Genomic DNA, 115,343 nt, shown 5'->3' on the forward strand with positions numbered 1-115,343 from the left:
GGCCAAACAGTTCTGATTCAATCAAGTCTTTGGGAATCGCCGCCATATTGAGCGCAATGAAAGGTTTGTTAGCACGTGGACTGTGACGGTGCAGTGCATGAGCAACGAGTTCTTTACCCGTGCCCGATTCACCGTTAATCAAGACTGAAATAGAGGAGCGAGAAAGACGACCAATGGCGCGAAACACCTCTTGCATCGCTGGTGCTTCACCGATAATTTCAGGCGTTTCTGCTGGAATGTCTTCTGGAGAGAGCTGCTCGCGTTTGTTTTCGTGGCTGTGTGCAATGGCTCGTTCAACCAGAGTTAAAGTTTCATCAATATCAAAAGGTTTTGGTAAATATTCAAAAGCACCTTTTTGGTACGCATTCACTGCCGCATCTAAATCTGAATGCGCGGTCATGATAATCACGGGAAGGTCTGGGTAATCGCGCTGTACTTGCTTTAGTAGCTCCAACCCATCAATACCTGGCATGCGAATGTCTGATACTAGAACATCCGGCACTTCGCGTTCGAGCGCCATTAACACGCTTTCTCCATCGGCATAGGTTTCACATTTGATGTTGGCAGAGGAGAGCGTTTTCTCCATTACCCAGCGAATTGAACTGTCGTCATCAACGACCCAAACATATCCTTTACTCATGTAGTAATCCTTGCAGCAAACCGAAAAACTGACGCGACTTGAAGTCCATTAGCGCAATCAGATCGGCAGATAAATAGTAAATGTTGTGTGACCAGGCCAGCTTTCTACGTCTATTTTTCCATTGTGCTGGTCGATCAAATTTTGCGAAATAGATAGCCCTAATCCAGTTCCTCCCTCGCGGCCACTGACCATGGGATAGAACAGCGTGTCTTGTAGTTCCGGTGGAATACCTGGACCGTTGTCTGTGATTTCGACACGAGCAGCGAGTTTACAGCGTTTGCCGTGAATATTGGCTTGGTGCACCGTTCTGGTGCGAATGGTTATTTTCCCGTGTTCTTGATGGCTAAGAATTTGTGCGGCGTTGCTGACGATATTAAGCATTGCCTGTTCGATTTGGTCTGTATCCATCAAAATCTCTGGCAAGCTTGGGTCATAATCTCGTTCAATGATGATTGAGCGTTGTGACTCTAATTCAACCAGCTGGCGAACCTTTTCAAGAATTTGGTGCAGATTCTCTTGTGTCTTCTTACCTGGCTTCTGCGGTCCTAGTAATCGATCCACGAGCGCCCTTAAACGGTCTGCTTGCTCAATGATGATGTGTGTATATTCGGTGAGAGAGGGCTCTGGCAGCATTTTTTCTAGCAATTGCGCCGCACCGCGTAAGCCGCCAAGCGGATTTTTGATCTCATGTGCAAGCCCTCGGACTAACAGCTTCGCTGCTTGTTGCTGGGCGTGTTGGTTCAGTTCTTGAGAGAGTCGGCGCTGCTGATCAATTTTGCGCATCTCGACCAGAAGCATTAACTGCTTTTGCCAAGTGATAGGGCTAACCGTCACCTCTAGCATTAAAGGGCGGCCATCAACAACGAAAGTGACGTCACTGTCGGTGATGCTTTGGCCACTTTGCAACGGTTGAGTGAGCAGCGCGAGATCCAGCGACGCATGCTGAATCAATTGAGAAAGTGATTGTTCAATAATTCGTTTGGCGCTTTGAGAAAACAGCAATTCGGCAGCCGGATTGGCATAACGGATGGCCAATCCATCATCAAGAATCAGCGTTGCTGTCACCATATTGTTGAGAATGGCACTAGGAAGACTGGTATCCACATTACGTCCTTGTTTTGCTTTAAGATTGTGCGATGCACAATAATGGTGCAATTGAACGTTAAGTATGGCGAATAAATCTTAGAAGAAAAAGTGAAAAGCATCGCTGTGATGTGATTTTTTTCACCAGATATTCTATTTTGCCCCTTTTACGGTCGGCTTAACACTTGCTCTATGTAAATGCACCGTTATAGGGCTAGTAGATGCAATAAGCTTGCCGCTTCTTTTCGCGTGCACAGCAAGTGCGTGAGTGCCTCGGTCAATATTGTTTAACTGCCACACTATATGGTTTTGTGGTGCACCATAAGGTTTTCCATCGAGTAACAATTGCAATTGCTCACCGATACCAAGCTTGCGATTGGTTTCTAATTGAATATTGATGATGCCTCGATTGCTGCGGATGGTCTCGTTGTGCTTGGGAGTCAGCATCGAGAGTTGTAATGGGAGAGGCTTCTCGGTTGTTTTATCTGGCTTGTTTTGTGATGCAGTAGATGGCGTAGTCTGAGGTGCGAGCGATTCAGTACTTTCTACCTCAGGAGCTGGTGCGCTGGCTTCAAGGTTTGGCAGTGCGATCGCTTTTGCTCCTTTGTTTGGTGTATCACTAAAGTGAACCACGCCATTTTCATCTACCCACGTATACGCGACCTGCGCGAAGGCGATAGAGGCGATTAACAATCCGCTGAGTGCACACAGTGATGGAATAAGCTGAACTTTCATTGCTCACCTTCTCTTGTTCGATGATTTCACGTTTCAATGGCTTAGCTCTTTGACCTGTAAGGAAAAATTCTAAGCGTATTTTTATTATCCCCTCATGTTAAACGTCGAAGCTTGAGTGGCGAATACAAAAAAGGCCCGCCTGCGAGGCGAGCCTAATATTTTATTGCTGTGTTTACATTTTACACAGTGTCGACCTTACACAGAGTAGTAAAGCTCGAACTCAACAGGGTGAGTTGTCATGTTCACACGCTCTACGTCCTGAGACTTAAGGTCGATGTATGAATCGATGAAGTCGTCAGAGAATACGCCGCCCGCTGTTAAGAACTCACGATCAGCATCTAGCTCTGCTAGCGCGTCTTTTAGTGAGTATGCAACAGTTGGGATTTCTGCTGCTTCTTCAGCTGGAAGATCGTAAAGGTCTTTATCCATCGCTTCGCCTGGGTGGATCTTATTCTTGATACCGTCAAGACCAGCCATAAGCATTGCTGCGAAACATAGGTATGGGTTCGCCGCTGGGTCACCGAAACGAACTTCGATACGACGTGCTTTCGGGCTTGGTACCACTGGGATACGGATTGAAGCAGAGCGGTTACGCGCTGAGTAAGCTAGCATTACTGGTGCTTCGAAGCCTGGTACAAGACGTTTGTACGAGTTTGTTGATGGGTTAGCGAATGCGTTGATTGCACGAGCGTGTTTGATGATACCACCGATGTAGTAAAGCGCCATTTCAGATAGACCGCCGTACTTGTCACCAGCAAATAGGTTTACGCCATCTTTTGCTAGAGACTGGTGAACGTGCATACCGCTGCCGTTGTCGCCAACAAGTGGTTTAGGCATAAACGTCGCTGTTTTACCAAACGCGTGAGCAACGTTGTGTACAACATACTTGTAGATTTGGATTTCGTCAGCTTTGGTTGTTAGCGTGTTGAAACGAGTTGCGATTTCGTTTTGACCCGCCGTTGCCACTTCGTGGTGGTGCGCTTCAACAACAAGACCCATTTCTTCCATTACTAGACACATAGCAGAACGGATGTCTTGAGATGAATCTACTGGAGCTACTGGGAAGTAACCACCTTTAACGCCTGGACGGTGACCTTTGTTACCTTCTTCGTAGTCAGAACCTGTGTTCCATGCCGCTTCTACGTCGTCGATTTTGAAGAAAGAGCCTGACATGTCTGTCGAGAACTTCACGTCATCAAATAGGAAGAATTCTGGCTCAGGACCGATAAGTACAGTATCTGCAACACCAGTAGAACGCATGAAGTCTTCAGCGCGTTTTGCGATAGAGCGTGGGTCACGGTCGTAGCCTTGCATTGTTGCAGGCTCTAAGATGTCACAACGGATATTTAGTGTTGCGTCTTCCGTGAATGGGTCAAGCACAGCAGAAGATGCGTCAGGCATCATTACCATGTCTGATTCGTTGATACCTTTCCAGCCAGCAACTGATGAACCATCGAACATTTTACCTTCTTCGAAGAAGTCTGCGTCGATTTGGTGAGCAGGGATCGAAATGTGCTGCTCTTTACCTTTTGTATCAGTGAAGCGTAGGTCAACAAACTTAACTTCGTTTTCTTGGATCAGCGATAGAACGTTTTCTACTGACATCTTGGATAACCTCCAGTGTTAATAAGCGGTAAAAGCTCGATTTATGAATTATTCATGAAACCTGGCATTGATTAATCAATTTGACTTTTCATTAATCGATGCTGTTTTAACTAAAGCCAAAACCGTGCCAAAAAAAATATTCCATTAATTTCAAGCAATTGTGTTTTTGAATGCTAGTTTGGTGCAGTTGCTTGCACCAAAATGATCTTTGCTTGCACTATTATGGTGCCAAAAATCATTGTTGCACCATAATGTGACAGGTACATTGCGTATTCAGCCCAGTTTTTGAGCAAGAGTCAATTTGAATTATGCATCGATTAGAATAAAGTTGTGTTTAATCAATTCGTTCTGAGGAAGAAAATGGGCATTAAGCGTAAAAATCGCAGAAATGCTCGGGAGTAGATCACATATTTCTAGGCTTTTTGCTAAAATCTGGTACATTATGGCCGTTTTTTTAATCAGCAAATGTCGCCAGAGAGCACCCGTTCTCAGCGTGGGGGCATTTCATCTATCTAAGTGAATCAATATCCATGGCTACTCCACAGATTGATAAATTAAGAAATATCGCGATCATCGCGCACGTTGACCACGGTAAAACCACGTTGGTTGACAAGCTGCTACAACAATCAGGCACGCTTGAGTCTCGCGGTGAAGCTGAAGAGCGAGTCATGGACTCGAACGACATCGAGAAAGAGCGCGGTATTACCATTCTTGCTAAAAACACAGCAATCGACTGGAACGATTACCGTATCAACATCGTAGATACTCCGGGACACGCGGACTTCGGTGGTGAAGTTGAGCGTATCATGTCGATGGTAGACTCTGTACTACTTATCGTTGACGCAGTCGATGGTCCAATGCCTCAAACGCGTTTCGTAACACAAAAAGCGTTTGCTCACGGTCTAAAACCAATCGTTGTAATCAACAAGATTGACCGCCCTGGTGCACGTCCTGATTGGGTTATGGACCAAGTATTCGATCTATTCGACAACCTAGGTGCAACTGATGACCAGCTAGACTTTAAAGTAGTTTACGCATCAGCACTTAACGGCTGGGCTTCTCTAGAAGAAGGCGAAACTGGCGAGAACATGGAACCACTATTCCAAACTATCGTTGATGTTGTTGACGCGCCAAATGTTGACCTTGATGGTCCACTACAGATGCAAGTTTCTCAGCTAGACTACAGCTCTTACGTTGGTGTTATCGGCGTGGCTCGCGTAACTCGTGGTAGCGTTAAACCAAACCAGCAGGTAACCATTATTGGTGCTGACGGTAAAACTCGCAACGGTAAAGTGGGTACAGTAATGGGCTACCTTGGCCTAGAGCGTCACGAAGTGGAACAAGCTAACGCGGGTGATATCATCGCAATCACTGGTCTTGGCGAGCTGAAAATTTCTGACACTATCTGTGCACAAAACGCAGTAGAAGCATTACCACCATTGTCTGTTGATGAACCAACAGTAACAATGACGTTCCAAGTAAACACGTCTCCATTCGCGGGTAAAGAAGGTAAGTTCGTAACGTCACGTAACATCCTTGAGCGTCTTGAGAAGGAATTGGTACACAACGTTGCGCTACGCGTTGAGCAAACAGACGATCCAGATAAATTCCGCGTATCAGGTCGTGGTGAACTTCACCTTTCTATCCTGATCGAAAACATGCGTCGTGAAGGCTTTGAGCTAGCAGTATCTCGTCCAGAAGTAATCATCAAAGAAGAAGATGGTCAGTTGATGGAACCGTTCGAGACTGTAACGATCGACGTAATGGAAGAGCACCAAGGCGGCATCATGGAGAACATCGGCCTACGTAAAGGTGAGCTGAAAGACATGTCTCCAGACGGTAAAGGTCGTGTGCGTATGGACTTCGTTATGCCATCACGTGGTCTGATCGGTTTCCAAACGGAATTCATGACACTGACTTCAGGTTCAGGTCTTCTTTACCATACGTTTGATCACTACGGCCCTCACAAAGGCGGTAACATCGGTCAACGTGTAAACGGTGTACTAATCGCGAACGCGATGGGTAAAGCGCTAACTAACGCACTGTTCAACCTTCAAGAGCGTGGTCGTCTATTTATCGGTCACGGTGTTGAAGTTTACGAAGGTATGGTTATCGGTATTCACAGCCGTGACAACGACCTAACGGTAAACGCACTGAAAGGTAAGCAGCTAACCAACGTTCGTGCATCTGGTACCGATGACGCACAGGTTCTTACTCCGCCTATCAAGATGACTCTTGAGCAAGCACTAGAATTCATCGATGACGACGAGCTAGTAGAAGTAACGCCTGAAAGCATCCGTATCCGTAAGAAGTTCCTAACGGAAAGCGACCGTAAGCGTGCTTCTCGTGGCGCGAAATAATTTTCGTTAAGCGATTCAATTAAGAAGAAGCCTCGAGTTATGCTCGGGGCTTTTTGTTTTCTGGAGTTGAATATGAACCCGATTATTATCACCGGTGGGCCTGGTGCGGGAAAAACAACACTGCTGAATGCGCTAGACGCGTGTGGTTATGCCACGTTTCCTGAAGGGTCTCGCGACTTGATTGAGCAGCAAAGCCAGTTAGAAAATGGTATTTTGCCGTGGACGAATTTACCTGAGTTTGCCAAGTTATGCCTTGGGTTGATGGACAAACAAAAGAGTGATGCGCGTTGTCATGATGTTGCGTTTGTTGATCGCGCCATCCCCGACATCATTGCATACCTACAAGTAGGCGGCTGTAAGGTTGACCAAGCTTTCTTAACCGAAAGCGCTGGGTACCATAGTCAGGTGTTTACTTGTCGACCTGAAGCATCCATTTACGTACAAGATGAAGTGCGTCCGCACAGCTTTGAAGAAGCATTGGAGATTCATCAGTCGTTAGTGAGTGTCTATACTGAGTTGGGTTATGAAGTGGTAGAAGTGCCATGGGGAACTGTACCAGAGAGGGTAGGCTTTGTTCGAAGAGTCATCGGTTTACTCGGTGAGGTCGCCGACTAAAACCTCCTCACTTGGAGGAGGTCTAAATCATTTACTTTTGATTGAGCTTTTGTAGGAATTTATCGGACTCTGCAATCGCTTCGTTCATTTGTTTGATCGCAAACTGAATGTCTTTCTCTAAGCTAGAGAACTCACCTTGCAAAGAACCAATCGCACTGGCGTTAAGGTTGTGTTTTAAGTACAACGTGTTGTCACGTAGCGTATCCAGTACCGGTGTCATCTTTTTCTCTGCACGCTTCATAGCGCTAAGCATGGTTTTGTACGAGGCTTTGGTTTCACGTAGTTTTTGCTCGCTTGAACGACGCAGTTTCGCACTCGAGTACAGCTCTAGCTCATCTTGCCACTCATCAAACAGTGCGCCGGATACGTCTTCAATCGCAGCAATACGGTCACGTACGTCTTGAGCCGCTTTTTCGCTATCTTCGTATTTGTCATTGATGTTGTTGTAGACATTTTCTAGCTCACCACCATCAAAGTTGGTGATCGCAGACAAGGCTTCAAGTGCACTGGTGAATTCTTCTTGTGCATCTTGTTGAGATTCTTTGGCATCTTCGACGCGGTCGACCATAATATCTCGTTTATGATACCCAACCTGCTCCATTGCTGAGTAATAAGCAGATTGACACCCTGTTAAAGTGAAAATTGATAGTACAATTGCTAATAAATAAGGCATTCTTATGTCCTCGGCGCTAATTATGGGATGAACTATGAACCAGTTATCAGAGAGTTACAAGGCGAGATTAATCAATCTACTGCCAAGTTGCGTCGCGTTTTTTAAGTATCTTCTTAAGCGATTAACGCATGACCGTGTGAATGTGAACGCGGGCTATCTTGCCTACATTACCTTGTTATCCATCGTGCCAATGCTGACGGTATTGTTATCAATATTGTCGAAATTTCCCGTTTTTGCGAACGTTGGTGAGGTGCTGCAAGGCTACATTATTGAGAATTTTGTGCCAGCTTCTGGAGAAGCTGTACATACGGCATTACAGGAATTTGTGGCGAATACGGGCAAAATGAGCGCGGTTGGCGGTGGGTTTTTATTCATCGCAGCGGTCATGCTGATTTCCAACATTGATAAGAACTTAAACTACATTTGGCGAGTTAAAGACAAGCGCCGTTTAGTCTTTTCATTCTCTATGTATTGGATGGTACTCACGTTAGGGCCGATCATGGTCGGTGCGAGTATTGCGGCGACGTCGTACGTGACTTCGCTGCAAATTTTAGAGAACGAGACATTATCTGGTGCGTTTAATTTATTTCTGCGTTGGCTACCGTTGTTGCTGTCCTTTTTTGCTTTTCTTGGCTTGTATATTCTAGTGCCGAATAAAAAAGTACACCTCGCTCATGGTGCCATGGGGGCAGCAGTCGCCGCGATACTGTTCGAGTTGAGTAAAAAAGGCTTTGCGCTTTACATCACTCAGTTTCCGTCTTATCAGCTCATCTACGGCGCGTTAGCGGCGATTCCTATCTTATTTGTTTGGGTGTATTTATGCTGGATGATCGTGTTATTGGGGGCGGAAGTTACGGCTGCGCTTGGTGAGCGAGAGCACTGGAGTGAAGATTTAGACATGATACACTCGACCGCTGAATCTCAGTTAACAGATGAAGGAAGCGAGAGTAGTGATAGCGCTAATTCAACGAGTCAGTGAAGCAGCCGTCCGCGTGGATGGTGAAGTCGTAGGAGAAATTGATCGTGGTCTGCTGGTCTTATTGGGCGTAGAGAAGGACGACGATGAAGCTAAAGCAAAGCGTTTAATGGAGCGTGTTACAACCTACCGTGTGTTCGAAGATGACGAAGGCAAGATGAACCTGAACGTTAAACAGGTGGAAGGTAAAGTGCTGGTGGTTTCTCAATTTACGCTGCCTGCGGATACAAAAAAAGGCACGCGAGCTGGCTTTTCTCGCGGTGCGCATCCTGTTGATGCAGAGCGCTTGTATGATTACTTTTCTGACTTGTGTGAAGAAGTCTTACCCACACAGCGTGGCCGCTTCGCTGCCGATATGAAAGTGTCCTTGGTGAATGACGGTCCTGTGACGTTTTGGTTGCAGGTCTAATCTGGTAACACAGGCGCCATAGTCTAAGCTTTAACTCCAAGCTCATGGAATTGGCTTGGAGTAATTTTTCCGACACTGATTAGTGTTGTGCTTTCAAAGGATTGATATGTTCAAACTCATTACTCCCAAAACCGATAATCAGATAAACAAGTATTATCAGTTTCGCTGGCAACTGCTTCGTGAGCCATGGCGTATGCCGATCGGCTCAGAGCGCGATGAATACGACGAAATGAGTCATCACCGCATGATTGTTGATGGTCGAGGTCGTCCTATGGCGATTGGCCGTTTATACATTACGCCGGACAATGATGGCCAGATCCGCTATATGGCGGTTAAAAATAATCGCCGTAGCAAAGGGATGGGTTCGCTGGTTTTGGTTGCACTAGAGTCGTTAGCACGCCAGGAAGGAGCGAAACGCTTGGTGTGTAATGCCCGTGAAGATGCCATCGCCTTTTATGAAAAAAATGGCTTTGAGCGTCGAGGTGAGCTGACCGATGAGCGTGGCCCTGTGCGCCATCAGCAAATGGTGAAGCAACTGGATCCGATGGCCAATGTGTTACGTCGCCCTGAATGGTGTACTGAGCTTCAACAGCGCTGGGAGCAACAAATCCCAATTAGCGACAAAATGGGGATCAAGATTAACCAGTACACGGGTTACCAGTTTGAATGCTGTGCGCAGCTTAATCCTAACCTTAATCCGCATAACACCATGTTCGCTGGGTCAGCTTTTACCTTAGCAACCCTGACAGGGTGGGGGATGACGTGGCTGCTGCTTAAAGAGCGTGGGCTGCACGGTGATATTGTGTTGGCCGACAGCTCGATTCGCTATCGTCAACCAGTCGAACAAAACCCCGTGGCGAGTACTTCGTTGGATGGGATCAGTGGTGACCTAGACCGATTGGAGTCGGGACGCAAAGCACGCATCGTTATTCACGTAGTGATTTATAGTGGTGACACGCCAGCTGTTGATTTTGTCGGTACCTATATGTTGATACCGAACTACTCGCAGTTACTCAGTTGCTGATGGGGTAAGCGCCGACTGATCTGCTGGGCGCTTATCTGTTTCACCTTCTTGCTCTGTCGGTGAGAGGGTTTGTTCTGCTGCGGAATTCGTGTCGGGTACTTCATCTTCTTCGATAACTTCTTCGTAAAGCTCTTCCTCTTGAGTCTCCAAATTGATGTTATCAATCACGATTGGCTTCTCGATGGAAGGTTCATTTTTCTGTGGAGTCTCAATATCAGTAGGCTCGGCCAGTTTTGATGCGTTCACGCACTCATTACGGTGGGTTTCGCCACTTAGTAGATCGCCTTCAATGTTTCCGCACGACTCTTCCAATTGATAAGTAATGCCACTTAGCGGGTTGTTGGCCATATCAAATGTACCCCAAACCTTACCACTTATGGCTTTTCCTGAGATGGTGACCGGCTTTATGGCAACTTCCCCTCGTTGCGCGCTTAAACGCAGTGGACTTAAGGTAATGGCTTTGAGCGAATGATCCGCTTGGGACTTCAAGCGGGTATCTCGGAGATTGGCTTCCACTTCACCCGATAAGCTGTAGGCCAGCATGTTGCGATCACCTGATAACCCTTGTAGATCGAGGCTGAGATCGGAAAAACCATCAATAGCCAGTGTGTCGGGTAAAAAATAATCGTGGAAGAGCGATAAGGGAATACCATCAGCATTGACGTTGAGCGCCCAAGGTTGGCTCGGGGTACTCAAATCTATTTGTCCGATGCCTTCTACGTAGCCTTGCTCGAGTGGCGCAAAAAGGCGAGTCAATTGCCAAAAGCCATCTTTGCTTTGCATGGCAAGTGCTGCGTGAGACGTGAGTATTTGGTCATAGCTAGCGTTGACAACGCTGACTTCCAATTCGCCTTGCCAAAGGCCCCAGCGTTGAGCCGACTGTTTAATATCAAGCTGTTGCCCTTCGATATTTAAACCGGAAAGTTGCCAATAAGGTTCGTGAGATAGCTGGATAATTTGGCTGCGCTCAATGTCGAGTCGTTCGATTGCAACATGCTCTAACTCGCTGGTGGCGGCGTGCCACCAATTTAGGTTGTCTTCTGGCTGTGTTGCCCACTTGAGGCCTTGAATAGAGGCTTCTTTGAGCTTCCATTGTGTTGGCGTGAACAATCCAGAAACTTGCACTCGACCTTGCTGCCAATCTAAACTGAGCTCGTTGAGCTGGATTACTCCTGGCTCGATAGCGGCACTCAAACGTGGCTCTATTGCGGTTTGCTGCTGGAATCGAACGCTATCCGCCTGCAATGACACTTGAGCTTTTGTCTTCCAGAGAGACAGTGGCAGTGTGGCGTTTTCCACAGAAAGATCCAAGTTCTGCCAGTGCCAGTCGCCCCATTCAATATCGACGTTAAGCAAATCTAAGCTATTAATATGATTAATGTTAAATGGTAGATCGTGCCAAGGTTTTGCAAGCAGTGATTGGCGCTGCGTATTACTCAGTTTCAGCTTGTTGATGGTCACATTTACTAAAGACCAACCTTGAGGATACTGCTCCCCTTGCCCAGATATTTGACTGTGACGCCAGTTAAAAGAGGTGCCATAAAGCGTACTGTCTTGCGGTTTGTAGTCTATATCGACTAAGACTTGATTAAAGGCTTCGCCATTCCAATAGAGTTGGTCAGCTGCAAGTTGAACTTCGCCATATGGTATTAATTGACCATTCCATTGTGGTGATTGAATTTGAAGGTCAATGCCATTGGCAGAGAACTGCTCGTCGGCGTAATCAATATTTTTGAGCGCGATTTGATGGAATAAAACGTTATCTAAAGGTGGGAGCTTTGGTGCACCATACTGCAAGCTCATACCATCAATCAATAAACTATCAACGATCCATTTACCATCGCGATAAACATCGGGATTCATCCATAAATCGACTTGCTCGATGTAAGACGCATCGTCTCCGCTGGTGTTCACGCGTTGTAAAGTTAGGTGATAGGGAAAGCCATAACGCACGCTTTCGGCCCGGAAAGGAAGAGAAAAGGTGTTTGACAGCAAGCGCCAGGTTGCGTCCGCGTAAGATGTTGTTAGCAGCGCAATCGTAGCGGCTGGAATGGCAACTAAGATAACCAGTAACAGAAGTAGAACTCGACGCGCTGTTTTCATCTTTGCTAGAACCTACGTGTGTTATGAAATAAAACTAGATAGGCTTTAGCTTGTATCAATTTTCTGTGGTATTCAATAAAAAGCCCCTCAAAAGAGGGGCTTGAAGCAATTTTTGTAACTTGGCCTACGTAAAGGTGATAAGTTAATGCCAACTTTTCACTGCGTTTACGCGACGTCGCTGTTACTCGATTTAATCAATCTGAGGACCAGCCGCAACCAGGGATTTACCTTCAGCGTTGTCTGTGTATTTATCAAAGTTATTGATAAAGCGCGCTGCTAAATCTTTCGCTTTGCTTTCCCACTGAAGTGGGTCAACGTACGTGTCGCGAGGGTCTAGAATGCTAGGATCCACACCTGGTAGTGAAGTCGGTACTTCAAGATTGAAGATAGGAATGTGCTTAGTTGGTGCATCTTCAATCGAACCATCAAGAATCGCATCAATAATTCCGCGCGTATCTTGAATCGAGATACGTTTGCCAGTGCCGTTCCAACCTGTGTTCACTAGGTAAGCCTCAGCGCCTGCTGCTTCCATGCGTTTAACCAGTACTTCTGCGTATTTAGTTGGGTGAAGCGTTAGGAACGCCGCGCCGAAACAAGCAGAGAAAGTTGGTGTTGGCTCAGTAATACCGCGCTCTGTTCCCGCTAGTTTGGCGGTAAAGCCAGACAGGAAGTGGTACTTAGTTTGCTCAGGTGTCAATTTAGATACTGGAGGCAGTACGCCAAATGCATCGGCTGATAGGAAGATCACTTTATTTGCGTGACCGCCTTTTGATACTGGCTTAACGATATTATCGATATGGTAGATAGGGTAAGAAACACGTGTGTTTTCTGTTTTCGAACCATCATCAAAGTCGATAGAGCCATCGCCACGTACTGTTACGTTTTCTAGCAGTGCATCACGACGAATTGCGTTGTAGATGTCCGGCTCCGCTTCTTTCGAAAGTTTGATGGTTTTTGCGTAACAACCACCTTCGAAGTTGAAGACACCGTCATCATCCCAGCCGTGCTCATCATCACCAATTAGCGCACGTTTAGGATCAGTCGACAGGGTTGTTTTACCCGTACCAGATAGACCGAAGAATACCGCTACATCGCCATCTTTGCCCATGTTAGCGCTACAGTGCATTGATGCGATGTCTTTTAGTGGAAGGAAGTAGTTCATCATCGCGAACATACCTTTCTTCATTTCACCACCGTACCAAGTACCACCGATAAGTTGCATGCGCTCAGTTAGGTTAAATACGGTGAAGTTTTCTGAGTTCAGGCCTTGCTCTTCCCATTTTGGATTAGTGCATTTTGCGCCATTCATTACTACGAAGTCTGGTTCAAATGTCGCTAACTCTTCTTCCGTCGGGCGAATAAACATGTTTTTAACGAAGTGCGCTTGCCATGCGACTTCTGTGATAACACGAATGCTCAAACGTGTATCTGGGTTTGCACCACAGTAACCGTCAACAACAAACAAGCGTTTGTTAGAAAGCTGGTTTGTGACCAGTTCTTTTAGCTCGTCCCACACTTCAGGAGTGATTGGCTTGTTATCATTTTTCACTTGATCAGACGTCCACCACATATGTTCTTCTGTCGTAGCGTCTTTGACGATGTATTTATCTTTTGGTGAGCGACCAGTAAAGATGCCAGTGTCAACGGCAACCGCACCTAGTTCAGTAACCACGCCGCGCTCATAACCGGTTAGGTCTTCACGCGTTTCTTCCTCAAACAACATTTCGTAGCTTGGGTTGCGAATAACCTCTTTTACGTTATGCAGTCCGTGCTTGGTTAGATCAAGTGTTGCAGCCTTAGTATGTTCCATAACGGTCATAGGTGCTCCTTATAAGGATTTTGTAGGGATTTTGTAAGAATGTTTTAATTTTAATCTGCTCACCATGCTAGCAACGGGGCGGGGAGAAAACAGGGAGATAGCTCAAAATTTACCCATGATTTCAATAAGGTTTTAGGTAACCCGTCACATATTGGTGGGAATAGTCTATCGTGCACGCAATCCTTTGCGCTAGGGCAAAATCATTATTAATTGTTTAAAATTAAGCAGTTGTTTTATTACGCTTGAGGCTAGTTATTACGAGGGGTTGATCACAAAAAGGCCAGCATTAAGCTGGCCTTTTGTAGGGTAAATTACGTGCTTGATAAGCTATGTAAATTAATGCAGGGTTTTCTTGTCCGTAGAAGCTTGTGCATACAGTTCAGTGACTTCAGATTCGTCGAACGTATAAGTTGTGCCACAGTAATCACAATGTAAAGAAACTGATCCAACTTCTGCCAAAATGTCATAAATTTCAGCTTTCTCAACGGTGATTATTGCTGCACCGCTACGCTCACGAGAACAGCCACAATGGAACTCGACAGGTTGCGGCTCGTACAGACGTACTTTGTCTTGGTTATATAGTCGATACAATAACTCGTTCGCTTCTAAACCAAACAATTCTTCATCTTTTACTGTGTCAGTGAGCTGCTCTAGATGTTCGAAATCATCTGGAGAGCCAGTGCCGTCAGGGATCACTTGAATCAACATACCTGCTGCGTGTGCTTTGCCTTCATGCTCACCAGTGCGGATCCATAGGCGCGTTTTTAACTGCTCTGAGTTTGCAAAGTAGCCTTCTAGCACTTCTGCTAAAGTGTCACCTTCTAATCCAACGACGCCTTGGTAACGCTCGCCGTTTTTCGGTTCGATGGTGATCACAAGGTAGCCCTTACCCATTAGATCGTGAATGTTTGCGTCATCGGCAATATCGCCTTCCCAGCGAGCTACGCCACGAACACGTTGGTTATGGTCACCGTTGATAACGGCAAGAGACACAGGACCGTCGCCTTGTAGCTGGATGGTGATCGAACCTTCGAACTTAAGAGTGGCAGTTAAAAGAGTAGTTGAAACGAGTAGCTCACCCAGCAGTTTCTCTATTGCTGCCGGATATTCCTTGCTGGAGATAACACGTTGGTACGCTTCATCCAATTGTACCAACTCGCCACGTACTGAAAGATCTTCGAATAGGTAGCGGTTTAAAACATTATTTGCCATGGAGTGCTTTCCTCGTTGGTAATTCCGGCTTTTATTGGTGTTTGAACTTAATGATGTCTCGGCGCTGCTTTTTATCTGGGCGGCGTTCCGGACTTGGGTTGTGGGCATTAAGCTTACGTTGAGTCGCGTGTTCCTCACGTTTCGCGATACTCTCATTGGTTTCGCGATATAAGGTTTGTGCGATGGGAGCGCCTCGGCGTTGATCTGAGATTTGTTCGATGATCACGATTTTTTCTTCGTTGCCTTGACGAAGTCTGACTTCAGCGCCCACTTCAACGATTTTACTCGGCTTGCTTCGTTGGCCATTATAGTGGACTTTACCGCCATCGACCATGTTACGCGCGATGGAGCGGGTTTTGTAAAATCTTGCGGCCCATAGCCATTTATCTAGCCTAACGGCTTCATTTAGGGAACTCATAGAACACTACGCTATCTAATCACTGCCCGAATACGGCAATGAGTGATGGATTATTCACCTACAGATGGAGTCAAGGCGTATTTTTTTCAAGGGAGTTGGCAAAAACTGCATAAGAAAAAGGTATGAAAGACAACTTGTGATATAGTTCACTGCTCTTTGTTGAGTAATAATTTTATTGCAAATTTAGCAATTTAAAGTCGATAGCTATCGTTATAGCTTAAATGACGGACGTTAGAATAAAGGAATCCATTCAGTGAAACGTTTAGAGCTAAGTGCAGGATTATCAAGCAGACCGCTACTGGCTCAGATCAAGTCCAATCATTATACCATTCAAGCCAAACTTAGCTTGTTGCTTACCTGTCTGTTTATTGCGATAACCGGATGGATACTTGGCAAAATTGTGTGGTTAGCCATACCTCAATCGTCGGAAGTGCCGCAATGGCGTCCATCGGCGAGTAGCGTTGCTGCGAGCAATAAAGGCGACGCGATAGATTTTAATGCCCTTCAGAATGCCAACCTATTCGGTAAATACACTGAGCAAAAAGCGGCGGTTGTAGAACAGCCTATTGTTAAAGACGCCCCTAAGACGCGCCTTAACCTTACGCTGGTCGGTGCGGTTGCAAGTAGTGATGCCAACACCAGCCTTGCTGTTATTGCTAACCGAGGTAAGCAAGCTACGTACGGTTTGGGTGAAGAAATCGAAGGGACACGTGCGACACTAAAAGCGGTATTGGTGGATCGCGTCATCATTGATAACCAAGGTCGAGACGAGACCTTAATGATGGAAGGTATAGAATATAAGAAGCTATCTGAATCGCCGCAGGTAGCTAGGGCGCAAGCTCAGCGAGCAGAAGCAGCGACGTCTGACGTTGGAGAGAAATTAGAGCAAATCCGCGAGGAAATTGCGAAAGATCCACAAAGCGTTTTTAAATACATCACCATTTCACCCGTCAAAAAAGACGGAGACATTGTTGGTTATCGAGTATCACCTGGTCGTGATGCCGCATTATTTAATGATGTAGGGCTACAACCTGGCGATATTGCGGTTCAACTGAACGGGATCGATTTAAGTGACCCGTCTTCTTCAGTACAACTGATGCAAGTGATGAGCGATCCGCAAGAATTAAATTTAACTGTTGAGCGAGACGGCCAACAGTACGATATCTATATCCAATTGTAAGACTTAGGCAACCGGCGTAAGTTCAGGGAGACATACGTGAAACATTGGTTCAGCAAAAGTGCTTGGCTACTAGCAGGAAGTTTACTCTGCGTACCAGGTGCAATGGCAAACGAATTTAGTGCGAGCTTTAAAGGCACTGATATTCAAGAATTCATCAACATAGTTGGTCGTAACCTCGAAAAGACCATCATTGTTGATCCTTCAGTACGCGGTAAAATCGATGTCCGCAGCTATGACGTTCTTAACGAAGAGCAATACTACAGCTTTTTCCTTAATGTCCTTGAAGTATACGGTTACGCAGTCGTAGAAATGGACAATGGGGTACTTAAGGTTATCAAAGCAAAAGACTCAAAAACCTCAGCAATCCCTGTGTTAGGTGATGGCAGCGCGCAAGGCGATAGTGTTATCACTCGAGTTGTCGCGGTGCGTAATGTGTCGGTTCGAGAGTTGTCTCCTCTACTTCGTCAACTGATTGATAATGCCGGTGCCGGTAACGTGGTTCATTATGATCCAGCGAATATTATCTTGATTACTGGTCGTGCGGCAGTAGTGAATCGCTTAGCAGAGATCATCAAGCGTGTTGACCAAGCCGGTGATAAAGAAATTGAATTGGTGGAGCTGCGTAATGCATCTGCTGCTGAAATGGTACGCATTGTCGAAGCACTGAATAAAAGTGCGAATCAGAAAAGCACGCCAGAGTTCCTTGAACCTAAAATTGTGGCCGATGAACGTACTAACGCGATTTTAATTTCTGGTGATCCAAAAGTAAGAGCCCGCTTGAAACGTTTGATTCGTCAACTTGATGTTGAAATGGCGACAAAAGGTAACAACCGAGTTGTGTACCTGAAAAATGCGAAAGCTGAAGACTTGGTGGATGTATTGAAAGGTGTTTCCGATAACCTGCAAGCTGAAAAGCAAGCTGGTCAGAAAACATCAGGTGCATCGCGTGGTGAGGTCGTCATTGCTGCTCACGCTGCAACTAACTCGTTAGTTTTAACAGCGCCACCAGATATTATGATGGCATTACAAGACGTCATTTCTCAACTCGATATTCGTCGTGCTCAGGTTCTTATTGAAGCGTTAATTGTCGAAATGTCTGAAGGTGATGGTATTAACCTAGGTGTTCAGTGGGGTTCATTAGAAACGGGTGCTGTAATTCAGTACGGTAACTCAGGAGCCCCGATTGGTCAGGTGATGGTTGGTCTAGAAGAAGCAAAAGATCAAACCCGCACTGAATACTATACCAACTCTAATGGCGAACGAACGCCATATGATGTTACTGAATCAGGTGACTACTCTACGCTAGCGTCAGCGCTTAGCGGAGTAAATGGTGCGGCAATGAGTATTGTCATGGGTGACTGGACAGCGCTAATTAGTGCTGTTGCTTCTGACTCCAACTCAAACATTCTATCTTCTCCGAGTATTACCGTAATGGATAATGGCGAAGCATCATTTATTGTGGGTGAAGAGGTTCCGGTTATTACGGGCTCTACGGCTGGCTCAAACAACGACAACCCATTCCAAACGGTTGACCGTAAAGAAGTCGGTATCAAACTCAAAGTAGTGCCACAAATTAACGAAGGTGACTCTGTACAGTTAAACATTGAACAAGAAGTTTCCAACGTATTAGGCGCAAACGGTGCGGTTGACGTTCGCTTTGCTAAACGACAGTTAAACACCTCTGTCATGATCCAAGATGGTCAGATGTTGGTTCTTGGTGGTTTGGTCGATGAACGCGCACTTGAAAGTGAGTCTAAAGTGCCGCTATTGGGTGACATTCCGGTACTGGGTCACCTGTTCAAGTCAACTAGCACGCAAACAGAAAAACGTAACTTGATGGTGTTCATCAAGCCGACGATTATTCGCGATGGTGTGACGGCTGACGGTATTACGCAGCGTAAATACAACTTTATTCGCGCAGAACAGCTTTATAAAGCGGATCAAGGGTTGAAGTTGATGGCAGACGAGAAGATCCCGGTTATGCCAGCCTTTGGCCAGGAGCGTCAGCACCCAACAGAGATTCAAGCGTTTATTGATCAAATGGAAAACAACTAATGGTTGATATGTTAGACACAGCGCCAAGTATGCGTCGTCTGCCATTCAGTTTTGCCAACCGCTTTAAACTGGTGCTAGAGACAGAGCATCCTGAGCGTCCACCTATTCTTTACTATGTCGAGCCGCTTAACCCTGCGGCTCTGGTTGAAGTCCGTCGTGTATTAAAGAAAAGCTTCGTACCGCAACCTATCGATAAAGAAGCCTTTGATAAAAAGCTGACTGAAGCATATCAACGCGACTCGTCTGAAGCGCGTCAGTTGATGGAAGATATTGGTGCTGATAGCGATGATTTCTTCTCTTTGGCTGAAGAACTGCCGCACGATGAAGACTTATTAGAATCGGAAGACGATGCGCCAATCATCAAATTGATCAACGCCATGTTGGGCGAAGCGATCAAAGAAGGTGCGTCGGATATTCATATTGAGACGTTCGAGAAAACCCTTTCGATTCGTTTCCGTGTCGATGGCGTATTGCGTGAAGTTCTGACCCCAAGTCGTAAGTTAGCGCCTTTGCTAGTTTCTCGTGTGAAGGTTATGGCTAAACTAGATATCGCAGAAAAGCGTGTGCCTCAAGATGGCCGTATTTCGTTGCGTATCGGTGGTCGTGCGGTGGACGTGCGTGTATCTACGATGCCGTCCTCACATGGTGAGCGCGTGGTAATGCGTTTGTTGGATAAAAACGCGACTCGTCTTGATTTACATAGTTTGGGCATGACACCTTCAGTGCATGACAACTTCCGTCACTTGATTGGCCGCCCTCACGGTATCATCTTGGTGACGGGCCCGACAGGTTCTGGTAAATCAACCACCTTGTACGCTGGCTTGCAAGAGATCAATAGCAACGAACGCAACATTTTAACGGTTGAAGACCCGATCGAATTTGATATTGATGGCATCGGTCAAACTCAGGTGAACCCAAAGGTTGACATGACTTTTGCGCGTGGTTTGCGTGCCATTCTGCGTCAGGACCCGGATGTGGTGATGGTCGGTGAGATCCGTGACTTAGAAACCGCACAAATTGCAGTGCAAGCGTCCTTAACGGGTCACTTGGTAATGTCTACTCTCCACACCAACACCGCAGTGGGTGCGATTACGCGTCTACGTGATATGGGTATTGAGCCATTCCTTATTTCTTCTTCGTTATTAGGGGTGCTAGCGCAGCGCTTAGTTCGAACGCTTTGTCCAAGCTGTAAAGAGCCGTATGAAGCCGATGCGGAACAGAAAAAACTGTTTGGTATGGAAGCGCATGAACCGTTAGAACTGCACCGAGCAAAAGGCTGTGAAGCGTGTAACCAAAAAGGCTACCGAGGTCGAACAGGTATCCACGAGCTCATTATGGTTGATGAGCAAGTGCAAGAGTTGATTCACCGAGAGTCTGGTGAGCAAGAAATTGAGAGAGCCGTTCGCGCCCATACGCCAAGTATTCGCAGCGATGGTTTAAGCAAAGTGCGTCGTGGCATTACGTCACTTGAAGAAGTGATGCGAGTGACGAAGGAAACCTAATGGCGGCATTTGAGTACAAAGCGCTAGATGCAAAAGGCAAGCATAAAAAAGGCACGATAGAAGGGGACAACGCCCGACAAGTGCGCCAGCGACTCAAAGAGCAAGGGATGATCCCGATTGAAGTGGTTGAGACGAAAGCTAAATCGGCTAAGTCTTCAGGTTCAGTCAGCTTTAAGCGCGGCGTCTCAACATCTGAGCTGGCACTCATCACACGGCAATTGTCTACGCTAGTCCAATCAGGTATGCCTTTGGAAGAGTGTTTGCGTGCGGTCTCTGAGCAGGCTGAAAAGCCGAGGATTCGTTCTATGTTGGCTGCGGTTCGCTCGAAAGTAACCGAGGGTTATCCGCTCGCCGACAGTTTTGCCGATTACCCACACGTGTTTGATGAACTGTACCGCTCTATGGTTGCGGCGGGCGAAAAATCAGGTCACCTCGATACCGTATTAGAGCGTTTGGCAGACTATGTCGAAAACCGCCAAAAGATGCGATCTAAATTGCTTCAAGCCATGATTTATCCTGTAGTTTTGGTGGTATTCGCGGTTGTCATCGTTTCGTTCTTATTGGCGACAGTGGTTCCTAAAATCATTGAACCCATCATTCAGATGGGCCAAGAGTTACCTCAATCGACGCAATTTTTACTGGCAGCCAGTGAGTTTGTGCAAGATTGGGGGCTGATTATTTTCGTTGTGCTGGTGGCGCTTTTCTATGGCCTCAAACTGGCGTTGCAAAAGCCAGACTTTCGCTTAGCTTGGGACAGAAAAATCTTGAGCTTACCGCTAATAGGTAAGATCTCTCGAGGTTTGAATACCGCACGATTCGCACGAACACTTTCGATCTGTACTTCCAGTGCGATTCCAATTCTCGAGGGTATGCGCGTTGCGGTAGATGTTATGTCTAACCGTTATGTGAAGCAGCAAGTCTTGCTTGCAGCGGATAACGTCCGAGAGGGCGCTAGTTTGCGTAAGGCGTTGGACCAAACTCGCTTGTTTCCACCAATGATGCTACACATGATCGCCAGTGGTGAGCAAAGTGGTGAATTAGAGAGCATGTTGACGCGGGCAGCCGATAACCAAGATCAAAACTTTGAATCAACAGTCAATATTGCTCTGGGTGTGTTTACTCCTGCGCTGATTGCATTAATGGCTGGATTAGTGTTGTTCATTGTGATGGCGACCTTGATGCCAATGCTAGAAATGAATAACTTGATGAGCGGATAATTTCGAATTAAGACGTGTCTACTAACGGCATGGCTTTAATCTAACTTTCGGAGAAAAAAATGAAGTTTAAGCGTAGTAAACAACAGGGTTTTACACTTTTAGAAGTGATGGTTGTTGTAGTTATCCTGGGTATTTTGGCAAGTTTTGTTGTTCCAAACCTATTGGGTAACAAAGAGAAGGCAGACCAACAAAAAGCGATTACGGACATTGTCGCGTTGGAAAATGCCTTAGATATGTACAAGTTGGACAACAGCGTTTACCCAACAACGGACCAAGGTCTAGAAGCATTGGTTAGCAAGCCATCTAACCCAGAGCCACGCAACTACCGTGATGGTGGTTACATCAAACGTCTTCCTAATGACCCTTGGGGCAACCAGTACCAATACTTAAGCCCAGGTGATAACGGTACAATCGATATCTTCACTCTAGGCGCAGATGGCCAAGAGGGTGGAGAAGGTCCAGCTGCAGATATTGGCAACTGGAACATGCAAGACTTCCAATAATTGAGCCTAAGCCAGCACTAATGAAACAAATGCGAAAACATAACGGTTTTACATTGATAGAAATTCTATTGGTGCTGGTTTTGCTATCTCTTACGGCTGTGGCCGTGATCTCGACGTTACCGACTAGCCAAAAAGATCTTTCCAAACAGTATGCTCAAAGCTTTTTTCAGCGTTTACAGCTGCTCAATGAAGAAGCGGTGCTGAGCGGTAAAGATTTTGGCGTTCGAGTGGATGATGCCAAATCGACCTACGCTCTACTGAGTTTAACCTCAGAAGGTTGGCAGCCTCTGAAATTAAAGCAGATTCCGAGCAAAACCAAGCTAGAAGAAGATATTACGCTACAACTCGAGCTCGGAGGTGGTGCTTGGGATAATGATGGGCGCTTATTCAAACCAGGTTCTCTTTTTGATGAAGACATGTTCGCAGAAGAAGAGGACGAAAAGAAAATTGAGCCACCGCAAGTGTTTATCTTTTCCAGCGCCGAAGTCACGCCATTTACCCTGTCTTTTTTTCCGCAAAATGGTGATGCCTTTAATGACGGTTGGCGAGTCATTGGCAAAGAAAGTGGACAAATTTTGTTATTAGCTCCGGGCGAAGAAGTGAAAGAGGATGAGAATGCGCAATTTTAAGCAAGCTCGCCCAAATTTGAGTCATCGCCGGACGAGAGGCATGACCTTACTGGAAGTATTGGTCGCACTGGCAATTTTCGCTACCGCTGCCATCAGTGTCATTCGCTCTGTGAGCCAGCATATTAATACAATCAGTTATCTAGAAGAAAAAATGTTTGCAGCCATGGTTGTGGATAATCAGATGGCAAATGTGATGTTGAATACCGGAGAACTCAAAGCGAAAAACGGCACAGAAGAGCTGGCAGGACGCACTTGGTTCTGGAAAGTCACGCCAGTCGCCACGACGCAGCCATTGCTGAAAGCATTTGATGTGAGCGTCTCGGTAGAGAAAAGCGCGAGCCCTGTAGTAACGGTACGAAGCTATGTGGCGCAATAATCATCTCCGCGCAAACACGCGCCAAAGGGTAAAAGGTTTTACACTTATTGAAGTGTTGGTATCGATTGCCATCTTTGCCAGTTTAAGTGTCGCAGCGTACCAAGTGGTATCGCAAGTACAGCGTAGCAATGCGCTATCACAAGAACGAACCCAACGCTTAAACGAAATTCAGCGTGCCATGGTTATGATGGATAACGATTTTCGTCAAATGGCGATGCGTCAAACACGTACTAATGGTGAAGAGCCTGCTAGCCGGCTAATTTTTTGGTCCGATTACCTGTTGGACTCCGATACTAAAGGGCTGATGTTTGCCCGTTTAGGTTGGCACAATCCTCAGCAGCAGTTCCCTCGTGGAGAAGTAACCAAGGTTGGCTATCGCTTAAAAGAAGAAACACTGCAGCGAGTATGGTGGCGCTATCCTGATACGCCGGTTGGGCAACAAGGTACTGTTACTCCATTGCTAACGCAGGTCGAGTCATTTGATATGCGTTTCTATGATGGTAAGCAATGGAAAAAAGAGTGGGCTGAAGAAAAAGCGCTGCCGAAAGCGGTTTCTGTTGTTCTCACTCTCAAAGACTATGGAGAAATTGCCCGCACTTATCTCACTCCTGATGGCACATTGAGTCAGAAAGAGGAAAGTTCAGGAGACAGCAATAATGGTTAACCGTCAGCGCGGTGTTGCTTTGATTATAGTGTTGATGTTGCTGGCGATTATGGCGACGGTTGCCGCCAGCATGTCGGAACGTTTGTTCTTACAGTTTCAGCGAGGCGCTAATCAAATCAATTACCAGCAAGCGTACTGGTACAGCCTTGGCGTCGAGGCGCTAGCAAAAGTGGGTATCGAACAAAGTTATAAAGACACCGACACGATTAATATGAGTCAACCGTGGGCGATAAAAGAGCAAGTCTATCCGTTAGATTATGGTCAAGCGGCGGGACGAATTAGAGACAAGCAAGCGTGCTTTAATCTAAATGTATTGAGTCGTGTGCAACCAACGGGTCAGCAAATTACAAGACCATATTTAGTGAATGTATTGCAGCGCCTATTAGAAGAGTTGGATGTCGAGCCATATCAAGCAGAAATCATTGCAGACTCTACTTGGGAATACATTGATGCTGATGACTCTGTCCGTTCGACTACTGGGGTTGAAGACAGCACATATGAAGCGATGAAACCTTCCTATTTGGCATCAAATGGTTGGATGGCAGATGCTTCCGAGTTACGGGCTGTCTATCAGGTGAGTGGTGAAATTTTCCAAAAATTGGAGCCGTTGGTCTGTGCATTGCCAAGTGATGACTGGCGTTTAAACGTGAATACGATTGATGTTGAGCAAACTCCGATTTTGGTGGCAATGTTCTCACCAAACTTAAGCAGTAGTGATGCGATTCAGCTAATTGAAAAACGCCCATTTGATGGGTGGGATAGCATTGATGAATTTTTAGCAGAGTCAGAAATGGCTGGCTTAAGTGAAGATGTAAAGAAAAACGCCAAAGGCTATTTGGGTGTGGATAGCGCCTTTTTTGAATTGGATGCACAAGTGTTGGTGGATGAATCACGTGTACGTATCCGAAGCCTTTTACAAAGTACAAATAGAGAAACGGTGACCGTAGTTCGCCGTCGTTTTGGAGGGATCAGTGAGCGAGTTTCTGACCGTTCGGCTGAGTAGCGAACAACAAAGTACCATTCCTTGGGTGGTGTGGTCGACAGATCAACAGGAAGTGATTGCTAGCGGTGAAATCGCCGGATGGGAACACTTAGATGAGTTGGTCTCATATGCTGGTCAGCGCCAAGTTGTGGCGCTGCTAGCGAGTAATGATGTGGTCCTGACGCAAGTGGATATACCACCTGGTGCAACACGCCAATTCGAGGCGATGTTACCGTACTTAGTGGAAGACGAAGTTGCTCAGGACGTTGATGGCCTGCACTTTAGCGTGTTGGGTAAACAAGCGGACAAAGCGCAGATTTGCGCAGTTGAACGTGCTTGGATTCAGACTGTACTGCAACGTTTTTCAAGCCAAGGTATCGCCATTAAACGCATTTTACCCGATGTGCTTGCATTACCGGTTCGTGGAGAGCACAGCAGTGCTGCAATGATTGGCGAGCAATGGCTAATTCGTCACTCTGCGACAGAGGGCGCGGTTGTCGACGCTTCTTGGTTAGACCTTTACCTCTCTTCTTATCTACAAAATCATGAAGGTTGGAAGCTCGATTGCTATAGCTCGGTCCCGGAATCTGCGTTACCTGAAATATGGGAGCCGCAACCAGAAGAAATGACGATGGCTTTACTGGCGAAGGGGGTGACAGAAAGCAAAGTCAATTTGCTGACTGGGATATTCAAGCCGAAATCTTCTTGGGGTAAATACTGGAAGCTCTGGCAAAAAGCCACCATTGCTGCGGGGGTGCTTATCGTTGTCATGGTTGCGCAGCAGTTGCTCGTGGTCCACAAGTACGAAGCACAAGCTCAAGCGTATCGTGAGGAGAGTGAGCGTATTTTCCGCCAAGTGTTCCCAAATAAAAGACGCATTCCTACCGTTAGTTACCTCAAACGACAAATGGATGATGAAGAGCGCCGCTTATCTGGTGGAGGTGGTCAGCAGGCAATGTTGTCATGGTTGGCGGCATTACCCGCGACGCTTGGTCAGGTCAGCGACTTGGAGATCACTAGCTTTAAATACGACGGACAACGTGGCGAAGTACGTATTCAGGCTCGTAGTTCAGACTTCCAACCTTTTGAGCAGGCTCGTGTGAAATTGGCAGAGAAGTTTAATGTTGAGCAAGGTCAGTTGAACCGTAGCGATAACGTTGTGGTTGGCAGCTTTGTTTTGAAGCGTTTGTGAGGTGATGATGAAAAATTTAATTTCTCAAGCTCAGGTTTGGTGGAGCAGCATCTCGCAGCGTGAGCAGCGTTTGGTCATGGGATGTGGCGCTATTGCCGTTATCGGTATTATTTATTGGGGTTTATTACAACCAATGAGTCAAAGTGCGGAGCTAGCTCAGTCACGTATTCAAAGTGAAAAGCAGTTGCTAGCTTGGGTACAAGATAAAGCGGATGGCATCACTGCACTGCGAAAAAGCAGCGGTGTGAGCTACTCTAGTCAACCGTTGAATCAGTTGGTTTCTTCTTCAGCTCGTCGTTATAAAGTTGAGTTGATTCGAGTACAACCTCGTAATGAGAGCGTTCAAGTGTGGATCAAACCACTCGCGTTTAATCAACTAGTGGATTGGTTACGTTACTTGAAAGAGCAACAGGGTATTGAAGTCGAATTTTTAGATATCGACCGAACAGAGCAAGCGGGCATGATCGATGTAAACCGCCTTCAGTTTAAGCGAGGTTAAGGTGAAGCGAGCAGTACTTTACGTTGTTATCTTTATCGTCTTTTTTTCAGTCAGTCTTTTAATGGGATTACCAGTCTCTTGGGTGTTACAACAAGCACCAACAGTGAGAGGCCTGGACATTCAAGGAACCAACGGTTCGGTATGGCAAGGTCAAGCTTCTAGTATTCGTTGGCAGCGCCAGAACCTTGGAGAAGTTAATTGGGATTTCCAATGGTCGAGTCTACTGACAGGTAAAGCTGAGTTTGCTGTGCGCTTTGGTCGTGGTAGTGAAATAGACGTCCGTGGGCGCGGTTTTGTCGGCTATAGCTTAAGTGATGGCCCTTATGCCAATAACTTAGTTGCCTCGATTCCGGCGGTAAAAGTTGTTGAGCAAGCGCGCCTCCCTGTGCCTGTTGGTGTTGATGGGCAGCTTGAGCTGAATATTCGTCATGCGACTTATGCTGCGCCTTGGTGTAAGAACGGTGAAGGCACTTTAGTATGGAATGCCAGTGGTATTCAAAGCCCCGTTGGCAGCTTAGATCTCGGTCCTGTGATTGCCGATATAAACTGTCAGGATAGTGTATTGACGGCAACTGGTGAGCAGAGCAGCAAACAAGTCTCTGCGGCGTTTTCCGCTGAACTGATGCCTAATCAACGGTACTCAACCAAAGCGTGGTTCAAACCTGGTGCAGAGTTCCCATCCAGCATGGGGGAGCAACTGAAATGGTTGGGTAAGCCGAATGCTCAAGGTCAATATGAGTTTAACTACCAAGGGCGCTTCTAACCTATCGTGACAAAATCCAATATCTTAAAAGAGCTGCTATTGTGCAGCTCTTTTTGCTTTTGGATCATTGTAAGCTAAAACCTCTATTCGCTGTACATTGGGAATGAATGGAAATTTAAAACCATGATTTTTAATTGATTTGTTTTCTTTCGTTCAGCTTTACAGGCAATTGGAACATAGTAGGCCAAATACTCCAAGTGCTGTACAGAAGGTCAAAAAGAAAAGGCCACGAAGATATTCGTGGCCTTTCTATTGCTAGAATTTTGTGCTCTAAATTTTACCGATAGGGCGCTTAATCTTTGCGTTGTAAAATCTCATTCCAAGGTAAATCCGCATCACCAAGAACAATAAAATTCGGGTTTTCTAGTGTTTCCCGCTCGTTATATGACAGCGGTTCTAATTGCGTGCTGAGAATACGTCCGCCAGCTTCTTCAACAATGCATTGTGTCGCAGCGGTGTCCCACTCACCTGTTGGACCTAGTCGGAGATAGCAATCTACCGCCCCTTCCGCGACGAGGCATGCTTTCAATGCCGCAGAACCGAGCGGTATTAAGTCGTAATTCCAGGCGCTGCTCATACGGTTAGTAATACGATTGATGTCTTGGCGACGACTAATAGCAATTGCGATGCTTTGCTCTGGCTGTTCGTGTTTGTGTGTATGGATTTTGACGCTGTCCGACATGTCGGGAATTTTCCAGGCGCCTTTGCCATTATAAGCGTAGTAAGTCACGCCAGATACAGGACCGTAAACGACGCCCATGGTTGGTCGATTGTTGTCGACCAACGCGATAATAGTGGCAAAGTCACCACTGCGAGCGATGAATTCTTGAGTACCATCAAGAGGGTCGACTAACCAATAACGTTCCCACTGAGCGCGTTGCTCTAAGCTTATGTCTGCGTCTTCTTCTGACAACACGGGAATGTCAGGCGTCAGATCACTCAAGCGTTCAGTGATGAACTTGTGAGCTGCAATATCCGCACTTGTTACGGGAGTTTCGTCACTTTTGGTGTAGGCCTCATATTGCTTCTTTTCATATATTTCGAGGATCATTTGTCCAGCACTGCGGGCAATCTCGATGACTTGAGGAAGTAGGTGAGATAGATCTTTTGTCATTGGCATAAGTGATAGTCCTTACTCACAGTGTTATTCGGTTCTAATGACCGTTATTGGTTATGCTTGTGAGTGGTGTTTGGTAAGTGTTTCAGTGCCAACATTAGCGCTGTGATGCTTCGTGCTTCACAGAAATCCATGTGAGTTAATAACTCTTCGGCTTGCGCAAGTGGCCAACGCACAATTTCCAGTGGTTCAGGCTCATCGCCTTCTTGCTTCTCTGGATAAAGCGCCTGTCCTAAAAATAGAGTCATTTTGCTCGAAAAGTAAGATGGCGCGAGGATAACTTGTTTCAACGGGGTTAACTGATTACAGCCAAAGCCGATTTCTTCTTTTAACTCACGATCCGCAGCTTGGTGTGGTGTTTCTCCTGGGTCAATCAGCCCTTTTGGGAAACCTAGCTCGTAACGTTCAGTTCCAGCGGCGTATTCACGCACCAGTAATAAATCGCCTTGTTCTGTTACAGGAACCACCATTACAGCATCTCGTCCACTTGGCTTCATACGCTCATAAGTACGATGCTCACCATTGGAAAAACGAAGGTCGAGCGCTTCCACAGCAAACAGTTTGGATTTTGCAACCGTCTGGCATGAGAGTATCTCTGGTGGGGTTCGTTTCGGCATGACGCTGGCTCCTTGGTGTCGTTGGCGTTTACGAGATGCGTAAGATTCTTAATATATGAGAACTCCGCCTGAGTTTCTAGCGGATTTTACGAGTCGAGCTAAGCATCTCAGCATCACCTCAGTATCGATACAAAAATGGGAGACCGAAGCCTCCCATTTTCTGACAGTGTTTACTCTTAGTAGTAAGAGTGATCACCACGGTCATGTTCTGTTGCATCACGAACTGCGGTTAGTTCACCAATGAACTGGTTTAGCAGTTCTTTCTCGATGCCTTCTTTTAGTGTTACGTCAACCATAGAACAGCCATTACAACCGCCACCAAATGCAACAATCGCAACACCGTCTTCAGTGATCTCAACCAAGTTTACGTGACCACCGTGGCCAGCAAGCTGTGGGTTGACTTGAGTTTGGATAACGTACTCAACGCGCTCAACCAGTGGTGCGTCGTCCGCAACTTTACGCATTTTAGCGTTAGGTGCTTTTAGCGTTAGCTGAGAGCCCATTTTATCGGTAACAAAATCGATTTCAGCGTCTTCAAGGAACGGCAGGCTCAGCTCATCCACGTAAGCTGAAAAACCGCTGTAAGAGAGTTCAGTGTCGGTCGATTCTACTGCTTCTGGTGGGCAGTAAGACACGCCACACTCAGCGTTTTGTGTACCTGGGTTCACAACAAAAATACGAATGTTAGTGCCTTCAGGTTGTTGACCTAAAAGGTTAGCGAAATGCGTTTGCGCAGTTTCTGTAATAGTAATATTTGACACGACGAATACCCGAGTAAATTTGTAGGTTACTGCTGCTATTCTACTCTTGTTGACGTATGGATCTAGTCTTTTTGATGCTAAGGCATGGCGAAGCGATCTAGAGAGAACGAGGAGCAGGTGTTCTGCAGATGCAGTAAATATCGATGCTTTCTACGCCAACTTCAAGTAGTAAATGACATAATTGTCGGACGGTACTGCCTGTGGTGACTACATCATCGACGATGGCAACATGGGAAGAGTGAGGGCGCTTATTGAGAATAAACGCGCCTTTTAAGTTTTGTTCACGGCTTGTTTTGGTATTACCACGCTGTGATTGGGCGAGCCTTACTCGACGAAAGACCTTCGCATCAAAATTAGTCTGCAATTGCTTGGCGAGGTGTCGGGCTAAAACATCACTTTGATTAAAACCCCGGCGCAGGTAACGCTGCCAGTGCAATGGCACACTGGTAATGATTGGAGCTGGCGTGGTGATGCGCTGTGCCAGTTGCTCGGTTAATGCTTTTACATGCCAAGACTCTCCGTGATCTTTAAAGCGTTGTACTTCCCGTGAAAGGGGAAAGTCGTAATCGCCTAACGTGTATAGCCTTTGCCATGGCGGTGGCTTTGAAAGACATTCACCACAAATACTATCCGTACTCATTTCTTCTTTCTGTAATGATAAACCGCAGCGTTGACATCGTTTTACCGGAGTTAGGTATTTTAAACAGTGCTCGCACCAGCGCAGAGTATTTGTGTGGCTTGGTGTTTGAATAGGGAACCGACACAGGCCGCATTGACTGCTCAATACGCGATGCATGATGTTTTGCCAGTGATGAGATAACATAGCGTTTATTCATGGTGATATTTTACTCAGCCTAACGCTTGGCTGAAGCCGTAGGGAATAAAATAAGTGGGAGAGATTGAGAGCATGAGCACGAAATTACACTGGCAGTCATTTGGTCAGGGACCAGATTTGGTATTACTTCATGGTTGGGGCATGAATGGTGCGGTATGGCAGCAGACAGTCGAGTCTCTTCAACCTTATTTCCGAGTTCATGTGGTTGACCTTCCGGGGTACGGGCATAGCGCCGAATCTCATGCCGAAGATTTAGACCATATTGCTAACCTGGTGGTGCAAGGTGCGCCAGAGAAAGCGATTTGGCTTGGTTGGTCCCTCGGAGGTTTAGTGGCAACGCATGTGGCGTTAAATATGCCCGAGCGCGTGGCTAAGTTGATTACGGTTGCCAGCTCACCAAAATTTGCCGCAGAAAAACCGTGGCGCGGCATTCAACCGAATGTACTGAGTGCGTTCACCTCTCAGTTGCTAGAAGATTTCTCACTGACCATTGAGCGCTTTATGGCGTTGCAAGCGATGGGCAGCCCATCAGCGCGTAAAGATGTTAAACAGCTCAAGCAAGCGGTACTATCGCGCCCTCAGCCAAACCCTGAATCGCTGTTGGTTGGGCTAAACATCCTTGCTGATGTGGATCTGCGCGATGCGTTGACGTCTCTTTCTGTTCCAATGTTGCGTCTTTATGGCCGTTTAGATGGGTTGGTGCCAATTAAAGTAGCTAACGATTTGAGTGAACAGTTGCCTCATACCCAGCAGTTTGTTTTTAATCAGTCCTCTCATGCGCCTTTTATCACCGAACATGACGAATTTTGTGTTCAAATCCGAGAGTTTGCTCACGATTGAGCAAGTGCGAACGGAAATACCTCAAGTTGTTTAAAAAGTGGTCGACATAAAGACTGGTGAGGTTTTATTAGCCAATAAAGCTAAGCCATATTGACGAGTTGGGCGACTCTGAGGAGGGTTCGCAATGATTGTGTCACCGACCAACGTAAGTGTGCCACTGATCGCCCCATCCGTGAATGTGCAGACGGAACAAGCAGCTCGCGACAATAAAGTCCGAGAGCCTGTAACGCCAACGGTCGCATTGGCCAAAACCAATGCAGAGCGAAAAGTAAAAGGTGATGACAAGCGCCGACGTCAGTCTTCTTGGGATCCTTCAGAGCATCCTGATTATGATATGGAAACGGAAGTCGACACGCGTTATCAAGAAGAGCCGGAAGATACACTAGAACGGCTTTTTAGTTTGCTTGCGCTCAAATCGTATAGTGAAGACCAGGGGAAAGGCTACGCGATCCGCTTTCGCTTACCAAAGCGCATTTTGGATGCTGCGATCAATGAAGGATTAATGGAAAAGCGCAGGAAGGTGATCAAGTTTCATTATGGTCATGCAGTCGCTCCCCATACCCCGTCAGAAGTGATAGCAGTATTATGACGACTCAATATCCTACTCAAACAAAAACGCTCCAAGCAGGTTGACTGATTGGAGCGTTTTCTTTTTAGTTATGAAAGCTCGTTAGCGGTGAAGCCTAGGTAAGGTTACTTTTTCGCTTTAGCAAACGCTGCAGCAAACGCACCGCCCATCGCGCTGTTCGATGACGAATCATCACGGCGAGGCTGACGACGCTGCGGTTGGTCATTACGACGTGGCGCTGCTGATGAGCGTTGGCTGCGGTTGTCTTGACCCGGTTCGTCGTTCATACGCATCGATAGACCAATACGCTTACGCTGCACGTCAACTTCCATCACTTTCACTTTGACGATGTCGCCCGCTTTCACCACTTCACGTGGGTCAGACACGTAACGATCTGTCAGTGCAGAGATGTGTACGAGACCATCTTGGTGAACGCCAATATCAACGAAGGCACCGAAGTTGGCTACGTTTGATACCACACCTTCTAGAATCATGCCCGGTTCCAAGTCAGATACCGAGTTTACACCTTCTGCAAAGGTCGCCGTTTTGAATTCTGGACGTGGGTCACGACCCGGCTTGTCTAACTCTTTGATGATGTCTGTAATGGTTGGAACGCCGAAGTTATCGTCGGTGTAATCGACCGCATGCAGACCTTTAAGGAAGCTTGAATCACCAATCAGTGCTTTGATGTCTTTGTTGTTCTTCTCAGAAATTGCTTTGACCACCGGGTACGCTTCTGGGTGAACCGCAGACGCATCAAGTGGGTTCTTACCATCCATGATTCGTAGGAAGCCCGCACACTGCTCGAACGCCTTAGGACCTAAACGAGGTACTTTCTTCAAGGTTGTACGTGCTTCAAAGCGACCGTTTTCATCGCGGAAGTCGACAATGTTCTGCGCGATGGTGCTTGATAAGCCTGCTACGCGTGTTAATAGTGCGGCAGAAGCGGTGTTCACATCAACACCAACCGCATTTACACAGTCTTCCACAATCGCATCTAGGCGTTTTGCCAACATAGATTGGCTTACATCGTGCTGGTATTGACCCACACCAATAGATTTCGGATCAATTTTCACGAGTTCAGCCAATGGATCTTGCAAACGACGTGCAATCGACACTGCACCACGCAGTGATACGTCCATATTCGGGAACTCTTTTGCTGCAAGCTCAGACGCTGAGTAAACCGAAGCCCCCGCTTCACTTACGATGATCTTCTGAACTTTCAGGTTGCCACGTTTGATGACGTCTGCGACAAAGCTGTCGGTTTCACGTGAAGCCGTACCGTTACCAATCGCAATCAAATCCACATTGTACTTACGCACCAACTGATCAACGATTTGTGCTGACTTGTCGTATTGTTTTTGTGGTGGGTGAGGGTAGATGGTTTCGGTTGCAAGCACTTTACCTGTTGAGTCGACAACCGCGATTTTTGAACCTGTACGCAGACCCGGATCGAGGCCAAGTGTTGCACGAGGGCCAGCCGGTGCTGCCATCAACAAGTCTTTTAGGTTAGTGGCGAATACTTCAATCGCTTCGATTTCAGCGCGCTCTTTCATTGCGCCCATTAGCTCGGTTTCCATGTGCATCGATACTTTGATGCGCCATGCCCAGCTGATCACTTGCTTACGCCAGGTATCCGCCGGTGCGCTGCTTAGCGTTACGCCATAATGGTCGGCGATAATCGTTTCGCAGTAAGACTGACGAGCGCCTTCTTCCTGTTCTGGATCAGCGTTCATCGCCAATGTCAGGAAGCCTTCGTTACGGCCGCGTAGCATCGCCAGTGCGCGGTGCGATGGCACTTTGCTTAGGGGCTCGTTGTGGTTGAAGTAATCTTTAAACTTCTCGCCTTCTTGCTCTTTGCCTTCAACGACTCGTGAAACCAGTTCCGCATTGCGATTTAAGTGGTTGCGAATTTTTTCCAGTAAGTTTGCGTCTTCTGCGATGCGCTCCATGATGATCGCGCGAGCGCCATCCAATGCAGCTTTGGTGTCTGCGATGCCTTTGTCTGCATCAAGGTATTTGCTTGCTTCGCTTTCTGGCTCGGTTTGTGGATGATTCCAAAGTTGATCTGCGAGTGGCTCAAGACCAGCCTCAATCGCGATCTGACCTTTCGTACGACGCTTGGGTTTGTAAGGTAGGTATAAGTCTTCAAGACGAGTTTTGCTGTCTGCCTGCGCGATCTCTTGTTCTAGCTCTGGCGTCAGTTTGCCTTGCTCTTGGATTGATTTGAGGATGGTTTGACGGCGATCATCCATTTCACGAAGGTAAGACAGACGGCTGTCCAAAGTACGCAGCTGGGTATCATCAAGGCCCCCCGTCACCTCTTTGCGGTAACGTGCAATAAAAGGGACAGTGTTGCCATCATCAATTAGGGTGACAGCGGCGTTGACTTGCTCTGGGCGAACATTCAGTTCTTGAGCAATCATGCGACAGATAGCTTGGCTCATCCGTGTTTTCTCTTTTAATTCGGTTTGGGTTGTATAGAACATTGGGGTCATTCGAAGAATTTGCAATGTTTTAAATTAACGAGGCAAAAATTTACCGGGCGCTGGTGGACATCAGTCAGATTTATGTCAAAACTGTAATTAAATTGAGAACTTATATCCGCAGTTATCGACTAACCTAATTCCACGGTTGTTGATATCACTAAATGTACCTCGGCTTATACGGATAATCATGATGAAAAAAATGTCTTTGGCGTTAGCGCTTACGAGTGCCTTACTTGTCGCCCCGCTTAGTTGGGCGCAATCTATCTCAGGAACCACACAAGCTCCCGTTTATCAGCTCGATAACAAATTGGTACTAGGGCGTGTGGAGAGCGTCTACTACAGTGACATTCCGGAACTAAAAGCGGTGCCATTTATTGGCAAGATTGATACTGGTGCAGATACGACATCGATGCATGCGGAGAATATCCATGTCAGTAGCTCACACCCAGATTACCAAGATTTGAAAGATAACGAGTTACTTTGGGCGATTGTCGATGACTTAGGTGGTACGAAGGCAAAGTGGGACGCCGACAGCTTTAAGCCATATCAAGTAAAGGTTAGCTTTACGGTTCCTCACCCTTATACAGGGAAGGAAATACAGATTACCGATGATCTGGAAAGAGTGAGCGCGATTCGCAGCCGAACAAGCAAAAAGCCCATCCTACGCCCGACAATAAAAATGCCGATGACAATCGCTGGTCACACCGTTGATACGGAAGTGAACCTGACCAAGCGTACGCAATTCTCTTCTCCTATCTTGATTGGTAAAACCTATCTCGATGATAACGCATGGGTCTTCGCTGGTTACGATTACCTTCAAGAACAGCCACGCGCAAAAATGATTGGCAAAAAAGAGACGGTTGAAGTCGAAGGTGTGCCATATAAGATCAGCATCTCAACTTCTAGCCGTTATACCAACGTCCATGCACTGGACATCAAGGTAGACAAAAAGCATAACGAAGTCTCTTTTATGTTAGAGGGCGAGAATGGCAAGCGTCATCCAATGACATTACCCTTGGTACGAATGCTGAAAACGACCAAAAGCGAGCGCCCTTTAGTCTATTTACCCGTCAAAGTCGGCGAAAATGAAACTCAACGTTGGTTGGTGTATCTGCGTGATCGCAGTAAGTTCAGTTCGCAAATTCGCTTAGGTCGGGACGTCGCGAGTCAGCACTTTGTTATTGATACGGACAGAGAAAATCTACTGGGTGGCGTAGAAAAAACGTTCAAAAGCGCGCTCAAATCAAAACCTCTTGTCGTTTCACCAGAAGAACAGGTCACCATTGATGGTTATACCGTCCCTGCTTACCCCACTTTTACTGTGAAAACGCCATTACTGCGTGTAAATGGGTTTGAAGTAACAGAAAAAGGTAAGGATGAATCCGTCACGTTTTATTTAATGAACGATGAGGGGAAAGAAGAAAAAATCACCAAACCAGTGTTGAAAAAGCTCAAGGTTGGCAGCGCGGTTCGCCCTGTTGTCGAAGGAGACTTTCTTCTCGGTAGAAAAGACACATCAATGAAGTTTGCGCTCGATGTGCTTGATGAGGGTGACACTCAACCCTTTTTCGTCTTTGGTCATGACATAGCCAAGGGTGGTGTGTTGCTGAACACTCGCGCAGACCATCTACTAGATGCAAGGCCACTTTTCAAAGCTGGCCATATCGAAGTGGCTGAAGTTGAGGGGATGTCTTTCCCTGTGAAGTTAGACACGGGTGCAGATGTAAGCTCAATCAATGCTAAGAACATCAAGCAGTTTAAGAAAGACGGCAAAGACATGGTGAGCTTTACCTATGAGAACGATCTTGGCATGAAACAGGCGTTTACCAAGCCTGTTGTTGATGTCATGCGTATTAAAGCGAAGAAAGGTGAGAAAGCGAACGTACGCCCTGTGGTTGAAATGCATGTTAAGCTTGGCGAATTAGAGAAGAAGATCCGAGTCAACTTACAGGACCGAGGTCGCTTCCATTACAGCATGATTTTAGGTAAAAACTTCCTAAAACATGGCGCGGTTGTTTCGAGTGATACGAATTACATCGTGACGCAAAAACCGGATTACGAAAAGTAACACTCTGGCCGCCTTATCACCTTGATACCCAAAGCCTGAACAACATTGGATCTTTGGGTATATCATCTCCTTAATGCTGCCAAAGAGCAGCATTTTTTAGTTGAGATAGGAGTTAATTTGAAAACTAAGCTGATTACACGAGAAGGTTACAACAAACTCAAACAAGAGCATGATTACCTTTGGAATGAAAAGCGCCCGGAAATCACCAAGATCGTCACTTGGGCTGCGAGCCTGGGCGATCGCTCAGAAAATGCGGATTACACCTTCAATAAACGTTTACTCCGTCAGATCGACCGTCGTGTCCGCTTCCTTCGTAAATTCCTGCCAGAAGTCACGATCGTTGACTATTCTCCGCAACAAGAAGGCAAAGTCTTTTTTGGTGCATGGGTGGAAATAGAAAATGAGGCAGGAGAAGTGAAAAAGTTTCGTATTGTCGGGCCTGAAGAGATTTATGGCGATGCGAAAGACTACATCTCTATCGATTCACCTATGGCGCGAGCGATGTTGAAAAAACAAGTGGATGAAGAGTTCACGGTACGCACCCCGGAAGGTGAAAAAGAGTGGTTCATCAACTCAATTGAATACACTCAACCGGCCTCGGAAGACTGAGGCTTTATCACCGATTCAAGTCTCATGAAGTTCACTAGAAGTGACTTGGGTCTCAACGTCAGAATATTTGGTATAAAGGCATGGTGCCTTTCTCGGAGAAGTAAAATGAACAAAGCAGTCATGTGTAGTGCTGCACTAACAATAGGTTTCTCACTTTCAGTTTTTGCTCAAGATGAAGTGAAAGGCTGTGACGCTAAAGAGTTAGCGGTAGAGCAGCAGCTTGAGTATGCAAAAGCGCAAGGTAATGAGCATCGCATTAAAGGCTTGGAGCAAGCACTTTCCGCTATCCAGAATGAATGCTCGGAAGGTGAGCTGCGCCAAGAGCTGCAAGCAGAAGTGGAAGAAAAGATTAAAGAAGTTGAGGAGCGAGAGGAAGAATTAGTCGAAGCTCAGCATTCAGGTAAAGCAGACAAAATTGAGAAAAAACGTCATAAGTTGGCGGAGGCACAGCAAGAGCTGCTTGAGGCCAAACGTGAACTGGAATGGAATTATGGTCAATAGTAGGTGCTGAAAATACCTGCTAGAGAGAGAATAAAGCGCTTAAGATAAAAAGAGTAACAATTTGCTTGAGCACGTTAGGAAAAACAGTGATACATTTTCGACAATAGACGCTTCTGAAAGGATGTTTCAATGCAAGAAAATCATAAAATTTTAGTGGTTGATGACGATGCTCGTTTACGTGCTCTATTGGAGCGTTACCTTTCTGAGCAAGGTTTTCAGGTACGAAGTGTCGCCAATGGCGAACAGATGGATCGCCTACTAACGCGCGAAAACTTTCACTTAATGGTGCTGGACCTAATGTTGCCAGGTGAAGACGGTTTGTCAATTTGTCGTCGTCTACGCCACGCGAACAATATGTTGCCAATCTTAATGCTCACCGCGAAAGGTGATGAAGTGGACCGCATCGTAGGTCTTGAGGTAGGGGCGGATGATTATTTGCCAAAACCGTTTAACCCACGCGAATTATTGGCTCGCATCAAGGCCGTATTACGCCGCCAAACTGTAGAGTTGCCGGGTGCACCAAGCACGGAAGAAAAAGTGGTGGAGTTCGGGGAGTTCCGACTCAATCTAGGCACTCGCGAGATGTTCCGCGGTGACGAGGCAATGCCACTCACCTCTGGAGAGTTTGCTGTTCTAAAGGCGCTCGTGATGAATGCACGTGAGCCAATGTCACGAGACAAATTGATGAACATGGCGCGTGGCCGTGAATATTCTGCAATGGAACGTTCTATTGACGTACAAATCTCACGTTTACGTCGCATGTTAGAAGACGATCCGAGCAAGCCGCGCTACATTCAAACCGTATGGGGCCTAGGTTATGTTTTCGTCCCAGACGGTAAAGAGGTGTAACCTCTTCACTCCATAGCCAGCACTTGGCTATAGCAACTTCAGCCTTCATTACCTTCCCTTTGAAGGCTGAAATTTCGCGATTAGGACCACTAGGAACGTTCCATGCGCATCCGAAGTTCACTGACACAATCTATTCTGCTGTTCATCTCTTTGCTTCTCGCGAGCCAAGTTTTCTCTTACTACGCCGTTTTTAACTACGCGTTGATGCCGAGTTTGCAGCAGTTCAATAAAATTCTCGCCCATGAGCTCAATTTGGTGCTTGATGATGAAGGACCTTTAAAGTCTGATGCACCGTTAAGGCGTCAATTGTTAGAAAGATTAGGGGTGACGGTTCATAGTCTCGATAGCGATAAGGCGATTGAATTTCATCACGCAATGTCGATTGATTTGATGTCTGAAGAAATGAGCCAAGAGCTGGGTTCGCCCACAGAAGTGCGCTTATTGCTTGGCGATGAAAGTTACATTTTGTGGATGCACATCGAAAAGTTGCCGAACTCCATCATTCGTATTCCGTTATCTGAGCTGCAAGAAGAAGATTTTGCCCCGCTGTTTCGTAACAGCTTGATTATGGCGCTGCTGATCATTGCAGGTGGTTGGTTGTTTATTCGTTTGCAAAACCGTCCACTTTTGGCTTTAGAGAGAGCCGCGAAAGACGTCGGTCGAGGTGAGATCCCGCCCCCCTTAGCAGAGAAAGGCGCATCGGAGATTCGCTCTGTAACTCGAGCCTTTAATCAAATGTCGAAAGGTATTCAAGAGCTAGAAGAAGACCGAGCCTTATTAATGGCAGGGATTAGCCATGACTTACGAACACCTCTGACGCGTATTCGCCTAGCGACAGAAATGATGTCTCCTGAGGACAGCTATCTTGCGGAGGGGATCATTAGCGATACGGAAGAATGTAATGAGATCATCAGTCAGTTTATGGATTACCTCAAACCGGTGAACCAAGAATCGTTTGAAGCGGTTGATATCAGTACGATTGCCAGTGACGTCGCCAGTTCTGAAGGTGGTTATGAGGTTGAAATTGAAACAGATCTTAATCTTAACTTGCCGCCAGCCAAAGGAAGCGCGATTGCGATTAAGCGGGCGATCAGTAACTTAGTTGTGAATGCGCTACGCTATGGCAATGGCTGGGTCAAAATCAGCACTGGTGTGACAGCAGATAAGCAGCTAGTGTGGATTTCAGTAGAGGACAACGGACCGGGTATCGAGCATTCCCAAATCGCGAGGTTATTTGAACCCTTTACGCGTGGTGACACCGCTCGCGGTAGTGAAGGCACTGGGCTAGGGTTGGCGATTGTGAAGCGTATAATCAGCCAACATTCAGGCTCTGTGGTGATGCGTAATCGCAGTGAAGGCGGTTTAATCGCTCAAATCAGCTTTCCTACCAAGTAAGTCGATGGCCTGCACCCTTTAAACAAAAAGCCCAACCTAAATAGGTTGGGCTTTTCTTATTCTCAATAATCTTAAGACTCTTTCACTTCCTGAGGAAGTTCATCTTCGTCTTCCAGTTTCTCTGGCAGAAGTAAATTTAAAATGATCGCAGTGATGCCACCTGCTGCAACACCAGTTGAGAAAATACTCTTAATAAATTCTGGCATAAATTGCAGGATCTCTGGTTTTTGTGCGATACCAAGTCCCATTGAGAAGGATAAGGCCATGATCAGAATTGCGCGGCGATCGAGCTCAACACGAGAGATAATACGCACACCAGCGGCAGCAATCGTACCAAACATGACAATCGTTGCGCCGCCAAGTACTGGCTCAGGAATCAGCTGAACAAAGCTAGCGACGCCAGGAAACAAGCCAAGAATCACTAACATGCCTGAAATAAAGTAACCCACGTAGCGGCTCGCGACTCCTGTTAGCATGATGATGCCGTTATTCTGGCTAAACGTTGAGTTCGGGAAGCTGTTGAAAACGGCTGCGATTGCAGAGTTTAAGCCGTCTGCTAACACACCGCCCTTAATGCGTTTCATGTACACTGGGCCTTTTACTGGCTCACCAGACACTTCAGATGTTGCGGTAATATCACCGATGGCCTCTAGTGCGGTAATAAAGAAAATCAGTACCAGCGGAATGAACAGAGACCAGTCAAACGATAAGCCATATTGCATTGGTACGGGCAGTGCTACGATCTCGGTTGCGCCTAGCTGAGAAGTATCTACCATCCCCATAAAATACGCCATGATGTAGCCCACTAGCATCGCAATCACGATTGAAGCCACACGGATGTATGGGTTTTTCGAGCGGTTTAAAATCACAATTAATCCAAGTACCGTCCCAGCCAGAGCAAGTTTGTCTAAGCTGCCGAAGGTTCCTTCATTTAATGCTGCGTAGCCACCGCCCATTGATACTAAGCCGACTTGAATCAGTGTGAGACCGATAAGAGTGACGACGATGCCTGAAACAAGCGGAGTGATGATTCGGCGGGCATGCTCCAACACGCGAGATAGAAAAATTTCTGCAAATGATGCGACTAAAATCGTACCAAAAATGGCAGCCATCATGGTGCTGATGTCTGCTCCACCGGCTTTCAGCGATAGGCCTGCACCAATAATAGGACCTAAAAAGTTAAAGCTGGTGCCTTGAACAGAGAGCAAACCAGAGCCAATTGGGCCAACGGTGCGAATTTGAATAAACGAAGACACGCCTGACGCAAACAAAGACATGCTGATGATGGTATTCGTTTGGTCTGCTGGTACACCCAAAGACTGACAGATGATCAGTGACGGAGTGATAACCGCGACGAACATCGCCAATAAGTGCTGAAGTGCGGCAAAAATGGTTTGAGGCAAAGGTGGTCGATCGTTGAGTTGATAGACCAGTTCCGAAGATCGGTTTGAAGTTGTCATTGTTTGTCTCGCTAGTCGCAATATTTCCCTAGTTCTCGCTGAATGGGAGAGCAGGGTGGAGTTGACGTCGTTACCTGTGATTGCTGTTAATCAGAGTCAACTCAGGTTGGTGGAGTGTGATCTAACACACTTAAAAATTTGTGCGCGATTATAGAGAGATTTACTCAAAAAGCAAACGTTTGCTTTGTTTTTGGCGTATTAAAAAACGAGCCATTTGGCTCGCTTTCAATCATTACGCTTTGGAGTAAATATCCCGCTCACCCAACCAGCGATCGATAATCGCTGTTGCGTTAGTCGGGTAATTGTCATGAATATGACGCGCAATACGCTGAACTTCGGGAATCAGGCGTTGATCTCGAACTAAGTCTGCGATTTTGAAATCAGCAAGACCTGTCTGCTTTGTACCCAATAGTTCTCCAGGGCCACGAATTTCTAGGTCTTTCTGCGCAATGACGAAGCCATCGTTACTTTCACGTAGTACTCCGAGACGTTTTTGCGCGGTTTTTGACAGCGGAGAGTGGTACAGCAGCACACAATGGCTAGCAACGGAACCTCGGCCCACGCGACCTCTTAACTGGTGTAATTGTGCCAAACCAAGACGTTCAGGGTTTTCTATGATCATCAAGCTAGAGTTTGGTACATCCACACCAACTTCAATCACTGTCGTTGCGACCAGCAAATGCAGTTTATTGTCTTTGAAATCTTGCATCACCGCTTGTTTCTCTGCCGGCTTCATTCGTCCGTGTACTAGACCAATTTTTACGTCCGGCAGTTTACGTTGAAGCTCTTCTGCGGTATCTGCCGCGGCTTGCGCTTCTAGTACTTCCGATTCATCAATCAGGGTACACACCCAATATGCCTGCTTGCCTTCGTTTAAGCAGGCATTTCGGACACGCTCGACGATGTCGTCACGTTTTGTATCAGGAATGGCAACGGTTTGAATCGGCGTTCGACCCGGTGGTAGCTCGTCAATCACGGAAGTTTCCAGATCGGCGTAAGCGGTCATCGCTAAGGTTCGAGGAATAGGCGTCGCCGTCATGATCAACTGATGAGGATAAGCGCCTTGTTTTGCGCCTTTTTCACGCAATTCTAATCGCTGATGGACACCGAAGCGGTGTTGTTCATCAATGATGACCAAAGCAAGGTGATGAAATTCAACGTGCTCTTGGAATAGCGCGTGAGTACCCACTACCATTTGCGCTTCACCACTGGCAATACGAGCCAGCTCGGCTTCCTTTGCCTTACCTTTGAGTTTGCCCGCTAACCAACCGACTTGAATGCCCATTCTCTCAAACCAGTTTGCGAAGTTGATAGCGTGTTGCTCGGCCAATAGTTCGGTTGGCGCCATGAGTGCCACCTGATGGCCATGCTCAATGGCTCTAACTGCGGCCAAAGCGGCAACCAACGTTTTCCCCGAACCAACATCGCCTTGCACTAATCGCATCATTGGGTGCGGTTTTTCTAGATCGGCTTCAATCTCTTGTACGACTCGGGTTTGAGCGTTTGTAGGAGAGAAAGGCAGTTGGGCTAAAAGCTGCGTTTTTAGTTTATTACAAGGACCGAGAGGTAACGCTGAATCCTTCTGGCCTTTGCTACGCACCGCCAGCATCGATAAGTTTTGTGCGAGCAACTCTTCCATGATCAAGCGGATTTGAGCAGGATGTTTGCCTTCGTCAAACTCATCTAAATTAATGGTTGGTGGTGGGCGATGAATGGTGTGCAGCGCTTGCGACATCGTGATTTGATGGTTATACAGCCCGGCTGGAAGTAATTCCTGCACTGCGGTTTTATCAAGCAGCGCTAAAGCTTGTTCGGTAAGGTTGCGCAATGTGATTTGGCGTAAACCATCTGTAGTGGGATAAACAGGGGTTAAGCTCTGTTCTACATCGGGCTTTTGATCGCTGACGTAAAACTTGTAGTCAGGATGAACAATTTCCAAGCCCATGCCACCGCGCTTAATTTCACCGTAAGCATGTACTAACTTACCTTGTGTGAAATTGTTCTTCATGGCCGCGGTAAAGTTGAAAAAGCGCAGCGTGATAGTGCCATTACCGTCGCTGATTTTTACCGTTAACATTTTGCGCTTACCGAAGATGGTATCGACTGCCATGACCTTACCTTGCACGGCCGCCCAAAGGCCAGCATGCAGTTTGGCAATAGGGTAAATACGAGTACGATCTTCGTAGCGTAACGGAAGGTGAAACAGCAAATCTTGAACGCTATGTAAGCCAACTTTGGCGAGTTTTTCTGCGACTTTCGCGCCAACTCCAGAAAGGGAGGTTAATGGGACGGCAGATAACATTTGGGCGGACATAGAGGGCTCAAGAAAATGGTTAACATAGCAGTATGTTAACCATGGAGCTGTGTTTTTGTACAGGAAAAAATAGTCATGCTTTAGTTAGTGTCATGATTTGACTGATAACCTATCATTCCGAGGAGCTTTAGCGACATCAGGATTCTATTTCCAACAAGTATGTCGCTGAAGTTAACACTACCAGCATCTGTATACTCGAGAATTAGATCTTGAATCACGCCCCTTCGCCGCCGTTCAGGATGACGAAAGTCTTTTACTTGCTTTGCATCTCTTGCCACCACGCGTCATCGGCGATGATTTGACCTTCTTCATCGAGTGGTGGGTAAACGAGCCCTTTTCGTTTCGCGACCTTTGCCAGCACTGGGTGACCACGTTCAAAGAGAATACGGTTGATTGTCTCTTTAGGCAGAGCGCTTTCTTCTCGGTCGTACATGCCTGCGGCTTCACGTTGACGTTGCGCTTCATACAAAATTACAGCACTGGCAACCGATACGTTTAGTGACTGCACCATGCCTATCATCGGGATAATTATGTCTTGATCGGCAAGTTGTTTGGCTTGATCTGAAGCGCCAACTTTTTCACTGCCTAAAATGATGGCAGTTGGTTTGGTGTAGTCGATTTCGCGAAAATCGACGGCGGTGTCTGAAAGATTGGTCACCAAAACCTGCATACCTTGCGCTTTGAGCTCGGTAATCGCAGTTTCAATTGAATCGTGAGTATCAACTTCAACCCAGTTACGCGCGCCAGCTGAGGTATGGCTCAGCGTACGCATTTTGTCTGGCCAAATTGCGTGAACTTTGTGTAAGCCTGTCGCGTCAGCGGTGCGGATCACGGCAGAGACGTTGTTTGGCTTATGTACTTCTTCGAGACAAAGTGTCAGATCAGTTTGGCGAGTTTTTAGGACTTGGTGAATACGGTTGTAACGTTCTAGGTTCATATTTATTGAGGTATAAAAAATCGCCACCTAACAGAGTAGGTGGCGATAGAGGTTAGTTCTTTCTGCGTCTGACTCGGGTTGCTTGAGGCATTGCCTTAATCTTACGCATGATACCAGCAAGGTGGACGCGATCTTTCGTCGTCAACAGCACAGTCACAGTGTATAGACGACCATCACGTTCTTCCGTTGAAAGGCCATGAATGTTTGATCCTGTTTTCGAGATCACGTTGGTCAGTTCTGCAAGAGCACCTTGGTTGTTCAGCATGTCGACTTTAAGTTCAGCAATGAACTCTTTGTCGTAGTCTTCAGACCAAGCGACAGCCATATAACGGTCTGGCTCTTTCTGATAACCACGAACGTTCGGACATGTTTCTCGGTGAACAACCAAACCACGACCAGGCGATACGTGAGCAATAATGTGATCATCTGGGATAGGATGACAACAATTTGCAAACGTCAGCAATAAGCCTTCTGCGCCACGAATCGGAAGCTTCTTCTTCGAGTCCGTTGGGATTGAACTTGTTGTTGTGAGCTCTTCGGTGTCACCAAGGAGACGACGTGCGATCACAATGCTCATCAACTCACCCAATCCAATAGCAGCCAATAAATCATCGATGCTTTCTAGGCGAAGATCATTCAAGACTTCTTGGATATTTTCTGGATAAATTGAATCAATCGAGTGACGGCCAAGTGCGTGATTAAGTAGGCGACGACCTAAAGTAATCGACTCTTCACGACGCATCGTTTTCAGTACTTGTCGAATCTTAGTGCGGGCACGAGAAGTCACGACATAGTTTAGCCATGCCGCATTCGGACGCGCACCAGGGGCACTGATAATTTCCACCGTCTGACCGTTTTTCAATGCCTTACTCAATGGGTAAGGGTTACGGTCAACACGAGCACCAACACAAGAGTTGCCTACATCGGTATGTACGGCATAGGCAAAGTCGACAGCCGTTGCGCCTAAAGGCAATTCAACGATACGACCTTTTGGTGTGAAGACGTAAATCTCATCTGGGAAAAGATCGGATTTTACGTTTTCAATGAATTCGAATGAGTTACCCGCGCTTTGTTGTAGCTCTAACAGGCTTTGCATCCAACGCTGAGCTTTCACTTGCGCAGTGGTACCAGACTTGTCGCCTTTGTCTTTGTAAGACCAGTGTGCCGCGACACCTTTGTCCGCCATTTGATCCATATCTTCAGTACGGATCTGAACTTCAACAGGTACGCCGTGTGGGCCAACCATGGAAGTGTGTAGCGATTGATAGCCGTTCGCCTTTGGTACCGCGATGTAATCTTTCATGCGACCAGGACGTGGCTTATACAAGCTGTGTACTTGGCCTAAAACGCGATAACAAGTATCAGCGGTATCAACAACGACTCGGAACGCATAGATATCCATGATGGTGTGAAAGCGCTGTTCTTTGGTTTTCATCTTGTTGTAGATAGAGAACAGGTTTTTCTCACGACCAACGACGCGAGCATTCAAGCCAAAATCTTGCAGACGGCCTTCTATTTCGCTGTGAATGCGTTGGATCATCTCTTTACGATTACCACGTGCGGCTTTAACCACTTCTTTCAGTACGCGGTAGCGGTTGGGATATAGCGCCTCAAAGCCCAACTCTTCGAGTTCGGTTTTGATATTGTGAATACCAAGACGATGAGCGAGGGGCGCGTAAATTTCTAACGTTTCACGAGCAATACGACGCTTTTTATCTGGTCGAAGCGCGCCAAGCGTACGCATGTTGTGCGTGCGGTCAGCCAGTTTGATCAGAATGACGCGGATATCTTGCACCATGGCCAGAACCATCTTACGAAAGTTCTCAGCCTGAGCCTCTTTCCTATCGCGGAATTTGAGTTTGTCCAGTTTAGATACACCATCAACCAATTCTGCGACAGTGTTGCCGAATTTCTCTTCGAGATCTTCTTTAGTTACATCACAGTCTTCAATGACGTCATGCAGCAAAGCAGCTTGGAGGGTTTCGATATCAAGGCGCATTTCGGCCAAGATACGAGCCACTGCGACAGGGTGGATGATGTATGGTTCACCGCTAGAGCGGGTTTGCCCTTCATGGGCATCTCTCGCTACCACATAAGATTGACGCAGAGCCTCAATCTGAGGCTCTGTTAGGTATTCTTGGGCAACGTCTTTGAGGCTATCGAATAGATACAAATTATAGGCCCGGGAGGTTGTTGAATTCTAAAGTCAGAATTAACGGTTGTGAGCGATGCTGCTTACTGCCGCTAGCTCTGCCGCTTCTTGCTCTTGCTGTTCTTGACGTTCACGAGCGTCTAGAACTTCTTTAGTAATTAAACCTTCTTCGATTTCGCGTAGAGCGATAACCGTTGGCTTATCGTTCTCTTCTGGCACTAGTGCATCTTTACCGCCAGTTTGCATTTGACGAGCGCGGCGAGCCGCAATCAGTACTAGGTCGAAACGGTTGCCAACTTTTTCAACAGCGTCTTGAACAGTTACGCGTGCCATGAGGACTCCAAATAGTTAACTAAAATTTTAGAATGACGAGAAAGTATACAACCTAACTACTTTATTTACTAGCAATTAGACAAGCCACCGTTTGTGGACTTTCTCAGGTAGTTTATTGTGTTTTTCGCACTGGGCAAAAAACGGGAAATTCTTTATGTTTTACAGCGTGACTTTTTTGAAGTTACTCTGCTAACAACGCGTCAAGCATACCTTTATATTTAGCAGCTTGCTTTTCTTCCTTCAATCTTTCAGCACGCAAGATAGCTTTAAAATCCATCAAAGCGGTATCAAAATCGTCGTTTACGATCACGTAGTCGTACTCGTTGTAATGAGAGATTTCCGACTTGGCTTCAGCCATACGCTTTGCGATCACTTCATCGCTATCTTGACCACGAGTGTTCAAGCGACGCTCTAACTCACCGTTTGATGGTGGCAGGATGAAGATGCTTTTGGCTTCTGGCATTTGTTCACGGATTTGGCGTGCGCCTTGCCAGTCGATATCTAGAAAAACGTCGATACCTTTATTTAGTGTTTCTTCAATCCATACACGAGATGTGCCGTAATAATTACCAAACACTTCTGCGTATTCTAGGAAGTCACCTTTAGCGATCAGGGCTTCAAACTCATCTTTCGCTACAAAATGGTAGTGGACACCATTTTCTTCACCAGGTCGCATGTTGCGCGTGGTGTGAGACACAGACACTTTCATTGCGTAGGTTGGGTTGCGTTCCAACATCGCTGAGATCAAGCTAGATTTACCTGCGCCGCTAGGTGCAGATACGATATAGAGAGTACCTTTGCCCATTGTACTGTTCCACTTTTGATTGGATTGATTGAGTGCCGAAGGAAAGTTCGACATTCTTATAACGATAGCACTGGCATTGAGAAATCAACCACCAAAGGGGTGGATATTGGTGATAATCCCGCCAGAAAAATGGAGGCGAAGAGTATCATGATCTCTATTTTGTTACCAGTTGATCTTTCTGTCTATGATCGTCTCAGATGAAATAGTTACTTACGCCAGAGTGTTCCTAAACAGCGAAGAAGGAGCGTGATACAGGACTTACCATCCGCGCACTCTGTTATTAAAACCATTTCTACAACCGTTTAGTGTGCTGATTTTAGGTTTAGAGTCCCGATTTGGCTTGCGTGAGTGACTCTGGTTAAAAATAGGGGTTAATAAAGATAAAACGGAAAAAAGGGGAAGCTTTCACTTCCCCAGGCGTGCGACTGACTCACACTTAATCTTCGAATTATCCTTGAGACTCTAGGAAATTTATCCAAGGGCTAACGGTTGACCTGAATTTTGGCGATTGAGCAGCGCCTTTCATCGCCTGCAAGGCCTTTTGTGGCTGCTTAAGCTCGAAATAGGCCATCCCGCGAATGTATTCAAGTTCTGCCTTTTGCTCTTTAGAGGCACTGGATGCCGCGCTTTCTACAAAACGAGTTGCTTCAGAATACTGCTTGTCTTGTATCATTAAGCGAGCAATCTGAATTTGCGTTTTAGCAGAAGGAGCGAGGTTATATGACTTTTTATAAGCGAGAATTGATTTATCTAGCTCTTTAGCTTGCTGCCAGAAGCTGGCTAGGCGGTCATAGTTTTCCTTCGTCTTTTCAATGTTTCCAGCTGCCATTTCCTTTTCAAGAGTTTTGGCTGCTTTATATGGAATACCTTGATAAGCCAAGAAGTTTACAAAGCGTAAATATTCCTTCTCTCCTTCTAGTTTCCCCATTTTGTAAACCATTTCTAGGGTGGCTAGAGAGTTGCGTTCTTGACCTAGCTCCATGTAGACACCAGAAAGTTGCATCCAGTAACGCTTTTTCTGAGGGTACTTTGAAGTCAGAGTTTTGAGTACACTGGCAACGCTTTTCAGCTGGCCTAACTCGTAGTGAGATGCAACGAGAATTAAGTACCAAGACTCACTTGGGCTCTTGCTCATCGCGATGGCTTTTTTGGTTGGCGGGATTGCATTTTTGTAATCTTCCAACTGAACATAAGCGCTCGCTAACGTGATATAAGCATGAGCTTGAGGCTTCTCTTTGGTTGTTTCTGCAACCTTGAACCATTCCTTCATCGTTTTTACAGACAACGTATACTTTTCTTCAGCTAGGTAAAGCTGAGCCAAGCTGTAGCGAACTTGTTGAGCAACCGGAACGGGAAGTGCGTCGAGCTGTAATGCTTCGGCAAAGTATTTTGCTGCTTGCACATAATTGTCTTGTAGCGAATACAAAAAGCCAGTCTGCTGAAGTAAAACTGCTCGGTCGTATTTTTTCGAACTTGTGCTTTCTAAAGCGCTTGCTAGTTTTTCTTTCGCTGCTGAATATTTTTCAGTTGCGATCAACTCTTGCACTTTGTTAACGGTTCGAAATGTCCGATCTGATAACTGAGGAGCTTCTTTTGCCATCGTAGGAGCGGCCATTGCCACTCCTGCGAAGAGAATTAAAGAAGCCACTTTGCTTTTCCATAAACTTTTCATCGTGACTCCTTAATTGGTTGAGAATTCTATTTCTTGCGATAGGCGCGAGCTAACAGGTTTCCCGTCAACCAATTTTGGTTTAAATGTCCATTTAGAGACTGTTTTTCTTGCCGCTCGACCGAGGCCTAAGCGTCGTGGTTGCTCTTTAAGAACTTTGATGTCCTCTACGGCACCACGTGCGTTTACAGTAAACTCTAATAAGACGACCCCTTTTTCTATTCCTGCTTTCGCAGCCTTCCTAGGCATTTGAGGTTGGAATGTCGCTAGAGGTGTTGGACCTCCGCTACCCGCGAGTTGCGCACCTCCACCCTGGCTATAATGTCCAAGCACCGAACCACCTGTAACATTTACGGGTAGGTCAAGCTTTGGCATATCCATTGGGGTCTGCTCCATCACCGGTTTTACTGTCGCTGTCACTTTCATTTCTGGCGGTGGCGGCGGACGCTTAGGCGGTGGTGGTTTTGGAAGTTCGCGTTTTTTCTCCTGTATTTTTTCGTCTGGTTTAATGCGAATAAACTCGACCATACGCAGGTCATCATTCGACACTAACTCGTGGCGCTCTTTGTTTACTAGCTTGTCCATCCCCCAGAACAACCCGAGGGAGACAATGAGCGCCAGTGCAATTGAGGCCAGATACCGCATAAGCTTAATCCTTATTGGTTGCGGCAATGGAGATGCTTTCTACACCTGCCATTTTGATCTGGTCCATAACCTTCACGACTACGCCAGCATTTGCTTCAGTGTCGGCTTGGATAACAACTGCGCCATCAGGGCTTTCTGCACGAAGACGTTCAATATTCGCGCGAACCGCGTCCACTTCGATGCGGCGTTTATCAACCCAAACATCACCCGCCGCACCAACTGCGACCATGATGTTACCTTTTTTCACGGTTTGCGCAGAGCTTGCTGTCGGGCGGTTTACTTCTAGACCAGCTTCTTTTACGAACGATGTTGTTACGATAAAGAAGATCAACATGATGAATACGATGTCGAGCATCGGTGTCATATCGATAGCGGTTTCATCACTGCTATCACTGCTATAGCGTCTTTTCATGACCTATACCTCTAATTCCATTTACTCAGGCAATATGCTTTAGCTTATCTTCCAGCTTTTGCGTTGTGACTTTGGCTAAATGATCAAGACGTGAACTAAAGAACAGTCCTGATAGAGAAGCCACCATCCCGGCTAAAGTTGGGATTGTTGCCTTTGAGATCCCCGAGGCCATTGCTCGAGGGCTTCCTGTTCCTGTTACCGCTAAGATGTCGAATACTTGGATCATGCCAACAACGGTGCCGAGCAAACCCAGTAAGGGACAAAGCGCAATCAATACTTTCACGATTGGCAGGCCCTTTTTATTCTCAATGTCCTGACGAGAAACAATTTCTTGTCGGATCATCTTAGCGTTCCAGCTCTGGTGCTCTGAGCGCTCCTGCCATGAGCCAACGGCTTTTTTCATGGCTTTTGGAGCGACGGCAGCAAAATAGAACCAACGTTCTAACAATACTGCCCACAGCATAAAGCTGAGGATGAAGATGGCGACGAGTACATCGCCACCCATTCCCAAGAAGCGCCTAATTGATTCAAGTTCTCCAACTAACCACCACATAACGCCTCCTTAGCTTTCGGCTTTATGTAGTTTTTCCTGATAGCGAGCGATGAAGCCTGCACTCTGTTCTTCAAGAGTTTGAACCAAACGACGACCTTTACTGTGTACGATGGTGTAAAGGAACAGCAATGGAATTGCGACAACCAGACCTAGCATGGTTGTAACAAGAGCTTCAGAGATACCGCCAGCCATTAGCTTAGGATCACCTGTACCAAATAGTGTGATTGCTTGGAACGTACCGATCATACCCATAACCGTACCCAGTAGACCTAGAAGTGGTGCTACAGAAGCGAACAGTTTGATTGAGCTGATAAAGCGTTCAATGCTCGGTGCGTTACGTAGGATGATTTCGTCCAGTTTCGCTTCAAGATCTTCAAGGTTGTCACCTTTGTGCTCTTGGTAAGCCTGGATAACTTCACCTAGAGGGTTACCAGGAATCACGGTTTCTGATTTCGCTTGCTTACGCATTTTACCGCCAATCACTTGAAGGCGTAGGAAGCAAACTAGAGCAATGATAGCGCCAACTGCACCCATACCAAGGATGACGTAACCTACAATGCCACCTTGATCAATACGTTCTTGAACGGTAGGGCTTTGTACAAGTAGAGACAGAATTACACCACGGGATGGGTCAATAAACAGTGGCTCATAGCTGTTTGACGCTGACTCAAAGCCCGCAACATGACGTGTAATATTGGTGCGAGGCTGTCGAGAGAGTTCTTCGAACTTACCTGTTTGAGGTACATAAGTAACGTACTTACCATCGGCAATCGCGTTAAATTCACCGACAAGAGTAACATCGCGAACCGCTTCTTTACCTTCGCCATAAACAACCGTTGCTTGGGTTGTTGCTGTCTCGCCTGAGGCAACTACTTGTTGAAGAATGGTATGCCAGAATGCTTCTAGCTCTTGTGTTGATGGCAGTTCTTTACTTTCAGCCAGTTTCGTTAGTAGAGCGTCACGCTCTGGGAACTGAACTGCGTTTTGAGAGGCTGCAAATAAGCCTTTAAACTCGCCCGCATATTGGCGGACCACACCAAACATTTCGCCCAAAGTACCAGAGCGAACACGTAAGGTTTCTGTTAGTTCAGTCAGCTGCTTATCGTTTTCATCAAATGTCGCTTTAAGTTGATCGCCCAGTGCTTGCTGTGAAGCTAGCTCTTCACGAGCCTGTTGCAATAATGCTGCTTGCTTATCTCGGTTGTTCTTGAACTCAGCTTCACGGGCTTTGTTCTCTTTTGACTCAACGATGCTTTCTGATTTTACGTTTTTGAGTAGTTCAGATAGGTTTTTAGGCGTTTCTGCTTGTACGCCTGAAGCCATAAATAAGCTCGCTAGTAGACCAGCGGCTAGAGTTTTGAATCCTTTCATCTCTTATTCCTCCCCAGCATATACAGGCAATTTGATTAGCGCTGGTGGCGCTTGCTTCTTCGCGATTCGAAGGCCTTGCTGTACCGCTATGCGGTAGCTTTCCGGTAATGTTTCCCATTGACGTGTTTGTTGGTTCCACATACCTGTCTCACCACCGTCTGGAGATTGGAATAAAAGCGCCGTGCGACCAATACGTAGGAAATCGTAAGTCACGGTTTCCCCATTTCTATCTAGGCTAGCTTTGTAAGATTCAATTGAGCGAGAGAAGCCTTCTTCAATTTGGTAGGCTTCCATCACTTTACGGAATTTCTCAGAAGTCGTTACGTCGGCGCGATCCATGAGACGACGCAGTTCTTGGACACGTTTATTACGTTCTTTTTTCTGGAAAGGCAGATCGAGAGTCACAAACTCATCGAGTGCATCGATCATTTTAAGTGTTAGTGGCACTACTTCTGTTGCCGTTTGATCGATCTGAGCAATTTGGTTATTTAATGAGTCCAATTCACCTTGCTGTGATTGAACCATACGATTAATTTGCTCGTTGTAGACTTTCATGCTGTCGATTTGACGTAGTAAGCCTTTGTATTCTGCCAACATGCCTTCAGTACTTTCGGCATAATTGTCGATTTTTTGTTGCGAAGCTTCTGAAGATTGATTTGCTTTTGCTTGTGTGGAAACGACAGCACCAGAGTTGGCCGCTATAGAGCTACTACTGATAGTAAGCAATGCTGCAGCTATGGCACTGAGACCAAATTCCTTGAATTTCATGGTTGCATCCTTGTCAGTGTTTTAGTCAGTCGAAAAGGGCGCGGAAAACCCGCGCCAAATATTTTTTAGAAGTCGTATGATGCCTCGACGTATAGCTGACGTCCGATTGGATCGTCATACCCAGTTGCATAGAATGGAGAGGTATCGCTTAGAGGATCTGCAGGCGGTACTTTGTCAAACATGTTGATAGCACCAAGAGTTACACGACCACTCTCGTTGAATTGGTAAGAAGCCGTTAGGTTCCACGTTGTCATACTAGCGATTTCTGCTTTGTAACCCGCTTTTTTAGCAGAATCACAGTCATCAAAGTAGTAACGGTTTGCGTAGCTTGAACACATACGGTCGCGGTATTTACCAAATAGGTTGATAGCGACATCTTCATATGCCCAGCCAAGATTTAACGTTGCGGTGTATTCAGGCATGAAATCTCTTTCATCCGTTACAGGCTCGCTGTCGTTTTCTTGATATTCAGCAATCAAGATCTTCGTTACAGCAACACGCGTGTTAAATGAACCGAACTCATTAGTGTCGTATGCGTATTTGATCGCTAGGTCAATACCAGAACGCTCTTCATACGACTGGTTCACTGGACCATAGGATACCGACTTGATGGTGCCATCTGGGTTACGAACGACTTCAGTACCTGGGTATTTACCTGGATCGTTAATTACATCTTGGTAAGTTGGTGCAGTTACGACGTCTTCCATCTTGATGTGGTACCAGTCAACGGTTACACCAAGATCATCCACAGGCTCCCACGCTAGGCCCAAGTTAATGTTTGTACTTGTTTCTTCTTTCAGCTCTGAGTTAGGGCCATTAAGCGTATCGAAGTACTGAGTATCACACTCTGGGTACTTGTCTTTATCTTGTGGGCCGCTACCACCAGCGTTGGCACAAAGCACAGGGTCAAAACCAGAACCAAAGCCTCGAGTTTGATCACCAAATAGTCGCTTCAAGTCTGGAGCTCGGAAGCCTAGACCGTAGCTACCACGTAGCAATAGGGTGTCAGTAGGACGGTATGCTAGGGCTACTTTAGGAGTGAATGCGCCGCCAGTTGCCGAGTCGTCGAAGTAGTGGTCGTAACGACCAGCGACAGTCATTTCTAAATCTTCAATGATAGGAATAAGAGCTTCAACACCAAGACCAATCTGATCGCGGTCACCGCCGCCTGATGTTCCACCTAGACCAGAGAAACCACCAGCTGCTGTTGTCGCATCAATCGTCTCATTGTAGTCAGTACGGTTCCATTCACCATAAACAGCAAAGCCAGACATACCTGCAGGAAGTTCAACCAAATCACCAGCCAGTGAGCCGTTAACAGAGTAAAGCTTTGAGTAAGCTTCTTTGCTTGAAGTGCCGCTGTATTTGTCTACAACGTCTTGAGAGATAGGCCCTAGAAGATCGACATCACCATTTTGTACAGCTTGGTCGAGAGTTAGGAAGATTGCTGGGTTGCTTGTTTCAACGCTTTGCTCAGAGTAACCAGCGGATAGGTCCCAATCATACGTATCAGCAAGCAGGCCGTTCAAGCCTAAGGTTAAGCCAAAAGAATCGGCTTCAGTGTTACTTTCGCGTGGTCCAAATTCGACCATACGGCGAGTGTATTCGCCTTCGCCGCGGAAGTGAGTGGCATCAACTTCAACGCTGTAAGGGTTAGGTTCGAATTCAGATTCTGTAGACTTGTAGCCAAAACGGGCTTCTGCCATGGCAGTGACATTGTCGTTAATGTCCATTTCACCACGTAAAAGTAGGTCTACTTGTTTGTTTTCTGGTTTTAATGTTCGGTATGCAGAGCGGTTAACACCACACTTTCCATCCGCTCGTTCAATCGCGGCATCACCAACGACTTCTTTACATGAAGAACCAGCATCAGCTGGTGTTAGAAGTGTTCCGTTGGCGCCTTCAAAGTTTGCACCGTAGCTAGAGTAGCCACTTAGCTGAGAACGGCTAGAACCGTCATCGCCAGCCCAATCATCTCGGTCAGATTGCTTTAGCATTTCGTTGCCCGCAAATTGGCCAACGAAGAGAATACGTTTGTCGTCAAAGTTTTTGCCAGCCACAACGTCTAAACGGCCGTTTTGGTAACCACCATCCGTCGCGTCACCCGCGCGTACTTTTACAGAAACGCCATCAAAGTCTTTCTTTAAAATGAAGTTTACGACACCACCGATTGCGTCGGAGCCGTAGATAGCAGAACCTGAGTCGGTCATTACTTCAACACGCTCAATAGCGGCGACAGGGATTTGGCCGATATCTTGGAAGTTAGATGTACCATCTTGTGCTAGCGGGTATTGAGGAAGACGACGGCCATCAATAAGAATCAATGTGCGTGACGCGCCAAGGCCACGTAAGTTGACTGACTGCGCTGCTGGTGTAAACGAGAAAGAGTCTGTTTGAGCCATTACACCACCTGTGTTTTGGGTCAAACTGTTCAATACGTCTTGCGCGCTGTTAAAGCCTTTAGACTCAATGTCTTTACTATTAATAACAGTAACTGGTGAAGGACCTTCCATATCCGTCGTGGAGATACGCGAACCAGTAACTTTCATCTTTTGAAGTTTTTCAACTTGCTGCTCTTCTGCCAGTGCTGTTGCTGGGGCTGCAATTGCTGCTGTCCCCAAAGCAAGGCTTATCGCAACAGATAAAGCGGTTGTGTTTTTATACATCCTTGTTGCTCCGATTATTATTATTTCCTATGTCTGGCCGCATAGCGGCCAAATGTGACGTTAATATTTCGTTAACGTTCGGCCAATGTATAACCGAGATGAAAAAAGGAAGTCAAACCAGTGGTAAACGGGGATGCTTAAATGTAAAAAAGATGTAAATAACCAGGCTTTATTTAAAAGGCGGAATAAAAAACCGAATAAGGTTTATGAATCGAGATTAAATTTCAATAAAACACCGTATTTTGTGTTTCTTATAAACTTTAATGACTTATCTTGCCTATGGTTTTTTAGTGGGTAATTGAATCTGGAAAAAGATATTTTTCCAGTGAATTGTTCTGAGATGAGTTTTATATCGAATCCATACTTTGTTAGCTCGAACTTATTAGGTGGTATCAAAATATGATACCCATTGCTGTTAAAGGGCTCACTCGTATTTTTAGGTCAAATATAACCTTGGATTATGTGTCTATTTATGTGTGTAGGGTGCATTTTTATGTAGGGTTTTGGCTCTAAACAGCCTAGATTGATATTCTGTATGAATTATTTTTGTGGTTTTTTATAATTTTTTACAAAAACATTTCTGTTTTTCGACATCGAAGGAAGTTTGTCATGTTTTGGTTTCAAACACTTGAAGCTGATGTGGATTCAAGATAAATATGACGCTGAAATTATTGCAGTAGTAGAAAAGTCTAGCTCTTGAGGCGCAGGGAGTGTGCTTCAACAGTTTTAGTTACTACGAGATAAATATGCACCATTTTGGGCGGAAAATATCCTCTTTCACTCCGTTTGAACTGGACAGTAGACAAGGAGCAAGTTGTATATGCTGTCGTACTTTTTACGCCGTTTGGCGTTGGTTATCCCAACGTTTCTCGGGATAACTATTCTCATCTTTGCTATCACTCGTTTCGTGCCTGGCGGACCTGTTGAACGCATGTTGTCACAAATGCAGTCCCAGGGGGACGGCGCCGCATCAATGACGTCTGCGGGTGGTAATACGGCTCTTTCTGACGATCAAATCGCGGAGCTGAATGCGTTTTATGGCCTGGATAAACCAGTAACGGAAGCGTACGTCGAATGGTTAAGTCGTTTGGTAATGCTAGATCTTGGCGAGTCGACGCGTTACTACGAGCCTGTCTCGGACATGATCGCAGAGCGTTTGCCAGTGTCGTTGTTTTATGGCGGCATGACCTTCTTTATTAGTTATTTTATCTCGATTCCTCTTGGTTACTATAAGGCGCTCAAGCACGGTTCTGTCTTTGATTCCGCTTCTTCAGTACTCATTTTCGTAGGCTACGCGCTACCAGGTTATGTGGTGGGTGTATTGCTGATCACGTTATTTAGTTATCACTTGGAATGGTTTCCGATGGGAGGCTTTGTCGGCGATGACTTCGATGATTACGAAACCTTCTTTGAACGCACTAAAGACATTATGTGGCATGCGGTGTTGCCTTTGATCTGTTACCTCATTGGTGATTTTGCCACGCTGACGATGACAATGAAAAATAACCTGATGGAAAACCTTTCCTCAGATTACATCCGCACCGCAATTGCGAAAGGATTACCTTTCAAAAAAGCAGTTCGTAAGCACGCGTTGCGTAACAGCTTAATTCCAATCGCGAGTCACTTTGGTAACTCTTTGTTGTTCTTCATGACCGGTGCTTTCCTGATTGAAGTTATCTTCAATATTGATGGCATTGGCTTATTGGGTTACGAATCAATCATGGAGCGTGATTACCCTGTTGTTATGGGTATTGTCGCCATTAATGCGTTGTTACTTCTCATTGGTAACATCATTTCAGATATTTGTGTTGCTTTAGTCGACCCACGTGTGAAGTTTGGAGCGTAACATGATTAAAGTTAGTCCATTAACTCAAAAGAAAATTCGTCACTTTAAAGAGATCAAACGAGGCTATTGGTCGTTTGTTGCTCTTTCTATCATGTTGATCCTTTCTCTATTCGCCGAACTTTTGATCAACAGTAAAGCGCTAGTCGTCAAGTACGATGGTAGCTACTATTTTCCTGTTGTCAGTGACGTACGTTTAGGTAGCGAATTCGGCCAAGAGTCATCCAGTGAAGCCGATTATCGTGTACTGCAAAAAGCGTTTGAGGCTGAAGGGGGCGACAACTTTGTTATTTTGCCGCTTGTGCCGTGGAACCCATACGAACAAGATTTTAGTGGTGATTTCCCGCCAACAGCACCTAGTGCCGAAAATAAGCATTATTTAGGTACAGATGTGATAGGTCGCGATATTTTGGCGCGACTCGTCTACGGATTCAGAACGGCGATGGGATTTGCGTTGCTTACGATGGCCATTTCCTACGCGATCGGTACTGCAGTCGGTTGTGCTATGGGTTTTTGGGGCGGTAAATTTGACTTGTTTGTACAGCGACTTATCGAAATCTGGTCAATGGTCCCGTTTTTGTACGTCATTATGATTCTTGTCTCAATCGTTCAGCCGACGTTTGCTCTCTTTGTCGCTATTAACGTGCTTTTCACTTGGATGGGTATGACATGGTACATGCGGACCATGACCTATAAAGAAGCGGCACGAGAATATGTAATGGCGGCTCGTGCTTTAGGGGCATCGACCGGACGTATCTTGTTTAATCACATCTTGCCAAATACGATGGTGATGATTGTAACCCTAGCGCCTTTCACTATTGCAGCTAACATCACAGCACTGACTGCTCTCGATTACCTAGGATTAGGCTTGATGCCACCAACGCCAAGTTGGGGTGAACTACTGCAACAAGGTAAGTCAAACTTAGATTCGCCATGGATTGTTGCGTCAGTAGTGACTTCTATAGTTCTGGTTCTGGTAATGGTGACCTTTATTGGTGAAGCCATTCGAGCGGCTTTCGACCCGAAAAAATTCACACGCTATGTTTAAGCGAGCATTGTGAGCAAAACATAAAAAGGGAAGTTTTATGAAGAAATTATTTTTAGCGTCCACGCTGAGCGCCCTGAGTTTTGGTGCAATGTCAGCAACGCTTCCGACAGACTTAAACTGGCAAACAAACTGGGATGAGCCTCAATATGGTTCGCCAGAAGCGAAACGTGGAGGGACTTATCGCACCTTTATGTCAAGTTTCCCGCAGACGTTACGTAGTGTTGGTCCAGACGCTAATGCAGGGCTACGTTCTTTTATCTTAGATGAAACACCAGGCTTGGTGGTCCGCCACCCAGATACTTTAGAGTTCATCCCTGAGCTTGCTAACGAGTGGGCGTTAGCAGGTGACAACAAAACGGTCTATTTTAAACTCAACCCTGAAGCCAAATGGTCGGACGGCAAACCTGTGACTGCCGACGATTTCGTGTTCATGCTGAAGTTTTATCGTTCCAAGGACATCTTGGAACCTTGGTACAACGATTACTACAACAAAACGATTGCGGATGTTATCAAGTACGACACTCATACGTTTGCTGTTAAGGCGGCGAAAGAGTTCAATCCGGAAGAGTTGCTGTTACGAATGGGGGCTCTGCGCCCACGCCCCGCACATTTTTATGCTAACCCTTCAAAAGATGAAAATGGTGACGGTATACATGACAACTTTGTCCGCTACTACAATTTTAAAAGTGAACCAACGACCAGTGCATACTACCTAGATGACATTAAAAAAGGTAAAAGTGTTACCTTCAAACATGTCGGTGAAGACTGGTGGGGTTACAGCAATAAGTATTATCAACATCGCTATAATGTCGACAAAATCCGCATCACAGTGATTCGCGACAGTGATATCGCGATGAAGCACTTTGAGAAAGGGAAGCTGGACGCATTTGGTCTTGTTTTACCAAGCTTATGGCATGATAAATCGAATACGGAACCTTACCAAAAGGGATACATTCAAAAGTTCTGGGGTTACAACCAATTCCCAGTTGGGGCTGGTGGTGTATGGATGAACACCGCGATGCCTTTGCTGGATGATTTAAACATTCGCAAGGGCATTACTTACGCGATTGACTTTGATGGCATGATAGAGAATGTCATGCGTGGCGACTACTCCCGTAAACCGAACCCGACCGGTTATGGTCATGGTAAATACACCCTACCAGATGCTAAGGCACCGAAGTTTGATCCCGCAAAAGCGGCCGAGGCATTCGAAGCCGCAGGCTTTAACAAAATTGGTTCTGATGGTATTCGTGTCAATGATAAAGGTGAGCGCTTAAGCTTCGAGCTGACCTACGGAACACCTGTTCATACTCCTCGTATTGCCTTTTTGCGTGAGCAAGCCAAGCTAGCAGGGCTGGATATTGAGCTCAAGTTAGTTGATGGCTCATCCATGTTCAAATACGTACGTGAGAAAAAGCACGATTTGGCTTTCTTAGATATGGGTACGTCTGAGATCCCAACGTATTGGGAGTACTTCCATTCAGTCAATGCGAACAAGCCGCAAACTAACTCTTTCACAAACTACAGCACGCCTGAACTGGATGAAAAGATCATCGAGTATCGTTTTGGCATGGATATGGATAAAAAGATCCAGCTAGGTCATGAGATTCAGCGTGACATCATTGATGCTCACGTTATCGTCCCAGGCTACATGGTTCCTTATGTCCGCTATGGTCACTGGCGCTGGTTAAAGTTTCCAGATAAGCCAATGAATCGCATGACAGAGGCGCTGTTCAGTGGTGCAATCATAGGCGATGGCACTTACTGGATTGATAGTGATATCAAAAAAGAAACGAAACAAGCGATGAAGTCAGGCAAAGCTTTTGAACCTGTTGTTGTCGTAGATGACACTTATAAGCTGTAAGGATTGGTTATGGAAAACGATGTAATCCTAAGTGTTAAAGATCTCGAAGTTGAATTTACCACCGATGATGGGCCAGTGAAGGTTCTGCATGGTGTGAACTTTGATGTGAGAGCTGGACGTACACTCGGTCTGGTAGGAGAGTCAGGTAGTGGTAAGAGCGTAACCTCAATGTCGATCATGGGGCTATTACCTAAGCCATATGGCAACATTATCAAAGGTGAAGTGAATTATCGCGGCACCAACCTAGTTGATTTGCCTGCGGAAGAGATGTACGCCATGCGTGGCGATCGCATTTCGATCATCTTCCAAGACCCGATGACGGCGCTCAACCCAGTGCACACCATTGGTCGTCAAATATGTGAAGTGCTTGAGCTCCATCGACCTGAGCTCGACAAAAAGGAGCGGGAGGCGTACTCGATTGAAATGCTGGCAAAAGTAAAAATTCCAATGCCAGAGAAGCGATTGAATGAGTATCCCCATAACCTATCTGGTGGTATGCGCCAGCGTGTCATGATCGCGATGGCATTAGCCTGTAAGCCGGATATTCTGATTTGTGATGAACCGACTACAGCGTTGGATGTTACGGTTCAGGCGTCTATCCTTGAACTGATGAACGAGCTTCAGGAAGAAACGGGCATGGCGATGATCTTCATCACTCACGATCTCGGGGTTGTGGCAGAAGTGTGTGATGATGTTGCCGTGATGTATGGCGGACGTATTGTCGAAAAAGCAGAAATTTTTGAGTTGTTTGATAACCCGCAGCACCCATACACAGAGCGTTTAATGGGATTGATGCCGAGCTTAGATAATGAGCCGAAGCAGATGATCGATATCAAGCCTATTGATGCCAGTATGTTTGCCAGTTAACTGGGCAAAGTGAACCAGTCATAAAAGAGGATGTTATGGCAAAAGAAGTATTAAGAATTGAAAATCTTAAGCAGCACTTTGTTTCTGGTAAAGGGCTGTTCAAGAAAGGCTACACCATCAAAGCGGTAGACGGGGTTTCACTGTCTGTTTCTGAAGGTGAAACACTGGGGCTAGTTGGTGAGTCAGGTTGTGGTAAAAGCACCCTTGGTCGCACGATCTTAAAGTTATATGAGCCAACAGAAGGTAAGATTTTCTTTGAAGGTAAAGACATCACTAAATTGTCTGTTAAAGAGATGCGCTCGCTGCGTAAAGACATGCAAATCGTCTTTCAAGACCCAATGGAGTCACTCAATCAGCGTCATACCATCGGTATGATTCTGGAAGAACCGTTTGTTATTCATAAAATTGGCACGCCAACAGAGCGTAAACAGTGGGTAAAAGAGCTTTTAATCAAAGTGGGATTACCAGAAACGGCAGTAAACCGTTATCCACATGAATTTTCAGGCGGGCAACGGCAGCGTATCGGTATCGCTCGCGCGATTGCATTGAAGCCTAAACTGCTGATTTGTGATGAATCGGTATCTGCGTTAGATGTGTCGGTACAGGCGCAAATCTTGAACCTATTGCTACAACTGCAACAAGAAATGAACTTGGCGATCATATTTATCTCTCACGATCTCTCGGTGGTGAAACATGTTTCTGACAAAGTTGCCGTGATGTATTTTGGCAAAGTGGTAGAAGCAGGCAGTGCTAAAGAAATTTATGCAAACCCGCAAAACGAATACACCAAAAAACTCCTATCTGCGATTCCGATCACTCACCCTAAATATCGGAAGAAAAAGCGCGTAGCTGAAAAAAAGCAGCAAGTGGCGTAAGTGATGCCACAGGTCCTATAACACAAAAGCGCTCCGCCAAATAAGCGGAGCGTTTTTATAAGCAAATGCCAGGACTTGGAGTCGATTTACACTGATGTTTATTCTGATTGATTGAAGATCGTTGCATGCTAAACTCAAGGCCTATTTTCTTTGTTTGGATAATGGACCATGCCGTCGAATTTACCGAAATCCTTTAGTCGACCTTTCCTGAGAATCTTCCATATTTTGGAGGCGGTATTATTAGTCTCTATTACCTTGGCGACGTTGTACGCCATGATGCAAGAGTTTGTGCACGTATTTGTAGAGAAGCGTGTCTTACTCACAGATATTCTGTTGATGTTTATCTATCTGGAAGTGCTCGCCATGGTGCAGCAGTTCGTGATGAACGGTAAAATTCCGGTACGCTATCCTATCTACATCGCGATGATGGCGATCGCCCGCTATATCACTCTCGGAATGAAAGAGCTGGATGCGGTTTTGGTTGTGTGGTTATCTCTGGCTGCGTTTATTTTGGCTGCGGCTACTTTGCTGATCAGAATTGGACACCATTATTGGCCCTACGTTGATAACAGAACCTTGGAAAAAGATGAGTAAAAGAAAGCCCCGCACTAGCGGGGCTTTTTTGTTTCAATACTCGATGACTTTTAGATCATTCAATGTTTTGGATCTGCTCACGCATCTGTTCAATTAGAACTTTCAGTTCAACGCCCGATGCGGTGATGTCGGTGCTGATGGATTTCGACGCTAGCGTGTTTGATTCACGGTTGAACTCTTGCATCATAAAATCTAGACGGCGACCCACTGCGCCACCTTTTTTCAGAATGTTTGTGGTTTCTTTTACGTGAGAGTCCAAGCGATCGAGCTCTTCAGCAACATCCGATTTTTGCGCTAGCAAAATCAACTCTTGCTCGATACGAGATGGATCCAGTTCCACTTTAGCGTCTTCGAACTTCGAGAATAGTCGCTCACGTTGCCATTCTAAAATTTCTGGCATGCGGGCACGCACTTTTACGACTTCTGCAGAGATGGCGTCTAAACGCTGTTCAATCAGCGCTTTCATGTTCTCGCCTTCACGAGCGCGCGCTTCAATAAATTCATCCATTGCGCCATCAAACGCTTCTAGTAGCACTTTATTTACTGCATCCATGTCTTGCTCTGGCGTTTCCATTACCCCCGGCCATTGCATGACTTGAAATGGATTGATTCGGCTCAGTTCACCAGTCATGTGCATGACTTGTTCAGCGGCTTTAATTACCTGGCTAGCAAGCGCTTCATTGATGCTAAGCTCACCTTTTGCGGCAGGGTTTGCTTCAAAACGCAGATTACATTCTACTTTGCCTCGCGCTAAGCGCTTACGAAAGCGCTCACGTAAAACGGGCTCTAACCCGCGAAATTGCTCTGGCATGCGGAAGTATGTTTCTAAATAACGCTGGTTCACGCTGCGGATTTCCCATACCGCAGAACCCCAATCGCCTTTTACTTCTTTGCGTGCATACGCTGTCATACTGTAAATCATCGAATTTTCCTGTCTTCATTTTTTGAAAATTACTTCAAGAGTGTATCACGCTGCGTCGATAGGTGCGCGGGATGTATGGATTGTTTATGTTGTGCCAGCGGCGTAACCTATGAATCCGGAATCGATTCCGTTATAATCTTCGCCCAACCAAATCGTCTTCTCCTCATATTTAAGGTAGATGCCCATGCGTCCAAACGATCGCAAGGCGGATCAAGTTCGCCCTATCAAAATTACTCGTAACTACACAGCTTACGCTGAAGGGTCAGTGCTAGTTGAGTTCGGTAACACCAAAGTGTTGTGTAATGCGACCGTCGAAGAATCTGTGCCACGTTGGCTAAAAGGTCAAGGTAAAGGCTGGGTTACAGCTGAATACGGCATGCTACCTCGAGCAACACATTCGCGTACTCGTCGTGAAGCGGCAAGTGGCAAACAAGGCGGCCGTACGATGGAAATTCAGCGTCTTATCGCGCGAAGCCTACGCGCTGTTGTCGACCTAAAAGCCATGGGTGAGTTCATGATCACCGTTGACTGTGACGTTATCCAAGCTGACGGTGGTACGCGTACTGCATCCATCAGCGGCGCAAGTGTTGCAATGGCCGATGCATTCCAACACCTAGTAGATAGCGGCAAGCTAAAAGCAAACCCAATGAAAGGCCACGTAGCGGCAGTTTCAGTTGGTTTGCTAGGTGATGATGTTCTGTGTGACCTTGAATACGTTGAAGATTCAGCGGCAGACACAGACATGAACGTGGTAATGACAGAAGAAGGCAAGATGATTGAAATTCAGGGCACCGCAGAAGGTGAACCGTTCAGTCACGAACAGCTGATGGCATTGCTCGAGTCGGCGAAAGTCGGCATTACGGAAATTGTCGCAGCGCAGAAGGCGGCGTTAGCCAATTGATTTAGATAGCTCCCATTATGGGGGCTATTTTTTTATCTCGACAATAGAGAAATGAATGATTGTCGAGAAGAGACACAAGAAACCAAGGACATAGAGAGAAAATAATGAAAGCATACCAGCGTGAATTTATTGAGTTTGCACTTGAGAAAGAAGTTCTTAAGTTTGGTGAGTTTACTTTGAAATCTGGCCGTAAAAGCCCGTACTTCTTTAACGCTGGTCTTTTCAATACTGGTCGTGACCTAGCGCGTCTTGGTCGTTTTTACGCAGCCGCGCTCGCTGATTCTGGCATTGAGTTTGATGTACTGTTTGGCCCGGCGTACAAAGGTATCCCAATCGCGACGACAACAGCAGTCGCGCTGGCGGATCACCACGATATCGACACGCCTTACTGCTTCAACCGTAAAGAAGCGAAAGATCACGGCGAAGGCGGTAACCTTGTAGGCTCTGCGCTTGAAGGTCGAATCATGCTAGTGGATGACGTAATCACAGCAGGTACTGCGATTCGTGAATCGATGGAAATCATCAAGGCGAATGGTGCAGACCTTGCTGGTGTGTTGGTTGCGATTGACCGCCAAGAAAAAGGCAAAGGTGAATTGTCTGCGATCCAAGAAGTGGAGCGTGACTTTGGTTGTGCAATCATCTCGATCGTTAGCCTGACTGACCTTGTGACTTTCCTTGAAGAGAAAGGCACAGACAAAGAGCATCTAGAAGCAGTCAAAGCATACCGCGCAGAATACGGCATTTAATTGGTTACTTTTTCTGAAAAAGTAAAAAGGGCAGATGGATATTCATCTGCCCTTTTTTGTTTTTGGATTCATCGCCTTGACCACTTACTTATAGCGAATGCCTTTCTCGACATGCTCATCTTGCATGGTTTTATAGCGTTTATGGAGCCACATCCATTGCTCTGGAGCGCGTAGAATGACTTCTTCCACATACTTGTTCATATAAGCGGCAGCGGCGACTTCGTCTTTTTGTGGATAATCGGCTTCAATGCACTTATCGGCGATGATGTCGTATTTTCCTTCGTCATTGCGAAACCCTGAGCCTGGGATGATCGCACATTTTGAGGTATACGCCAGAATGCTCGTGCCTGTTGTCGTACACGCATTGTCTACGGCAAAGAAGGGCACAAATACTGATTTTTTGCGACCGTAATCGTGATCCGGTAAATAGAACAGACGCTCACCGCTGCGTAAAACACGAATCATCTTTTTTACATCTTTACGATCAATCAGTTTATTGCCGTTATGTGTCCGTCCCCAATACTGGATAAAGTTATAAGCAGGATTATTATGTGGACGAAACGCGCCGTACCCGGCCACGCCTAACACGGCGAAAGCACGCGCAGTGATCTCTAGATTTAGAGCATGGACACAACAAAGTAGGACGCCTTTACCTTCTTTGGCTTTTTCACGCAGTGCGCCGAGATCTTTCTCGACGATCAGGTTTTTAAAGCGCCAAGTCGGCCAGAACCAAGTGATTCCGGTTTCTATCAGTGCCATACCAGTATTTTTGAAGTTCTCTTCAACAATATGTTGAATCTCTTCAGGTGTTTTGTCTGGAAAGGCCAATTCTAAGTTACGCTGAGCAACGTGGACACGCTTTTTACCGTAGCGCATGCCAAGTTTACCGAGTGAACGACCTAATGAAAGCAGCAGCCGATAAGGAAGAATATTGACGAGGATGGCCAACAGACCAAAACCAAGCCATACGCCCCAGTTACGAGGGTGAAGAAGTGAAAGAGAAAACTCGGGCTGCGTGTATTTGTCTTTACTCATAGTCTTTTACTTTATTTGTGCACTCAAAAGCGCCCAGTACTCGTCAAAGTTTGCAGTCGGCTGGTATTTAAAGTCGCTACGCACAAAGCGGTTTAGGCTCCCCTCAACTTGTCCCAGAATTTGCGCGGCTAGGATGCGCTCTTCGACAGGGAAAGACTTCCCTTCACGAATCTTACGTTCACGCAGGATTTGGCGCAATTGTGTTTCTATACGCTCAAAGAGTTGATTGATGCGTTCACGTAGACGTTCATTTTCAAACATTAGAGCATGACCCGACAAAATGCGTGTCAGACCTGGGTTACGTTCAGAGAACGCCAAAATAAGGTGCATCACCATACGAATACGCTCTAGTGTATCTTTTTCGTCGTCTAGAATACGGTTGATACGTGTCATCAAGGCTTCTTCAATGAACTCAATCAACCCTTCGAACATGCGCGCTTTACTTGGGAAATGACGATACAGCGCGGCTTCTGAAACGCCGACTTGCTTGGCCAGTTTTGCCGTAGTAATGCGTGAAGCGCCATCTGTTGATTCAAGCATTTCTGCCAATGCTTGTAAGATCTCTTCACGACGGTTGGATTTTTTACTGCCGGCCATTAGTTACTTCCTTTCAAAATACAAAGTTGAGCGGAGGGGATTATAAGACGCTATTTCGCCTCAAACTAGACCACTAAGGGTGGAATGGGAGATTTAACACCCTTAGTTGTCATTTTTGTACCAAATTTATGCCAGCTTTTGTAAAAAATTGGCAGGGTTTTCAAACGTTAGTTACATCAATTGATGCATTTTTTCGAGAATTTTAAAGCTCAATGCTTCTTTTGATTCTAAAGCGAGCGCAAGTTCACCTTCAGGCCAGTAAAGGGTAATCGCGTTGTCGTTGCTGTTAAATCCTTGCCCTGCAACCGAAACGTCGTTTGCACAGATCATATCGAGGTTTTTCTTTGTTAACTTGCCTCGAGCATAGGTCTCTACATCATTGGTTTCAGCCGCAAAACCGACGGTAAACGGACGCTTCTCCGTCATTGCTGCCACAGATGCAACAATATCAGGATTTTTAACCATATTAATGACCATTTCGTCGTTGTCTTCTGTCTTTTTCAACTTTTGAGACGCGATCGTTTGTGGGCGGTAGTCGGCAACGGCAGCGCAGCTAATAAAGGCATCATGCTGGTTTGCATGTGTCATAACGGCTTCGTGCATCTCTTGGGCACTGGAAACATTTATGCGCTCAACACCTACGGGCGTATTTAAACTGACAGGACCGCTCACGAGGGTGACTTTTGCTCCCATCTGCGCTGCGGCGCTCGCCAATGCATAGCCCATTTTCCCGGAGCTATGGTTTGTAATGTAACGCACTGGATCAATCGCTTCGCGAGTTGGTCCGGCGGTAATGAGTATCGACTTACCTTCTAGCAATTTTGGTTGAAAGAACTGTTCACATAGATGTACTAGCTGCATTGGTTCCAGCATTCGACCTGGTCCTACATCACCACAGGCTTGCTCTCCTGCCGCAGGGCCCCAGATGTGCATACCACGACGCGCTAACGTAGCGATGTTCTCTTGGGTTGCGATATTGCGATACATCTGTTGATTCATCGCAGGAGAAACAGCAACAGGGGAATCCGTCGCGAGCACGAGCGTAGTAAGTAAATCGTTCCCCATGCCTGCGGACATGCGCGCGATTAAGTCCGCGGTCGCGGGCGCTAATAGCACTAAATCTGCCCATTTGGCCAATTCAATATGGCCCATAGAGGCTTCCGCTGCTGGGTCTAGTAAACTGTCCGAGACAGGACGGCCCGAAACGGCTTGCATGGTTAAAGGGGTAATGAACTCTTTTGCGGCTTTCGTCATTACAACTTGAACTTGCGCTCCTCTCTCTATGAGGCGACGGGTTAGCTCCGCACATTTATACGCGGCAATACCGCCACTGATGCCGAGTAGAATTTTCTTTCCTGCTAGTGTTTGCATGTGAGATCTCCAATTTGATGACCGGATTTTAACACAATTCAAAGTCTGACCGCCCGAGCATATATAACGAGAAGATAATTCACATCAAACTCCAGAGTATTAATCTGACCGAGGAAGGGAAAATTCTCGCCTACCTCACAGACAAGTTGCGCGGAGTTTGCAAGTCTGAAAAGAAAAAGAGGTAGTGGAAACCATGGTGTTGAAAAGTCGAAACAAATTGCTGCTGATAACCCTAATTCCGCTGCTGTTGATCACTACGTTGATCTCAGTGGTGTATTACATCAACAGCAGTAAAAGTTTGGAAGCGGAGTTAGCAAGAGACAGGCAAGAGCTCATCGAAACGAAAAAGAAAGAGTTACAAGCCTATATGATGATGGGCGTGACGGCGATAAAACCGTTATACGACGCGGATGTAAATGGAAGTAATAAAGAGGCAGCAAAAGAAATTCTGAAAGCCATGCGCTTTGAAAGCGATGGTTACTTTTTTGCCTACGACTCTCAAGGTGTGAATACGTTGCACGCCATCAAACCTGCATTAGAGGGTAAAAACCTTTACGACTTAAAAGATGAAAATGGGGTCGCAGTTATTGCGGGCTTGATTGACGCTTCTCAAAAAGGGGATGGGTTCCTCTATTTCTCGTGGCACAAACCGACCATTGACGCACAAGCGCCTAAGTTGGGCTATGCAGAATATCTATCGAAATGGGACTGGGTTTTAGGTACTGGCGTTTATATTGATGACATCGACCAGCAAGTTGCGATGCACAGAGAGTTAAAGACTCAAGAGCTAAAAGAGCATACGTTATCTGCCGTGTTGATTTCCGCTATTGGATTGATCATTACCAGTGTTCTCACCAGTATCGTGGTGTCTAAAGGTATTCAGCCATTACAACATGTCGCGGCTTCATTAAAAGATGTTGCCGCAGGCGGCGGTGACTTAACGGCTCGTTTAAAAGTCGAAAGTCAGGATGAAGTCGGTGAAGTGGCGGCCGCGTTTAATGATTTTATGGATAAGCTGCACCCACTGATGCAGGACATTCATCGCTCTGCGACGACAGTACAGACCGTTTCCCAAAGCCTGAACACTCAGACCAGCCAAGCGAGCGGTCAAATGCAGGATCACTGTTTAGAGACGGACAAAGTCGTGACGGCAGTGACGCAAATGAGCATGACTGCCAAAGAAGTAGCCAGCAATACTAATGCGACCGCGCAGGCAATTGACGATGCCAACAGTCAAGTCACCGCTGCTCAGCATGAGGTCGAGCAAGCAATAGAAGGCATTACCGAACTCGTGACGGAGATAGACAGCACGTCAGATGCAATTTCTGAGTTGAGTTTACAGACTGAAAAAATAACCAAAGTGCTGGATGTGATTGGCGAGATAGCCGAGCAAACGAATTTGTTGGCCCTAAATGCGGCGATTGAAGCGGCTAGAGCCGGTGAGCAAGGTCGAGGGTTTGCCGTCGTTGCGGATGAAGTGCGCTCGTTAGCCAGTCGTACACAAAATAGTACTCATGAAATTGGTGACATGCTTAAGCAGCTACAAAATGGTGTATCAAGAGCGGTCAGTACGATGTCGGTGAGCCAAAAAAGAGGTGTCAAAACGGCGGAAGAATCGGCGCTCATTCAGCAATCTCTTTCTGGTGTTCATAATTCTATCGGTACGATTCGAGATATGGGGATTCAAACCGCGTCTGCCGCCGAAGAACAAAGTGCGGTTGCAGAAGACATCAACCAAAACTTAGTGGCTATTCAACAGATCGTGAACAAAATTAATGAGACGTTGCAGCATGCCGAGTCAATCAGCACGCAGCTATCACAGTCTGGAACGGAAATTCACGGCTTGGTTGGCAACTTTAAACTCTGATGAACTGTTAAGTTGCATGGAAAGCACTGATGGTACGAAGAAAGCGAAAGTCATACTCGACTTTCGCTTTTTGTTTTGTGGAATAGGGACACTTTCCATATAAAGAGACATCAGATGATACTGAAAGCTTTGCCAAATGAGTCCATGCCTAGAGAGAAGCTACTGCAACGAGGGCCGCAAGCTTTGACCGATGCTGAGCTACTGGCCATCTTCTTGCGCACAGGCACCCGCGGAATGAACGTGATTGAGCTTGCAGATTTCCTTATTCAAGACTTTGGTTCGCTAAGACAACTATTTTCAGCATCAGAAGAAGAGTTTTGTCGTCACAAAGGATTGGGGCAAGCCAAGTATGTTCAATTGCAAGCGGTACTAGAAATGACACAACGTTACTTGGCGGAGACGCTAAAGCGTGGTGATGCCTTAACCAGTCCCGACCAAACTAAGTTATATCTGTCTTCTATTTTAAGGGATCGGCAAAGAGAGGCTTTTTATATTCTTTTTCTCGATAACCAGCACCGAGTGATAAAAGATGAAATTTTATTTGAAGGAACGTTGGATGCAGCGTCGGTGTATCCGAGAGAAGTCGTCAAGCGTGCTCTGCATCATAACGCGGCGGCTTTGATTTTGGCGCACAATCATCCTTCAGGCGTCGCTGAGCCGAGCCAAGCTGACAGAAGGATTACAAGGCGTCTCATCGACGCATTAGCATTGGTGGATATTCGTATTTTGGACCATTTCGTCATCGGAGATGGGGAAAGTGTCTCTTTTGCTGAAAGAGGCTGGATATAACTGTGCGTTTTTTAGGTTGTTAGTTGCTAAAAATCTGCTATCATCCACGCCACTAAATTTTTAACTGAATTCAGCTTGGACTGCTAAAAAAATCTGCTGTCTAAAAAAAGATCACGAAAACCTGTAAAAAGGATCTGTTCGGGTCTTGAGCAATGCATATCAAGTTAGTATAATGCGCGACCTTTGATAGCCTTGTATGGATTTTCCATAGCGGTTCTTAACCTCTAACTTCTTTTCGAGAGATAGAGAGGTTCGGCCACCAAGGTTGATATCGAGCTGAAACGATTTTGGAGAAGACATTCATGTCACGAGTATGCCAAGTAACTGGTAAGCGTCCAGTAACGGGTAACAACCGTTCACACGCACGAAATGCTACTAAGCGTCGTTTTCTGCCGAACCTACAAACTCATCGTTTCTGGGTAGAGAGCGAAAAACGTTTTGTTAAACTACGTCTATCTGCTAAAGGTATGCGCATCATCGACAAGAAAGGTATTGATACTGTTCTTGCAGACATGCGTGCACGTGGCGAAAACGTTTAAGAGGAAATAAGCAATGGCAAAGAAAGGCGTTCGTGAGAAAATCCGTCTAGTATCTTCTGCAGGTACAGGCCACTTCTACACAACTGATAAGAACAAGCGTAACATGCCAGGCAAATTTGAGATCAAAAAGTTTGATCCAGTAGTTCGCCAGCACGTTATGTACAAAGAAGCAAAAATCAAATAATTGGTTTCAGTCTCTTTGATGAATTGAAAAACCCAACTTTCGAGTTGGGTTTTTTATTACCTGAATAAAAGTGCTGAAGATAAAGTGTTCAGTACGTCATCGGATTATAAAGTACTGCTGAAGTTATTTTACTGGTCCGACTCTATACTCGAATTTTTGATTGATCGCTCTCTGCCGCTTCGTTACCACTTCCCTACACACTTGCACACCGTTGTTCTAGTCAAGCTCAATACTCTTTGGTAGTTTACTCATAACGATAAGAGAGTAGAGATGGTTATGCGTGTGAGTCCGGCTCGTCGCCGCCGATGGAACAATATTCTTATTCTGGGCATTATCGCGTTTATAGTGATCTTAAATGCGCCGATGTGGATCAAAACTTACCTATTAACAGACCAAGCAGACCCTTACCCAAATGTACTTCGCTCCGACTATACGGTGGAGTCTTTGTACTATAGTGGCTGGGAGTTTGAACTGCATGATGGACGATGGCAATCCAACATCAAAGTTGATGCACCGATCAGTGAACTTGTATCACGCTGGCAATCATTGGAAGGGACCGAGCTCACCTCAGAACAGTACGATCATTTAAAACCTAACCTGACGGTACCTGAAACGGTAGAAGTTTGGTATCAGGATCTCGAAGAGCCGCAGCGGGTGACTTTCTTTCGTTTACCTGATTTTTGGCTATTTAAAACCTGGCAAGACAAATGGGTCGCTATCTCCGTCGATGAAAACTACCTTATGCCAGAGTAGAGCCTTTTTGCGCCTATACCCCTAATAAGCTTCCCTATTTATCGTTTTTCTTTTCGATTATGCTAGCAGCGAGAACTATTAGCCGGTGAATTGGAGAATCTAATGCCTGAGTTGCCAGAAGTTGAAGTGAGCCGTATGGGGATTAGCCCCCACATGGTTGGACAAACGATCCAGTCGTTTACTTTTCGAACGCCTAAATTGCGCTGGGATATTCCTACAGAGCTTAAAAAATTGGAAGGGCAGGTGATCCGTGCGATTAGCCGTCGTGCGAAATACTTACTGATCGAGACAAACACAGGTACAGCCATTGTTCACTTGGGCATGTCTGGGTCTTTACGTGTCCTAGATGCCGACTTTCCGCCAGCAAAGCACGATCATGTGGATCTCAAACTAAGCAGTGGAAAAATACTGCGTTATAACGATCCGCGTCGTTTTGGGGCATGGCTGTGGTGTGCTCCTGGCGAGTCACATGCTGTGCTAGCAAACATGGGGCCTGAGCCTTTAACTGAAGAGTTCAATGCGGAATATGTAGCGGAGAAAGCTAAAAATAAGCGTGTCGCCGTCAAGCAGTTCATCATGGACAACAAAGTCGTGGTTGGTGTTGGGAACATCTACGCGAATGAGTCGTTGTTTAAATCTCGAATTCACCCTTCAAGGCCCGCAGGTAAGTTGACTTCTCAAGAGTGGAGGTTACTTGTTGAAAATATCAAAATGACACTTGAGATTGCCATTACGCAAGGTGGGACTACTCTGAAAGATTTTGCGCAAGCCGATGGAAAGCCGGGTTACTTTGCACAAGAGTTATTGGTTTACGGAAAACCCGGAGAGCCATGCCCAGAGTGTGGCGAACGACTTCAAGAGCTAAAGATTGGCCAACGTAATACCTTCTTTTGTAGTGAGTGTCAGAAGTAAGTCGAGCTATTATCGAGCTTAAGTTGTTGTAATCTTGCGTTCGAGCCTCAATAATTCAATCAGTTTCGAATAACTTAGTAAATTATATGAAAGTCATTTATCCGGGCACTTTTGATCCAGTGACTAATGGTCACCTCAATCTAATAGAACGTACTCACGAAATGTTTGATGAGGTTGTGATTGGCGTAGCCGCAAGCCCATCGAAGAACACTATGTTTTCATTGGAAGAGCGCGTTGCACTGATGCAGGACGTTGTAGCGCATTTACCTGGTGTGACGGTAAAGGGGTTCTCCGGGTTATTAGTGGATTTCGCGAGAGATGAGAAAGCTAAGGTTCTTATTCGTGGTTTACGAACAACGGTAGACTTTGAATACGAGTTTGGACTGACCAACATGTACCGAAAGCTATTACCAGGAATCGAGAGCGTATTTTTAACTCCTGAAGAAGAGTTTGCGTTTTTGTCGTCGACTATCGTGAGAGAAGTAGCGATTCATGGCGGAAGTATCGAACAATTCGTTCCCAAGCCAGTAGCCATCGCGATTGGGGAAAAACTGAATGAAAGACAGTAAGTTCCCTTATTATTTCTCAAACGCTCTCTCGATACTTATCCCTCGCTTTGTATATCGAGCACAAGCCAAGCGTTTACTTTCGAATCTGACCGAAGCAGAGCAGCACCGCTGTCTTGAGCGAGTGAACTATTACAATAAGTGTGAAACGCCGTTTTCAGTCGATAGCCGAGAACAAAGTTACGCGACTGTCGATACATTCAAAAAAACGAAAGGTTGGACGTATTTTTTCGATCTTCGCCAAGTTGTACGCTATTTCCCTTCCAGTTTTGCGTTTAACTACATCAACGGTGATGTTACACACATTCCCAATGTACCGAGCTTTATAAAAAGCCGCCCTATTTTTGGTAGCAACCAAAATTCAGTGGTGTTGAAACTTAATCAAGTTCGTCATTTTAAATTTATTGATGATCCTGTTCGCTATCAAGATAAAAAGGACATGGTAGCGTGGCGTGGCGTGGGTTTTCAGCCGCATCGTAAAAAGGTGATTCATGCGTTTTACAACCATCCGCAATGCAATATTGGCCAGACCCGCCCGGTAGAAGGGAAACCATGGGAAAAGGGCTTTATGAGTATTGAAGAGCAACTGCAGTATAAGTTTTTGCTCTGTATAGAAGGCAATGATGTGGCCACCAACCTTAAGTGGGCTATGTCGTCTAACTCCTTGGTTATTATGTCAAAGCCAAAATATGAGACTTGGTTTATGGAAGGTAAGTTAGAGGCAGGCGTCCACTATGTTGAAGTGAAGGATGACTATTCGGATTTGCCCGAAAAGATGGATTATTACCTAGCGAATGAGCAAGAAGCATTAGCGATCATTGAAAATGCGCACCAGTGGGTTGAGCAGTTCAAAGATAAACGTAAAGAGCGTTTGATCTCATTGATGGTTGCCGATAAGTACTTCGCTTTATCTCAGCAACAATAAAAAGGGGCGAAACGCCCCTTTTTATAATCTTAAGCTTCTAGAAATTGATCAACACCATTCTCACAGCGTTTAAGCTTGTTTTTAATTGTGTTTTCTAAAATCTCGTCATTTTGTCCGAGTGACGCGCGAGAGTTTTCTACGTGGTACAAGTGGTAGCCTACACCTGCAAATTTTAGGTAAAGACGTGACTTACCCGCATTCAACATGCGATGAACAAACTCGCTGTCTTCGCGTCCCCATCCAACAAAATCTTGGTTGAAGCCATTCACCTCGATGACATCTTGTCGCCAAAACGCCATGTTGCAGCCGCGAGTGGCTTTATCGTTATTACGCTCGTAAGAGAACCATTTCGATAGCAAGGCGTTGGTGATGCAGTTTTTACGATTGCGAATGCCTTTGCTGAAAATGGAAGGCACTAAGCCGTTTTCCATGATGGCCTTGCTGCAGCTTTCATCCGTTAACACACGTCCACCCTGCACAAACCAATTTGGTTTTGCGACTTGCTTATGTGATTCAATAAACGTTTGGGACAGCACCATGTCGCCATCAATCATGATGAGGTAGTCACCTGATGCTTTGGCGATCGCACGGTTGCGGCTCATTGAAAGCTGAAAGCCATTATCCTCGTGCCAACTATGAATCAGTGGAACCGGAAAACCTTCACGCATTTGGTCAACCATTGCTTTGGTGTCTTCTCGAGAGCCATCATCTGCAACAATTACTTCGTCAGGCAAAACGGTTTGACGTTTCACGCTTTCTAACACCGCTTTTAATGCTTCTTTCCAGTTGTAAGTGGTGATAATTAAAGTCGTTTTCATGATTTTTTTGCCTGTTCACGTAAGTAGAGATCGATATATTTTACAAAAGTAGAGTGCATGCTTAGCCAAGCTAGAATGAAGCCATGTTTGCCATCAAGGAAACCTCGTTTGAGAACATACATCTTCAAAAAGCTCGCAAGAGCGTGAACGATAGCGGTCGTTAACCCCGCTTTCTTTTTTCCTTCCCGTTCATCTGTCCAGGCCTTGAGGTATCCAGTGGTTTTATTGATGTAATGATGAAGGTGCTCGTAAGTGTAGTGATGCAGTCGACCATCCAGTTTTTCAGTTTGATAGTTTTTCTCATCAACTTTTTCATGAACGAGCGAATCATTATATTGTGTATATTCGGTGCGATATAAGCGCACAATCCAGTCTGGAGACCAACCAGAATGGTAGATGAACTTACCAAACGCTGAGCTTAGTCGATTAAGTTTGTATAAAACGTTCGGCTTATTGGCTGATACCGCGTGTAAGATACTTTCTTTTAGCTCTGGAGTGACTTGTTCGTCCGCATCAAGCCACAAAACGTAGTCTGCTGTAACGTATTGCTGCGCCAGTTGGCGCTGTTTACCGAATCCTGGCCAATCTAGGTTGGTGTAAAACTTATCTGTGTATTGTCGGGCGATTTCTTCAGTGCGATCAGTGCTGCCCGAGTCTAGAAGGACAATCTCATCGACCCAATCTTTTACTGTGTCTAGACAAGCTTGTAAGTGCTTCTCTTCATTTTTTACAATTAAGGCAACGGCTAAGGTTGGTTTGGACAAGGTCATTTCCTTCTTAACAAATCAAGACAGTAAGTTTACTGGTATTGAGGATACAAATCTTCTAAGACTTGATCGAACATGCTCATTACTTGAGTGTTGGTAATGCGGTTCATTGCCGTTTCATCTTTAGCGCGAGTTCGCCAGCTTAACTCGTGACTATTTTTGCCTGTTTCCGCAAAGATTGTTTCTTCATAAACCGAGACAACGTATTTTAGGTAGCGGTAAGGTCCCACTCGCAGCGGGTTATGGTGTGCATAGAGCCCGATGATTGGCGTTTTCATGGCATTTGCCATGTGTGCTGGTCCGGTATCGGGGGCGATGACCATTTCAACCTTATCTATTAACGCAAGCATTTGCAGAATTGAGCTTTGTCCAACTAAATTTCGACACGGTTCTTCCAAGCGAGATTGAATGGCCTCTGCCAGGTCCAATTCTACCTGAGCAGGGCTGCCTGCCAGAATCACGTTCCAGCCTTTTGCTCTGGCGTGATGAATCACATCCACATAACCTTCCGCGTTCCAGTTTTTATAAGCTTTGCTCGCACCAGGCACAATCAGCAGGTTAGGTTTACTACGAGAAATATGAGACTCTGCCCAAGCTTGGTCGTGGTCTGAATAAGAAAGTACCCAGTCTAGTCCTGCCTTTGGTACCCCAATTTGATGGGCAAAGGCCATTAAGCCATCTGCGACATGCAGAGATTGCGGGGAAGGCACTTTGACATTGGTAAATAGTGTTTGAAAGTCCTGGCTTCTATCAGAAGAGAAACCAAGTTTGTATTTTGCTTTAATGCCCAACGTTGCGACACTCGCTCGAATCGCGTACTGCATATGCAATAGCGCATCAAACTCTCTGCCTTTCAGCTGTCGCCAAAGTGATTTGTAGCCATCAAGTCCCGCTTTTTTATCAAAAACAATCACTTCTACACCATCGATGGCGGCTAATAACTGGGCTTCAAGTTTACCCGTTATCCAAGTAATCTGGGTCGAAGGCCAGTGTTTCTGAATAGCTTGAATGGTGGCGATAGTATTGCAAACGTCTCCGATAGCGGACAAACGCAAGACGCATAGTGACGATGGGGCAGAAGTGAACATAATTATTGTCTGATTCGATGAATAGAGGCAGGTAAATTATGCAGACATCCCCAATAAATGTAAAATACACGGCTCGAATATAGCTAAGTACCGATAAGTGTTCTGCAATGTCAAAGACAACACCACATCAATCGCAAGAATCTGGCAAGCCGGGTAACACCGGGCTAAAGCGCATCGTTAAAGCGACGGGTTATTCGATCCAAGGATTAAAAGCGGCTTTTAAGTATGAAGCTGCCATTCGACAAGAGTTGGCTCTGTTGAGTATCGCCGTGATTTTGGCTTGGCTCGTGGATGTCGGCATGGTTGAGCGTATCTTAATGATCGGGGTCGTGGTGTTAGTCTTGATTGTAGAGCTTGTAAACTCAGCGATTGAGGCGGTAGTGGATCGTATCGGTATTGAACGGCATGAACTCAGTGGTCGAGCTAAAGATATAGGCTCTGCTGCCGTTATGGTTGCTTTGGCGTTTGCTGCATTTACTTGGTTGTATATATTAGCCAGCCGGTATTTAGGCTAGAGGGTGAGCGTATGACTCAACAGTATAAAAACAACAACCAAGTGATCTGGTTTGATGACGAGATCATTACAGACCCTAGCCAACCGATATTTGATGCGGAATACTGGCAGTCCTCCGACAAGGTGGTTGGCAGTGCGACGGGGCGAGGCACGACATGGTTTATCCAACTAGAGAACATGCAAGCGGCACTACGTCATTACCGTCGTGGCGGTTTGTTTGGGAAGTTAGTTAACGATCATTATTGGTTCTCTGGCTGGGATAACACCCGTTGTGCGCAAGAGTTTCAGCTTTTGTTGGCGCTAATTGAGGCTGGGGTACACGTTCCTCGTCCTATTGCAGCAAGAGCCGTAAAGTCAGGACTCTTCTATCAAGCTGATTTATTAAGTGAGCGAATCCCAAACGCCAGAGATCTGGTTAGTATCTTGCAAGAACAGTCTTTATCGGTAGAAATGTATCAGAAAATAGGGCAAGAAATTGCCAAGATGCATCAGGTTGGCGTTAACCATACCGATTTGAATATCCACAATATCTTGATCGACGACAAAGATAAGGTATGGATTATCGATTTTGATAAGTGTCGTTTTGAAACTTCTGGTGACTGGAAGCATCAAAATCTAAATAGACTTCTGCGTTCATTTAATAAAGAGCGTTTAAAGCGACAGATTATTTGGCAAGAGTCCGATTTTGAACATTTTCAGGACGGTTATGCTTCTCAATCTTAATTGAGTTTTTTATCATTTTATATTGATTGCTCTAAGTAAGCCTTCTTGAGTCTCACGATGCTCGAGTGAGTCTATAAACTACAATAATCATAAAGTATTCATGTGTATCTGATGGCACAAAAATTAACGTAGGTAACATTTGTAATGAAAATATTAGTAACCGGTGGAGCAGGCTTCATTGGGTCAGCTGTTGTCCGACATATCATTCGTGACACCCAAGATACCGTCATCAATTTAGATAAACTGACCTACGCAGGGAATCTAGAATCACTGGTTGATGTCTCAGAGAGTGAACGTTACTACTTTGAGCAAGTAGATATCTGTGACCGAGCTGAACTAGATCGCGTGTTTTCAGAGCATCAACCCGATATGGTTATGCATTTAGCGGCTGAGTCTCATGTCGATCGCTCTATTGATGGTCCTGCTGCTTTTATTGAGACCAACGTGATGGGCACTTACCATCTGCTCGAAGCGGCCCGTCAATATTGGTCGGGCTTAGATGAAGCGCGCCAATCGGCATTCCGTTTTCATCATATTTCTACGGATGAAGTGTATGGCGATCTAGAGGGAACGGATGATTTGTTCACCGAAACCACCTCATACGCGCCGAGCAGCCCATATTCTGCATCTAAAGCTTCGAGCGATCACCTAGTTCGCGCTTGGCAGCGTACTTATGGTTTACCGACACTTGTCACCAATTGCTCCAACAACTATGGCCCGTACCACTTCCCAGAGAAGTTGATCCCTCTGATGATTTTAAATGCCCTCGATGGCAAGCCGTTGCCAGTGTACGGTGATGGTATGCAAATCCGAGATTGGCTGTTTGTGGAAGACCATGCCCGCGCGCTTTACAAAGTAGTCAACGAAGGTGAAGTCGGTGAAACCTATAACATCGGTGGCCATAACGAAAAAGCAAACATCGAAGTAGTGAAAACCATTTGTGCTTTGCTTGAAGAGCTGCGACCAGACAAGCCGGCAGGTGTTGAGTCTTATGAATCTTTGATCACTTATGTCAAAGATCGCCCCGGTCATGATGTGCGCTACGCAATTGATGCGACCAAGATTGCTCAAGAGCTTAACTGGACGCCGGAAGAAACCTTTGAAAGCGGCATTCGTAAAACCGTGGAATGGTACCTAAACAACCCGCAATGGTGGCAACGCGTGCTTGATGGTTCATACAGTTTAGAGCGATTAGGAGCGGGCGAATAATGAAAGGCATTATTTTAGCAGGTGGCTCGGGCACTCGCCTTTACCCTATTACACGCGGTGTCTCTAAGCAGTTACTGCCGGTTTATGACAAACCAATGATTTACTACCCGTTGTCAGTACTCATGCTTGCGGGCATTCGTGAAATCTTGATCATCACCACGCCAGAAGACCAGGAAGGTTTTCAGCGTCTATTAGGTGATGGCTCAGAGTTTGGCATTGAGTTGCAATACGCGATTCAACCAAGCCCAGACGGCTTAGCTCAAGCCTTCATCATTGGTGAAGAATTCATTGGCGATGACTCAGTATGTTTGGTGCTGGGTGACAACATCTTTTATGGGCAAGGGTTCACTCCAAAGTTAAAGAAAGCGGTTGAGACGGCAGAGAGTGGCAATGGGGCTACGGTGTTTGGCTACCAAGTGAAAGACCCTGAGCGCTTTGGTGTGGTTGAGTTTGACGCCGACAGAAAAGCTATCTCTATTGAAGAAAAACCAGCTAAGCCAAAGAGCCACTATGCTGTGACGGGGCTGTACTTCTTTGACAACCAAGTCGTGAGTAGAGCTAAGCAAGTCGAACCATCAGAGCGAGGTGAGCTGGAAATTACCACATTAAATCAAATGTACCTAACAGCAAACGAGCTCAATGTTGAAATGTTAGGGCGTGGTTTTGCCTGGTTAGACACAGGTACTTACGAAAGCTTGCTCGAAGCTGCTCAATTTGTTTCGACGATAGAGAAACGACAAGGTTATAAGATTGCATGTTTGGAAGAAATTGCCTTTAACAATGGTTGGATTAGCAAACAGAAGTTAATGGCGGCAGCTGATGCCCTTAAGAAGAACAATTATGGTATCTACCTATCAAGCATTGTGAGCGAAGATGACAATTAAACTTAACAGTCCATTAGCCCCAGACTTAACTAAGCTTTCTAACTATTTATCTCAAGTAAATGAGAGTGGTTGGTATACTAACTTTGGGCCATTGCATGAAAAGCTTACTAGACGACTTGAAACGTTTTTGGGTGTTAAAAACTTATTGTTAGTTTCTAATGGTACGCTGGCACTTCAGGTGGCATGTAAAGTTTTAGGAATTGAATCCGCGATCTCTACACCATTTAGCTTTGTTGCAACTTCATCAGCGTTGATGTGGCAAGGTATTGATGTGAGCTATTGCGATATCGATTCAAAATCTTATAACTTATCTCCAGATGCTTTGAAAGCAGCTCTTGAAGCAAATTCTCAAGTAGATGGTGTTGTTGCAACACATGTATATGGAAATCCTTGTGAAGTTGAGAGTTTCAAAGAAATTGCAGAGCAATATAAGGTCAAAGTTCTATACGACGCTGCTCATGCATTTGGAGTTAAGGTTGGTCAGGAGTCTCTCTTAAACTTTGGCGATGCTAGTACATTGAGTTTTCATGCCACTAAGATATTCCATACAGTCGAAGGTGGTGCAATTGTATTCAAGCGGCATGAAGATTATTTACGTGCGAAAGAGTTCATTAACTTTGGTCTTCAAGCGAATGGACAATTAGGCGAGCCAGGTATTAATGCAAAGTTGAATGAGTACCAATGCGCAGTAGGATTAACACTACTTGATCAGATTGAAGAGGTAATTGAGCATCGATCCAACCTGTTTAGTTTGTACCGGACGCTTTTAGAACCTTATGTTGAATTACCTCTTTGGCTACCCGAAGCGTCGTATAACGGTGCTTACATGCCAATTTTCGTTAGAGATAAAGACAAGCAGGAAAGACTACTTGATGCTTTGTCTGAGCATGATATTGAACATCGACGATATTTTACACCATCTTTAGATGTTGCTTACCCTGATAATCTGAGCTTTGGATGCCCTATAAGTCAGAAGATATCAAAAGGAATTATTTGTCTACCGCTACATGCCAGTATGTCTTCAAATGATGTTGAAGCAGTATGTAAAGTTATAGAATTGATATTAAATTAACCATGTGAGAGTTCTTATAGTATGAAAATTGCTATTATGCAGCCTTATTTTTTACCATATATTGGCTACTGGCAGCTCTTGGCTTCTGTAGATAAATTTGTTGTTTATGATGATATTCAGTACACCAAGAAAGGGTGGATAAATCGTAACCGTTACTTAAGTGCTTCAGGGAAAGTAGAGACTTTTACCATTCCTATTAAGAAAGACTCTGATTACCTTGATGTTAGAGAGCGTTTTATATCTCCAACATTCTTGAAAGAAAGAACTAAACTATTAAATAAGATTAGAGAGTCTTATCGAAAGTCACCAAATTTTGATGAAGGATATCAGATTTTTAGTGATATTTTGTTGGATGAAGAAGATAATCTATTTCTTTTCATTCTAAACTCTATAGAAAAAATAAAATCTTATTTAGATATTGATACTGAAATTATAATTTCATCGAGTCTGAATAATAAAAATCTTAAAGGACAAGATAGAGTTATAGATACTTGTGTTAAATTAGCTGGTGACACTTATATCAATCCTCCTGGAGGGCGGGATTTATACAGTGAATCGAACTTTCGATCTCAAGGCTTAACTCTAGAATTCCTAAATGTATCATTAAAACCATATACGCATACTCAGACAAGTGATTTTGAGCCAGGACTTTCAATACTTGATATGATTTTTAATGTACCTAAGACCCAGTTGATGGATTATTTAATATGAAAAGATTTGCAATTCATTCTGTGCCAAGATCCGGTTCATCTTGGTTAGGTGAGATTATTAATAGCTCTCCTGATGTTAACTATCTATATCAGCCGCTTTTTTCCTACGAGTTTAAATCATTTCTAGATGAAAATTCTAAAAAAGATGATATCGATGCGTTTTTTAATAACATTGCACAAACCAACTCTTCTTTTATTCGTCAAGATGCTGAACGAAAGGAAGGTCGTAAGCCTATATTCGAAAAGAACAATCATTTGGGTACTATCGTATATAAGGAAGTTAGATACCATCATATCATAGAGAATATGATCAAAAAGTGCCCTGATGTAAAGGTTTTAGGCTTGGTTAGAGACCCGAGAGCTGTAATTAGCAGTTGGTATAATGCAAAGCGAGAATTTAGATCCGATTTAGGCTGGCTTTTGGAAGAAGAGTTGATCTATGCAGGTAAGAAAAACTTAGAGAAAAAAGAAGAATATTTTGGTCTGTCTAAGTGGGTGGAGACTACAAAGTTATTTGAAAAACTTTCTCAGCTGTATCCAGATAACTTTAAACTTGTGCACTATAGTGCGCTGCTAGAAGACCCTCTAGAACAAGTTGAAGATATATTCGCTTTTCTAGGGCTAGAGCTTACCTCACAAACTAAGTCATTTCTTATATCAAAAAAGAAGGTTGATACTACCTACTCTGTATTCAAAAACAAGGATAAAGACATAAGCTGGCAAAATAGCCTTGATGCAGATATTGTAAGTCGTATAGAGGATTTTGTTAAAGAGAGTAAGTTGGAACACTACTTGTAGGTCGGTAATAATATGTCTGTTAAAGTTTCAATTCTTTGTGTTTGTTATAATCACTCTAAATATATTGAAAAAACAATTAATAGCTTTCTCAACCAGTCCTGTGATTTCGAATTTGAAGTTATTGTTTATGATGATCTCTCTACGGACAATAGTAGAGAAATTATTGATGAGATATGTGAAAAGCATTCGAACATAGTTCGAATGTATACTGATGAAAATCTTTACTCTAAAGGCATCCGAACTCTAGCATTGTCACACTTATCACCAAAGGCTAAAGGAGAGTACTTAGCTTTTTGCGAAGGTGATGACTATTGGATAGATAATACAAAGCTACAGAAACAATTTGATGCTTTAGAGGGGAACCCAAATATAGACCTTTGCTTTCACCCAGCATACTCAGAGGACCCAGAAGGCAATAGAGAGCTAGTCTCAAATCATTTTGAGGGGACCCATTACGTTTCTACTGATGAAGTTATACTAGGAGATGGTGATTACTGCCCAACAGCATCTTTATTTATCCGTAAGTCTGCTTTATCCCTAGCTTCATCAAGCACTATTAAATTAATGCCATGTGGGGACTATTTTATGCAGATTATGTCTTCTGTAAAGGGAGGCGGAGTCTACTTACCTGAACCAATGTCTGTATATAGAATTAATCAAAAAGATTCTTTTTCAACAAGGATATCCTCGTCCTCTCACGAAAATCAGAGAGACTTTTTGTTAGCAATGGCCAATAGTTTGGAGTCACTAAAACAAGACTTGGATGGAGTGAACTTAAAGTCATTTAACAATCGAATAAGAAAATATAAACAGAGAGCGCGAAAATCTCAAAGGAAGGCGATAAAGGAGAGGATCAGAAATCTAATATTCTCTAACCCTTCCCAATAAAATAGGTGAGCGATATGTTTATGGCCCACCTATTTATTTAGTTTATTTTTACACAGCCCCACTCTGGGAAGTGCTTACATACATAAGCATTGAGCTCTTTCTCTGCTTCTGAGTAAACACGAGCTGGTTCTTCAGTATGGTTTAATTGTATCGATGACACCATACCCGCGCCGACAGTCACGTTACTAATGCGGTCAATAATGATAAAAGCGCCAGTTTGAGGTAGCTGCTGATAAACATCCATTGCAACTTTATCGGTAAGCTTTATTGAGGCGAGTGCAATCTCGTTTAACTCAAGGCGCGTATTTTTATGATCATGCTGCTTAAGTGTATTGACATCAACCTTATGCTCAATTTGAGAAACCTTACCTGTACAGGTTTTAGTCGCAAATTTGAATAGGTATTCTTTATGCGTTTGCATCGGAGATTCATCCATCCAAACGATATGAGCTTGGTAAGCGTCTACAACCTCCGGAATGTTGTTGGAATGGACAAGCATATCGCCGCGTGACACATCGATTTCATCTTCAAGCGTTAGGGTGATGGCTTGACCCGGCATTGCTTCTTTTAGCTCACCATCGAAGGTAAAGATAGATTTGATGCGAGAAACTTTGTTCGATGGAAGAGCAGTAACCTCATCACCAACCTGTACAATGCCTGAAGCAAGGGTGCCACAAAAACCACGGAAGTTTAGGTTTGGGCGATTGACATATTGCACTGGGAAGCGCATGACTTCAGTGTTGATGTCTTGGTTAATCTTAACTGTTTCAAGCAGCTTCATTAATGTAGCGCCAGGGTACCAATCCATGTTCTCACTTGGAGTGACAACATTGTCGCCTTTTAGAGCAGAGATTGGCACAAAGCGGATATCCTTGATGTTGAAGTTCTTTGCCATATCTCGGTAATCGGCTTTGATTTTCTGATACACCTCTTGGCTGTAGTCCATCAGATCCATTTTGTTAACGGCAACGATAACGTGCTGAATTCCAAGTAGACTACAGATATAGCTATGACGACGTGTTTGCGTCTGGATACCGTGGCGAGCATCAACCATTACAATCGCAAGATCACAGGTAGAAGCACCCGTAACCATATTACGAGTGTACTGTTCATGTCCTGGAGTGTCGGCGATGATGAATTTACGCTTGTCGGTTGAGAAGTAGCGGTAGGCAACATCAATCGTGATGCCTTGTTCACGCTCGGACTGTAGACCGTCGACTAGTAGTGCTAAGTCGAACGCTTCATCTGTCGTATTGAACTTTTGAGAATCTTTTTCGATCGCAGCCATTTGATCTTCATAAATCAGCTTGCTGTCGTATAGCAGGCGACCAATCAGTGTAGATTTGCCGTCATCAACGTTACCACAAGTTAAGAAACGAAGTAGGTCTTTGTTTTCATGTACGTTTAGGTACGCTTCAATGTCTTTAGCGATAAGCTCAGAGCTATGAGACATAATGACTTCCTTTTAAATGTATTCTTTTTCAGTGAGCGCTTGAATCACTTGGTCGGCACACGCTTCGACAGACAGCTCAGCTGTCTTGATGTGAATTTCTGGAGATATAGGCGCTTGGTACTCAGAGTCGATGCCAGTGAAGTGTTTAATCTCACCTGCGCGTGCCTTTTTATACAGGCCTTTAGGATCTCTTTGCTCGCAGATTGCGAGTGGAGTATCAACAAACACCTCTAAAAACTCGCCTTGCTGCATTAACTGGCGCACTTGCTCTCTATCTGAGATAAATGGCGAAATAAACGCGGTCAGAACAATGTTCCCGGCATCGACAAATAGTTTAGCCACCTCGCCAATGCGGCGAATGTTCTCAATACGGTCTAGATCACTAAAGCCAAGATCTTTGTTTAGACCGTGGCGCACATTGTCACCATCAAGAAGGTAACTATGTTTACCTAACGCTAATAGCTTGCTTTCTACCGCGTTAGCGACGGTCGATTTTCCTGAGCCACTAAGTCCGGTAAACCAAAGTACAACAGGCTTTTGCTGCTTAAGCGCAACACGATCTTCATGAGTTACGCTGGTGTTATGCCAAACCACATCGTCACTCACAGACTCATTGTGCTTCTTTTGATACGGCGAGGTCATAGTTAGAAGTAACCCTCACGTTTCTTTTTCTCCATGGAGCCAGAGCTATCATGGTCAATGGCACGGCCTTGGCGCTCAGAAGTGGTTGTAAGCAGCATCTCTTGAATGATCTCTGGTAGCGTTGTTGCTTGAGATTCAACCGCTCCCGTTAATGGGTAGCAGCCTAGTGTACGGAAGCGAACCATGCGTTGTTCTACCGTCTCCCCTTCACGAAGCTCCATGCGATCATCATCTTTCATGATCAACATACCGTCACGCTCAACGACGGGACGCTCTTTTGCAAAGTACAGGCTTGGAATCTCGATGCTCTCTAGGTAGATATATTGCCAGATATCCAGCTCAGTCCAGTTAGAAAGAGGGAATACGCGAATGCTCTCGCCTTGGTTTACTTTGCCGTTGTAGATATTCCAAAGCTCAGGGCGTTGATTTTTAGGATCCCAGCGGTGATGTTCATCACGGAAAGAGTAAACACGCTCTTTCGCGCGAGACTTTTCTTCGTCACGACGAGCACCACCAAAAGCAGCATCAAAGCCATGATTATCTAAGGCTTGTTTTAGGCCTTGTGTCTTCATGATATCAGTATGTTTTGAGCTGCCATGCACAAATGGGCTGATGTTCATCGCAAGCCCTTCTGGATTTTGGTGCACAATCAGCTTCATACCAAGCTTTTTCGCCATGTAGTCACGAAACTCAATCATTTCTTTGAATTTCCATGTGGTATCAACATGCATAAGTGGAAACGGGGGAATGCCAGGCGCAAAGGCTTTCTGCGCAAGGTGTAGCATCACTGAAGAGTCTTTACCAACAGAGTAAAGCATCACTGGGTTATCAAACTCGGCAGCTACCTCACGCATAATATGGATAGATTCTGCCTCAAGCTGCTTAAGGTGAGTCATTCGTTGTGGAGAAAGTTTCATTCCGGTCTCTCTTTGATTCGATGAGGGAGTTAAACGCCATAGATAGTTGTGATAGCCGTTAATACTAAACCGCTATACGTAATACTCATCGGCACCCCAATCTTTATATAATCCTTGATACAGTACTGACCTGCATTGTAAACCATTAAGTTGGTTTGGTATCCATATGGGCTAATAAAGCTTGCACTTGCGCCGAACGCGACAGCTAAAATATAGCTGTGAAGATTTGCATCTAGACTCGTCGCGAGGGCATAAGCAACGGGGAAGACTAAGGCCGCCGCCGCATTGTTGGTGACCAACTCCGTTAGCAATAAAGTGACCAAGTAAACCATGATAAGCCCTGACAATGGGCTCATAAATTCAGCTTGTTCTGTCATTGCGCTCCGCAGGAGGTCGACTGCTGTACTATTATCTAATGCCTGAGACAGCAAAAGTGCAGATGAAATTACTAGCCATATCTGGACTGGTAGCCTTCGTATAATTTCATTCGTTTTCAGTGCTCCAGTTAATAGTAGAACACCAAGCAACAAGATCAGGTTGTGCAGCAGTGGAGCTATCTCCATAGCTGCGAGGGCGATAGCACTAAAAAAGCCAAGAACAGCGACAATTTCTTGTGGTCCTTTGAGCAGCCTATCGGCTTTTAGCGCTTGGAGCTGGATAAAGTTTTTAGCGATGTTATTTCTCTGGTGATAGTCATCACCTACAGCGAGTACCAGATAGTCACCAGCTTTTAAGGTAACTTCACCGAGCTTTCCGGAAACCGTGTGGCCATCGCGTCGGATCGCGACAACTGCAGCGTTGAACATAGCGCGAAAGCCAATTTGTTTTAAGGTCTTATTTACTAAAGCACTTTCAGGGCGTAATACGACCTCTTTGAGATCATGACTTAGTCTTTCGCCTTTATGAGCAAAGAGTGATAAGCCCGGGAAGTGATTCAGTTGAGTTACTTTTCTAATCTCTCCACAGAATAATAGGCGATCATTTTCCTCTATTAACTCATGTGGTGATACTGGTGAAATAGTTCTTCCTTGGCGATGAATCTCGACTAAAAACAGAGAGTTTAGATTTCTCAGCCCGTTGCGCTGAATAGTTTTACCGATAAGTGGGGAGTTTGGTTCTACCTCAGCGTCAATGAAGTATTGAGCTTGAGTATCTGCTCGTTCAATGTTGCTAGGTAGCCAATGGCTAAGTAAAAACAGGGTGAGCCCGCACCCAAGTACAACAATGCTGCCAACAAGTGAAAAATCAAAAAAGGAGAGACTAGGTAGCCCAGCATCGAGCACCATACTATTGACGATTAAATTCGTCGAAGTGCCGATCAGCGTTAGTGTTCCGCCAAGGATGGCAGCAAAAGATAGGGGAAGTAGCAGTTTGCTGGCTGGGTGAAGGGCATTGGCACGTATTGGGGCGATCATGGTAGAGACCACCGCTGTGTTGTTTAGAAATGCTGAAGACAATGTGGTTATCGAGAACAGTCGAACCCAGGTAGATTTATAGCTAGGTTTGATGACTAATTGCGAGATTCTACGAAGTAGTGAGGTCTTTTCTAAAGCTAGCGAGCAGATGATAAGTAGTACCAGCGTAAGTACGCCAGGATTGGCAATACTGCTAATGAGTTGCTCTGTCGATACGGATCTGCTGCTATATAAAACAAGCAAAACTACTCCAAAAACCTTTTCAGGTTTGTTTTGATACCTTGTGACAAGGGCAATTATTGCAATCACAAAAACGGTAATGACAAAGTAGGCTGAATGGGTCTGTGACATTATTTAATTGCTTCAATTGTTTTTTGAGTCGAGTTTAAATAGCCTTGAATAAAATCACTCATTTGCTGAGAGTTACTATGTTGAAAGCGCTCTAGTACTTTACTCGCTAGCTGAGTTTTATCGGTAATGTCTATAATATTCAGAGCAATCATGTCTTCTACAATCGCTTTGAAGTTGAAGTAACTAGGGCCTGATATCACTGGAACGTTGAGTGCGACTGGTTCAAGCACATTATGTCCACCAACTTTATCCCCAAGCAAACTCCCAGCCATAAAGCAAACATCACTGGCACCAAGGAGAATCAGCATTTCACCCATAGTATCAGCAAGGTATACCTGTGTATCGGCGTTAACTATTGCAGCATTGGTTCTTCTGGTGCTATTAAAGCCGGAATTTTGGCAAAGCGCAAACACATCATCAAATCGTTCCGGATGGCGAGGAACCAAAATAAGTAATGCATTTGGATGAGATTTTAAAACTTGTCTATGTGCATCTAATACCTGTTCGTCCTCGCCTTTGTGGGTGCTAGCTGCAATCCAAATCGGACGATCGTTTCCAAGTTGGGCTCGAAGCTGCTGTCCTTGCTGTTTCACTTGCTCTGATATTTGAATATCGAACTTAATCGAGCCAGTAACGGATAGTTTCTTTTTCTCAACGCCTAAGCGTTCGAAGCGCTCTGCATCTGAATCCGTTTGGCAGAGTACTTGAGTTAGGCATGGATGAAGCTGGTTAAAAAGCCGCTGTATTTTGGCGTAGTTCTGACACGATTTTTCAGATAGGCGCGCATTTACGACAGTTATAGGGACACCCGCTTTGTGAACATTGTGAAGCGTGTTTGGCCACAGCTCAGTCTCAATGATCAACATCTGTTTTGGTTGCACTGCTTTAAGAAAACCTTTGATAGCAAACCCAAAGTCAATTGGCATATAGCGGTGTTCAATTAAATCACCCAACTTAGCAATCTGTTCAGCTCCGGTACTTGTTGTTGTTGTAACTAGAATAGATTGTTCGGGGTTTTGTTCCTTAAGGGCTTTGATTAAAGGTGTTGCTGCTATGCTTTCACCAACAGATACGGCATGTATCCAAATAGGTTTGTCGTTGCTTTTTAGCTTGGGGGTTATGCCAAAGTGCTCTTTCCAGCGAGAGCCGAACTTAGGCTTATTTGGTTTGCTCTTGTACAAACCAAATAAAAGCAGCGGTGACGCTAGGGCGAGTAGTAAGGTATAAACAATACGAACTAACATGAGCTTATCGTAATGGCGTCAAGTTTTTGGATGCTATCTAGCACTTGCTTAGGCGAAAGTTCTGTCAAGCACTTAAGGTGTTTGTATTGACATTCACGCTGGAAACAAGGGCGACAATCAATATCGGTATGAACAATCTCCACTTTTTCTGCGAGTGGGGGGGTGTACTTCGGTGAAGTTGAGCCATACACGGCAACAACATTACAACCAACCGCAGCTGCCACATGCATTAAGCCTGAGTCATTCGCGACAACAGTCTTACATGCAGCAAGGAGATCGACTGCTTCAATTAAGCTGGTTTGGCCTGCCAGAACATGAATGTGCTCATGGAATTGCGTCGGAACAAGTGCGCGAATATTGTTACAAGTCTCTAAGTCCTTTTGAGAACCAAACAACCAGATTTGGTGCCCAGAACGAGCCATTTGCGTCGCAACTTCAGCGTAGTGTGTTTCGGGCCATTTTTTGGCAGGACCAAACTCTGCTCCCGGGCACAGTCCAATAATTGGTTGGTCTTGCGTTAAGTTGAACTTTTTGAGCGTGGCTTGTTGCTCTGCCGCGTTGATTGCAAGGCGTGGGCGAGGCAAGGTTTCAAGCCCGCCGAGAGAGTTAGAATCCACCATTTCTGCTTTTGGATAAGCTAACGCTACATAGCGCTCTACCATGTACTGAAAAGACTTCATGTTAGGGCGTAAGTCGTTCAATAAACCATAGCGCATTTCTCCCTTCCAGCCAGTACGAAGGGGAATGTTGGCAAACCATGGGATCAGTGCTGATTTCGCTGACTTAGGCAAGATATAGGCGTGGTCATATTGCTTTTCACGTAATGATTTGCCAATTTCCCTGCGGCCTAATAAGTTAAACTCACCATGACCGATAGGCATTTCAATCGCTTGATGGATTTCTGGCATACGCTCAAGAATCGGTTTACACCATCCTGGGGCGATAACGTCAATTTGGCTATCTGGATGGCGTTGCTTTAATACGATATATAACGATTGCGACATTACCATATCGCCGACCCATGCAGGGCCAATGACTAAAATCTTCATGCTTTGTTTTTCCAGTATAGGAATTTCAAAATTGACTCATAAGTTCTAAAAAGTTCAGCGTATATTTTATTCGCAAGAGTCATTTTGGATTTATCTTTTCTTTTACCACCAATCGTCGAAGCAATCTCTGCTCTAGTAAAGAGATCTGGAGACACGCTGTAGACTTGAACACCATGTCTCCATGGTTTTTCCATGTAGTCATCGACTGGTTCAATAAACTCTTGAGCATGCATAACAAACTTTGAGGCTGCTTTAGGTGTAACGATATAAGCGGTGGTACCACAAGTGCCTGCTGAGTATCCCCCTAGCATATGATTATCATCAATCGGTACGATTGGGGTGAATACACGCTTCTGAGTGGCAGACAACTTGATGTAGTCATAATTAGAAGTCAATGGAAGGGTATGTTCGAGTACTTGCTTCAGCCCTTCTACGGGGTCGACGTTGTCTTCTAAGATGACGATCGGTTCATCAAGCTCAACACAGCGAACCCACAACTCGTAATGGCTTGCAAAACAGGCGACTTCACTGGTTTTTAATTGATACCCTTTGCGGCGTAGAGTAATGGTAGGACGACTTTTTTCTGAATGAAGAAAACGGTCAACAGAGCCATCTACTGCATCAAAAAATTCAAACGTAATGTCTTGTTGTTTTAACTTTTCTTCAATACGTTCTCGGCGATCTAGCGATCGAGCCAAGCTTACGACAAATACTTTCACTGCACTTTCCAGTCGCTGTTATATCTTGGTTTAAACAAATTGTAATAGTTATTGCCGTCTTCTTGAGAGTGCAGCAACTGTAGTACCCACATATATTGTTCGGGTTTATCACCGACAAAATATTCAATGGCTTCATTACAGGTACGAGCGTCTTGCTCTTCGCCTTTATCCAGCTCAAACGCTGGTAAAATCTCAATATCAAACGTACCATCTTCAGTGTTCATCGACGCAAATAGAGGCAGTACTTTTGAGCGTGATAGTTTCGCAATTTTGCCTAAACCAGGTAGCGTTGCTTTACGTGTTGCAAAAAAATCCACAAACACACTATGCTCTGGGCCGTGATCTTGATCAGGTAGATAATACCCTACATAGCCATCTCGAATGGATTTCAGAAAAGGCTTAATGCCACCTGAGCGTTCATAAACACGACCACCGTATTGGACCCTTTGCTTGTGCATCAGCCAGTCAGCAACATCATTCTTTTGCTTCTTCGCCATTGCAGAAACTGGCATTCCCATTGAAGCGAGCAAGATAGCAGGCACATCAATAGCCCAAGAGTGGGGAACCATTAAAATTACATTTTCGTTGCTATCAATGTGCTGTCGTAAAATGTCTAGGCCGCGAATTTGGCAACGGTTCTGAAGCCATTTTGGTGAGCGTAAACTTAGTAACCCGAAGCGAAAAAAGAACATGGCCGCTGTGTAGAGTGTTTTTTCTATCAAAGCTTCACGTTCTTGGAACGATTTTTCCGGAAAACACAGCTCAAAGTTAACCCTCGCTCGATGAGCTGGACCTTTGTGGGATTTAGACAGTTTTTTGGCTATGGTTTTCGCCAACCACTTTTGTAAACCCAGTGGCATTAATGATAACGGTAAAAATAAGATAACACCTAACCACGTGCCCCAGTACTTAGGCGACAGAAAGTGGCGCTTAAACTCAGGGTTATATGCTTTGGGGTCGAAGTCATCACGTTTTATTGTCATGGCGTGTCTAGTTACCTATTCGTGTACGGGCGAAGTGGTTTAAATGAGAAAAAGATAGTTAGGAATGATACAGGCTATTGCACTTGAGTAAAGGTGGCAGGTTATGGTTCTACCACCTTGTGGTGCTTAACTGTTTTGGATAGTTAAGTATTCGGCAACGCCTTCTGCAACTGTCTTGAATTCAACATCACAACCTGCGGTGCGCAGTTTGGTCAGATCCGCTTGTGTGAATTCTTGGTAAGCGCCTTTTAGGTGCTCAGGGAATGGGATGGTTTCAATTTGGCCTTTGCCATGATGCTTGATAACTGCTTTTGCTACCTCTTCAAAAGATTCAGCACGGCCAGTACCACAGTTAAAAATGCCTGATACGCCGTTTTCTAAGAACCACAGGTTTACTTTACATACATCACCAACGTAAACGAAGTCGCGTTTGAATGATTCGCTGCCCGCGAACAATTTAGGATTTTCACCTGCGTTAAGTTGGTTGTTTAGGTGGAATGCAACTGATGCCATGCTACCTTTGTGGTCTTCACGTGGGCCATATACGTTGAAGTAGCGGAAGCCGGTGATTTGAGAAAGGGTCTCACCATGTTCTTCAGCATCTTGCCATAGGCGACGAACGTAGTTATCAAACTGCTGTTTCGAGTAACCGTATACATTCAGTGCGCCTTCGTATTCGCGTTCTTCAACGAAAGTCTCTGTATCGCCGTAAGTGGCTGCTGAAGAAGCGTATAGGAATGGAATCTCGCGATCTAAACAGTAATGCAGCAGCTCTTTAGAGTACTCATAATTGTTTAGCATCATGTACTTACCATCCCACTCAGTCGTTGCAGAACAAGCACCTTCGTGGAAAATTGCCTCAATCGGACCAAAATCATCGCCCGCCATAATTTGGGTCAGAAAGTCGTCACGATCCATGTAATCTGTGATGTCCAGATCAACTAAGTTCTTAAACTTTTTGCCATTTTTTAGGTTGTCGACAACCAGGATATCGTTAATACCAGCTTCGTTTAGTGCTTTAACAATGTTGCTGCCGATCATGCCAGCGCCACCAGTTACGATGATCATAGAACTTCCACCATAGATTAAAATTTTCTCAGGAATTCTAGCAAGAAACGAAAAGTAGCGCTATTGGAAGCAGGAAGATAGGTTTGAGTCTTCTATACTCAGTATCTAGATATGAAAAAGGGAGCCGCAGCTCCCTTGATTACTTTATTATTCCACATCCGAACGGTTAGGCCTTTGATACCAAGGATTTCGCTCGTCGGTCAACTCAATCAAGCTGTATTTACGTCCGAGTTTCTGTCCTCCGTCACGAGTAAGAGGCTGCCAACTAAAGTTCGCACGATTGTTGCTTGGCTTAACGGTCATGATGTCAAATGGAATCGACAAGTAGAAACCTTTGGTAAAGCTACCTTCACCAAATTCATCCGCAGACAAGTCTGTAAATGACGCAAAGGCACCAGCAATTACGCCACTCTTGAACTGCTTAGAAACATTAATTTGTGTACCAACATCACCAGCTAGGAACTGACCAACATCGACTTGGATCATCAAATCTTGTAGGAATTCCCATTGAGGGTAGTAGTAACCAGATACAAAACCAGTGAAGCCTTTATCAATAACTTGGAACGGACGTCCATATTCTGGCACGTTTTGCCATTTATCATCGTAAACACCGAAGTAACTTTGTGGATCACGTTGAGAAATTAAGTTGACGTCAGCGCCAATCGCCCAGTTAGCTCCTTGTGGACGGTAAAGAAACTCGGTACCGACTCCAGCAAACATACTCTCCAGATAGCCCGCGTAGAATTGCTGATCCATCGTATCGGAATACTCTTGGAACCAAGTCAATTGTAAGTTTGACATGGTTACAGCATGTTCATTTTGGTAAGCGCGGAACATGGTGCGAACACGAGGAACAGTAGTGCCATCAGGTGGAGTGACATAAATAAACTTATCGTAGTTGTTATACCAATCCCAGTATAACGAACCGCCAATTTCAAGGTTGTCCGTCAGCCAATATGAGGCATTACCGCTTAGCCCTACACTAAAGAGATAGAAATCTTCAGCGTTTCCGAGAGTTTGAACTAGTTTAGGTGCAAAGCCCCAATCAAAACGTTCAAAACCATCGTAGATAGATTCTCCCGTAGGCTTAGTAGTAGCCCTTGAGGTTGCATCTTCTATTTTCGGATTGATGTAATTAACTTGGGCAAAGTCGCGATATTTCTCTTTGGAAATAATCGTTTGTTCACCGACTAAGCCTCGGCTACGTTCATTGATCGCATAGGTATCAATATCGTCAGGCATTTCATTATGGAGTACAGCTGCCGCTTTTTCGTGTGCCTCTGTACGGTCACGATATTTTTTCTGCTCACCAACGACAGTTACGGTATTGTTATCAACATAAACACGCGTGTTTCGATAGCCAGCAATTTTGTCTAAATCTTCTGTTACACGTTCCCAATCAACATCAGACAGTTCTTTGGGTTGGTTATCTTCCACTTCTGGGGTTGGTGTGTCTCGCCAGAATGATGGCATGTCATTGAAATTAGTGTTTAGCGTTAAGCCTGCTACTAAAGTATCGCCGCGTTCATAACTTAAACGAAAATCGGCCATGCCTAGACGGTAGAGAACACCAAAGTTCCATGGTGTGTGGGGAGACATATCTATACCGGCCTGAACAACTGGATAGTCTGTGCTGTAATCGTTACCGTCATATTCAAGCTTGAAGCGAAGAGGCTTATGAAGAGTTTGATATTCAATACCACCAAAAAGGGCAGCAGGGCCTTTAAAGGCTCTATCGAAGTTAGTTGTTCCGCCAGTAGATAGAAATTCTGAAGGTCTATCGCAGAATTTGTCTGATGCTTTACAAAAAGGGTTTGTGACCGTATCTCTAGTTCCTAGGTAGCCCCAGCCCATACCTAAAGTAAAATCAAAAGTACCTAATTTCGAATTAGAATATCGTTTTGTCGCCGCAAGAAACTCAGCATCAAAAAGACCAGTACCAGCAAAGTCTCGTACCCCTAGGGCGATTTCTGGCATGTATTCAGATTCTTCCCATAATCTAAATTTAAAATCTATCCCCTTGTCTGTATATTCATTGTCAACATCGGGGAAGGATGACGAATAAGGCAGATCGTGAACTCGAGTGTACCGGATAGTTGTTTCTAACCACGGCATGAGTTGCAGAGTCACATTGTAAAAAAGGTACTCATCACTACCTGTTACAGAAAAGTTGAACTCCCCTTCATGAGCCATACGTCCGGTTGGCATCTGCATTAAGCCAACACCACCAAAGTCAGATTGAGAAGGCTGTAAAGAGGGAGCCTCAAAGGGCATGTCTTGAGCCCAAACCAATGCAGGGCCCATTAAAGAAAGGGCTAAGCTTTTTCTAATTGGCATCATTGTGGTCTCTTTTTGGAATTTGGTATCAATTGAGTGAGTAGGCGGATAATATCTTGGTCCATTTCGGAATATTCAAGATCACCAAACGGAATATATACCAATGTCAGAGGTGGTAAGTAATATTGTGTTGTTAACCAAGCTCCGTGATGCGGCTTAACTATGTGACCATCTGGATAGATCAACACTGGCGGTGTTGATAACGCACCAATATTAGTTTTCAAATTCTCTATCTGTCTCTGCAAAGGGATGCCAGCTTGCTCCGTAATGGAATACACGCTATTTAGGTTTCCCAAGAAGTACACTTTCTCTTCGCGCAGAGGGCTTGCGAGCAGGAAATTGCCGCGCAACAGTGGGTTGTCGAATTTATTTAGTCGAATTTTATCAACATCGATCGCAGACAGTAAGCGCGGTGCAAAGCTTTGCTTCTGAATGAACTTGTAGAATGGATGTGCGACCAAATTGTGTTGAATCATTTGATTGAGCACCGAGTTCTTTAAAGCGGTTGAGGTTTTCTCGGCGCGTTCCGATTTATCAAACAAAGTGGTACCAAGAGAGTATTGCAGAGAGACGCCTTGCTCCCTAGCAAGTGCTAACACACTTTCTAAACGAGCCGTCCCTTGAAATTGTAGCCGTTTGCCTGCTTCTAGCAATTCAACATTTAATGGTTGCAATGCAGAGGTTTCTGTTTGAGCGAAGCTAGACATGCTCAAAAGCGGCATGACCAAACCGAATACTGTGAGTAGTTGCTTGCTCATGATTTGCTGTATCCCTTCAAAATGGTTAACTCGACCGGAATCATATTTGGCCCTAGATGTTGTATGGTTTTAACAACTTGACCTTGTTCATTGACCCAATAGTAGTTTTCGACCGATTGAGAAAGACTGCTAAACTCAACAACTTCTTTATATACGTTGGTCATAGTGCTAGAAATAGGTGTTGTTAACGTTTCTTGGCCTGAGTAAGAACGCGTTATATTTGCAGGAAAGCCATAACGGTATTGTGTTGCCCAATCGTATGAAAGTGCGTAGTTGACAGAGGTTGAGTGTAAAGAAAAATCTGGAACGTCACCGTAAACACCCGCTAAGTCGCCACTCTGTAGTCCAATCGTTTTGACGATGTGCCCATTTTCTGTAACGATCATGGCTTTATCGGCGCTTACCCATTTCAATTGTATTTTTCCATTTTGCGGATTTCGTTCCGCGAAAGCTAAAACGACAAACACCTGCTTCTGATTTCCAAGTTTCAAATAGGCACTGGCATATGGAATAGCATTGATTTCTTCTGGTGTCATCTCTACATCGATGTAGTTACCGTAGGCTTCTTGGACGGTTGCTGAAACATCGTTGAATTTCTGTGTACAGCCAAAGAGTACAAGGAGTAATGGAAGAATGAGGAGTTGGCGTATCCATTTAGGTATTCGGAAGATATTCATTGATCCCTCTTACAAATAAAATCGCCCTGACTTAATCAGGGCGATTGGCTTCTGTTCTACAAAACGAAATTAGTTAGAAGTAGAAGTAGAAGTAGATGTCGAAGTAGATGTTGAGTCGCTATCTGACGCTGCAACTGCTACTACAGTTACTGCTGCTGCTGCACCTACACCTACAGCTGTAGTGCCAGTTGCTGACGCAGAAGCTGCGCCTGTTGAGCCTGCTTCTTCTGCTGCAAATGCAGTTGTTGCGCTTAGAGCCATAAGAATAGCTAGAGCTGTATTCTTCATTATTAATCCTTGTGTATCCGGTATAAAAACATCGATGTTTGGTAGCATAAAAAATGCTCCAAATTATATTCTAGATAAAAAAGCCTTAGCATGTAAATAGTTTCTTATTTTGCTATGGCTTTCGATCTCATTTCTAACACCAGCGTGACATTGCACGGTTATCTTGCTCCCTTGCTTGCTGATAAACTATCAAGAGTGCATAATTTGTCTGCCTATTTCCTTCAGCACTAGAGGTTTGAAGTCAATAGGTCGTTTTTACTTAGACCATATAGAAAGCGATACAGTGGCTTACGCTCCATGCCTCAGGGCGGTAGCGTGCCAGCTCTTCAGTATTTAATGATCTGTATAGCAAAATTTAACTTTGCCTTGTCAGTCAATATTATTACCAGTACTAGGAACTTTTACGTGATAAGAAAGCAGCATTGTTTGGGAATACTTGGTGCACTGGGCTTGAGCCTGAGTTCTTTTTCAGCGTCAGCCGATTTTTACGCAGGCGCTCTAGTGAGCTACTCAAATGCAGAACTGAAAAGCTCATCTTCTGAGTCCGTGAAAGAGGGAAGCCCCTTTCTTCTTAGTGCTCAAGCAGGATACTTCTTTAATGACTACATTGGTTTAGAAGGTCGTTACGGGACATCAGTTCAACGTGACAGTGGTCTTGCCGTTGATAGCGCTTTGAGCGGCTTTGTTAAGTTGAATATGCCGGTTTCAGAGCGAGTTGCACTTTACGGTTTAGCTGGGTATTCAAGCGTTCAGCTTGATCTACAAAATGTAGGTTCTCACAAAGAACAAGGATTTAGTTTTGGGTTAGGTATGCACTACGCTTTAAATAACCAAAGCGCGGTGATATTTGAGTTCGTTGATAACGTCTCTGAAGACCAAGTTCGCCTTAACTCGATTACACTGGGTTTTCAGCACCGATTCTAATTTAAATACCTAGAGCTCAAACTTGGGGCTAGGGTCTTTTATTCAATTATTATAGTGACATACCATGTTTAAAGGATATTTCTCTATTGCCGCTTTTATATTGGCAAGTACGTTTGCGTCTTATTCAATGGCACAAACACCCACTCCAGAACAAATGAAAATGTTTCAAAATCTACCCGCCGACCAACAAAAGGCCTTGGCGAGTAAGTATGGTTTCTCCATTCCTTCTAGTTCATCTTCAAACAAGTCTCCTTACGAAAATCCTCAAGTAATCCAACCTAGAACTGAAGCTAGTGGCGCTGCATCTTCCAATATCGAAGAACAATGGCTCAAAAAAGGTGAGCAGGAAGAGATTAAACGCTTTGGTTTAGATCTTTTTGCTGGTTCTCCAAGCACCTTTGCTCCGATCAGTGATGTTCCTGTGCCAGCAAATTACACCGTGGGTGCAGGTGATGAAATCATTGTGCAGTTATTTGGTAAAGATAATGAAACGCATCGTTTACGCGTAAATCGTGCGGGCACAATCAACTTCCCTTCACTTGGGCCAGTAAATGTTGCAGGCATGCACTTTTCTGATGTTCGAGACTCTCTGACGCAACGTGTAAAAGAGCAAATGATTGGTGTGCGCAGTGATATCTCATTGGGTGAATTACGCACCATGCAAGTGTTTGTAATGGGGGATGCATATAAACCTGGTGCCTACACGGTTAGCGCATTAACGACAATTTCACAAGCTATCTATTACAGTGGCGGTTTTGGTGAAAGTGGGGCGCTGAGAGATATCCAGCTAAAGCGTGATGGTAAAATCATTCGTAAGTTGGATATGTATGACCTTTTACTAAAAGGTGATGCAAGTAATGATGTGCGCTTACTACCGGATGATGTTGTTTTAATTGGTTCTGTTAAGGATACAGTGTCTATAGAAGGGGAGATCAACCGTCCGGCAATTTATGAAGTCAAGGCCGGTGAAACTTACCAACAACTTATTCAGATGGCAGGTGGTTTTACTGCGAATGCTCATGTCGAGCAGTTGGAGATAAAACGCTACGCTTCACATGACGCTCGTGAGGCTTTGACGCTTGATTTCAATAAAACGCAAGATCGAAAGAGTAAAGTTAAAAATGGCGACGCCATCAAGATCTTGAAAAAAAGCGAAGAGCTTACTCGTTACGTGCAGATAGAGGGGGATGTTCGTCATCCTGGCTATGTGGAATGGCGCAATGGGCTTCGTGTTGCTGATCTTTTCAAGTCTGTTGACTCAGCTTTTAATTCTACAGCTGATGTTAACTATGCTGTTGTGGTAAGAGAGATTAATCCGCAACGTGATATTGAAGTGTTCCAACTAAGCTTAGCCAACGCAATTCTATCACCAGGTAGCCAAGACAACCTCCAGTTACAATCACGAGATCGCATATTGGTTTTCAACCGCTTTAATAACGAAGACTTGGATACATTCGCAACACAAGAGTCTGTTTCAAAAGCAAAAACGCTAGAACAAGCGCAAGAGCAAGCTGAGCTAGAACAACAGAAAGAACAAGAAGTGATGAGTTCTTCTGTTGCCGTTTCGCATTCAGTAAACGGTACGTTGAACAACCAGAGCACCACAGAGCAAGCGAAACCAGCTAAAATCATTTTCCGTGGTAAAGAGATTACAGAGGAAGACTTTGAAAAGCTGAAGCAAAACACTCGTCGCACTTTGCTTGCACCAGTATTGTTACAACTCCAACAACAGTCTCGTTTGGGGTTAGCCCCTCAAATTGCTGAAGTCTTTGGTGAAGTGAAGCACCCAGGACGCTACCCGATTACTCCAAGAATGACGGTATCAACGCTTATTGAAGCAGCTGGTGGTTTGACTTACAACGCATTCACAATTAATGCAGAATTAGCACGAACCGCGATTAATAGTGCGGATGAGCGTGCGTATATTGATGTTGAGCGTATTGATTTGCGTAAAGCAATCCAAGGCAGTGCTTCGGACGATGCAATTATCGTAGGCCGAGATCGTTTGAACATCCTAGAAAAGCCAAATGTGAAGCTACAAAGCACAGTCACTTTACAGGGTGAAGTTCGTTTCCCTGGAACCTATACCGTGCGCCAAGGTGAAACCTTAAGTGAGCTATTGGATCGAGCGGGTGGTCTCACAGAGTTCGCTCACCCCCAAGGAGCGATATTTACGCGTGAAGCATTGCGTTTACAAGAGCAGAAGCTTTTAAACCAATACGCCGCAGATATGCGAAAAGAAACAGCGAAGAAGACGTTCCGAGCCGATAGTAATATAGGTTCTGTAATTTCAGACCCAGAAAAAACACTAGCATTTGTTGAGGAAGCAAGTCGCAGCAAAGCACTTGGCCGTATGGTGGTACAGCTAAACCGTATTTTAAAAGGCGAGCGTTCAGCAGACTTTATGCTCGAGGACGGTGACTTCCTCTTTGTTCCTACTTTCCGAAACACAGTATCAATCATGGGTGAAGTTCAGGTTCCAATTACTTACTTGTTGGACAACAAACTTGATGTCGATGACTATCTTAACAAAGCGGGTGGTGCTAAAAAACAAGCGGACGAAGACCGCATTTTTGTAGTGCGTGCAGATGGTTCTGTTTATAAGCCTTCATCTGGTTATTGGTTCGGAAATAGCAAAGAAGAACTAAAAGCTGGTGATACTATTGTTGTACCAATTGATACCGACTACCGTGATGCATTAAGCACATGGACTGCAGCAACGCAGATTCTTTATCAGACGGGTGTTGCGATTAATGCTCTGAAGTAAATGACTCCACCCTAGTTCTAGTTTGAATTAGGGTGGGAATTATTCATTGATAGCAATAGGTTCAGGCTCAGATATCTGAGTATACCTAATGGCTATAGCTATTGATTTATTGGCTGGAGCTCAGCCTCATCAAAGTCATTCTATTAGCGAAGATTTCGCTATAGCGAAGGAAATTTGATTAAATGGAACCACAACAAGAAAAGCAGGCTCAACAATTGGTTAGATATCCACATTCCAATGAGTTATACGACGCGCCTATTGATTTGCGCGAATTATTCAAGTCCTTGTGGCGAGGCAAATGGGTTGTAATTGCAACAACTTTTACTTTTGCTGTTGGCTCTGTGATCTATGCATTGAGCCTACCAAATGTTTATAAAGCGGATGCGCTGTTATCTCCAGCGGAAAGTGCTGGCGGTGGTGGGCTCTCGAAAATGGCAGGCCAATTGGGTGGGTTGGCTGCTCTTGCAGGAGTAAATCTTGGTGGAGGAGGTGCGTCTCAGACAGACCTTGCTGTCCAAGTTATGAAATCTCGTCAATTTGCTGAAGCGTTCATTGAGAAGTACGATCTATTGGTTCCTTTAATGGCGGCAAAAGACTGGGACCTAAGCAAGAATCAGCTTGTTTTAGATGACGAAATATATAACTCTAAGACTGGCATGTGGGTGCGAGAACCAGATGGTTTAAGAGGACCTAAACCAACACCACAAGAGGCTTATGAGGTATTTAGTAAAAATGTCTTAAGCGTAAATAAAGATGATGAAACTGGTTTGTACACAGTATCTGTACAACACTTTTCTCCTTATTTAACAAAGCAGTGGGTAAACTGGTTGATTGAAGATATTAATAAGGTTATGAGAGAGAGAACTATTTCAGAGGTATCTCAAAACCTTACCTACTTAAATACTCAATTACAAAAAACTTCAGTTGCTGAGATGCAAAGCACTTTTTATAGTCTAATTGAGGAACAAACAAAAAGCTTAATGTTAGCTGAAGTTCAAGATGAGTTTATATTTAAAACAGTAGATCCTGCTGTTGTTCCTGAGCTTAAGAGTTCGCCAAATCGTGCATTAATTTGCGTAATAGGAACTCTTTTAGGGGGGATATTAGGTATGATAATTATACTTGTAAATTATTCTTTTAAAGAAGATGAGATAAGTTAGAGCTATAAATTTAAATAGGCTTAACAGATCTTTTATTATTAACTATATAATAACGAATTATATTTTATTAAGATAAGATAATTGAATATTTTTAAGAGCAATAAGAACTCCGAAGTTGCAAGTGTATTCAAAGGAATGCTTACTCTGGCAAAAGGTGCTGTGTTTGCCAGAATTATAGGTTTAGTTAGTATTCCAGTTTTAACCCGAATCTATTCTCCAGAAGATTACGGTGTTTTAGCTCTTTACACGTCACTGATAGCTATATTAGCGCCTATTTTTACCTTTCGGTATGTGCAAGCAATTCCTTTACCCAAAACTGATAAGATGGCAATAAATCTTTTTTCGGTATGTCTAGCTCTGATATTGATGAGTTCTCTTTTTATTGCAGTAATACTATTTTTCTTCAGTGAAACTATCCTGAACTGGTTTGATATGAGAGCGCTTGCTCCATGGTGGCCTGTAATTGTACTTGGTGCAGCAGGAACTGCCTTATATGAACTATTTAGTCTTTGGGCTACTAGGAAAAAGCAATATAAAATAATAGCCAAAACACAAGTAACTCAATCTTTTTTTGGCAATCTTACAAAAATTTTAATGGGTTTGTTCAGTTTTAAGCCTGCAGGTCTACTGATCGGTCAGTTTATTGCTCAAAGCGGTGGTGTGGGAAGTTTTATTAAACAATCATTGCCAGATTTTATAAAGCTAAAAAGTCAGGTTACTAAGAGTCGTTCTACTTTTATATCTAGTTATTATCGTGGCTTTCCAGTATTTCGATTGCCATCTCAAATTCTGATGTCTTTGTCATTACAAGCTCCAACCTTAATGATGGCAGCATTATTTAGTAAAGAAAGTACAGGACAACTTAGTCTAGCTATGGTTGCACTAAATCTACCTATAACCCTTATAGTTAGGGCTGTATCTAAGGCTTATTATGCTGAAATATCGTCAATAGGAAAGAATAATATTGAAAAAATCCGCAGAATTACATTCTCTGTACAAAAGAAATTATTTTTAATTGGATTCCCTTTGACGATAGTGACGATGTTTGTGGCTGAGTATGCGTTTGTTGTCATTTTTGGTAATGAGTGGTTAAAAGCTGGACAAATGGCGGTAGTGTTAGCTCCTTTTATGTTGTTACAATTTACTTCCTTACCTTTGATTGAAGCAATAAATGTTGTTGGTTCTCAAATTCATTTTCTTATTTTAAGCATTGTCAGAGTGTTAGGTCTAATAATTATGTTTGTAGGTTCGATTTATTTTCATGTTCAAGAATCTACTTTTTTGATTATGTTAAGCGCTTATCTTACTTTATTTTACCTGTTCACATCTTTTTTTGTTGTCTTTTCTATGAGAAAGTAAGTTAGTCTCAGTATTTATTAAAAGCACAAGAACGAAATATTAATTGGAGAAAAAATGTTAGCTATTCACTCTCGTTCGGGTAGCTTCAGTGACAAATGGATTGATTATTGTCAGCTGAATGATATTAACTATAAAATAGTGGATTGCTACTCCGACGATATTATTGAACAACTAGAAGGTTGCTATGGTGTTATGTGGCATTGGGGACACAATGATCACAGGGCCGTATTGTTTGCGCGTCAATTAAGCTACTCATTGGCGGCAGCTGGTAAGCGAGTATTCCCAGATCCTGCAACAGCTTGGCACTTTGACGATAAAGTAGGTCAGAAGTATTTATTAGAAGCTATAAAAGCTCCATTAGTTCCTAGCCACGTCTTTTATGATAAAGATGTGGCTTTAAATTGGGCTTCAACAACAACCTTCCCTACGGTATTTAAACTTAGAGGAGGAGCTGGAGCTGAAAATGTGCATATTGTAAGGTCCGAAAGTGAAGCTCAAAAATTCATAAGAAAAGCCTTTGGAAAAGGGTATAAAGTAAAAAATAGGATCAACTTTTTAAAGGAGCGCTATTGGCACTTTAAACGCGATAAAACTCTAAGCAGCTTTTTAAATATTAGTAAGGGCTTTGCTAGGTTAGTTATTCCGAAAGAGGCTGAAAAAAACTTTCCAGTAGAAAGAAATTACGCATATTTTCAAGAGTTTATTCCTAACAACGATCATGATATTAGAATCATTGTTATAGGTAAACGAGCGTTTGCGATCAAGCGAATGGTAAGGGAAGGAGACTTTCGAGCTTCTGGTAGTGGTAATATTATTTACGACCCGCATCAAATACCCAAAGAATGTTTGAAAATTGCTTTTGATGTAACAAAGAAGTTGAACTCCCAGTGTCTTGCTTTTGACTTTGTTACGTTGGATGACAAACCTCTCATTGTTGAGTTGAGTTACTCTTTTGCGCGAAAAGGATATCTTGACTGCCCCGGGTATTGGAACAATGAACTAGAGTGGATTGAGGGAGCATTTTCTCCTGAATTCTTCATGATCGAAGACTTCATAAGCAAGAAGCTTTAAGCGTTTATATTCTTCTCTCAAATTAGTATAAATATTTAGAGTGGTAATTATTTTCAGGGCGGAACAAATTAAAAAACTTCGCCTATAGCAGTTTATTAAGGTTTTAGTAGCATGAGTAAGCTAGGTCTGGGAACTCGAACTTTCTACTCAGAGGGTGAGAATTGTATCAACTATAAAAAGCATATTTCTAAGTTTGATCTTCAAGGGCGTTTAGTAGATCCTATTTCGGTTATGGAGTTTTTGATGAAAAACTACATATTCTCGAACCGAACTATGGTTCAAGGAATTGAACGAACACCTTGGATGGCAAAGCGTGCGTCAAAAGATAGTGAGTCTTGGAGTTATTTAGATTTGCCTCCTCATCTTAAAGATAAAAAAAGTTCTCCAGAAGTAGCAAAAAAGTTAAAACAGTTACTAGAAATTGAAGCCCTTGAATTCCTTAACGGAAAAAGGAATATAGGTATTCTACTATCTGGTGGTATGGACAGCCGAATTGTTGCTGCTATCGTGAGGGAGCTACAGGTTACAGGTAAATATACTGGCGATGTTACCGCTTTAACATGGGGTTTAAAGGACTCTCGTGATGTAGTATATGCGCAGCGAATTGCACAAAGCTTTGGCTGGGAATTCAGCTATAAGCCTTTGACTGAAGAGGTGCTTTACAACAATATTTTTCTCACAGCTGAACGAGGCGCAGAATATTCTCCCGTGCATTTGCATGCAATGGCAGATGTTTCAAAAACTATTGGTATCGATGGAATTTTGGCTGGTAGTTATGGTGACAGTATTGGTAGAGGCGAATATTCTGGCAGAAAAACTTCTGAGCTGCCTCATATACTTGACCGACATATGAATCATTTTGCTTTTCTTCGAGCTTCTGTTGAAAAGGCGGCTATTCATGGTGTTCGAGCAGACTTAGAACGTGAGCGGTCTCGATTCCCTGGGCGAAGTGAGATGTCTTATCGAGAGATAGAAATGCAACAGCATTATATGCGCCGCCAGTTGAACGCTTGCATGGAAGTTATTGATGACAGAATTCCTTTGTACCAGATGTTTACTTCACCGGATGTATTTGGGTTTATGTGGTCGTTAGATCCTAGTTGTCGTACAGACGATAACTATGAACACTTACTTGAGTTGTTGCCTGGAAACTTATTGGATATTCCTTGGGCTAGGACAGGGCGTCGTTACAACAAAGCTAACAGTATCGTAGAAGATACGCTCACTAGTCGTAACAATTGTTATGGGAAATGGTTGAGACACGACCTAAGGAGCACCGTTTTGAATGAGATTAATAGTGGTGTATTGCAAGAGTTAGGTATATTTAATGAGAAGTCTTTAGATATGTGGGCAAAGCACTGGCCTAAAACAACTTATGCTAAGGCAGATCGTCTTGATGAAAAAATGGCATGGTTAGCATCATTTTCAGTTTTCGTTAGAAACAATAACCTTAAGTCACAAGTAAACAAATATAGTGCACTTGATGACTTCAATCGACTAAAGGCTTTTGCTTACACCAAGCTATATCATACAGCACTGAAGGTCAGCAAACGATGAGAAAATCAATAACATTTATTATTGGTGGCTTACGTGGCGGTGGTGCAGAGAAAGTTTGTGTAACTTTAGCGAACGGTCTTGTTAATCAGGGGTACTCTGTAGACTTAGTCGTATTGAGTCTAAACGGTGCTGTCAGAGAAAAAGAGCTAGCTTCCGAAGTGAACTTAATTAATTTAGACGTTAAGCATACCCGTTATTCAGCCGTTGCTATTTCTCGCTATCTTAAGCAAGCAAAGCCTAAAATAGTTTTATCTTTTAACCGCCAAATATCAGTAATGTTGGGTCTGATACGAAGTATCATGAGACTGAAATTTACATTGATTTCAAGAAATATCATTTTCTTATCTATAGCTGAATCAAAGAAAAAAGGCCTATGGCACGGTTTTATTGTTAAACATTTGATTAAGAAGTTTTATGCACTGTCTGATTATTTTATCGCTCAATCTTCTGCAATGAAAGTAGACTTGATTGATTACTTAGGTGTCGAAGCATCCAGAGTTGAAGTGATCAACAATCCTGTTTGCCAAATTGTTGCGAACTATCAGAAGCAAGTGTCACTTGGCACTATCGTAAATGAAGCCAGTATTGAAGACTATTTGCTATGTGTGGGAAGACTGGAAGAGCAAAAAGCTTTCCATTATGCGATTGAAGCCTTCTCGAAAGTGGCACCAAGGTATCCAGAGCTCCGCTTGAAGATTGTTGGGCAAGGAGGCTTGGAGAGTGAACTGAAGAAGTGCGCCGCTAAGTTTAATGTACTTAAAAGAGTAGACTTTGAGGGGTTTCAGGGTGATATGATTCCTTATTATGCCAATGCAAAGGCAACGTTATTAACTTCATTATTTGAAGGCTTCCCAAACGTGCTTGTTGAATCGATAACACTTGGGACTCCAGTTGTTTCATTTGATTGCCCAAGTGGTCCAAGCGAAATCATTGAAGATGGCATAAATGGATATTTAGTCGGCTATCAGGACGTAAATGAGTTAGCAGAAAAAATATCACTAGTCTGTGATGGCAGTATTATTAGAAAAAAAACACAAAGTACATCTGAACGATATACTATAGAGAAAATTTTGCAAAGTTATCAGTCTTTAATTGAAGCTAAGTCTTAATGCTCTTATCTTTTTACTAAAGGTTGAATTATAGTGGCAATATACTTCTTTCCATTCTTTCTGATTATGTTTTTTTCTATTATTTCTGTTAATAGAAGTCAGAGTGTAATCAATTTATCGCCAGCACTTTATATATTACTTGTGCTTTTTGTTGGCATTAGATATGCCTCAGTTGATTACTTTAACTACGAAGAAATTTACTATTATGTCGACAATGTTTCAGAGATGGGATTTCCAAACTATATCCCATCTTCTGGAGAAAAACCGACGGAAAGCCTTTATGCATTCTTAACACTATTTATTAAGTCATTTGGTGGTAGTTTCGAACTATTTGTTTTTTTTATTGCTTCTATATCTATAGGGATAAAGCTCTATGCATTTAAAAAAATGTCGAACTTCTTTTACTTATCAGTACTTTTATACATAGCTATCTGGATGCGGGCAGACTTAGGGCAAATAAGGAATGGTTTGTCTTCTGCGATTACTTTAATGGCCGTCTACTATTTATACCATAGCAGGAAGTTGATTTTTACTCTCGCCGCGACATCATCTTTACTGGTACATATTGCTGCAGTGTTATCTTTTTTATTGATTTTTATGAAAAAGCTCGCGCGTCCGTGGATGCTGTCTTCAGTGCTCGCAGCATCCTTTGTTATGGCTGCTGCTGGTGGGTTCGGGATGACAATTGTTCTCTATATTGCTGAGTTTATGGGGCTGGGTAATGAATTTAGACTCGTCAGATACATGGATTCAAAGTTTGCTGAGTCATATTCTATATTTGGCGGTACCGTTTTAGTTCATTTATTAATTTCTGTATTAATCCTCTTGTTTTACAAGAGATTGGTTAAGGTAAACAAATATAATTCTATTCTAATACCCATGTATGTTTATGGATTTTCGATGATGCTGTTTTTTATCGATTATGGGATTATGTTTGCTCGTATAAAAGATCTTTTCTGTACACCAGCTTCCATCATAATATTGCCTTCTATTGTGTTGATTTTTCATAGAAGGTCTAGGCCGCTTATATATTTATCTTTAATAGCATTTTCTGCACTAATGTTTGTCACTACAGTTCAAAACGCAGAACCATATCAAACAATAATATTTAATTAGGTACAAACATGAGAATCCTCTTTGTTGTCAGTACATTGAAACACTCTGGCCCAACAAATCAATTGCTTAATATCATAAACAACCTTGATAGAAACATTTTTGAACCACACTTGATCACATTGTCTCCGGAGCCTCAACATAATAGCCGCTGGAAAGACTACGAAAGTGCAGGGGTCAATCTGTATTCTTTGAATCTATCTAGAATTAAAGGCATGTTTCTAGCTAGCTCAACACTGAAGAGTTTAATCAAAGAGATCCAACCAGACTTAATCCATACTCAGGGCATCCGAGCTGACAGTCTTGCCTCTTCAATTGCAGGTAGCATTCCATGGGTTATGACATCGAGAAACTTTCCACCTGAGGACTATATTAGTAAGTTTGGTCGAATTAAAGGAGCGTTGATGGTTAAGCAGCACTTTTCTGCTATGAAAAAGTGTCACAACTTAGTGTCATGCTCTAAAACGATCCAAGCACAGCTAAAGAGTGTTGGCATCGAGAGTGATGCGATTCAGAATGGTGTAAAAGACTTTGTAGAAAGCTCACAGGCTCCTTCGGTTTTGCAAGAATACGAGAAACCGGTTTACATTTCTGTGGGAAGTTTAATTCCAAGAAAAAACATGGAGTTATTGATAGATGCGTTTAATAGGCTACCCAATAAAAGTGCAGGTAGTTTGATTATTCTTGGCGATGGCCCTCTTAAAAATGACCTTCAGGTCAAAGCTGGGCCCAACGTGGGTCTTTTGGGCAATGTATCCAATGTAAATGAATATCTTGCTGCTTCGGATTATTTTGTATCTACTTCATTATCTGAAGGCTTACCAAATACAGTCTTAGAAGCTCTATCCGCAGGTTTGCCTGTAATATTATCAGACATTGACTCCCACCAAGAGATAGCACAAGAATCTAAACAAGCGTGTCAATTATTTTCTTTAGATTCCGGTACGCTTCATCTTAAACAAAAGTTGTCTCAAGCACCGATCGACTTTGATGAAAACTCAAAAAAAGAGGCGAGACGACTCGCAACAGAAGTGTTTTCTGCGAAGCAAATGTCTGAAAAGTATCAAGAACTATATCGTAAAATTTTGGAGGCACAGTGAGTAGTTATAGCGGGTTGGAACGTAATATTGCCAGAGTACTGAGGCGCTTTCCTGCGATCAAAGAGTTTGCAAAGTTCTGTTACTCTAGATTAATGTATGTTCGAGCTAAAAAGTCTTACAAGTTCAAATCTGAAGTGAGCCCTATCGCTTATTCCAACCAATCAAGGGAAAGCTTTTTTGGCTACTACGATAAGTCCCCGGAAAATAGCCTAGGAATGGTAATTACCCAATTATCTAGTCGCTCAACTAGTCTTTTACCTTCAATAGAAAAAAGTGTAGAAGTTGCTGTATTTGATAATAATCAAGAAATGTTATTAAGCTTGTCTGTCAATGCCTACAACTGGCAGCAAGGTTGCAGAGCGCATTGGCTAAATGAAGATCTTTTCATTTTCAACGACTACGATAGCGAAAGAAACATTTACATTGCGAAAATCTATTCAGTAAGTGAAAGAAAGCAAATTAAAGAGTTTAGCCATGCGGTGCAGGATTCTTTCAAAGACGAGTATTTTATTTCGCTAAACTATAAACGTCTGATGACTTTAAGGCCGGACTATGGTTACCGAAATACCTCACTACTAAAAGACAAAGAATTGCGTGATAATACCCAAGATGGATTATGGTTTGTAGATATTAAAACTGGTAATACGAAACTATTATTTTCTCTAGATGATGCTTGTAAAATAAATCCCACTCCAGACTTTCAGAGTGCGGTGCATAAATTTAATCACGTGATGATCTCACCATCAGGTGAACACTTTATATTTATGCATCGATATTTACTAGGTAAGCGTCGTTTCGATCGCTTGCTCAAGTTTGATATTACAACAGGAAATGTCACCTTGTTGAGTGACTTTGGTATGGTAAGCCACTGTTTTTGGGTTAACGAGTCAACGGTGCTTGGTTTTATGCGGGGTCCTAATGGAGTTGATGGTTATTGGCTTATTGATGTGGCTTCTGGCAACTTTACTCCATTCCAGCATGAGAAACTTTCAGGTTATGGGGATGGGCATCCTCATGTAGTCGGAGATTGGTTTGTGACTGATACATATCCAGACAAAGCTAGAATGCAGCATCTTCTTCTCTGTAACCTTGTCACTGGTGAAGTTAAACCAATTGGTGAGTTTTTCCATGGATTTGAGTTTTCAGGAGAAACAAGGTGCGACCTCCATCCTCGATTATCATCATGCGGGACGGCCGTTTTCTTTGATTCGGTATTTAGCGGTAAGCGTCAACTTTACAGAATGGATCTACCTAAATGAAATTTAGTGTTTTGCTCTCTGTCTATACCCAAGAGAGTCCCTCATACTTAAAAGAAGCAATGGAAAGTATTTGGGAGCGGCAGACCTTAAAGCCAGATCAGATAGTTTTAGTGAAAGATGGGCCTCTATGTTCTGAGTTAGAAGATGAAATTGTATCGTGGAAGGTCAAGCTTGGTGATGTTCTAACACTTGTTGAGTTGCCACAGAACATTGGGTTAGGGGGTGCATTAAATGCGGGCTTGAAAGCTTGTCGAAACGAATTAGTTGCGAGAATGGACACCGATGATATCGCATTGCCGCAACGTTTCGAAAAGCAAGTTGAATTTATGCTTCGAAATCCGAGTATTGCTGCCTCTAGCGCAACGCTTGAGGAGTGGGATGAGAGTTTTAGCTTTCGTATTTCTGAACGCAAGTTACCAGTTAGTTCAGCAGAGTTACGCAAGTTCGCTATTCGTCGTAGCCCTCTTAGCCATCCAGTTTCTATTTTCCGAAAGTCGATTATAGAATCCGTAGGTGGGTATCCAGACTTACGGAAAGCTCAGGATTATGCTTTGTGGAGTCTTTTATTGAGTAAAGGATATCAGCTAACTAATTTACCTGACACATTGTTGAAAATGCGCTCGGGCAAAGAGATGCTTACTCGCAGAGGGTATTTTTACTTCAAGCAAGAGTGTAGGTTAATGCGCTATCAAAAAAGAATAGGTTTCTTATCAACGAAAAACTTGATAGTAAACACTTCATTAAAAGCGGTGCTGAGGCTTTCTCCAAGGTTTACTAAAAAGATTATCTATAGATTTGCAAGATAATTGTTAGCATACTTTTTAAGATATAACTAACTAAAGTAAATACAAAAAGAGCAGCGACCGCGAGGCGCTGCTCTTTTTTATACCTGTGATACGTTCGATAAAATTCGCAGTGTTTTAGCGACCCATCCCAAATAACACTGTTTTGACTGTAAGGAAAAGAATCTTCACTTCCATCATCCAGTTTTGATGTTTGATATAATAGACATCGTATTTATGCTTCCAAATAGCATCTTCTACCGATGCGCCGTAAGGGTATTTTACTTGAGCTAGGCCAGTGACCCCAGGTTTAACGGCGTGACGAAAGCGATAGTAAGGAATGGCTTTTTCCAACTCAGAGATGAACACTTCACGTTCTGGGCGAGGGCCAACCATCGACATCTCTCCCTTTAGTACATTGATTAACTGAGGGAGCTCATCAATGCGAGTTTTACGAATAAAACAGCCGACTTTCGTTACGCGCGCGTCATTTTGGGTTGCCCATTGGGCTCCGTTCTTTTCTGCATCGTTTCGCATCGAGCGAAACTTAATCACTTCAAACTCTTCATTATACTGGCCGGTACGACGCTGTTTAAAGAATACCGGACCTGGCGATTCAAGCTTAATGAGTAGTGCCGTAATAAGCCCTACTGGAATAGCAACCCATGACAGCATGAAAACAAACAACAGATCGATGAAGCGTTTTTGCCAGCTGTTCTTACGATTAGAAAGGATAGAAAAAGCTTTTTGGTGTAAGAAGTAGCCGCTGTGCAAAAGCTCAGTTTCAGTATATCCGAGTGAACGGTCAAAATAGCTCACTAATGGCTCAACCCAAGCACCTAGCTCTGTCGCCGCGACAAGAAAAGCTTGCTGTTCAGGAGCTAGATGCGAGCTTTTGAAGTGGCAAAGCGTTTTGCTCTTGAAGTCTCTAAGAGAATAGTTATTAACCTGAGCGTTAATCTCAGGATGCCTCTTAAGTACTTGAGCAATTTTTGCTTCGTCTTCTTTTGGACAGTAGATATAAAGGCAAGCATTTGATTCACTTGCGGATAACTCGTCCAATGCTGATGTTATGCTGATAGAATTATGCTTAGTTAATTCAGAAGCTTCTCGTTCTTGAAGCGTGTCGCTCATACTGTCTGTCATAGGAATGGAATAAGTTGTTATCGACTAGCCAATTGCTTACAAGTCGGCGATTATAATTTATTTCGTATAGAAATTATATCCCTGAATCCAGAACATGCTCATAACTTTGTTAATTTTCTTGAACCTGAGTCCTTGTTCATGACTTGTTTTTGAATCTTAACGTAATTATATCAACGAACTCGAAAAACTATGTTTGCGATATATTATATTGCCTCGAGATTAAATGATTGTTCATTTCACTATATAACGCAGTTATATCCGAGGGTTATCAGTTGTTGATAAAGCGATCTTTTCGACTCTTGTTCACCATGAATAAGGTGAACTTCTTTCGGAGGAGTAGGAATGCCAGAAACAAACTGTATTAAATCGTCCCTATCCGCATGTGCAGAGTAACCTGACATGGTATGTACTTGAGCCTCCACTCTAACGCGCCTTCCTTCAATCAGTATGTTCTCTTCTCCATCCTGAATTCGCCGACCTAACGTCCCTTCTGCTTGATAGCCTGCAAATAGCACATCATTTCTTTTATCTGGCAGCAATGCTTCTAAATAATTGACGACACGTCCACCTTCACACATACCAGAGGCCGCAACTACGATAGCAGCTTCTGTCGTGCTCGCGAGTCGATTGACGAGCTTTAAATGGTCAGTGTGGCTTTCGACGGTAATACATTGATCAAACGCAAGAGGGTGTCGGTGATGCTCGAGCCGCTCTTTCGCTTCAGCTCCCCAAAGCTTTTTAAATTGCCTATAGGTAGTAGTTACCTTTTTAGCCAAAGGAGAATCGAGAATAATAGGCAGAGAATCTTGCAAGGCGTGCTCATGAATAAGCTGTTCTATATCAAACAGTAACTCTTGAGTTCTCCCGACGCTAAAAGCAGGTATAACAATTACGCCACCATCCTGAAGTGCATGCTCAATAATAGAAAGCAATCGCCTACTGCGAGACTCAACATCTTCGTGAACTTTATTGCCGTATGTTGACTCGATAAACAAATAGTCAGCTTTTTCAGGCGATACCGGATCAGGTAGGAGAGGCGTGTTACGAGGTCCCAAATCCCCTGAGAACACAACAACTTCATTGTTTAATAAATGAAACTCAACATATGCAGACCCTAAAATGTGTCCTGCTGGTTGAAAGCGAAGAGAGGTATGTTCTTCTATCTCTATCCATTGGGAGTAAGAGCAAGGGCGAATAAGCGTTCGAATAAAATCGAGTACGTTTTCTCTTTGATGACGCCTCATGCCTAACTGGAGCTTTAATCCATCTTCTAACATAAGCGGTACGAGCTCAGCGGTGGCTTCCGTACAGTAGATAGGCCCCTTATAACCTGCAGCCAATAGCCAAGGTAGCCGGCCAACATGATCGATATGAGAATGGGTTAGAACAACCGCTTTGAGATCAGAGATAGAAAAGTCGATATTCAAACTCTGCTGCTGAGCATTATCTTGACCTTGT

General features: G+C 44.5%; 108 protein-coding genes (2 of these 108 only partly in view). 59 read left to right on the forward strand and 49 right to left on the reverse strand.

From position 1 onward, the window contains the following. The 4 genes from glnG to glnA all read right to left on the reverse strand — a co-directional run. A protein-coding gene (glnG, locus tag R7F07_RS13540; protein ID WP_171343032.1) for a nitrogen regulation protein NR(I) crosses the window boundary here: on the reverse strand, positions 1-640 show its 5' portion. Its footprint begins 764 nt before the window's first position; only the first 640 of its 1,404 coding nucleotides appear in the window; it begins with the start codon at positions 638-640; its stop codon lies beyond the left edge, outside the window. 57 nt (positions 641-697) lie between these two features. Next, a complete protein-coding gene (glnL, locus tag R7F07_RS13545; protein ID WP_017821940.1) occupies positions 698-1,744 on the reverse strand; it encodes a nitrogen regulation protein NR(II) in 1,047 nt (348 codons plus the stop codon). Positions 1,745-1,876: 132 nt separating this feature from the next. Then, entirely contained in the window at positions 1,877-2,458 is a 582-nt protein-coding gene (locus R7F07_RS13550) for a DUF4124 domain-containing protein (RefSeq protein ID WP_171343033.1), read from the reverse strand. Positions 2,459-2,653: 195 nt separating this feature from the next. Then, complete coding sequence (glnA, locus tag R7F07_RS13555) at positions 2,654-4,063, reverse strand: glutamate--ammonia ligase (RefSeq protein ID WP_005379275.1); 1,410 nt, start codon at positions 4,061-4,063, stop codon at positions 2,654-2,656. Between the two features lie 530 nt (positions 4,064-4,593). On the opposite strand from glnA, the gene typA reads away from it, so the two are divergent. Further along, on the forward strand, positions 4,594-6,423 hold the full coding sequence (gene typA, locus R7F07_RS13560) for a translational GTPase TypA (protein WP_005379276.1): 1,830 nt from the start codon (positions 4,594-4,596) through the stop codon (positions 6,421-6,423). A 72-nt stretch (positions 6,424-6,495) separates the two neighbouring features. Beyond that, on the forward strand, positions 6,496-7,038 hold the full coding sequence (locus tag R7F07_RS13565) for an AAA family ATPase (protein WP_031779018.1): 543 nt from the start codon (positions 6,496-6,498) through the stop codon (positions 7,036-7,038). A 31-nt stretch (positions 7,039-7,069) separates the two neighbouring features. On the opposite strand, the gene R7F07_RS13570 is transcribed toward R7F07_RS13565, so the two are convergent. Then, positions 7,070-7,711: a DUF2959 domain-containing protein gene (locus tag R7F07_RS13570; protein WP_005382972.1), complete on the reverse strand. Its 642-nt coding sequence runs from the start codon at positions 7,709-7,711 to the stop codon at positions 7,070-7,072. A 34-nt stretch (positions 7,712-7,745) separates the two neighbouring features. Here R7F07_RS13570 and R7F07_RS13575 point away from each other — a divergent pair, with 34 nt between their 5' ends. The 3 genes from R7F07_RS13575 to R7F07_RS13585 all read left to right on the forward strand — a co-directional run bounded on the left by R7F07_RS13575 (position 7,746) and on the right by R7F07_RS13585 (position 10,120). Continuing rightward, on the forward strand, positions 7,746-8,690 hold the full coding sequence (locus R7F07_RS13575; protein WP_005379281.1) for a virulence factor BrkB family protein: 945 nt from the start codon (positions 7,746-7,748) through the stop codon (positions 8,688-8,690). Further along, positions 8,662-9,096, forward strand: coding sequence for a D-aminoacyl-tRNA deacylase (dtd, locus tag R7F07_RS13580; RefSeq protein WP_005379282.1), 435 nt, complete (start codon positions 8,662-8,664; stop codon positions 9,094-9,096). The genes R7F07_RS13575 and dtd overlap by 29 nt, the downstream gene beginning before the upstream one ends. Positions 9,097-9,202: 106 nt before the next feature. Further along, positions 9,203-10,120, forward strand: coding sequence for a bifunctional GNAT family N-acetyltransferase/hotdog fold thioesterase (locus R7F07_RS13585; RefSeq protein ID WP_005379283.1), 918 nt, complete (start codon positions 9,203-9,205; stop codon positions 10,118-10,120). On the opposite strand, the gene R7F07_RS13590 is transcribed toward R7F07_RS13585, so the two are convergent. The 4 genes from R7F07_RS13590 to hslR form a co-directional block, all read right to left on the reverse strand. Continuing rightward, entirely contained in the window at positions 10,106-12,223 is a 2,118-nt protein-coding gene (locus tag R7F07_RS13590) for an AsmA family protein (RefSeq protein ID WP_171343034.1), read from the reverse strand. The two genes, R7F07_RS13585 and R7F07_RS13590, sit on opposite strands and share 15 nt — an antisense overlap. A gap of 190 nt (positions 12,224-12,413) precedes the next feature. Next, positions 12,414-14,042, reverse strand: a complete 1,629-nt coding sequence (gene pckA / locus R7F07_RS13595; protein ID WP_017820689.1) for a phosphoenolpyruvate carboxykinase (ATP) — start codon at positions 14,040-14,042, stop codon at positions 12,414-12,416. A 336-nt stretch (positions 14,043-14,378) separates the two neighbouring features. Next, positions 14,379-15,254 carry an Hsp33 family molecular chaperone HslO gene (hslO, locus tag R7F07_RS13600; protein WP_031780788.1) on the reverse strand — a complete coding sequence of 292 codons (876 nt, stop codon included), beginning with the start codon at positions 15,252-15,254 and terminating at the stop codon, positions 14,379-14,381. Positions 15,255-15,285: 31 nt separating this feature from the next. Next, a complete protein-coding gene (hslR, locus tag R7F07_RS13605) occupies positions 15,286-15,672 on the reverse strand; it encodes a ribosome-associated heat shock protein Hsp15 (protein WP_005379292.1) in 387 nt (128 codons plus the stop codon). A 253-nt stretch (positions 15,673-15,925) separates the two neighbouring features. Here hslR and gspC point away from each other — a divergent pair, with 253 nt between their 5' ends. From gspC to R7F07_RS13665, 12 genes are read left to right on the forward strand one after another with little or no spacing between them, the layout of a single operon-like run. Further along, on the forward strand, positions 15,926-16,852 hold the full coding sequence (gene gspC, locus R7F07_RS13610; protein WP_005379294.1) for a type II secretion system protein GspC: 927 nt from the start codon (positions 15,926-15,928) through the stop codon (positions 16,850-16,852). Between the two features lie 36 nt (positions 16,853-16,888). Beyond that, complete coding sequence (gene gspD, locus R7F07_RS13615) at positions 16,889-18,907, forward strand: type II secretion system secretin GspD (protein ID WP_005379295.1); 2,019 nt, start codon at positions 16,889-16,891, stop codon at positions 18,905-18,907. After that, positions 18,907-20,409, forward strand: coding sequence for a type II secretion system ATPase GspE (gspE, locus tag R7F07_RS13620; RefSeq protein ID WP_005379296.1), 1,503 nt, complete (start codon positions 18,907-18,909; stop codon positions 20,407-20,409). Before gspD ends, gspE begins: the two co-directional genes overlap by 1 nt. After that, the gene (gene gspF / locus R7F07_RS13625) at positions 20,409-21,626 is read left to right on the forward strand and encodes a type II secretion system inner membrane protein GspF (protein WP_005379297.1); all 1,218 of its coding nucleotides are present in this window, start codon (positions 20,409-20,411) and stop codon (positions 21,624-21,626) included. The genes gspE and gspF overlap by 1 nt, the downstream gene beginning before the upstream one ends. Before the next feature lie 59 nt (positions 21,627-21,685). Continuing rightward, entirely contained in the window at positions 21,686-22,129 is a 444-nt protein-coding gene (gspG, locus tag R7F07_RS13630; RefSeq protein WP_005379298.1) for a type II secretion system major pseudopilin GspG, read from the forward strand. Positions 22,130-22,158: 29 nt separating this feature from the next. Then, positions 22,159-22,758 carry a prepilin-type N-terminal cleavage/methylation domain-containing protein gene (locus R7F07_RS13635; protein ID WP_171343035.1) on the forward strand — a complete coding sequence of 200 codons (600 nt, stop codon included), beginning with the start codon at positions 22,159-22,161 and terminating at the stop codon, positions 22,756-22,758. Further along, complete coding sequence (gene gspI, locus R7F07_RS13640) at positions 22,745-23,134, forward strand: type II secretion system minor pseudopilin GspI (protein ID WP_017635009.1); 390 nt, start codon at positions 22,745-22,747, stop codon at positions 23,132-23,134. Before R7F07_RS13635 ends, gspI begins: the two co-directional genes overlap by 14 nt. Beyond that, positions 23,121-23,798: a type II secretion system minor pseudopilin GspJ gene (gene gspJ / locus R7F07_RS13645; protein ID WP_132936677.1), complete on the forward strand. Its 678-nt coding sequence runs from the start codon at positions 23,121-23,123 to the stop codon at positions 23,796-23,798. The genes gspI and gspJ overlap by 14 nt, the downstream gene beginning before the upstream one ends. Then, on the forward strand, positions 23,791-24,801 hold the full coding sequence (gene gspK / locus R7F07_RS13650; protein WP_005382999.1) for a type II secretion system minor pseudopilin GspK: 1,011 nt from the start codon (positions 23,791-23,793) through the stop codon (positions 24,799-24,801). Before gspJ ends, gspK begins: the two co-directional genes overlap by 8 nt. Further along, positions 24,770-25,972, forward strand: a complete 1,203-nt coding sequence (gspL, locus tag R7F07_RS13655; protein WP_171343036.1) for a type II secretion system protein GspL — start codon at positions 24,770-24,772, stop codon at positions 25,970-25,972. The genes gspK and gspL overlap by 32 nt, the downstream gene beginning before the upstream one ends. 7 nt (positions 25,973-25,979) lie before the next feature. Beyond that, a complete protein-coding gene (locus tag R7F07_RS13660; RefSeq protein WP_047103746.1) occupies positions 25,980-26,471 on the forward strand; it encodes a type II secretion system protein M in 492 nt (163 codons plus the stop codon). Between the two features lies 1 nt (position 26,472). After that, positions 26,473-27,234, forward strand: a complete 762-nt coding sequence (locus tag R7F07_RS13665) for a type II secretion system protein N (RefSeq protein ID WP_104979931.1) — start codon at positions 26,473-26,475, stop codon at positions 27,232-27,234. Between the two features lie 292 nt (positions 27,235-27,526). On the opposite strand, the gene cysQ is transcribed toward R7F07_RS13665, so the two are convergent. From cysQ to R7F07_RS13685, 4 genes are all read right to left on the reverse strand, one after another. Then, complete coding sequence (gene cysQ / locus R7F07_RS13670) at positions 27,527-28,354, reverse strand: 3'(2'),5'-bisphosphate nucleotidase CysQ (protein ID WP_005379308.1); 828 nt, start codon at positions 28,352-28,354, stop codon at positions 27,527-27,529. 44 nt (positions 28,355-28,398) lie between these two features. Next, positions 28,399-28,968 (reverse strand): ADP compounds hydrolase NudE, encoded by a 570-nt coding sequence (gene nudE, locus R7F07_RS13675; protein ID WP_005379309.1) that lies wholly within the window; start codon positions 28,966-28,968, stop codon positions 28,399-28,401. A 176-nt stretch (positions 28,969-29,144) separates the two neighbouring features. Next, a complete protein-coding gene (nfuA, locus tag R7F07_RS13680) occupies positions 29,145-29,729 on the reverse strand; it encodes a Fe-S biogenesis protein NfuA (RefSeq protein ID WP_005379313.1) in 585 nt (194 codons plus the stop codon). 97 nt (positions 29,730-29,826) lie between these two features. Continuing rightward, on the reverse strand, positions 29,827-30,552 hold the full coding sequence (locus R7F07_RS13685; protein ID WP_033905914.1) for an amidophosphoribosyltransferase: 726 nt from the start codon (positions 30,550-30,552) through the stop codon (positions 29,827-29,829). A gap of 84 nt (positions 30,553-30,636) precedes the next feature. On the opposite strand from R7F07_RS13685, the gene bioH reads away from it, so the two are divergent. Both bioH and R7F07_RS13695 read left to right on the forward strand, forming a co-directional pair. Beyond that, positions 30,637-31,404: a pimeloyl-ACP methyl ester esterase BioH gene (bioH, locus tag R7F07_RS13690; protein WP_005384724.1), complete on the forward strand. Its 768-nt coding sequence runs from the start codon at positions 30,637-30,639 to the stop codon at positions 31,402-31,404. A gap of 124 nt (positions 31,405-31,528) precedes the next feature. Beyond that, positions 31,529-31,993, forward strand: coding sequence for a hypothetical protein (locus tag R7F07_RS13695; protein WP_005379316.1), 465 nt, complete (start codon positions 31,529-31,531; stop codon positions 31,991-31,993). Positions 31,994-32,097: 104 nt separating this feature from the next. Here the strand turns inward: R7F07_RS13695 and R7F07_RS13700 are convergent, their stop codons facing one another. Further along, positions 32,098-34,419, reverse strand: coding sequence for a Tex family protein (locus tag R7F07_RS13700; RefSeq protein ID WP_017820698.1), 2,322 nt, complete (start codon positions 34,417-34,419; stop codon positions 32,098-32,100). Between the two features lie 229 nt (positions 34,420-34,648). Here R7F07_RS13700 and R7F07_RS13705 point away from each other — a divergent pair, with 229 nt between their 5' ends. The 5 genes from R7F07_RS13705 to envZ all read left to right on the forward strand — a co-directional run bounded on the left by R7F07_RS13705 (position 34,649) and on the right by envZ (position 39,883). Continuing rightward, complete coding sequence (locus R7F07_RS13705) at positions 34,649-36,529, forward strand: ATP-dependent zinc protease (protein ID WP_086013892.1); 1,881 nt, start codon at positions 34,649-34,651, stop codon at positions 36,527-36,529. 117 nt (positions 36,530-36,646) lie between these two features. Then, positions 36,647-37,138 (forward strand): transcription elongation factor GreB, encoded by a 492-nt coding sequence (gene greB / locus R7F07_RS13710; RefSeq protein WP_005379321.1) that lies wholly within the window; start codon positions 36,647-36,649, stop codon positions 37,136-37,138. Positions 37,139-37,243: 105 nt separating this feature from the next. Next, positions 37,244-37,639 (forward strand): DUF1090 domain-containing protein, encoded by a 396-nt coding sequence (locus R7F07_RS13715; protein ID WP_171343037.1) that lies wholly within the window; start codon positions 37,244-37,246, stop codon positions 37,637-37,639. Positions 37,640-37,768: 129 nt separating this feature from the next. Next, positions 37,769-38,488: a two-component system response regulator OmpR gene (gene ompR / locus R7F07_RS13720; RefSeq protein ID WP_005379333.1), complete on the forward strand. Its 720-nt coding sequence runs from the start codon at positions 37,769-37,771 to the stop codon at positions 38,486-38,488. A 102-nt stretch (positions 38,489-38,590) separates the two neighbouring features. Next, positions 38,591-39,883 carry a two-component system sensor histidine kinase EnvZ gene (envZ, locus tag R7F07_RS13725; protein WP_017820700.1) on the forward strand — a complete coding sequence of 431 codons (1,293 nt, stop codon included), beginning with the start codon at positions 38,591-38,593 and terminating at the stop codon, positions 39,881-39,883. Positions 39,884-39,954: 71 nt separating this feature from the next. Here the strand turns inward: envZ and R7F07_RS13730 are convergent, their stop codons facing one another. The 13 genes from R7F07_RS13730 to R7F07_RS13790 form a co-directional block, all read right to left on the reverse strand. After that, a complete protein-coding gene (locus R7F07_RS13730; protein ID WP_005379335.1) occupies positions 39,955-41,343 on the reverse strand; it encodes a uracil-xanthine permease family protein in 1,389 nt (462 codons plus the stop codon). A gap of 232 nt (positions 41,344-41,575) precedes the next feature. Next, positions 41,576-43,657 carry an ATP-dependent DNA helicase RecG gene (gene recG, locus R7F07_RS13735; RefSeq protein ID WP_171343038.1) on the reverse strand — a complete coding sequence of 694 codons (2,082 nt, stop codon included), beginning with the start codon at positions 43,655-43,657 and terminating at the stop codon, positions 41,576-41,578. A gap of 253 nt (positions 43,658-43,910) precedes the next feature. Then, complete coding sequence (gene trmH, locus R7F07_RS13740; protein WP_012841211.1) at positions 43,911-44,594, reverse strand: tRNA (guanosine(18)-2'-O)-methyltransferase TrmH; 684 nt, start codon at positions 44,592-44,594, stop codon at positions 43,911-43,913. A 52-nt stretch (positions 44,595-44,646) separates the two neighbouring features. Further along, a complete protein-coding gene (spoT, locus tag R7F07_RS13745) occupies positions 44,647-46,767 on the reverse strand; it encodes a bifunctional GTP diphosphokinase/guanosine-3',5'-bis pyrophosphate 3'-pyrophosphohydrolase (RefSeq protein WP_005379340.1) in 2,121 nt (706 codons plus the stop codon). A gap of 39 nt (positions 46,768-46,806) precedes the next feature. After that, positions 46,807-47,079: a DNA-directed RNA polymerase subunit omega gene (gene rpoZ, locus R7F07_RS13750; protein ID WP_005379346.1), complete on the reverse strand. Its 273-nt coding sequence runs from the start codon at positions 47,077-47,079 to the stop codon at positions 46,807-46,809. A 181-nt stretch (positions 47,080-47,260) separates the two neighbouring features. Continuing rightward, positions 47,261-47,884 carry a guanylate kinase gene (gene gmk, locus R7F07_RS13755; RefSeq protein ID WP_005379347.1) on the reverse strand — a complete coding sequence of 208 codons (624 nt, stop codon included), beginning with the start codon at positions 47,882-47,884 and terminating at the stop codon, positions 47,261-47,263. Between the two features lie 448 nt (positions 47,885-48,332). Next, complete coding sequence (locus R7F07_RS13760; protein ID WP_005379348.1) at positions 48,333-49,556, reverse strand: tetratricopeptide repeat protein; 1,224 nt, start codon at positions 49,554-49,556, stop codon at positions 48,333-48,335. Positions 49,557-49,565: 9 nt separating this feature from the next. Then, entirely contained in the window at positions 49,566-50,198 is a 633-nt protein-coding gene (locus tag R7F07_RS13765; RefSeq protein ID WP_005379353.1) for an energy transducer TonB, read from the reverse strand. Positions 50,199-50,202: 4 nt separating this feature from the next. Continuing rightward, entirely contained in the window at positions 50,203-50,610 is a 408-nt protein-coding gene (locus tag R7F07_RS13770) for an ExbD/TolR family protein (RefSeq protein ID WP_005379359.1), read from the reverse strand. Positions 50,611-50,635: 25 nt separating this feature from the next. After that, on the reverse strand, positions 50,636-51,163 hold the full coding sequence (locus R7F07_RS13775) for a MotA/TolQ/ExbB proton channel family protein (RefSeq protein WP_047103760.1): 528 nt from the start codon (positions 51,161-51,163) through the stop codon (positions 50,636-50,638). A gap of 9 nt (positions 51,164-51,172) precedes the next feature. Further along, complete coding sequence (locus tag R7F07_RS13780; RefSeq protein WP_017634999.1) at positions 51,173-52,534, reverse strand: MotA/TolQ/ExbB proton channel family protein; 1,362 nt, start codon at positions 52,532-52,534, stop codon at positions 51,173-51,175. A 3-nt stretch (positions 52,535-52,537) separates the two neighbouring features. After that, the gene (locus R7F07_RS13785) at positions 52,538-53,302 is read right to left on the reverse strand and encodes a DUF3450 domain-containing protein (protein WP_005379365.1); all 765 of its coding nucleotides are present in this window, start codon (positions 53,300-53,302) and stop codon (positions 52,538-52,540) included. A 65-nt stretch (positions 53,303-53,367) separates the two neighbouring features. Continuing rightward, complete coding sequence (locus R7F07_RS13790) at positions 53,368-55,968, reverse strand: TonB-dependent receptor plug domain-containing protein (RefSeq protein WP_005379366.1); 2,601 nt, start codon at positions 55,966-55,968, stop codon at positions 53,368-53,370. Between the two features lie 820 nt (positions 55,969-56,788). On the opposite strand from R7F07_RS13790, the gene R7F07_RS13795 reads away from it, so the two are divergent. From R7F07_RS13795 to R7F07_RS13820, 6 genes are all read left to right on the forward strand, one after another. Then, on the forward strand, positions 56,789-57,814 hold the full coding sequence (locus R7F07_RS13795) for an ABC transporter permease subunit (protein ID WP_005379368.1): 1,026 nt from the start codon (positions 56,789-56,791) through the stop codon (positions 57,812-57,814). 1 nt (position 57,815) lies between these two features. Further along, a complete protein-coding gene (locus tag R7F07_RS13800; protein ID WP_005379369.1) occupies positions 57,816-58,859 on the forward strand; it encodes an ABC transporter permease in 1,044 nt (347 codons plus the stop codon). Between the two features lie 37 nt (positions 58,860-58,896). Then, the gene (locus R7F07_RS13805) at positions 58,897-60,723 is read left to right on the forward strand and encodes an extracellular solute-binding protein (protein WP_017634997.1); all 1,827 of its coding nucleotides are present in this window, start codon (positions 58,897-58,899) and stop codon (positions 60,721-60,723) included. Between the two features lie 9 nt (positions 60,724-60,732). Then, on the forward strand, positions 60,733-61,590 hold the full coding sequence (locus tag R7F07_RS13810) for an ABC transporter ATP-binding protein (protein ID WP_005379371.1): 858 nt from the start codon (positions 60,733-60,735) through the stop codon (positions 61,588-61,590). Between the two features lie 35 nt (positions 61,591-61,625). Next, on the forward strand, positions 61,626-62,465 hold the full coding sequence (locus tag R7F07_RS13815; RefSeq protein WP_005379372.1) for an ABC transporter ATP-binding protein: 840 nt from the start codon (positions 61,626-61,628) through the stop codon (positions 62,463-62,465). Positions 62,466-62,633: 168 nt separating this feature from the next. Then, positions 62,634-63,059, forward strand: a complete 426-nt coding sequence (locus R7F07_RS13820) for a phosphate-starvation-inducible protein PsiE (RefSeq protein ID WP_017820704.1) — start codon at positions 62,634-62,636, stop codon at positions 63,057-63,059. A 55-nt stretch (positions 63,060-63,114) separates the two neighbouring features. Here the strand turns inward: R7F07_RS13820 and R7F07_RS13825 are convergent, their stop codons facing one another. Beyond that, positions 63,115-63,981 carry a YicC/YloC family endoribonuclease gene (locus tag R7F07_RS13825; protein WP_005395766.1) on the reverse strand — a complete coding sequence of 289 codons (867 nt, stop codon included), beginning with the start codon at positions 63,979-63,981 and terminating at the stop codon, positions 63,115-63,117. 184 nt (positions 63,982-64,165) lie between these two features. On the opposite strand from R7F07_RS13825, the gene rph reads away from it, so the two are divergent. Further along, complete coding sequence (gene rph, locus R7F07_RS13830) at positions 64,166-64,882, forward strand: ribonuclease PH (protein WP_017634994.1); 717 nt, start codon at positions 64,166-64,168, stop codon at positions 64,880-64,882. A gap of 104 nt (positions 64,883-64,986) precedes the next feature. Next, complete coding sequence (pyrE, locus tag R7F07_RS13835) at positions 64,987-65,628, forward strand: orotate phosphoribosyltransferase (protein ID WP_017634993.1); 642 nt, start codon at positions 64,987-64,989, stop codon at positions 65,626-65,628. 84 nt (positions 65,629-65,712) lie between these two features. Here pyrE and R7F07_RS13840 read toward each other — a convergent pair whose 3' ends face one another. The 3 genes from R7F07_RS13840 to coaBC all read right to left on the reverse strand — a co-directional run bounded on the left by R7F07_RS13840 (position 65,713) and on the right by coaBC (position 68,631). Continuing rightward, positions 65,713-66,663 (reverse strand): Kdo(2)-lipid IV(A) acyltransferase, encoded by a 951-nt coding sequence (locus R7F07_RS13840; RefSeq protein ID WP_017634992.1) that lies wholly within the window; start codon positions 66,661-66,663, stop codon positions 65,713-65,715. A gap of 6 nt (positions 66,664-66,669) precedes the next feature. Then, the gene (slmA, locus tag R7F07_RS13845) at positions 66,670-67,260 is read right to left on the reverse strand and encodes a nucleoid occlusion factor SlmA (RefSeq protein ID WP_005379386.1); all 591 of its coding nucleotides are present in this window, start codon (positions 67,258-67,260) and stop codon (positions 66,670-66,672) included. 171 nt (positions 67,261-67,431) lie between these two features. Then, positions 67,432-68,631, reverse strand: a complete 1,200-nt coding sequence (coaBC, locus tag R7F07_RS13850) for a bifunctional phosphopantothenoylcysteine decarboxylase/phosphopantothenate--cysteine ligase CoaBC (RefSeq protein ID WP_017820705.1) — start codon at positions 68,629-68,631, stop codon at positions 67,432-67,434. Positions 68,632-68,824: 193 nt separating this feature from the next. Between coaBC and R7F07_RS13855 the strand changes: the two genes are divergently transcribed. The 8 genes from R7F07_RS13855 to R7F07_RS13890 all read left to right on the forward strand — a co-directional run bounded on the left by R7F07_RS13855 (position 68,825) and on the right by R7F07_RS13890 (position 75,166). Then, positions 68,825-70,498 carry a methyl-accepting chemotaxis protein gene (locus tag R7F07_RS13855; RefSeq protein WP_025768319.1) on the forward strand — a complete coding sequence of 558 codons (1,674 nt, stop codon included), beginning with the start codon at positions 68,825-68,827 and terminating at the stop codon, positions 70,496-70,498. Between the two features lie 114 nt (positions 70,499-70,612). After that, positions 70,613-71,287: a RadC family protein gene (gene radC, locus R7F07_RS13860; protein WP_017820707.1), complete on the forward strand. Its 675-nt coding sequence runs from the start codon at positions 70,613-70,615 to the stop codon at positions 71,285-71,287. Between the two features lie 302 nt (positions 71,288-71,589). Next, positions 71,590-71,826, forward strand: coding sequence for a 50S ribosomal protein L28 (gene rpmB / locus R7F07_RS13865; RefSeq protein WP_005384783.1), 237 nt, complete (start codon positions 71,590-71,592; stop codon positions 71,824-71,826). A gap of 13 nt (positions 71,827-71,839) precedes the next feature. Beyond that, complete coding sequence (gene rpmG, locus R7F07_RS13870; RefSeq protein ID WP_004410866.1) at positions 71,840-72,010, forward strand: 50S ribosomal protein L33; 171 nt, start codon at positions 71,840-71,842, stop codon at positions 72,008-72,010. Between the two features lie 276 nt (positions 72,011-72,286). Next, positions 72,287-72,763, forward strand: coding sequence for a hypothetical protein (locus tag R7F07_RS13875; protein WP_031777180.1), 477 nt, complete (start codon positions 72,287-72,289; stop codon positions 72,761-72,763). Positions 72,764-72,865: 102 nt separating this feature from the next. Beyond that, positions 72,866-73,675, forward strand: coding sequence for a bifunctional DNA-formamidopyrimidine glycosylase/DNA-(apurinic or apyrimidinic site) lyase (gene mutM, locus R7F07_RS13880; RefSeq protein WP_042522608.1), 810 nt, complete (start codon positions 72,866-72,868; stop codon positions 73,673-73,675). A gap of 86 nt (positions 73,676-73,761) precedes the next feature. Beyond that, positions 73,762-74,244, forward strand: coding sequence for a pantetheine-phosphate adenylyltransferase (gene coaD / locus R7F07_RS13885; protein ID WP_005379411.1), 483 nt, complete (start codon positions 73,762-73,764; stop codon positions 74,242-74,244). Further along, on the forward strand, positions 74,231-75,166 hold the full coding sequence (locus R7F07_RS13890) for a glycosyl transferase family 90 (protein WP_171343039.1): 936 nt from the start codon (positions 74,231-74,233) through the stop codon (positions 75,164-75,166). The genes coaD and R7F07_RS13890 overlap by 14 nt, the downstream gene beginning before the upstream one ends. A 29-nt stretch (positions 75,167-75,195) precedes the next feature. Here R7F07_RS13890 and R7F07_RS13895 read toward each other — a convergent pair whose 3' ends face one another. From R7F07_RS13895 to R7F07_RS13905, 3 genes are read right to left on the reverse strand one after another with little or no spacing between them, the layout of a single operon-like run. Next, positions 75,196-75,984: a glycosyltransferase family 2 protein gene (locus tag R7F07_RS13895; RefSeq protein WP_005379421.1), complete on the reverse strand. Its 789-nt coding sequence runs from the start codon at positions 75,982-75,984 to the stop codon at positions 75,196-75,198. Next, positions 75,981-76,748, reverse strand: coding sequence for a glycosyltransferase family 2 protein (locus R7F07_RS13900; RefSeq protein ID WP_005395793.1), 768 nt, complete (start codon positions 76,746-76,748; stop codon positions 75,981-75,983). Before R7F07_RS13900 ends, R7F07_RS13895 begins: the two co-directional genes overlap by 4 nt. 35 nt (positions 76,749-76,783) lie before the next feature. Continuing rightward, positions 76,784-77,839, reverse strand: coding sequence for a glycosyltransferase family 9 protein (locus R7F07_RS13905; RefSeq protein WP_171343041.1), 1,056 nt, complete (start codon positions 77,837-77,839; stop codon positions 76,784-76,786). A 107-nt stretch (positions 77,840-77,946) separates the two neighbouring features. Between R7F07_RS13905 and R7F07_RS13910 the strand changes: the two genes are divergently transcribed. The 8 genes from R7F07_RS13910 (at position 77,947) to R7F07_RS13945 (ending at position 84,637) form a co-directional block, all read left to right on the forward strand. After that, entirely contained in the window at positions 77,947-78,354 is a 408-nt protein-coding gene (locus R7F07_RS13910) for a diacylglycerol kinase (protein WP_005379424.1), read from the forward strand. Between the two features lie 11 nt (positions 78,355-78,365). Next, entirely contained in the window at positions 78,366-79,076 is a 711-nt protein-coding gene (locus R7F07_RS13915) for a 3-deoxy-D-manno-octulosonic acid kinase (RefSeq protein WP_005379425.1), read from the forward strand. A 144-nt stretch (positions 79,077-79,220) separates the two neighbouring features. Next, the gene (gene rfbB / locus R7F07_RS13920; RefSeq protein WP_017634983.1) at positions 79,221-80,285 is read left to right on the forward strand and encodes a dTDP-glucose 4,6-dehydratase; all 1,065 of its coding nucleotides are present in this window, start codon (positions 79,221-79,223) and stop codon (positions 80,283-80,285) included. Next, positions 80,285-81,169 (forward strand): glucose-1-phosphate thymidylyltransferase RfbA, encoded by an 885-nt coding sequence (gene rfbA / locus R7F07_RS13925; RefSeq protein WP_054576842.1) that lies wholly within the window; start codon positions 80,285-80,287, stop codon positions 81,167-81,169. Before rfbB ends, rfbA begins: the two co-directional genes overlap by 1 nt. Then, positions 81,159-82,241 (forward strand): DegT/DnrJ/EryC1/StrS family aminotransferase, encoded by a 1,083-nt coding sequence (locus R7F07_RS13930; protein WP_054576843.1) that lies wholly within the window; start codon positions 81,159-81,161, stop codon positions 82,239-82,241. The genes rfbA and R7F07_RS13930 overlap by 11 nt, the downstream gene beginning before the upstream one ends. Before the next feature lie 21 nt (positions 82,242-82,262). Then, entirely contained in the window at positions 82,263-82,952 is a 690-nt protein-coding gene (locus R7F07_RS13935; protein ID WP_054576844.1) for a WbqC family protein, read from the forward strand. Then, positions 82,949-83,749, forward strand: a complete 801-nt coding sequence (locus R7F07_RS13940) for a sulfotransferase family protein (protein ID WP_054576845.1) — start codon at positions 82,949-82,951, stop codon at positions 83,747-83,749. Before R7F07_RS13935 ends, R7F07_RS13940 begins: the two co-directional genes overlap by 4 nt. 12 nt (positions 83,750-83,761) lie before the next feature. Continuing rightward, the gene (locus R7F07_RS13945) at positions 83,762-84,637 is read left to right on the forward strand and encodes a glycosyltransferase family 2 protein (RefSeq protein ID WP_054576846.1); all 876 of its coding nucleotides are present in this window, start codon (positions 83,762-83,764) and stop codon (positions 84,635-84,637) included. 37 nt (positions 84,638-84,674) lie between these two features. Here R7F07_RS13945 and cysN read toward each other — a convergent pair whose 3' ends face one another. The 13 genes from cysN to R7F07_RS14010 all read right to left on the reverse strand — a co-directional run bounded on the left by cysN (position 84,675) and on the right by R7F07_RS14010 (position 98,538). Then, on the reverse strand, positions 84,675-86,090 hold the full coding sequence (cysN, locus tag R7F07_RS13950) for a sulfate adenylyltransferase subunit CysN (protein WP_054576847.1): 1,416 nt from the start codon (positions 86,088-86,090) through the stop codon (positions 84,675-84,677). A 12-nt stretch (positions 86,091-86,102) separates the two neighbouring features. Beyond that, complete coding sequence (gene cysC / locus R7F07_RS13955; protein WP_054576848.1) at positions 86,103-86,732, reverse strand: adenylyl-sulfate kinase; 630 nt, start codon at positions 86,730-86,732, stop codon at positions 86,103-86,105. Between the two features lie 2 nt (positions 86,733-86,734). Beyond that, complete coding sequence (gene cysD, locus R7F07_RS13960; protein WP_049534422.1) at positions 86,735-87,649, reverse strand: sulfate adenylyltransferase subunit CysD; 915 nt, start codon at positions 87,647-87,649, stop codon at positions 86,735-86,737. A gap of 29 nt (positions 87,650-87,678) precedes the next feature. After that, the gene (locus R7F07_RS13965) at positions 87,679-89,415 is read right to left on the reverse strand and encodes an SLC13 family permease (RefSeq protein WP_054576849.1); all 1,737 of its coding nucleotides are present in this window, start codon (positions 89,413-89,415) and stop codon (positions 87,679-87,681) included. After that, on the reverse strand, positions 89,415-90,659 hold the full coding sequence (waaA, locus tag R7F07_RS13970; RefSeq protein WP_054576850.1) for a lipid IV(A) 3-deoxy-D-manno-octulosonic acid transferase: 1,245 nt from the start codon (positions 90,657-90,659) through the stop codon (positions 89,415-89,417). Before waaA ends, R7F07_RS13965 begins: the two co-directional genes overlap by 1 nt. Further along, positions 90,653-91,708: a lipopolysaccharide heptosyltransferase II gene (gene waaF / locus R7F07_RS13975; protein ID WP_005379458.1), complete on the reverse strand. Its 1,056-nt coding sequence runs from the start codon at positions 91,706-91,708 to the stop codon at positions 90,653-90,655. Before waaF ends, waaA begins: the two co-directional genes overlap by 7 nt. Then, on the reverse strand, positions 91,705-92,427 hold the full coding sequence (locus R7F07_RS13980; protein WP_005379459.1) for a glycosyltransferase family 25 protein: 723 nt from the start codon (positions 92,425-92,427) through the stop codon (positions 91,705-91,707). Before R7F07_RS13980 ends, waaF begins: the two co-directional genes overlap by 4 nt. Beyond that, complete coding sequence (gene lpxM / locus R7F07_RS13985) at positions 92,424-93,410, reverse strand: lauroyl-Kdo(2)-lipid IV(A) myristoyltransferase (RefSeq protein WP_005379461.1); 987 nt, start codon at positions 93,408-93,410, stop codon at positions 92,424-92,426. The genes R7F07_RS13980 and lpxM overlap by 4 nt, the downstream gene beginning before the upstream one ends. Positions 93,411-93,536: 126 nt before the next feature. Further along, entirely contained in the window at positions 93,537-94,478 is a 942-nt protein-coding gene (gene rfaD / locus R7F07_RS13990) for an ADP-glyceromanno-heptose 6-epimerase (RefSeq protein ID WP_005379462.1), read from the reverse strand. A gap of 147 nt (positions 94,479-94,625) precedes the next feature. After that, complete coding sequence (locus R7F07_RS13995) at positions 94,626-96,818, reverse strand: YjbH domain-containing protein (RefSeq protein WP_005379463.1); 2,193 nt, start codon at positions 96,816-96,818, stop codon at positions 94,626-94,628. Beyond that, complete coding sequence (locus R7F07_RS14000; RefSeq protein ID WP_005379464.1) at positions 96,815-97,573, reverse strand: capsule biosynthesis GfcC family protein; 759 nt, start codon at positions 97,571-97,573, stop codon at positions 96,815-96,817. Before R7F07_RS14000 ends, R7F07_RS13995 begins: the two co-directional genes overlap by 4 nt. Next, the gene (locus R7F07_RS14005; protein WP_005379466.1) at positions 97,570-98,250 is read right to left on the reverse strand and encodes a YjbF family lipoprotein; all 681 of its coding nucleotides are present in this window, start codon (positions 98,248-98,250) and stop codon (positions 97,570-97,572) included. The genes R7F07_RS14000 and R7F07_RS14005 overlap by 4 nt, the downstream gene beginning before the upstream one ends. Positions 98,251-98,319: 69 nt before the next feature. Continuing rightward, positions 98,320-98,538: a hypothetical protein gene (locus tag R7F07_RS14010; RefSeq protein ID WP_005379468.1), complete on the reverse strand. Its 219-nt coding sequence runs from the start codon at positions 98,536-98,538 to the stop codon at positions 98,320-98,322. Positions 98,539-98,943: 405 nt separating this feature from the next. Between R7F07_RS14010 and R7F07_RS14015 the strand changes: the two genes are divergently transcribed. The 11 genes from R7F07_RS14015 (at position 98,944) to R7F07_RS14065 (ending at position 112,763) form a co-directional block, all read left to right on the forward strand. Next, complete coding sequence (locus tag R7F07_RS14015) at positions 98,944-99,462, forward strand: outer membrane beta-barrel protein (protein ID WP_017820722.1); 519 nt, start codon at positions 98,944-98,946, stop codon at positions 99,460-99,462. Positions 99,463-99,526: 64 nt separating this feature from the next. Continuing rightward, positions 99,527-102,229 (forward strand): SLBB domain-containing protein, encoded by a 2,703-nt coding sequence (locus R7F07_RS14020; RefSeq protein WP_005379474.1) that lies wholly within the window; start codon positions 99,527-99,529, stop codon positions 102,227-102,229. A 182-nt stretch (positions 102,230-102,411) separates the two neighbouring features. Then, positions 102,412-103,389, forward strand: a complete 978-nt coding sequence (locus R7F07_RS14025) for a Wzz/FepE/Etk N-terminal domain-containing protein (RefSeq protein ID WP_005379476.1) — start codon at positions 102,412-102,414, stop codon at positions 103,387-103,389. An 81-nt stretch (positions 103,390-103,470) separates the two neighbouring features. After that, complete coding sequence (locus R7F07_RS14030) at positions 103,471-104,748, forward strand: lipopolysaccharide biosynthesis protein (RefSeq protein WP_005379478.1); 1,278 nt, start codon at positions 103,471-103,473, stop codon at positions 104,746-104,748. 54 nt (positions 104,749-104,802) lie between these two features. Further along, the gene (locus R7F07_RS14035) at positions 104,803-105,819 is read left to right on the forward strand and encodes an ATP-grasp domain-containing protein (RefSeq protein WP_005379479.1); all 1,017 of its coding nucleotides are present in this window, start codon (positions 104,803-104,805) and stop codon (positions 105,817-105,819) included. 111 nt (positions 105,820-105,930) lie between these two features. Next, positions 105,931-107,376, forward strand: coding sequence for an asparagine synthase-related protein (locus R7F07_RS14040; protein WP_005379482.1), 1,446 nt, complete (start codon positions 105,931-105,933; stop codon positions 107,374-107,376). Continuing rightward, positions 107,373-108,485 (forward strand): glycosyltransferase, encoded by a 1,113-nt coding sequence (locus tag R7F07_RS14045; protein ID WP_005379484.1) that lies wholly within the window; start codon positions 107,373-107,375, stop codon positions 108,483-108,485. The genes R7F07_RS14040 and R7F07_RS14045 overlap by 4 nt, the downstream gene beginning before the upstream one ends. 33 nt (positions 108,486-108,518) lie before the next feature. After that, a complete protein-coding gene (locus R7F07_RS14050) occupies positions 108,519-109,601 on the forward strand; it encodes an EpsG family protein (RefSeq protein ID WP_005379486.1) in 1,083 nt (360 codons plus the stop codon). 8 nt (positions 109,602-109,609) lie between these two features. Further along, positions 109,610-110,698 carry a glycosyltransferase gene (locus tag R7F07_RS14055; protein WP_005379488.1) on the forward strand — a complete coding sequence of 363 codons (1,089 nt, stop codon included), beginning with the start codon at positions 109,610-109,612 and terminating at the stop codon, positions 110,696-110,698. After that, the gene (locus tag R7F07_RS14060) at positions 110,695-111,957 is read left to right on the forward strand and encodes a hypothetical protein (RefSeq protein ID WP_021034099.1); all 1,263 of its coding nucleotides are present in this window, start codon (positions 110,695-110,697) and stop codon (positions 111,955-111,957) included. Before R7F07_RS14055 ends, R7F07_RS14060 begins: the two co-directional genes overlap by 4 nt. Further along, a complete protein-coding gene (locus R7F07_RS14065) occupies positions 111,954-112,763 on the forward strand; it encodes a glycosyltransferase (protein ID WP_005379492.1) in 810 nt (269 codons plus the stop codon). The genes R7F07_RS14060 and R7F07_RS14065 overlap by 4 nt, the downstream gene beginning before the upstream one ends. 114 nt (positions 112,764-112,877) lie before the next feature. Here R7F07_RS14065 and R7F07_RS14070 read toward each other — a convergent pair whose 3' ends face one another. Both R7F07_RS14070 and R7F07_RS14075 read right to left on the reverse strand, forming a co-directional pair. Beyond that, complete coding sequence (locus tag R7F07_RS14070; RefSeq protein ID WP_005379494.1) at positions 112,878-113,885, reverse strand: sugar transferase; 1,008 nt, start codon at positions 113,883-113,885, stop codon at positions 112,878-112,880. A gap of 239 nt (positions 113,886-114,124) precedes the next feature. Continuing rightward, a protein-coding gene (locus tag R7F07_RS14075) for an MBL fold metallo-hydrolase (protein WP_005379496.1) crosses the window boundary here: on the reverse strand, positions 114,125-115,343 show its 3' portion. 98 nt of this gene lie beyond the right edge of the window; the window shows 1,219 of its 1,317 coding nt (coding positions 99-1,317); its start codon lies beyond the right edge, outside the window; its stop codon occupies positions 114,125-114,127.

The organism is Vibrio sp. YT-16 (genome assembly GCF_033337405.1).
Lineage (GTDB): Bacteria > Pseudomonadota > Gammaproteobacteria > Enterobacterales > Vibrionaceae > Vibrio > Vibrio alginolyticus.

Coding starts and splice junctions, on each gene's coding strand:
- R7F07_RS13550 (WP_171343033.1), bottom strand. CDS start 2,458: ATGAAAGTTCAGCTTATTCCATCACTGTGTGCACTCAGCGGATTGTTA.
- glnA (WP_005379275.1), bottom strand. CDS start 4,063: ATGTCAGTAGAAAACGTTCTATCGCTGATCCAAGAAAACGAAGTTAAG.
- typA (WP_005379276.1), top strand. CDS start 4,594: ATGGCTACTCCACAGATTGATAAATTAAGAAATATCGCGATCATCGCG.
- R7F07_RS13565 (WP_031779018.1), top strand. CDS start 6,496: ATGAACCCGATTATTATCACCGGTGGGCCTGGTGCGGGAAAAACAACA.
- R7F07_RS13570 (WP_005382972.1), bottom strand. CDS start 7,711: ATGCCTTATTTATTAGCAATTGTACTATCAATTTTCACTTTAACAGGG.
- R7F07_RS13575 (WP_005379281.1), top strand. CDS start 7,746: ATGAACCAGTTATCAGAGAGTTACAAGGCGAGATTAATCAATCTACTG.
- R7F07_RS13585 (WP_005379283.1), top strand. CDS start 9,203: ATGTTCAAACTCATTACTCCCAAAACCGATAATCAGATAAACAAGTAT.
- R7F07_RS13590 (WP_171343034.1), bottom strand. CDS start 12,223: ATGAAAACAGCGCGTCGAGTTCTACTTCTGTTACTGGTTATCTTAGTT.
- pckA (WP_017820689.1), bottom strand. CDS start 14,042: ATGACCGTTATGGAACATACTAAGGCTGCAACACTTGATCTAACCAAG.
- hslO (WP_031780788.1), bottom strand. CDS start 15,254: ATGGCAAATAATGTTTTAAACCGCTACCTATTCGAAGATCTTTCAGTA.
- hslR (WP_005379292.1), bottom strand. CDS start 15,672: ATGAGTTCCCTAAATGAAGCCGTTAGGCTAGATAAATGGCTATGGGCC.
- gspE (WP_005379296.1), top strand. CDS start 18,907: ATGGTTGATATGTTAGACACAGCGCCAAGTATGCGTCGTCTGCCATTC.
- gspF (WP_005379297.1), top strand. CDS start 20,409: ATGGCGGCATTTGAGTACAAAGCGCTAGATGCAAAAGGCAAGCATAAA.
- gspG (WP_005379298.1), top strand. CDS start 21,686: ATGAAGTTTAAGCGTAGTAAACAACAGGGTTTTACACTTTTAGAAGTG.
- R7F07_RS13635 (WP_171343035.1), top strand. CDS start 22,159: ATGCGAAAACATAACGGTTTTACATTGATAGAAATTCTATTGGTGCTG.
- gspI (WP_017635009.1), top strand. CDS start 22,745: ATGCGCAATTTTAAGCAAGCTCGCCCAAATTTGAGTCATCGCCGGACG.
- gspJ (WP_132936677.1), top strand. CDS start 23,121: ATGTGGCGCAATAATCATCTCCGCGCAAACACGCGCCAAAGGGTAAAA.
- gspK (WP_005382999.1), top strand. CDS start 23,791: ATGGTTAACCGTCAGCGCGGTGTTGCTTTGATTATAGTGTTGATGTTG.
- R7F07_RS13660 (WP_047103746.1), top strand. CDS start 25,980: ATGAAAAATTTAATTTCTCAAGCTCAGGTTTGGTGGAGCAGCATCTCG.
- cysQ (WP_005379308.1), bottom strand. CDS start 28,354: ATGCCAATGACAAAAGATCTATCTCACCTACTTCCTCAAGTCATCGAG.
- nudE (WP_005379309.1), bottom strand. CDS start 28,968: ATGCCGAAACGAACCCCACCAGAGATACTCTCATGCCAGACGGTTGCA.
- R7F07_RS13685 (WP_033905914.1), bottom strand. CDS start 30,552: ATGTTATCTCATCACTGGCAAAACATCATGCATCGCGTATTGAGCAGT.
- bioH (WP_005384724.1), top strand. CDS start 30,637: ATGAGCACGAAATTACACTGGCAGTCATTTGGTCAGGGACCAGATTTG.
- R7F07_RS13695 (WP_005379316.1), top strand. CDS start 31,529: ATGATTGTGTCACCGACCAACGTAAGTGTGCCACTGATCGCCCCATCC.
- R7F07_RS13700 (WP_017820698.1), bottom strand. CDS start 34,419: ATGAGCCAAGCTATCTGTCGCATGATTGCTCAAGAACTGAATGTTCGC.
- R7F07_RS13705 (WP_086013892.1), top strand. CDS start 34,649: ATGATGAAAAAAATGTCTTTGGCGTTAGCGCTTACGAGTGCCTTACTT.
- R7F07_RS13715 (WP_171343037.1), top strand. CDS start 37,244: ATGAACAAAGCAGTCATGTGTAGTGCTGCACTAACAATAGGTTTCTCA.
- ompR (WP_005379333.1), top strand. CDS start 37,769: ATGCAAGAAAATCATAAAATTTTAGTGGTTGATGACGATGCTCGTTTA.
- envZ (WP_017820700.1), top strand. CDS start 38,591: ATGCGCATCCGAAGTTCACTGACACAATCTATTCTGCTGTTCATCTCT.
- R7F07_RS13730 (WP_005379335.1), bottom strand. CDS start 41,343: ATGACAACTTCAAACCGATCTTCGGAACTGGTCTATCAACTCAACGAT.
- recG (WP_171343038.1), bottom strand. CDS start 43,657: ATGTCCGCCCAAATGTTATCTGCCGTCCCATTAACCTCCCTTTCTGGA.
- trmH (WP_012841211.1), bottom strand. CDS start 44,594: ATGAACCTAGAACGTTACAACCGTATTCACCAAGTCCTAAAAACTCGC.
- rpoZ (WP_005379346.1), bottom strand. CDS start 47,079: ATGGCACGCGTAACTGTTCAAGACGCTGTTGAAAAAGTTGGCAACCGT.
- gmk (WP_005379347.1), bottom strand. CDS start 47,884: ATGGGCAAAGGTACTCTCTATATCGTATCTGCACCTAGCGGCGCAGGT.
- R7F07_RS13760 (WP_005379348.1), bottom strand. CDS start 49,556: ATGAAAAGTTTATGGAAAAGCAAAGTGGCTTCTTTAATTCTCTTCGCA.
- R7F07_RS13765 (WP_005379353.1), bottom strand. CDS start 50,198: ATGCGGTATCTGGCCTCAATTGCACTGGCGCTCATTGTCTCCCTCGGG.
- R7F07_RS13770 (WP_005379359.1), bottom strand. CDS start 50,610: ATGAAAAGACGCTATAGCAGTGATAGCAGTGATGAAACCGCTATCGAT.
- R7F07_RS13775 (WP_047103760.1), bottom strand. CDS start 51,163: ATGTGGTGGTTAGTTGGAGAACTTGAATCAATTAGGCGCTTCTTGGGA.
- R7F07_RS13780 (WP_017634999.1), bottom strand. CDS start 52,534: ATGAAAGGATTCAAAACTCTAGCCGCTGGTCTACTAGCGAGCTTATTT.
- R7F07_RS13785 (WP_005379365.1), bottom strand. CDS start 53,302: ATGAAATTCAAGGAATTTGGTCTCAGTGCCATAGCTGCAGCATTGCTT.
- R7F07_RS13790 (WP_005379366.1), bottom strand. CDS start 55,968: ATGTATAAAAACACAACCGCTTTATCTGTTGCGATAAGCCTTGCTTTG.
- R7F07_RS13795 (WP_005379368.1), top strand. CDS start 56,789: ATGCTGTCGTACTTTTTACGCCGTTTGGCGTTGGTTATCCCAACGTTT.
- R7F07_RS13800 (WP_005379369.1), top strand. CDS start 57,816: ATGATTAAAGTTAGTCCATTAACTCAAAAGAAAATTCGTCACTTTAAA.
- R7F07_RS13805 (WP_017634997.1), top strand. CDS start 58,897: ATGAAGAAATTATTTTTAGCGTCCACGCTGAGCGCCCTGAGTTTTGGT.
- R7F07_RS13810 (WP_005379371.1), top strand. CDS start 60,733: ATGGAAAACGATGTAATCCTAAGTGTTAAAGATCTCGAAGTTGAATTT.
- R7F07_RS13815 (WP_005379372.1), top strand. CDS start 61,626: ATGGCAAAAGAAGTATTAAGAATTGAAAATCTTAAGCAGCACTTTGTT.
- R7F07_RS13820 (WP_017820704.1), top strand. CDS start 62,634: ATGCCGTCGAATTTACCGAAATCCTTTAGTCGACCTTTCCTGAGAATC.
- R7F07_RS13825 (WP_005395766.1), bottom strand. CDS start 63,981: ATGATTTACAGTATGACAGCGTATGCACGCAAAGAAGTAAAAGGCGAT.
- rph (WP_017634994.1), top strand. CDS start 64,166: ATGCGTCCAAACGATCGCAAGGCGGATCAAGTTCGCCCTATCAAAATT.
- pyrE (WP_017634993.1), top strand. CDS start 64,987: ATGAAAGCATACCAGCGTGAATTTATTGAGTTTGCACTTGAGAAAGAA.
- R7F07_RS13840 (WP_017634992.1), bottom strand. CDS start 66,663: ATGAGTAAAGACAAATACACGCAGCCCGAGTTTTCTCTTTCACTTCTT.
- slmA (WP_005379386.1), bottom strand. CDS start 67,260: ATGGCCGGCAGTAAAAAATCCAACCGTCGTGAAGAGATCTTACAAGCA.
- coaBC (WP_017820705.1), bottom strand. CDS start 68,631: ATGCAAACACTAGCAGGAAAGAAAATTCTACTCGGCATCAGTGGCGGT.
- R7F07_RS13855 (WP_025768319.1), top strand. CDS start 68,825: ATGGTGTTGAAAAGTCGAAACAAATTGCTGCTGATAACCCTAATTCCG.
- radC (WP_017820707.1), top strand. CDS start 70,613: ATGATACTGAAAGCTTTGCCAAATGAGTCCATGCCTAGAGAGAAGCTA.
- rpmB (WP_005384783.1), top strand. CDS start 71,590: ATGTCACGAGTATGCCAAGTAACTGGTAAGCGTCCAGTAACGGGTAAC.
- rpmG (WP_004410866.1), top strand. CDS start 71,840: ATGGCAAAGAAAGGCGTTCGTGAGAAAATCCGTCTAGTATCTTCTGCA.
- R7F07_RS13875 (WP_031777180.1), top strand. CDS start 72,287: ATGCGTGTGAGTCCGGCTCGTCGCCGCCGATGGAACAATATTCTTATT.
- mutM (WP_042522608.1), top strand. CDS start 72,866: ATGCCTGAGTTGCCAGAAGTTGAAGTGAGCCGTATGGGGATTAGCCCC.
- coaD (WP_005379411.1), top strand. CDS start 73,762: ATGAAAGTCATTTATCCGGGCACTTTTGATCCAGTGACTAATGGTCAC.
- R7F07_RS13890 (WP_171343039.1), top strand. CDS start 74,231: ATGAAAGACAGTAAGTTCCCTTATTATTTCTCAAACGCTCTCTCGATA.
- R7F07_RS13895 (WP_005379421.1), bottom strand. CDS start 75,984: ATGAAAACGACTTTAATTATCACCACTTACAACTGGAAAGAAGCATTA.
- R7F07_RS13905 (WP_171343041.1), bottom strand. CDS start 77,839: ATGTTCACTTCTGCCCCATCGTCACTATGCGTCTTGCGTTTGTCCGCT.
- R7F07_RS13910 (WP_005379424.1), top strand. CDS start 77,947: ATGTCAAAGACAACACCACATCAATCGCAAGAATCTGGCAAGCCGGGT.
- R7F07_RS13915 (WP_005379425.1), top strand. CDS start 78,366: ATGACTCAACAGTATAAAAACAACAACCAAGTGATCTGGTTTGATGAC.
- rfbB (WP_017634983.1), top strand. CDS start 79,221: ATGAAAATATTAGTAACCGGTGGAGCAGGCTTCATTGGGTCAGCTGTT.
- rfbA (WP_054576842.1), top strand. CDS start 80,285: ATGAAAGGCATTATTTTAGCAGGTGGCTCGGGCACTCGCCTTTACCCT.
- R7F07_RS13930 (WP_054576843.1), top strand. CDS start 81,159: ATGACAATTAAACTTAACAGTCCATTAGCCCCAGACTTAACTAAGCTT.
- R7F07_RS13935 (WP_054576844.1), top strand. CDS start 82,263: ATGAAAATTGCTATTATGCAGCCTTATTTTTTACCATATATTGGCTAC.
- R7F07_RS13940 (WP_054576845.1), top strand. CDS start 82,949: ATGAAAAGATTTGCAATTCATTCTGTGCCAAGATCCGGTTCATCTTGG.
- R7F07_RS13945 (WP_054576846.1), top strand. CDS start 83,762: ATGTCTGTTAAAGTTTCAATTCTTTGTGTTTGTTATAATCACTCTAAA.
- cysN (WP_054576847.1), bottom strand. CDS start 86,090: ATGTCTCATAGCTCTGAGCTTATCGCTAAAGACATTGAAGCGTACCTA.
- cysC (WP_054576848.1), bottom strand. CDS start 86,732: ATGACCTCGCCGTATCAAAAGAAGCACAATGAGTCTGTGAGTGACGAT.
- cysD (WP_049534422.1), bottom strand. CDS start 87,649: ATGAAACTTTCTCCACAACGAATGACTCACCTTAAGCAGCTTGAGGCA.
- R7F07_RS13965 (WP_054576849.1), bottom strand. CDS start 89,415: ATGTCACAGACCCATTCAGCCTACTTTGTCATTACCGTTTTTGTGATT.
- waaA (WP_054576850.1), bottom strand. CDS start 90,659: ATGTTAGTTCGTATTGTTTATACCTTACTACTCGCCCTAGCGTCACCG.
- waaF (WP_005379458.1), bottom strand. CDS start 91,708: ATGAAGATTTTAGTCATTGGCCCTGCATGGGTCGGCGATATGGTAATG.
- lpxM (WP_005379461.1), bottom strand. CDS start 93,410: ATGACAATAAAACGTGATGACTTCGACCCCAAAGCATATAACCCTGAG.
- rfaD (WP_005379462.1), bottom strand. CDS start 94,478: ATGATCATCGTAACTGGTGGCGCTGGCATGATCGGCAGCAACATTGTT.
- R7F07_RS13995 (WP_005379463.1), bottom strand. CDS start 96,818: ATGATGCCAATTAGAAAAAGCTTAGCCCTTTCTTTAATGGGCCCTGCA.
- R7F07_RS14000 (WP_005379464.1), bottom strand. CDS start 97,573: ATGAGCAAGCAACTACTCACAGTATTCGGTTTGGTCATGCCGCTTTTG.
- R7F07_RS14005 (WP_005379466.1), bottom strand. CDS start 98,250: ATGAATATCTTCCGAATACCTAAATGGATACGCCAACTCCTCATTCTT.
- R7F07_RS14010 (WP_005379468.1), bottom strand. CDS start 98,538: ATGAAGAATACAGCTCTAGCTATTCTTATGGCTCTAAGCGCAACAACT.
- R7F07_RS14020 (WP_005379474.1), top strand. CDS start 99,527: ATGTTTAAAGGATATTTCTCTATTGCCGCTTTTATATTGGCAAGTACG.
- R7F07_RS14025 (WP_005379476.1), top strand. CDS start 102,412: ATGGAACCACAACAAGAAAAGCAGGCTCAACAATTGGTTAGATATCCA.
- R7F07_RS14035 (WP_005379479.1), top strand. CDS start 104,803: ATGTTAGCTATTCACTCTCGTTCGGGTAGCTTCAGTGACAAATGGATT.
- R7F07_RS14040 (WP_005379482.1), top strand. CDS start 105,931: ATGAGTAAGCTAGGTCTGGGAACTCGAACTTTCTACTCAGAGGGTGAG.
- R7F07_RS14045 (WP_005379484.1), top strand. CDS start 107,373: ATGAGAAAATCAATAACATTTATTATTGGTGGCTTACGTGGCGGTGGT.
- R7F07_RS14055 (WP_005379488.1), top strand. CDS start 109,610: ATGAGAATCCTCTTTGTTGTCAGTACATTGAAACACTCTGGCCCAACA.
- R7F07_RS14065 (WP_005379492.1), top strand. CDS start 111,954: ATGAAATTTAGTGTTTTGCTCTCTGTCTATACCCAAGAGAGTCCCTCA.
- R7F07_RS14070 (WP_005379494.1), bottom strand. CDS start 113,885: ATGACAGACAGTATGAGCGACACGCTTCAAGAACGAGAAGCTTCTGAA.